General features: G+C 72.9%; 100 protein-coding genes, 1 pseudogene and 1 riboswitch (1 of these 102 cut by a window edge). Of the genes and pseudogenes, 58 read left to right on the forward strand and 43 right to left on the reverse strand.

What is annotated here, in order from left to right; translation table 11 throughout:
* The 5 genes from AB0435_RS06020 to AB0435_RS06040 form a co-directional block, all read left to right on the forward strand.
* Nucleotides 1-2373 carry the 3' portion of an AAA family ATPase gene (locus AB0435_RS06020; protein ID WP_366426313.1) on the forward strand. The gene continues 465 nt to the left of window position 1, outside the view, so only the last 2373 of its 2838 coding nucleotides appear in the window; its start codon lies off the left edge, out of view; its stop codon occupies nt 2371-2373.
* A gap of 11 nt (nt 2374-2384) precedes the next feature.
* Nucleotides 2385-4967, forward strand: coding sequence for a LuxR family transcriptional regulator (locus AB0435_RS06025; RefSeq protein ID WP_366426314.1), 2583 nt, complete (start codon nt 2385-2387; stop codon nt 4965-4967).
* The gene (locus AB0435_RS06030) at nt 4964-7765 is read left to right on the forward strand and encodes an AAA family ATPase (RefSeq protein WP_366002576.1); all 2802 of its coding nucleotides are present in this window, start codon (nt 4964-4966) and stop codon (nt 7763-7765) included. The genes AB0435_RS06025 and AB0435_RS06030 overlap by 4 nt, the downstream gene beginning before the upstream one ends.
* Before the next feature lie 8 nt (nt 7766-7773).
* The gene (locus tag AB0435_RS06035) at nt 7774-9402 is read left to right on the forward strand and encodes a GMC oxidoreductase (RefSeq protein ID WP_366002575.1); all 1629 of its coding nucleotides are present in this window, start codon (nt 7774-7776) and stop codon (nt 9400-9402) included.
* A 118-nt stretch (nt 9403-9520) separates the two neighbouring features.
* A complete protein-coding gene (locus AB0435_RS06040; RefSeq protein WP_366002574.1) occupies nt 9521-10285 on the forward strand; it encodes an alpha/beta fold hydrolase in 765 nt (254 codons plus the stop codon).
* Nucleotides 10286-10352: 67 nt separating this feature from the next.
* Here AB0435_RS06040 and AB0435_RS06045 read toward each other — a convergent pair whose 3' ends face one another.
* The 3 genes from AB0435_RS06045 to AB0435_RS06055 all read right to left on the reverse strand — a co-directional run bounded on the left by AB0435_RS06045 (nt 10353) and on the right by AB0435_RS06055 (nt 14718).
* On the reverse strand, nt 10353-12446 hold the full coding sequence (locus AB0435_RS06045; RefSeq protein WP_366426315.1) for a PIG-L family deacetylase: 2094 nt from the start codon (nt 12444-12446) through the stop codon (nt 10353-10355).
* Between the two features lie 311 nt (nt 12447-12757).
* The gene (locus AB0435_RS06050) at nt 12758-13444 is read right to left on the reverse strand and encodes a response regulator transcription factor (protein ID WP_366002572.1); all 687 of its coding nucleotides are present in this window, start codon (nt 13442-13444) and stop codon (nt 12758-12760) included.
* The gene (locus AB0435_RS06055) at nt 13441-14718 is read right to left on the reverse strand and encodes a histidine kinase (RefSeq protein ID WP_366426316.1); all 1278 of its coding nucleotides are present in this window, start codon (nt 14716-14718) and stop codon (nt 13441-13443) included. Before AB0435_RS06055 ends, AB0435_RS06050 begins: the two co-directional genes overlap by 4 nt.
* 177 nt (nt 14719-14895) lie before the next feature.
* Here AB0435_RS06055 and AB0435_RS06060 point away from each other — a divergent pair, with 177 nt between their 5' ends.
* The 5 genes from AB0435_RS06060 (at nt 14896) to AB0435_RS06080 (ending at nt 19740) form a co-directional block, all read left to right on the forward strand.
* A complete protein-coding gene (locus AB0435_RS06060; protein ID WP_366002570.1) occupies nt 14896-15111 on the forward strand; it encodes a hypothetical protein in 216 nt (71 codons plus the stop codon).
* Between the two features lie 61 nt (nt 15112-15172).
* Entirely contained in the window at nt 15173-15625 is a 453-nt protein-coding gene (locus AB0435_RS06065) for a cupin domain-containing protein (RefSeq protein WP_366002569.1), read from the forward strand.
* A 274-nt stretch (nt 15626-15899) separates the two neighbouring features.
* A complete protein-coding gene (gene hemC / locus AB0435_RS06070; RefSeq protein WP_366002568.1) occupies nt 15900-16835 on the forward strand; it encodes a hydroxymethylbilane synthase in 936 nt (311 codons plus the stop codon).
* Between the two features lie 144 nt (nt 16836-16979).
* Entirely contained in the window at nt 16980-18059 is a 1080-nt protein-coding gene (locus tag AB0435_RS06075) for an alpha/beta hydrolase (RefSeq protein WP_366002567.1), read from the forward strand.
* A 124-nt stretch (nt 18060-18183) separates the two neighbouring features.
* Nucleotides 18184-19740 carry an alpha/beta hydrolase gene (locus tag AB0435_RS06080; RefSeq protein ID WP_366002566.1) on the forward strand — a complete coding sequence of 519 codons (1557 nt, stop codon included), beginning with the start codon at nt 18184-18186 and terminating at the stop codon, nt 19738-19740.
* A gap of 140 nt (nt 19741-19880) precedes the next feature.
* Here AB0435_RS06080 and AB0435_RS06085 read toward each other — a convergent pair whose 3' ends face one another.
* Nucleotides 19881-20930, reverse strand: a complete 1050-nt coding sequence (locus AB0435_RS06085) for a polyprenyl synthetase family protein (RefSeq protein WP_366426317.1) — start codon at nt 20928-20930, stop codon at nt 19881-19883.
* 210 nt (nt 20931-21140) lie between these two features.
* Nucleotides 21141-22172, reverse strand: coding sequence for a tetratricopeptide repeat protein (locus AB0435_RS06090; protein ID WP_366002692.1), 1032 nt, complete (start codon nt 22170-22172; stop codon nt 21141-21143).
* A 415-nt stretch (nt 22173-22587) separates the two neighbouring features.
* Between AB0435_RS06090 and AB0435_RS06095 the strand changes: the two genes are divergently transcribed.
* Nucleotides 22588-24144, forward strand: a complete 1557-nt coding sequence (locus tag AB0435_RS06095; RefSeq protein ID WP_366426318.1) for a phospholipase D-like domain-containing protein — start codon at nt 22588-22590, stop codon at nt 24142-24144.
* A gap of 81 nt (nt 24145-24225) precedes the next feature.
* Here AB0435_RS06095 and AB0435_RS06100 read toward each other — a convergent pair whose 3' ends face one another.
* Complete coding sequence (locus AB0435_RS06100; RefSeq protein WP_366426319.1) at nt 24226-25428, reverse strand: serine hydrolase domain-containing protein; 1203 nt, start codon at nt 25426-25428, stop codon at nt 24226-24228.
* Nucleotides 25429-25608: 180 nt separating this feature from the next.
* Between AB0435_RS06100 and AB0435_RS06105 the strand changes: the two genes are divergently transcribed.
* On the forward strand, nt 25609-26307 hold the full coding sequence (locus AB0435_RS06105; protein ID WP_366426320.1) for a maleylpyruvate isomerase family mycothiol-dependent enzyme: 699 nt from the start codon (nt 25609-25611) through the stop codon (nt 26305-26307).
* Here AB0435_RS06105 and AB0435_RS06110 read toward each other — a convergent pair.
* Entirely contained in the window at nt 26247-27092 is an 846-nt protein-coding gene (locus tag AB0435_RS06110; RefSeq protein ID WP_366002561.1) for a TetR/AcrR family transcriptional regulator, read from the reverse strand. The genes AB0435_RS06105 and AB0435_RS06110 overlap by 61 nt on opposite strands.
* A gap of 68 nt (nt 27093-27160) precedes the next feature.
* On the opposite strand from AB0435_RS06110, the gene AB0435_RS06115 reads away from it, so the two are divergent.
* Nucleotides 27161-27943: a phosphatase PAP2 family protein gene (locus AB0435_RS06115; protein WP_366002560.1), complete on the forward strand. Its 783-nt coding sequence runs from the start codon at nt 27161-27163 to the stop codon at nt 27941-27943.
* A gap of 158 nt (nt 27944-28101) precedes the next feature.
* On the forward strand, nt 28102-29289 hold the full coding sequence (locus AB0435_RS06120) for an acyl-CoA dehydrogenase family protein (RefSeq protein ID WP_366426321.1): 1188 nt from the start codon (nt 28102-28104) through the stop codon (nt 29287-29289).
* A 12-nt stretch (nt 29290-29301) separates the two neighbouring features.
* On the opposite strand, the gene AB0435_RS06125 is transcribed toward AB0435_RS06120, so the two are convergent.
* Complete coding sequence (locus AB0435_RS06125; protein ID WP_366002558.1) at nt 29302-30639, reverse strand: GAF domain-containing SpoIIE family protein phosphatase; 1338 nt, start codon at nt 30637-30639, stop codon at nt 29302-29304.
* Between the two features lie 262 nt (nt 30640-30901).
* On the opposite strand from AB0435_RS06125, the gene AB0435_RS06130 reads away from it, so the two are divergent.
* The 4 genes from AB0435_RS06130 (at nt 30902) to AB0435_RS06145 (ending at nt 36872) form a co-directional block, all read left to right on the forward strand.
* Nucleotides 30902-31828 carry an oxygenase MpaB family protein gene (locus AB0435_RS06130; RefSeq protein WP_366002557.1) on the forward strand — a complete coding sequence of 309 codons (927 nt, stop codon included), beginning with the start codon at nt 30902-30904 and terminating at the stop codon, nt 31826-31828.
* The gene (locus tag AB0435_RS06135) at nt 31810-34065 is read left to right on the forward strand and encodes a serine/threonine-protein kinase (RefSeq protein ID WP_366426322.1); all 2256 of its coding nucleotides are present in this window, start codon (nt 31810-31812) and stop codon (nt 34063-34065) included. Before AB0435_RS06130 ends, AB0435_RS06135 begins: the two co-directional genes overlap by 19 nt.
* Before the next feature lie 69 nt (nt 34066-34134).
* On the forward strand, nt 34135-35253 hold the full coding sequence (locus tag AB0435_RS06140) for a nitronate monooxygenase (RefSeq protein WP_366002555.1): 1119 nt from the start codon (nt 34135-34137) through the stop codon (nt 35251-35253).
* 71 nt (nt 35254-35324) lie between these two features.
* Nucleotides 35325-36872, forward strand: a complete 1548-nt coding sequence (locus AB0435_RS06145; protein WP_366426323.1) for an acyl-CoA synthetase — start codon at nt 35325-35327, stop codon at nt 36870-36872.
* 7 nt (nt 36873-36879) lie between these two features.
* Here the strand turns inward: AB0435_RS06145 and paaK are convergent, their stop codons facing one another.
* Nucleotides 36880-38163, reverse strand: coding sequence for a phenylacetate--CoA ligase PaaK (gene paaK / locus AB0435_RS06150; RefSeq protein WP_366426324.1), 1284 nt, complete (start codon nt 38161-38163; stop codon nt 36880-36882).
* A gap of 532 nt (nt 38164-38695) precedes the next feature.
* Here paaK and AB0435_RS06155 point away from each other — a divergent pair.
* From AB0435_RS06155 to AB0435_RS06185, 7 genes and pseudogenes are all read left to right on the forward strand, one after another.
* Nucleotides 38696-39265: pseudogene (locus AB0435_RS06155) on the forward strand (major capsid protein); the annotation flags it as partial.
* A 199-nt stretch (nt 39266-39464) separates the two neighbouring features.
* On the forward strand, nt 39465-39707 hold the full coding sequence (locus AB0435_RS06160) for a hypothetical protein (RefSeq protein ID WP_366002552.1): 243 nt from the start codon (nt 39465-39467) through the stop codon (nt 39705-39707).
* A gap of 5 nt (nt 39708-39712) precedes the next feature.
* Nucleotides 39713-40225: a DUF6879 family protein gene (locus AB0435_RS06165; protein ID WP_366002551.1), complete on the forward strand. Its 513-nt coding sequence runs from the start codon at nt 39713-39715 to the stop codon at nt 40223-40225.
* 12 nt (nt 40226-40237) lie between these two features.
* A complete protein-coding gene (locus AB0435_RS06170) occupies nt 40238-41086 on the forward strand; it encodes a helix-turn-helix transcriptional regulator (protein WP_366002550.1) in 849 nt (282 codons plus the stop codon).
* A gap of 344 nt (nt 41087-41430) precedes the next feature.
* Nucleotides 41431-41655, forward strand: a complete 225-nt coding sequence (locus tag AB0435_RS06175; RefSeq protein ID WP_366426325.1) for a hypothetical protein — start codon at nt 41431-41433, stop codon at nt 41653-41655.
* An 83-nt stretch (nt 41656-41738) separates the two neighbouring features.
* On the forward strand, nt 41739-42200 hold the full coding sequence (locus tag AB0435_RS06180; RefSeq protein ID WP_366426326.1) for a hypothetical protein: 462 nt from the start codon (nt 41739-41741) through the stop codon (nt 42198-42200).
* 46 nt (nt 42201-42246) lie between these two features.
* The gene (locus AB0435_RS06185; RefSeq protein ID WP_366002547.1) at nt 42247-42408 is read left to right on the forward strand and encodes a hypothetical protein; all 162 of its coding nucleotides are present in this window, start codon (nt 42247-42249) and stop codon (nt 42406-42408) included.
* Between the two features lie 177 nt (nt 42409-42585).
* Here the strand turns inward: AB0435_RS06185 and AB0435_RS06190 are convergent, their stop codons facing one another.
* Together AB0435_RS06190 and AB0435_RS06195 are read right to left on the reverse strand one after the other, a co-directional pair.
* Complete coding sequence (locus AB0435_RS06190) at nt 42586-44493, reverse strand: phosphocholine-specific phospholipase C (RefSeq protein WP_366426327.1); 1908 nt, start codon at nt 44491-44493, stop codon at nt 42586-42588.
* Between the two features lie 150 nt (nt 44494-44643).
* The gene (locus AB0435_RS06195; protein ID WP_366426328.1) at nt 44644-46266 is read right to left on the reverse strand and encodes an acyl-CoA synthetase; all 1623 of its coding nucleotides are present in this window, start codon (nt 46264-46266) and stop codon (nt 44644-44646) included.
* A gap of 293 nt (nt 46267-46559) precedes the next feature.
* Here AB0435_RS06195 and AB0435_RS06200 point away from each other — a divergent pair, with 293 nt between their 5' ends.
* The 5 genes from AB0435_RS06200 to AB0435_RS06220 all read left to right on the forward strand — a co-directional run bounded on the left by AB0435_RS06200 (nt 46560) and on the right by AB0435_RS06220 (nt 50889).
* Nucleotides 46560-47360, forward strand: a complete 801-nt coding sequence (locus tag AB0435_RS06200; RefSeq protein ID WP_366426329.1) for a crotonase/enoyl-CoA hydratase family protein — start codon at nt 46560-46562, stop codon at nt 47358-47360.
* A 48-nt stretch (nt 47361-47408) separates the two neighbouring features.
* Complete coding sequence (locus tag AB0435_RS06205) at nt 47409-48353, forward strand: OB-fold domain-containing protein (RefSeq protein WP_366002543.1); 945 nt, start codon at nt 47409-47411, stop codon at nt 48351-48353.
* The gene (locus tag AB0435_RS06210; protein WP_366426330.1) at nt 48350-49408 is read left to right on the forward strand and encodes a thiolase domain-containing protein; all 1059 of its coding nucleotides are present in this window, start codon (nt 48350-48352) and stop codon (nt 49406-49408) included. Before AB0435_RS06205 ends, AB0435_RS06210 begins: the two co-directional genes overlap by 4 nt.
* Nucleotides 49405-50580, forward strand: coding sequence for a thiolase domain-containing protein (locus AB0435_RS06215; protein ID WP_366002541.1), 1176 nt, complete (start codon nt 49405-49407; stop codon nt 50578-50580). The genes AB0435_RS06210 and AB0435_RS06215 overlap by 4 nt, the downstream gene beginning before the upstream one ends.
* Nucleotides 50581-50664: 84 nt before the next feature.
* A complete protein-coding gene (locus AB0435_RS06220) occupies nt 50665-50889 on the forward strand; it encodes a DUF397 domain-containing protein (RefSeq protein ID WP_366002691.1) in 225 nt (74 codons plus the stop codon).
* A 99-nt stretch (nt 50890-50988) separates the two neighbouring features.
* On the opposite strand, the gene AB0435_RS06225 is transcribed toward AB0435_RS06220, so the two are convergent.
* The 4 genes from AB0435_RS06225 to AB0435_RS06240 form a co-directional block, all read right to left on the reverse strand.
* Nucleotides 50989-52005: a 2-oxoglutarate and iron-dependent oxygenase domain-containing protein gene (locus AB0435_RS06225; protein WP_366426331.1), complete on the reverse strand. Its 1017-nt coding sequence runs from the start codon at nt 52003-52005 to the stop codon at nt 50989-50991.
* A 170-nt stretch (nt 52006-52175) separates the two neighbouring features.
* Complete coding sequence (locus tag AB0435_RS06230; protein ID WP_366002690.1) at nt 52176-52259, reverse strand: putative leader peptide; 84 nt, start codon at nt 52257-52259, stop codon at nt 52176-52178.
* Nucleotides 52260-52414: 155 nt separating this feature from the next.
* Nucleotides 52415-52810 carry a rodlin gene (locus AB0435_RS06235; RefSeq protein WP_366002539.1) on the reverse strand — a complete coding sequence of 132 codons (396 nt, stop codon included), beginning with the start codon at nt 52808-52810 and terminating at the stop codon, nt 52415-52417.
* Nucleotides 52811-53137: 327 nt separating this feature from the next.
* On the reverse strand, nt 53138-53617 hold the full coding sequence (locus AB0435_RS06240) for a DUF1453 domain-containing protein (RefSeq protein WP_366002538.1): 480 nt from the start codon (nt 53615-53617) through the stop codon (nt 53138-53140).
* A gap of 68 nt (nt 53618-53685) precedes the next feature.
* On the opposite strand from AB0435_RS06240, the gene AB0435_RS06245 reads away from it, so the two are divergent.
* Both AB0435_RS06245 and AB0435_RS06250 read left to right on the forward strand, forming a co-directional pair.
* On the forward strand, nt 53686-54303 hold the full coding sequence (locus tag AB0435_RS06245; protein WP_366002537.1) for a TetR family transcriptional regulator C-terminal domain-containing protein: 618 nt from the start codon (nt 53686-53688) through the stop codon (nt 54301-54303).
* Between the two features lie 140 nt (nt 54304-54443).
* Nucleotides 54444-54944 (forward strand): hypothetical protein, encoded by a 501-nt coding sequence (locus tag AB0435_RS06250; protein WP_301889609.1) that lies wholly within the window; start codon nt 54444-54446, stop codon nt 54942-54944.
* A 72-nt stretch (nt 54945-55016) separates the two neighbouring features.
* On the opposite strand, the gene AB0435_RS06255 is transcribed toward AB0435_RS06250, so the two are convergent.
* Both AB0435_RS06255 and AB0435_RS06260 read right to left on the reverse strand, forming a co-directional pair.
* The gene (locus tag AB0435_RS06255; RefSeq protein ID WP_366002689.1) at nt 55017-56900 is read right to left on the reverse strand and encodes a peptidoglycan recognition family protein; all 1884 of its coding nucleotides are present in this window, start codon (nt 56898-56900) and stop codon (nt 55017-55019) included.
* Nucleotides 56901-57262: 362 nt separating this feature from the next.
* On the reverse strand, nt 57263-58393 hold the full coding sequence (locus AB0435_RS06260; RefSeq protein WP_366002536.1) for an aminoglycoside phosphotransferase family protein: 1131 nt from the start codon (nt 58391-58393) through the stop codon (nt 57263-57265).
* 235 nt (nt 58394-58628) lie between these two features.
* Between AB0435_RS06260 and AB0435_RS06265 the strand changes: the two genes are divergently transcribed.
* A complete protein-coding gene (locus AB0435_RS06265) occupies nt 58629-60143 on the forward strand; it encodes a hypothetical protein (RefSeq protein ID WP_366002535.1) in 1515 nt (504 codons plus the stop codon).
* A 121-nt stretch (nt 60144-60264) separates the two neighbouring features.
* Here AB0435_RS06265 and AB0435_RS06270 read toward each other — a convergent pair whose 3' ends face one another.
* On the reverse strand, nt 60265-61743 hold the full coding sequence (locus tag AB0435_RS06270; protein WP_366002534.1) for a SpoIIE family protein phosphatase: 1479 nt from the start codon (nt 61741-61743) through the stop codon (nt 60265-60267).
* A gap of 581 nt (nt 61744-62324) precedes the next feature.
* Between AB0435_RS06270 and AB0435_RS06275 the strand changes: the two genes are divergently transcribed.
* The 3 genes from AB0435_RS06275 (at nt 62325) to AB0435_RS06285 (ending at nt 64857) form a co-directional block, all read left to right on the forward strand.
* Nucleotides 62325-63755, forward strand: a complete 1431-nt coding sequence (locus AB0435_RS06275) for a HEAT repeat domain-containing protein (RefSeq protein ID WP_366426332.1) — start codon at nt 62325-62327, stop codon at nt 63753-63755.
* Nucleotides 63756-63762: 7 nt separating this feature from the next.
* Nucleotides 63763-64344, forward strand: coding sequence for a hypothetical protein (locus AB0435_RS06280; RefSeq protein WP_366426333.1), 582 nt, complete (start codon nt 63763-63765; stop codon nt 64342-64344).
* A 309-nt stretch (nt 64345-64653) separates the two neighbouring features.
* A complete protein-coding gene (locus tag AB0435_RS06285; protein WP_366002531.1) occupies nt 64654-64857 on the forward strand; it encodes a DUF5302 domain-containing protein in 204 nt (67 codons plus the stop codon).
* 12 nt (nt 64858-64869) lie between these two features.
* Here the strand turns inward: AB0435_RS06285 and AB0435_RS06290 are convergent, their stop codons facing one another.
* A complete protein-coding gene (locus AB0435_RS06290) occupies nt 64870-65307 on the reverse strand; it encodes a hypothetical protein (RefSeq protein WP_366426334.1) in 438 nt (145 codons plus the stop codon).
* 429 nt (nt 65308-65736) lie between these two features.
* Here AB0435_RS06290 and AB0435_RS06295 point away from each other — a divergent pair, with 429 nt between their 5' ends.
* Nucleotides 65737-66753 carry a polyprenyl synthetase family protein gene (locus AB0435_RS06295; RefSeq protein ID WP_366008158.1) on the forward strand — a complete coding sequence of 339 codons (1017 nt, stop codon included), beginning with the start codon at nt 65737-65739 and terminating at the stop codon, nt 66751-66753.
* 28 nt (nt 66754-66781) lie between these two features.
* Here AB0435_RS06295 and AB0435_RS06300 read toward each other — a convergent pair whose 3' ends face one another.
* From AB0435_RS06300 to AB0435_RS06325, 6 genes are all read right to left on the reverse strand, one after another.
* Nucleotides 66782-67522: a Mut7-C RNAse domain-containing protein gene (locus AB0435_RS06300; RefSeq protein WP_366008159.1), complete on the reverse strand. Its 741-nt coding sequence runs from the start codon at nt 67520-67522 to the stop codon at nt 66782-66784.
* 53 nt (nt 67523-67575) lie between these two features.
* Nucleotides 67576-68238 (reverse strand): PhzF family phenazine biosynthesis protein, encoded by a 663-nt coding sequence (locus AB0435_RS06305; protein ID WP_366426335.1) that lies wholly within the window; start codon nt 68236-68238, stop codon nt 67576-67578.
* A gap of 37 nt (nt 68239-68275) precedes the next feature.
* Nucleotides 68276-68548, reverse strand: a complete 273-nt coding sequence (locus AB0435_RS06310; RefSeq protein ID WP_366008161.1) for a hypothetical protein — start codon at nt 68546-68548, stop codon at nt 68276-68278.
* Between the two features lie 89 nt (nt 68549-68637).
* Complete coding sequence (locus AB0435_RS06315; protein WP_366008162.1) at nt 68638-68979, reverse strand: hypothetical protein; 342 nt, start codon at nt 68977-68979, stop codon at nt 68638-68640.
* Nucleotides 68980-69054: 75 nt separating this feature from the next.
* Nucleotides 69055-70173, reverse strand: a complete 1119-nt coding sequence (locus AB0435_RS06320; RefSeq protein WP_366008163.1) for an alpha/beta hydrolase-fold protein — start codon at nt 70171-70173, stop codon at nt 69055-69057.
* A 168-nt stretch (nt 70174-70341) separates the two neighbouring features.
* Nucleotides 70342-71334, reverse strand: coding sequence for an NAD-dependent epimerase/dehydratase family protein (locus tag AB0435_RS06325; RefSeq protein WP_366008164.1), 993 nt, complete (start codon nt 71332-71334; stop codon nt 70342-70344).
* Between the two features lie 843 nt (nt 71335-72177).
* On the opposite strand from AB0435_RS06325, the gene AB0435_RS06330 reads away from it, so the two are divergent.
* The 8 genes from AB0435_RS06330 (at nt 72178) to AB0435_RS06365 (ending at nt 81670) form a co-directional block, all read left to right on the forward strand.
* Nucleotides 72178-74352, forward strand: coding sequence for a hypothetical protein (locus AB0435_RS06330; protein ID WP_366426336.1), 2175 nt, complete (start codon nt 72178-72180; stop codon nt 74350-74352).
* A 49-nt stretch (nt 74353-74401) separates the two neighbouring features.
* Complete coding sequence (pelF, locus tag AB0435_RS06335; protein ID WP_366008166.1) at nt 74402-75943, forward strand: GT4 family glycosyltransferase PelF; 1542 nt, start codon at nt 74402-74404, stop codon at nt 75941-75943.
* Nucleotides 75940-77397 (forward strand): hypothetical protein, encoded by a 1458-nt coding sequence (locus AB0435_RS06340; protein ID WP_366426337.1) that lies wholly within the window; start codon nt 75940-75942, stop codon nt 77395-77397. The genes pelF and AB0435_RS06340 overlap by 4 nt, the downstream gene beginning before the upstream one ends.
* Before the next feature lie 78 nt (nt 77398-77475).
* Nucleotides 77476-78477, forward strand: a complete 1002-nt coding sequence (locus AB0435_RS06345) for an SDR family NAD(P)-dependent oxidoreductase (protein ID WP_366426338.1) — start codon at nt 77476-77478, stop codon at nt 78475-78477.
* Between the two features lie 54 nt (nt 78478-78531).
* Nucleotides 78532-79245, forward strand: a complete 714-nt coding sequence (locus AB0435_RS06350) for a sugar phosphate nucleotidyltransferase (protein WP_366008169.1) — start codon at nt 78532-78534, stop codon at nt 79243-79245.
* A gap of 9 nt (nt 79246-79254) precedes the next feature.
* Complete coding sequence (locus tag AB0435_RS06355; RefSeq protein ID WP_366426339.1) at nt 79255-80157, forward strand: NAD(P)-dependent oxidoreductase; 903 nt, start codon at nt 79255-79257, stop codon at nt 80155-80157.
* Nucleotides 80154-80837, forward strand: a complete 684-nt coding sequence (locus AB0435_RS06360; RefSeq protein ID WP_366426340.1) for a spherulation-specific family 4 protein — start codon at nt 80154-80156, stop codon at nt 80835-80837. Before AB0435_RS06355 ends, AB0435_RS06360 begins: the two co-directional genes overlap by 4 nt.
* The gene (locus tag AB0435_RS06365; RefSeq protein WP_366426341.1) at nt 80834-81670 is read left to right on the forward strand and encodes an endo alpha-1,4 polygalactosaminidase; all 837 of its coding nucleotides are present in this window, start codon (nt 80834-80836) and stop codon (nt 81668-81670) included. The genes AB0435_RS06360 and AB0435_RS06365 overlap by 4 nt, the downstream gene beginning before the upstream one ends.
* A 223-nt stretch (nt 81671-81893) precedes the next feature.
* On the opposite strand, the gene AB0435_RS06370 is transcribed toward AB0435_RS06365, so the two are convergent.
* Nucleotides 81894-82295: a YchJ family metal-binding protein gene (locus tag AB0435_RS06370; RefSeq protein ID WP_366005782.1), complete on the reverse strand. Its 402-nt coding sequence runs from the start codon at nt 82293-82295 to the stop codon at nt 81894-81896.
* 127 nt (nt 82296-82422) lie between these two features.
* On the opposite strand from AB0435_RS06370, the gene AB0435_RS06375 reads away from it, so the two are divergent.
* From AB0435_RS06375 to AB0435_RS06385, 3 genes are all read left to right on the forward strand, one after another.
* Complete coding sequence (locus tag AB0435_RS06375) at nt 82423-83148, forward strand: polysaccharide deacetylase family protein (RefSeq protein WP_366426342.1); 726 nt, start codon at nt 82423-82425, stop codon at nt 83146-83148.
* A gap of 55 nt (nt 83149-83203) precedes the next feature.
* Complete coding sequence (locus AB0435_RS06380; RefSeq protein ID WP_366426343.1) at nt 83204-84514, forward strand: histidine kinase; 1311 nt, start codon at nt 83204-83206, stop codon at nt 84512-84514.
* Nucleotides 84515-84613: 99 nt separating this feature from the next.
* On the forward strand, nt 84614-85264 hold the full coding sequence (locus AB0435_RS06385; RefSeq protein WP_366005778.1) for a response regulator transcription factor: 651 nt from the start codon (nt 84614-84616) through the stop codon (nt 85262-85264).
* A gap of 49 nt (nt 85265-85313) precedes the next feature.
* On the opposite strand, the gene AB0435_RS06390 is transcribed toward AB0435_RS06385, so the two are convergent.
* Nucleotides 85314-86876, reverse strand: a complete 1563-nt coding sequence (locus AB0435_RS06390; RefSeq protein ID WP_366005777.1) for an FAD/NAD(P)-binding protein — start codon at nt 86874-86876, stop codon at nt 85314-85316.
* Between the two features lie 203 nt (nt 86877-87079).
* Between AB0435_RS06390 and AB0435_RS06395 the strand changes: the two genes are divergently transcribed.
* The gene (locus AB0435_RS06395; RefSeq protein WP_366005776.1) at nt 87080-88633 is read left to right on the forward strand and encodes an MFS transporter; all 1554 of its coding nucleotides are present in this window, start codon (nt 87080-87082) and stop codon (nt 88631-88633) included.
* Nucleotides 88634-88679: 46 nt separating this feature from the next.
* Here AB0435_RS06395 and AB0435_RS06400 read toward each other — a convergent pair whose 3' ends face one another.
* Both AB0435_RS06400 and AB0435_RS06405 read right to left on the reverse strand, forming a co-directional pair.
* Nucleotides 88680-89687, reverse strand: coding sequence for a PhlD (locus AB0435_RS06400; RefSeq protein WP_366005775.1), 1008 nt, complete (start codon nt 89685-89687; stop codon nt 88680-88682).
* 118 nt (nt 89688-89805) lie between these two features.
* Nucleotides 89806-90630, reverse strand: coding sequence for a helix-turn-helix domain-containing protein (locus AB0435_RS06405; protein WP_366005774.1), 825 nt, complete (start codon nt 90628-90630; stop codon nt 89806-89808).
* Between the two features lie 482 nt (nt 90631-91112).
* Between AB0435_RS06405 and AB0435_RS06410 the strand changes: the two genes are divergently transcribed.
* A complete protein-coding gene (locus AB0435_RS06410; protein ID WP_366005773.1) occupies nt 91113-92345 on the forward strand; it encodes a hypothetical protein in 1233 nt (410 codons plus the stop codon).
* Nucleotides 92346-92376: 31 nt separating this feature from the next.
* Here the strand turns inward: AB0435_RS06410 and AB0435_RS06415 are convergent, their stop codons facing one another.
* Nucleotides 92377-93459 carry a glutamate--cysteine ligase gene (locus AB0435_RS06415; RefSeq protein ID WP_366005772.1) on the reverse strand — a complete coding sequence of 361 codons (1083 nt, stop codon included), beginning with the start codon at nt 93457-93459 and terminating at the stop codon, nt 92377-92379.
* 330 nt (nt 93460-93789) lie between these two features.
* Nucleotides 93790-93967, forward strand: a riboswitch (cyclic di-AMP (ydaO/yuaA leader).
* Between the two features lie 3 nt (nt 93968-93970).
* Here AB0435_RS06415 and AB0435_RS06420 point away from each other — a divergent pair.
* Nucleotides 93971-94444: a C40 family peptidase gene (locus tag AB0435_RS06420; RefSeq protein ID WP_366005771.1), complete on the forward strand. Its 474-nt coding sequence runs from the start codon at nt 93971-93973 to the stop codon at nt 94442-94444.
* 83 nt (nt 94445-94527) lie between these two features.
* Here the strand turns inward: AB0435_RS06420 and AB0435_RS06425 are convergent, their stop codons facing one another.
* Both AB0435_RS06425 and AB0435_RS06430 read right to left on the reverse strand, forming a co-directional pair.
* Nucleotides 94528-95565: a S1 family peptidase gene (locus AB0435_RS06425; protein ID WP_366005787.1), complete on the reverse strand. Its 1038-nt coding sequence runs from the start codon at nt 95563-95565 to the stop codon at nt 94528-94530.
* Nucleotides 95566-96051: 486 nt separating this feature from the next.
* Nucleotides 96052-96231: a hypothetical protein gene (locus tag AB0435_RS06430; protein WP_366005770.1), complete on the reverse strand. Its 180-nt coding sequence runs from the start codon at nt 96229-96231 to the stop codon at nt 96052-96054.
* Between the two features lie 177 nt (nt 96232-96408).
* On the opposite strand from AB0435_RS06430, the gene AB0435_RS06435 reads away from it, so the two are divergent.
* Together AB0435_RS06435 and AB0435_RS06440 are read left to right on the forward strand one after the other, a co-directional pair.
* The gene (locus tag AB0435_RS06435; RefSeq protein WP_366426344.1) at nt 96409-99381 is read left to right on the forward strand and encodes a BTAD domain-containing putative transcriptional regulator; all 2973 of its coding nucleotides are present in this window, start codon (nt 96409-96411) and stop codon (nt 99379-99381) included.
* Nucleotides 99382-99518: 137 nt separating this feature from the next.
* On the forward strand, nt 99519-100508 hold the full coding sequence (locus tag AB0435_RS06440; RefSeq protein ID WP_366005786.1) for a cytochrome c oxidase assembly protein: 990 nt from the start codon (nt 99519-99521) through the stop codon (nt 100506-100508).
* A 199-nt stretch (nt 100509-100707) separates the two neighbouring features.
* On the opposite strand, the gene AB0435_RS06445 is transcribed toward AB0435_RS06440, so the two are convergent.
* Entirely contained in the window at nt 100708-100941 is a 234-nt protein-coding gene (locus tag AB0435_RS06445; protein WP_366005768.1) for a hypothetical protein, read from the reverse strand.
* A 242-nt stretch (nt 100942-101183) separates the two neighbouring features.
* On the opposite strand from AB0435_RS06445, the gene AB0435_RS06450 reads away from it, so the two are divergent.
* Nucleotides 101184-101822, forward strand: coding sequence for a class I SAM-dependent methyltransferase (locus AB0435_RS06450; protein ID WP_366426345.1), 639 nt, complete (start codon nt 101184-101186; stop codon nt 101820-101822).
* Nucleotides 101823-101900: 78 nt separating this feature from the next.
* Here AB0435_RS06450 and AB0435_RS06455 read toward each other — a convergent pair whose 3' ends face one another.
* The 3 genes from AB0435_RS06455 to AB0435_RS06465 form a co-directional block, all read right to left on the reverse strand.
* Nucleotides 101901-102530, reverse strand: a complete 630-nt coding sequence (locus AB0435_RS06455) for an MBL fold metallo-hydrolase (RefSeq protein WP_366005766.1) — start codon at nt 102528-102530, stop codon at nt 101901-101903.
* On the reverse strand, nt 102530-103615 hold the full coding sequence (locus tag AB0435_RS06460; RefSeq protein WP_366005765.1) for an S-(hydroxymethyl)mycothiol dehydrogenase: 1086 nt from the start codon (nt 103613-103615) through the stop codon (nt 102530-102532). Before AB0435_RS06460 ends, AB0435_RS06455 begins: the two co-directional genes overlap by 1 nt.
* A gap of 104 nt (nt 103616-103719) precedes the next feature.
* Nucleotides 103720-104604, reverse strand: a complete 885-nt coding sequence (locus AB0435_RS06465) for a LysR family transcriptional regulator (protein WP_366426346.1) — start codon at nt 104602-104604, stop codon at nt 103720-103722.
* A 270-nt stretch (nt 104605-104874) separates the two neighbouring features.
* Between AB0435_RS06465 and AB0435_RS06470 the strand changes: the two genes are divergently transcribed.
* On the forward strand, nt 104875-105411 hold the full coding sequence (locus AB0435_RS06470) for a hypothetical protein (protein ID WP_366005763.1): 537 nt from the start codon (nt 104875-104877) through the stop codon (nt 105409-105411).
* Nucleotides 105412-105431: 20 nt separating this feature from the next.
* On the opposite strand, the gene AB0435_RS06475 is transcribed toward AB0435_RS06470, so the two are convergent.
* Nucleotides 105432-105608 carry a hypothetical protein gene (locus AB0435_RS06475; protein ID WP_366005762.1) on the reverse strand — a complete coding sequence of 59 codons (177 nt, stop codon included), beginning with the start codon at nt 105606-105608 and terminating at the stop codon, nt 105432-105434.
* On the reverse strand, nt 105584-105826 hold the full coding sequence (locus AB0435_RS06480; RefSeq protein WP_366005761.1) for a DUF6372 family protein: 243 nt from the start codon (nt 105824-105826) through the stop codon (nt 105584-105586). Before AB0435_RS06480 ends, AB0435_RS06475 begins: the two co-directional genes overlap by 25 nt.
* Nucleotides 105827-105993: 167 nt before the next feature.
* Here AB0435_RS06480 and AB0435_RS06485 point away from each other — a divergent pair, with 167 nt between their 5' ends.
* Entirely contained in the window at nt 105994-106206 is a 213-nt protein-coding gene (locus tag AB0435_RS06485) for a cold-shock protein (protein WP_366005760.1), read from the forward strand.
* Between the two features lie 121 nt (nt 106207-106327).
* Here AB0435_RS06485 and AB0435_RS06490 read toward each other — a convergent pair whose 3' ends face one another.
* The 3 genes from AB0435_RS06490 to AB0435_RS06500 are packed head-to-tail and all read right to left on the reverse strand — an operon-like array spanning nt 106328 to nt 110668.
* Nucleotides 106328-107497 (reverse strand): aminotransferase class I/II-fold pyridoxal phosphate-dependent enzyme, encoded by a 1170-nt coding sequence (locus tag AB0435_RS06490; RefSeq protein ID WP_366426347.1) that lies wholly within the window; start codon nt 107495-107497, stop codon nt 106328-106330.
* 49 nt (nt 107498-107546) lie between these two features.
* Complete coding sequence (locus tag AB0435_RS06495) at nt 107547-109928, reverse strand: glycosyl hydrolase family 65 protein (protein WP_366426348.1); 2382 nt, start codon at nt 109926-109928, stop codon at nt 107547-107549.
* Entirely contained in the window at nt 109925-110668 is a 744-nt protein-coding gene (locus AB0435_RS06500; protein WP_366005756.1) for a beta-phosphoglucomutase family hydrolase, read from the reverse strand. The genes AB0435_RS06495 and AB0435_RS06500 overlap by 4 nt, the downstream gene beginning before the upstream one ends.
* Before the next feature lie 101 nt (nt 110669-110769).
* Here AB0435_RS06500 and AB0435_RS06505 point away from each other — a divergent pair, with 101 nt between their 5' ends.
* Complete coding sequence (locus AB0435_RS06505; protein WP_366005755.1) at nt 110770-111279, forward strand: hypothetical protein; 510 nt, start codon at nt 110770-110772, stop codon at nt 111277-111279.
* A 116-nt stretch (nt 111280-111395) separates the two neighbouring features.
* Nucleotides 111396-111860, forward strand: coding sequence for a hemerythrin domain-containing protein (locus AB0435_RS06510; protein ID WP_366005754.1), 465 nt, complete (start codon nt 111396-111398; stop codon nt 111858-111860).
* 12 nt (nt 111861-111872) lie between these two features.
* On the opposite strand, the gene AB0435_RS06515 is transcribed toward AB0435_RS06510, so the two are convergent.
* Entirely contained in the window at nt 111873-113624 is a 1752-nt protein-coding gene (locus tag AB0435_RS06515) for a glycosyl hydrolase family 18 protein (protein WP_366426349.1), read from the reverse strand.
* 134 nt (nt 113625-113758) lie between these two features.
* Complete coding sequence (locus tag AB0435_RS06520) at nt 113759-114178, reverse strand: hypothetical protein (RefSeq protein WP_366426350.1); 420 nt, start codon at nt 114176-114178, stop codon at nt 113759-113761.
* Nucleotides 114179-114219 lie beyond the last annotated feature (41 nt).

Raw genomic sequence — 114219 nt, forward strand, 5'->3', positions numbered from 1 at the left:
GTGATCCTCGCCCAGCGCACCGAACGCCCCGGGCCCGGCGCGGACGCGCTCTCCGCGCTGCTCGCCCACGACGGCTGCACGGCCCTGGACCTCGGCCCGCTCGACCCCGCGGCCACCGCCGCCGTCGTGACCCGGGCTCTGGGCCGGCCCCCGGCGGAACTCTTCCTCCAGCACTGCGCGGAGCTCTCCGGCGGCAACCCCGGGCTGCTGACCCGGCTGCTCACCGACGCGCGCGCGGCGGGCATCCGCCCCGACACGGACGGCCTCCACCGGCTGCGTGCCGTCGGCGAGGACCTCCTCACCCGCTCCGCGAAGGCGCGGCTGTCCGCACAGGCCGGTCCCGTCCGCGCCGTCGCCCGCGCCGTCGCCGTCCTCGGCCACACCGACCCCGAACTGCTCGGCGCGCTCTCGACGGTGACCGGCCGACGCCTGACGGCCGCGCTGGAGGCCCTGCGCCGCGCCGGGATCGTCGCACCGGCCGGCCACCCCACCGTCATACGGGAAGCCGTCCGCCGCGCCGTCCTCGCCGAACTGCCCGCCCCCGAGCGGGAGACACTGCGCGCCCGCGCCGCCCGGCTGCTCAACGACGCGGGCCGGCCCGCCTGCGAGGTCGCCGCCCAGCTCGTCCACCTCAAGGAGCCGGCCGAGCCGTGGATGCCCGGCGTGCTCCGCGCGGCCGCCGCCCAGGCACCGGACCGCACCACCGCGCGGGCCGCCATGCGCTGCCTGCGCCGCGTCCTCGCCGCCGGACCCACCGGCGGCCTCCGCCAGGAGATACGCGTCGAACTGGCCCGGACCTCCGCCCCCTTGGCCCCCGCGACCACCCTCGCGCAACTGCGGCAGGCGCTCGCCGAGGCCACCCGCCCGCACGACCGGGCCCGCATCGTCGTGGAGTACGGGCTGACCGCCGTCGGCACCCGCCGCGCCCCCCAGGCCGTACGGGAGCTGGGCGCCGTGCTCGACACCCTGCCGACGGAGCCCGGCACCCCGGGCCACGGGCTCCGCACCCCCGTCGCGGCCGCCCTCCTCGTCACCGCCGTCAACGACCGCACCGCCCTGGCCGCGGCGCGCGAACGGGCCCGCGACTGGCCCGTACCCCGCGGCGACAGCCGTGGCGAACGCCACCTGCTGGCCTCCCTGAGCACCCTCGCCGCCTTCGACGGCGGCCCCGCGGACCAGGCCGTCGACCTGGCCCGCCGCGCCCTGTGGATCGAGTCACCCGCACCCGTCGGCCCCTGCGTGCTCGGCGCCTCCATCGTCCTCGCCCTCGCCGACGAAGTGGACGAGGCGATGGAGGCGTTCGAGCGGTGCGTCTCCGACAGCCGGGCGCGCCACGAACCGTGGACCCACATCGCCGCGCTCTGCGGGCAGTCCCTCACCCTGCACGGCACCGGCGACGTCGCCACGGCCGTCACGACCGCCCGCACCGCCGTCGACCTCGCCGCGCGGGCGGGCTGCCCCGGCGCCACCATGCCGGCCCTCGCCCTCGCCACCGCCCTGCTCTCCCAGGGCGACGCCGAGGAGGCCGACGCCCTGCTCGACAGCATCGCCGGCCCGGCCGTCGCCCAAGGCGTCTGGGAATGGCACCAGTTCCTCTACACCAAGGGCAGGGCCCGGCGGGAGCGGGGCGACCTCGAAGGCGCGCTGGAACTGTGGCTGCACTGCGGACGCAGCCTGGAGGCGGCGGGCATCAGCAACCCGGTCCTCGCCCCCTGGTGGCTGCCCGCCACCACCACCCTCGTGCAGCAGGGCCGGACCAGGGCCGCCGCGGAACTCGCCGAACGCTCGCAGGAGGCCGTACGCCGCTGGGGAACCCCGCGCGCCATCGGCCTCGGGCTGATCGCCGCCGGTGTCGTCGCCGAGGGCAAGGCCCGGCTGGACCTGCTCGGCGAGGCCGTGGACGCCCTGGCCGCCTCCCCGGCCCGCCTCGAGCGCGCCAAGGCCGAATACCAGCTCGGCTGCGAGCTCCTGGCGCACGGAGCCACCGCCGACGCGCGCCGCCACCTGCGCCGCACCGTCGAACTCGCCACCGGCTGCGGCTATCACATGCTCGCCGCCCGCGCCCGGAAACTGCTCGTCGCCGCGGGCGGCCGGATGTCCCGGCTCGCCGTCAGCCCGGTCGACTCCCTGACCGAGAGTGAACGCCGCGTCGCCGCGCTCGCCCGGCGCGGCATCAGCAACAAGGAGATCGCCGCCACCCTCTTCCTCAGCCTCCGCACCGTCGAGGCCCACCTGACGAACGTCTACCGCAAGCTCGACGTCCGAGGCCGCGCCGACCTGCCCCCCTCCCTCGACGCCCCGTACCGCCCACGCCGCCACGCGGCCGACGGACCGCGCCGCTCACCGGCCGACACCCGCGCCCCGAGCCACTAGGAGAGCCGCGGGTGACGCACGGGAACACAGGACACTGGGCCGGGCACGGGGGCACGGCGCTCGTCGAGCGGGACCGCGAACAGAAGCTGCTGCGCGACCTGCTGAACGGACTGCGCGGCGGCCCGTCCGCCCTCGTCGAGATCGACGGAGGACCCGGCAGCGGCCGCAGCGCCCTGCTGAACCAGGCGGTCACGCTCGCCGGGCGGGCGGGGGTCCGCGTCGTCACCGCCCACGCGTCGTGGGAGGAGTCCGCACTGCGCTACGGCATCGCCGACCAGCTCCTCGCCGCCCTCGGGCGGCCCGACGACGCACCGCCGTCCGACTCGGACGACACCGTCATCGTCGAGGCGCTGTGCCAGGTCTTCCTCGCCGCGGCCCGCGTACAGCCCCTGCTCGTCGCCGTGGACGACACCCAGTGGGCCGATCCGCACTCGTGGCGCTGGCTCCGGTCCCTGGCCCGGTTGCTCCCGGACGCGCCGATGATGCTGCTGACCACCCGCTGTGGCGTCCTCGCGGACGGCACCCACGACCCGCTGGAGCCCGGCTCTTCCACCACCGGGCGCACCGTGGCCCGCCACACCCTCACCCCGGCCCCGCTGTCCGCCGCCGGGGTGACCGAACTCCTCACCCGGGCCCACGGGCGGCCCGTCGACCCGGCCTTCGGCACGGCCGCCGCCCACGCCGCCGGCGGCAACCCCACCCTGCTGCGCACGGTGGCCGGCAGATTCGCCCGGCACGACTGGCCGCCCGCCGCCGACCACCTGCCGCACCTCGTCGACAGCGTCGCGGAAGCGTTCCGGGAGCGCGCGGCCAGGACGGCGGCCGCGCTCCCCGCCGAACTCCTCGACGTCCTGCGGGCCATCGCCGTCTGCGGTCAGGACGGCACTCCCGACATGATCGCCGCGCTGACGGAGTCCGACGGCACCGACACCGCCCGTGCCGTGGCCCGGCTGGCCGGGACCGGCCTGCTCACCGACGGCGACCGGCCCGCCTTCCACGAACCGAGGGCCGCCGAGGCGGTGCTCGCCGGCCTCGGCGCGGACCGGCGCGAGCAGCTCTACGCCCGTGCCGCCCGGCACGCCCACCGGGCAGCGGTCCCCGACAGCGGGCTGACCAGGATGCTGCTCGCCGCCCATGTCGTCGGCGCCACCTGGGCCGTGGACGCCCTGCGCCGGGAGGCCGCCCGCTGCCGCGCCGTCGGGGACCTGCGCGCGGCGGCCCGGCTGCTGCACCGCGCGCTGCGCGAGCCCATGGCGCCGGCCTCGCGGGCGAAGGTCTTCGTCGAGCTCAGCGCCGTCGTGCTCGCCACCTCGCCCGCCGCCTCGGACCGGCACCTGCGCAGCGTCCTGCTCACCCGGGCCGACGCCTCCGCGGGCCCCTCATGGGTCGAGGCCGCCGGACTCCTCGTGACCCGCGGCGACGTGGTGTCCGTACAGCCGCTGATCGCCCGCGTCCTCGACCACACGGACGTGAACGCACAGGACCGGGCCGCGCTGCGGGCGCTGTACTGGCTCGCCGAACACAGCCAGCGGGGCGCCGAACACGAACTGGACCGGCCCGCCGTGGCCGCCCTCCCCGACCTGCCCGCCGAACCGGCCGAAGCGGGTGTCGCGGCCTGGCACTGCGCCCTGCGCGGCCAGGACATCGACCGCACCCGCTCCCTGGCCCGCACCGCTCTCGCCCCCGCCGCCAGGGACACCACGCCGCCGGCCGCCCAACTGGCCGCCTGCCAGGCCCTCCTCCTCACCGGTGACTTCGCCGAGGCGCAGGCCGCGCTGGTCGCGATCCTGGTGCGGGCACAGCGCTCCGGCACCCGCCCGACCGCCGGGCTCGCCCTGATCGTCGAGGCACAGGCCGCACTCCACCAGGGCAGCCCCGAGGCGGCCGTCACCTCCCTCGACCGCGCCCAGCACGTCATGCCACCCCACTGCTGGCACCCCATGATGGCCCCCGCCCCCGCCGGGCTCCGGGCACTCGCCCACCTGGCGCTGGGCGATGTCGCGACCGCCGAGCGCGCCGTCGAAGGGGTCCGCCCCGCCGGTGCCGAGAGCGGCCTGGCCTGGGCCTACCTGCTCTACGCGCGGGGCCGGGTGCGGCTCGCGGGCGGTCAGGGCGGCGCGGCGCTGGCGGACCTGCTGGAGTGCGGCCGCCTCCTGCTCGCCCGGCAGGTCGCCAACCCCGTCCTGCTGCCCTGGCGTTCGGCCGCCGCCGCGGCCCACGGCCCCGCCGGGCGCGGCGGACCGGCCGCCGACCTGCTGGCCGAGGAGCGCCGCCTCACCCGCGTCTGGGGCGCGCCCGACAACATCGACCAGGGGCTGCGCTACGTCGCGGAAGTGGCGCTCCGGACCGTCAGGACCGCCAAGGCCCCCGCCGTCCCCCCGGCGGCCCCTTCTGGCCGCGGGCTGACCGTCGCCGAGCTGCGCGTCGCGATCCCCGCCGCGCGCGGCATGACCAACCGCGCCATCGCCGCCGAGCTCTCGATGCCCCTGCGCGCCGTGGAACTGCACCTGGCCGCGGCGTACCGCAAGCTGGGCATCACCCGACGCGTCGAACTGGCCCGCGCCCTGGGGCCCTTGGGGAGGAAGAGCCGATGACGCCCGTGCCCGACCGGCGACTGCTCGACCGGCAGCGAGAGCTGGACCTCATCGACGGGGCCATGCGCGACGCCGCCCGGGGCAGCGGCTCGCTCATCGCCGTCACCGGCGGCATCGGCGTCGGCCGGACCGCCCTGCTGCGCGCCCTGCCGCCCCTCGCCGAACAGCTCGGGACGCGCGTACTGACCGCCGGCGCGGCCCCCATGGAAGCGGACTTCCCCTTCGGTGTCGCCGGCCAGCTCCTCGACCCTTTCCTGCCCGACCCGCCCGAGGGCGACGAGCCGTACGGAGAACTCCTCGCCCTCACCGCCCGGCACAGCGAACGGCAGCCCCTGCTGCTGCTCGTCGACGACCTCCAGTGGGCCGACCCGCACTCCTTGCGCTGGATCGGCCGGCTCGCCCGCCGGATCGGCCACCTCCGGATCACCGCCGTCGTCACCCTGCGCGAGGGCGAGCACCGCGCCGAGGAGCCCCGCGTCCACGAGATCGTCGGCAGCGCCGCCCATGTCCTGCGCCCGGCGCCGCTCGGCCGGGCGAGCACCGCCGAGCTCGTGGCCGCACGCCACGGCAGGGCGGGCGGCCCCGTCTATGTGATGGCCTGTCATGAGATCAGCGGCGGCAACCCGATGTTCCTCACCGCCCTGATCGATGCCACCGCCGGGGTGGGCGGGCCGGACACCGCCCGGGCCGCGGCCGTGGCCGTGTCGCCCCTGCCGTCGCTGCGCGAGCGCCTCGCCGCCGCGCTGCGCGCGCAGCCCCGGCCCGTGCGGGCCATGGCCGAGGTGCTGGCCGTCCTCGGTACCCACACCGCCCCGGAACTCGCCGGCCGGCTCGCCGGGCTCGACCCGACCGGCCGCGACACCGCCCTGCGGGCCCTGCGCGGACTCGGGCTGCTGACGGCCGGGCCCGAACCCCGCTTCGCGCACCGGGCCGTACGCGACGCCGCCGAGGACCTGCTGAGCCCGGCAGAGCAGGAGGAGCACCACGTCCGCGCCGCACTCCTCCTGCACTGCGCCGGGTACCCCGCCGAGGAGGCCGCCGCCCACCTCCTGGCCGCGCCCTCGTGCGAGGAGGACTGGGCCGTGGAGGTGCTGCGCGCCGCCGGCGCCGCCGCCCTGCACTGCGGGGCCCCCGAGGACGCCGCCCGGTGCCTGCGCCGGGCCCTGCTGGGCAGCGCGCCGGACGGGCCGGAGCGGGCCGCGCTCCTCGTCGACCTCGCCTCCGCCGAGCGCGCCTTCGACCCGGCCGCCGCGATCCGGCACCTCTTCCAGGCGCTGGACCTCATCCCCGCACCCGCGCAGCGCGCCCTGGCCGCCGTGCGCATCCCGCCGTCCCTCCTCGGCGGCTGCCCGCCCCCGTCCGTCGAGGCGATCCGCGAACTGGCCCACGAACTGGGCGCGCCCGGGCACCTCGCCGGCGGGGACCGCGAGCAGGCGCTACGGCTGGAGGCCAGGCTGCGCCACGTCGAGGTGACGGCGCCGGGACAACTGCGCACCAGCGCCGAACGGCTGCGCTCCCTCGGCCCGGACCCCTCCCTGCACACCGCTGCCGAGCGCGAACTGGTCACCGTACTGCTGCACGGCACGACCATGGCCCAGGGCGTGTCCGCTGCGGAGGCCGCCCGGCTCGCCCACCGCCTCCTGCAGTACGAGCCGGCCACACCGGACCACGCGTACACCGCCCTGCCGCTGCTCACGCACGTCCTGGTCGCCGCCGATTCCGTCGGCACCATCGGACCCTGGCTGCACACCGCCCAGGAGCGGGCCCGCAGGGACGGCGCCACCGTGCCCCGCGCGGTGATCAGCGTCGAACTCGCCCATGTGCTGCTCGCCCAGGGCCGCCTGGCGGAGGCGCGGGCCCAGGTCGACGAGGCGCTCGCCCTGGGCGTGACCGACTGGGCGACGCTCCAGTCGCTCGTCGGCATCGTCATGGTCGCCGTCGAGAGCCGGGACACGGGCCTGGCCCGGAAGCTACTGGCCTACCGGCGCGACGGCGTACGGCAGGGGCACCAGCCGTCCTCCCTGCACCTCGTCCGGGGCTCGGTGGCGGCCGGGTCCGGTGATCTGCCCACCGCGCTGGAGCACTTCCTGGAGTGGGGCCAGACCGCCGAACGCGCCGACTGGCACAACCCCGCCGTCTTCCCCTGGCGTTCCTGGGCGGCCGGACTGCACTACCGGATGGGTCACATGGCCCAGGCCAGGGAACTGCTGGAGGAGGAGTGCGCGCGGGCGGCCGACTGGGGCAGCCCCGTGGCCATCGGCCGCGCCCAGCGGGTGCGGGGGGCCGTCACCGAAGGGGAGCAAGGCATCGCCCTGCTCCGCGAGTCCCTCGCCACCCTGGAGGCGTCCGTCAACGGTCTGGAGCGCGCCCGCACGGCCGTCCTCCTCGGCCGCAGACTGCGGGCCGCGGGCCGGCCGGAGGCCGCGACCCATCTGCGCCGCGGCCGCGAACAGGCCCTCGCCGGCGGGGTGACCTGGCTCGCGGACCTGGCGGCCCGCGAACTGTGCGCCATGGCCAGCCCGGTGGCCCCCGCCGCGATCGAGTCCCTCACCCGGAGCGAACGCAGAGTGGCCGGGCTCGCCGCGCGGGGGATAGCGAACCGGGACATCGCCGAGCTCCTGGAAGTGAGCTCCCGGGCGGTGGAGAAGCACCTGACCCACGCCTACCGGAAGCTCGACGTGGCGGGCAGGGGCGAACTCGCCGCCCTGGCCCACCTCTTGCCGGACGCCTCGGCCGCACCCTCCGGCGGTGCTCCGACGGCCCCGATCACTGTCACCCGTCCGAAAGGTCACGCATGAACAGCGCAATGAACCAGCCCCTCTCGCGGCGCCGCCTGCTCGGCATCGCCGCCCTCGGTGCCGCCGCCATGGCCGGTGCGACCACCATCACCACCGCGACACGCGCCGCCGCGGCCACGGCCACCGACGGCGCGTACGTACCCGCGGTGGTGATCGGCACCGGCTACGGCGCCGCCGTCTCCGCCCTGCGCCTCGGCGAGGCCGGAGTGCCCACGCTGATGCTGGAGATGGGCCAGCTGTGGAACCAGCCAGGCCCCGACGGCAAGATCTTCAACGGGATGCTCGCACCCGACAAGCGCTCCAGCTGGTTCCGCAACCGCACCAAGGCCCCGCTGGGCTCGTTCCTCTGGCTCGACGTCATCAACCGTGACATCGAGCCCTACGCCGGAGTCCTGGACCGGGTCGAGTACACCGACATGTCCGTCTACGTCGGGCGCGGCGTGGGCGGTGGCTCGCTGGTCAACGGCGGCATGGCCGTACGCCCGTCCCGCGCGTACTTCGAGGAGGTGCTGCCGCAGGTCGACTCGGGCGAGATGTACGACCGCTACTTCCCGCGCGCCGACAGCGGGCTCGGGGTCGGGCACATGGACCCGGACTGGTTCGAGAAGAGCGAGTGGTACAAGTTCGCCCGGGTCTCGCGCGAGGCCGCGCGCAAGGCGGGCCTGGGCACCACCTTCGTGCCCAACGTCTACGACTTCGACTACATGCAGCGCGAGGCGGCCGGCGAGGTGCCGAAGTCGGCGCTGGCCACCGAGGTCATCTACGGCAACAACCACGGCAAGCGGAGCCTGGACAAGAGCTATCTGGCGGCCGCCCTCGGCACCGGCAAGGTCACCATCGAGGCCCTCCACACCGTCCGGGCGATCGGCAGACAGTCCGACGGCAAGTACGTCCTGACGGTCGAACAGGCCGACCCCTACGGCAAGGTGCTCGCCCGTAAGCAGATCACCTGCCGCCACCTCTTCCTCGGCGCGGGCAGCCTGGGCTCCACCGAACTGCTCGTACGGGCCCGGGACACCGGCACCCTGCCCGGCCTCAGCGCCGAGGTCGGCGCCGGGTGGGGCCCCAACGGCAACATCATGACCGCCCGCGCCAACCACGTCTGGGACACCACCGGCGCCCACCAGTCCTCGATCCCCGCGCTCGGCATCGACGACTGGGCCAACCCGGCCGCCCCCGTCTTCGCGGAGATCGCCCCCATGCCGGCGGGCCTCGAGACCTGGGTCAGCCTCTACCTCGCCATCACCAAGAACCCCGAGCGCGGCACTTTTGTCTACGACAAGGCCACCGACCGGGCCCTGCTGCGCTGGACGCGGGACCAGAACGCGCCCGCCGTCAACGCCGCGAAATCGCTCTTCGACCGGATCAACAAGGCCAACGGCACCATCTACCGCTACGACCTCTTCGGCTCCCAGCTCAAGGCGTTCGCCGACGACTTCTGTTACCACCCGCTCGGCGGCTGCGTCCTCGGCAAGGCCACCGACCTCTACGGCCGGGTCGCCGGTTACCCCAACCTCTATGTCAACGACGGATCGCTGATCCCCGGTTCCATCGGTGTCAACCCCTTTGTGACGATCACCGCACTTGCCGAACGGAACATCGAACGCATCATCAAGCAGGACGTCCTCGCGTCCTAAAGTGGCCGGGTGACCGTGGGCGGCGGGGGCCGCAAGGGCCCTGCCGCCCACGGTTGTTCATCACCTTGCTCACCATTGTTCTGTATGTCGAATTTCCGTTGGAAGGAACGACCGACCCGTGATCGACAACACCGAGGACAACGGCCTGTGGGTCCGCAGGTTCCACCCGCGCCCGGACGCCGCCACCCGGCTGGTCTGCCTGCCCCACGCCGGTGGTTCGGCGAGCTTCTACTTCCCCGTGTCGCAGGCCATGCCGGACGATGTCGACGTCATCTGCCTCCAGTACCCCGGCCGCCAGGACCGCCGCACGGAGCCGCTCATCGACAACATCCCCGAGCTCGCCGACCGGGTCTTCGCCGCGCTGCTCCCGTGGGCCGACCGGCCGTTGGCGTTCTTCGGGCACAGCATGGGCGCCACGCTGGGCTTCGAGGTCGCCCGGCGCCTCGAGCGGGAGAAGGGCATCGTCCTCGCCGGACTCTTCGCCTCCGCCCGTCGCGCGCCGTCCAGGCACCGGCACGAGACCGTGCACCAGCGTGACGACGACGGCCTGATCGCCGAGCTGAAGGGGCTGAGCGGCACCAACTCACAGCTCCTCGGCGACGACGAGATCCTGCGCATGGTCCTCCCGGCGATCCGCGCCGACTACCACGCCGCGGAGACCTACGCCTATGAGCCGGGGGAGCCGCTGCACTGCCCGGTGACCGCGCTGACCGGTGACGACGACCCCAAGGTGACCCTGGAGGAGGCCCGGGCGTGGGCCGAGCACACCGAGGGCCCCTTCGACTTCCACGTCTACCCGGGCGGCCACTTCTACCTGGCTTCGCACCAGAAGGCACTCAACACGCTGATGGCGGACCACCTGCGGGCTCGCCAGGGCGCGTGAGGGCCTGGTCATGAAATGCCGGACGGGCTTGCCGCGCACCGCGACAAGCCCGTCCCGAGCACCGGGGTCACGACTCCAGGTCGGCCTGGGTCGTGCCGTCGTGCGAGAGCCAGTCCGTGAACGCGGACTTGCCCGAGCCCGTGTGCCGGGCGCTGCTGAGTCTGCCGTCCATGCCGAGGACGACGGCGACCGTACGGCCCTTGGCGTCCTGGGTCATGCCGGCCGTGCCGCGGTGCGGTATGCCTTCGTCCGCCCAGGGGCCGGGGCGGCCCGAACCGGCCGACAGCCGGACGAGGCCCTTGCCGTCCCGCGCGGCGAGCACCGTCGCGGTGCCCGCCTGGGCGAGCGCGACGCGGCCGTAGCCGCTGACCGAGGCGCACTCCGCGGAGACCTTCCAGCTGTCCGTCAGCCGGTCGGCGACAACTATGCGGGAGGTGTCCGGCTGGCGCATGGCCATGCGTATGCCGCCGCCGGAGAGGGGGGCCAGGGACAGCGGGCCGGTCGTGGCGGGCAGCCGCGTCGGGGCGGCCGGCTGCAACGGCCCGTCGGGGCCCTGGGACATCCAGTGGTGGACGGTCTTGGTGTCGGCGGCGACGACATGGATCCGGCCGTCGCCGTCGACGACGGCGTCCAGGCCGTCCTCCAGCCTCGTCCGCGGCCCGGCCGCCGGCAGCGGGGTCCAGCCCGTCCAGCCGTTGCCGCCGGTGCCGCTGCGGAAACTGATGCCACCGTCGTAGTTGCGGACGAGGACGAAGACCGTACCGTCCTTGGCCACGACCGCGACCGGGTAGCCCACCTCCATCGAGCGGCGGGGGTCGTCCTCGGGGGAGTCGAGGGACTGCCAGGGACCGAACGCCGGGGCGCCGCCCGGGCCCTTGCCGCTCTGGAGGGCGGTGACGACCTCACGGCGGTGCGGCTTGTCGTTCACGGGGAGCACGGTGCGTATGGAGAACAGCTGGAGCGAGCCGTCCTGATGCCGCACCGCCTCTATCTGGCCCTCCAGCATGCTGCCGCCGACCGCGACGGGCGCGGACCAGATGCCGCTGCCCGCCTTGCGCTCGGTCCAGCACTGCGCGGCGCCGTCGAGGATCCCGAAGGCGGCGAGCCGGCCGTCGGGCAGCGGCTGCACCCAGCGCATGGTGCCCGGGGCGCGGTGGCGGCAATTGCTCGACCAGCCGTGGTACTTGGTGGCGGACAGATTGCCGACCTTGCGGTCGCCGCAGCCCGCGGGGTCCCCGCAGTTCTTGCCGTGGTCGGCCCAGCCGTAGATGTCGAGGAAGGTGACCTTGCGGTCGGTGGTGGCCTTGTCGAGGTTGCTGCGCAGCACGTCGACCTCGTAGCCGACGTAGCTCTCGACGGCGGTGGGCCGGGAGTGCTTGCGGCCCCAGTATTCCGCGAGGGCGGCCTGGGCGAAGAAGGCGGAGGTGGTGTGGTCCTGGTGGTCGTGGCTGTAGATGCCGTCCAGGACCGGCGGGGTGTTGCGGTACTCCGGCTGCCTCGCCAGGTGCGCGGGGTTCGGGTCGAGGGTGCGGACCACGGTCGGCTGATAGCGCTCGAAGACGGCGGCGAGCGTGTCGATCAGCTGCCGGCGCCCGTACTGGTAGGTGCGGGTGACGGGGCCGCCCGTCGGCGTGAGCGTGGTGAGCCTGGGCGTCGCCCCGAGCCACAGGCCGCGCAGGCTGTCCTTGTGCGGGGAGCGCAGCGACCGCGCCTCGATCAGCTCGACGAAGATCATCTGAACGTGGGGGGCGGCGCGCAGCGTCTGCAGCTCGACCTCGAAGCCGGGCAGGAGACGCAGGGTCTCCACGTCCCAGGGGCTGAGGGAGTTGCCGGTGGCCATCTGGGCCGTCGCCTCACGGAAGCCGTTGACCCGGGCGCGGACGAACTCCGGCCGCTTCATCGGCATGCGGTCGTAACCACGGGCCTTGGAGAGCGCGTTGCGGCCGTCGGACTCGCCGCCGGTCAGGCACACGGTCACGGCGGGCGCGCCGCTGAGTATGGACTGCTCCAGCTCCGGGTTCATGAAGTAGAGCGAGTCGTCGGGGTGGGCGATCACATGGACGAACGACGCGGACGTCGACGTCTTCGCGGCACGCACCGGGGCGCCGCCGTCCGTGCCGGTCTTCTTGACCTCGGGAGCCAGCCACTGCCAGGCGCCCACGGCACCCGCTCCGACGACAAGGCCCCCGCCGGCGACCTGAAGCACTCGACGACGCGGTATGTGCCCTGGCACAGGTGTCCCCCTACTCTCCTGCGCCAAGAGCGCGTGGTGATCAAACAGTCGAACGCGATGGGGACGGGAACGGACCACCCCCTGATCGAGAGTTCGATCCTATGACCCGCCACCTGCCGTTTCCCTGCTGTTTTGTAACAGCCGCCGCACGGCCGGATGTAGGTTCCCAGGCGGTTGGGCAACGCGACCCCCTGGACGCAAGGGCCCGGAACCCGGGCCCGGGGCGGGCCGCGAGGGCCTCAGGCCGTGCCGGACCGGTCGGCGTCGTGGGCGAGCAAGGCGATCTGGACCCGGTTGTTGAGATCGAGCTTCGTCAGGATGCGGGAGACGTGTGTCTTGACCGTGGCCACGCTCATATACAGCGCGGCCGCGATCTCCGCGTTGGACTGCCCGCGCCCCACGGCGGCCGCGACCTCCCGTTCCCGTTCGTTCAGCAGGGCCAACTTGCCTCGCGCCTCACTGCCATGAGTGTCCACCCGCTCACCGTCCGTCACCCTGGCGATCAGTTGACGTGTCACGGTGGGGGAGAGCACCGGCGCCCCCGACGCCACCCGGCGCACCGCGTCGACGATCTCCGCGGGCGGGGTGTCCTTGAGGACGAACCCGGCGGCCCCCGCCCGCAGGGCGCGCAGCACCTGCTCGTCCGCGTTGAACGTGGTCAGCACGATGACCTCCGGCGCGTGCTCCCGGCCGCGCAGCAGCTCGGTGGCGGCCAGCCCGTCCATCGACGGCATGCGGATGTCCATCAGCACCACATCGGGCGAGAGCCGGTCGACGAGGCCGGCCACCTCGGTGCCGTCGGCAGCCTCACCCACGATCGCTATGTCCGCCAGACCGCCCAGCATGAATGACAGCCCGGCCCGGACGAGCGGGTCGTCGTCGACGAGCAGGACACGGATCGGCCGGGGCGGCGGTGCGGTGGTCATACCGGCCACGGTAGCCAGCCGCGGACCCGGAAACCGCCGTCGGGTGCGGGTCCGTGCTCGAGCCGACCGCCGGCCAGGGTGGCGCGCTCGGCGAGACCTATGAGCCCCTGCCCGGATCCGGGCACCGCCGCGCCCTCGACCGACCCGGGCGGATTGGTGACCACCACGGTGAGACCCTCGGCCGGCGAGCCCCCGACGACCACGCCCACCTCCGCGCCCGGGGCGTGCTTCCGGGCGTTGGTCAGGGCCTCCTGGACTATCCGGTAGACCGTACGGCCCGTGGCCGCGGGCACCCGCAGCGGATCGGCCACCTTCTGGTCGAGGCGGACGGCCATGCCCGCCTGCCGGGACTCCTCCAGCAACTCCTCCAGCGCCGCGAGGGTCGGCTGCGGCCGGTCGGCGTCCGGCCCGGACCCGGCGCCGGGCGTGCCCTCGGAGGCGGCGGCGCTCTCGGGAGCCCGCAGCACGCCGATCACCTCCCGCAGATCCTGCAAGGCCTGGTGCGCGCTGCTGCGGATCACGCCGGTGGCGCGCGCAAGCTCGGCGGGGGGCGCGTCCGGCCGGTATTCCAGGGCGCCCGCGTGCACGCACAGCAGCGACAGCCGGTGCGCGAGCACGTCGTGCATCTCCCGTGCGATGCTCTCCCGCGCGAGGCGCTGGGCCCGCTCGGCCCGCAACTCGGCCTCGGCCTCCGCGCGCACGGCGCGCTCGCGCAGCGACAGCACCAGCTGCCGGCGGGACCGCACGAACATGCCCCAGCCGATCATGGTGAGGACCAGCAGCATCCCGATCGCGGACGCCCCCATGAACCCCAGCCCGGGATCCGGGCGGACGATGGCCTGGACCGGCTGGCTGGCCAGCGCCAGCCCGCCCGCCACCGCCACCGCGCGGAACGGACGGTGCACCGCCACGCTGAACACGGCCACCAGCAGCGCGCCCGCCGCGCACGGTGTCACGGCGCTCACCACCGCCAGCGCCACGGCCAGCTCGGTGGGCCACCGCCGCCGCAGCCACAGCGCCGTGCAGGCCGCGGCCCCCACTATCTGATCGACGAGGAGGGCCCCGTCCGACACCTGGGCGGACGCCCGCGCGTCATCCGCCACCAGCAGTCCGAAGAGGGCGGCGAAGGCGAGGCACACGATGTCGACGGCCCAGTCGCGCGCGGTCCGCCGCGCCCGCCCGCCGCCCGCCCGCGGCTCCATGACCGCGGACGGCAGCAGCCACGGATAGGCCGCGTCCGGCTGGATCATGTCTTGTGCCCGCTCGCTGTTCATGCACACAAATCTACTGAGCGGCCGGTCCTCGCGGGGGCGCCGGACAGCGGCCCGCGACCAAAGTCGCACGACCGCAGACTTTGGTCGGAACGGGCCCGGTGAACCCGCTACCTCCGGTCGTGGACCGCCGACCTCCGGGCGATGTCCGGGCCGCGCGGTGGCGGGAGGATCGTGGTCATGAAGAAACTGCTGGAGGGCGTCGGAGCCACTCTCCTCATCGCGGGCATCAGCACCGTCGTCCATGAATGGACCGGCTGGTTCCGGATCTGGGGCGTCGTGCGCTACATCGGATTCCTCAAGGGGTACGAGATATACGCGGGCATCCTGCTCGCCGTGCTGGGCGTGGCCGTGCTGATCGCCTCGGACTCGGTGAAGGGCGAATCCGGGAAGTGAGGTCAGGCGGGGCCCGACAGGGAAGGAATGACCCGGACCAACCCCACGAGGAAAGGCATGGATGACGATGGCGGACATCTCCGGGCTCGTCGCGGCCCTCGGCCTCCGGCCGCACGTCGAGGGCGGGTGGTATCGCGAGACGTGGCGGACCACCACCGAGGCCTTCCCCGACGGATACGGCGGCCCGAGGGCCTATGCGACGGGGATCTACTACCTGCTGCACCCCGGCGAGGCATCGCGCTGGCACCGGGTGCGGTCGGACGAGCTCTGGCTGTGGCACACGGGCGGCCCGCTGCGGATCAGGCTGGGAGGGGAAGGGAAGGTCCCGGGCGAGGGCGGGACCACCGAGGCCGTGCTGGGCGCCGCGGTCGACCGGGGCGAGCGGCCGCAGTTCCTGGTCCCCGGCGGCCGCTGGCAGTCCGCGGAGCCGGCGGGTGACGAACCGGTGCTGGTCTCCTGCGTGGTGGCCCCGGGTTTCGACTTCCAGGACTTCGAGGACTCCGAGGAGAAATAGAGGACTCCGAAGAGACTCCGAAGAGACCCGAAGAGACCCGAAGAGACCCGGAGGGATCCGAAAAGATCCGAAAAGATCCGAAAAGAAATGGAGGGGAAAGAGGTGGTGGCCAGCGGAGCTTTGACCGGCTGATGTGACTGATGCGACTGGCGGTTCGCGCACAAGTGATCGCGTCGCACGCCTGCGCGACTCCGTCAAACCCCTTGCCACATCAGTCAGATGGGCGTCAGGGCCGGTCGGTGACGGGCACCTCCCACGGTCTATCGTGGGCGACATGTCCGCCCCTGAACTGATCCGTATCGTCTCCCGCGACTCACCCATGGCCCTGGCACAGGTGGAGCGCGTACGGGCCGAGCTGACCGCGCTCCATCCCGGCATCCGTACCGAGGTCGTCCCCGTCAGAACGACCGGCGACAAATGGATGGGCGACCTCTCGCAAGTGGAGGGGAAGGGGGCGTTCACCAAGGAGGTCGACGCCGCCCTCCTCGCCGGTGAGGCCGACCTCGCGGTGCACTGCGTCAAGGACATCCCCGCCGACCGGCCGCTCCCCGCGGGCACGATCTTCGCGGCCTTCCTCAAGCGCGACGACATCCGCGACGCGCTCGTCCACCCCGGCGGCCTCACCCTGGACGCGCTGCCCGCGGGCACCCGCGTCGGCACCTCCTCCGTGCGCCGTACCGCCCAACTCGCCGCTTCCCACCCGCACCTCGAGTGCGTACCGATGCGCGGCAACGCCAACAGGCGCCTGGAGAAGCTCGCCGCGGGCGATGCCGACGCCCTGCTGCTCGCCGTCTCCGGCCTGGAGCGCATCGGCCGCGTCGACGTGATCAGCGAGACCCTGTCGGTCGACATCATGTGCCCGCCGATCGGGGCGGGCGTCCTGGCGCTCCAGTGCCGTGAGGGCGACACCTCGGTCATCGACACGGTCAGCGGCCTCGGCGACCCCGCCACCTACCGCGAGACGACCGCGGAGCGGATGTTCCTCCACGTCCTCCAAGGCCACTGCAACAGCCCCATCGCCGGATACGCGCGGGCCGAGCGTGGCGGCGATCTGTCGCTGCGGGCAAGGGTGTTCACCCCCGACGGCAAGACGGTCCTCAACGCCCACGAATGGGCCGGGCCCCTCGACCCCGCCACTCTCGGCACCTCGGTGGCGGTTGCCCTGCTGCGCCAGGGCGCGCGCGAACTGATCGACAGCATCGCGCACTGAGCAGCCCCTCGCGCCGCGCCCCGGAGCCCGGTCCTCTCCGGACAGAGGGCCCTGGCCCGACCGGGGCGCTCCGGGGCCCGTACGGTGTTGATCATGTTGAGAAAAGCTTCTCTCCCGAACCGGAAGACATCGCGGCGGTCCTTCGTGGCCGCCGCCCTCCTGCTGGCCTTCGCCGCGCCCTCCGTGCCGGCCGCCGCGGCGGACGCGCCGGGCAGGTCCGTCGTCGAGACACCCGCGCCGACGACGCGGCAGCCGCTCGGCACGAAGACCCTGCACCTGGTCGACAGCTCACGCGTCGACCCCTGGAAGCCCGCCGCGGGCCACCGCGAGCTCATGGTCTCGCTCTGGTATCCGGCCCTGCCCTCCCGGGAGACCCCGGCGCCGTACATGTCGCCCGCCCTGTCGAAGGCGATGCTGGGCAGTGACGCGCTGGCCGGTGTCCGGACCCACGCGGTCGCCGGCGCGCGCCCCGCGCCGGCGGCCAGGCCGCTGGTCGTCCTGTCGCCCGGCTTCGGGATGAGCCGGCTGACCCTCACCGGGCTCGGCGAGGACCTCGCCTCCCGCGGCTACGCGGTCGCCGCGCTCGACCACACCTACGAGGCACCGGTCGAGTTCCCCGGCGGCCGCGTCGAACCCTGCCTGATCTGCCAGAAGATGGACCCGGCCGCCGTCGTCCGCAACCGCGCCCAGGACATCCGGTTCCTGCTCGACCAGCTCACCGGCCCCCGCGGTCAGCTGCGCGTCGACCGGCACCGGATCGCCGTCGCGGGGCACTCCATCGGCGGCGCGAGCGCGGTCGAGGTCATGCGCGACGACCCGCGCGTCGACGCCGCGGTCAACCTCGACGGAGACTTCTTCACCGAGCCGCCCGCCAAGGGCCTGAACCGGCCGGTCCTGCTCCTGGGCGCGCACCGGGCCGCGGACGCCAGGGACTGGGAACGCAACTGGAGCCACCTGACGGGCTGGAAGCGCTGGCTCGACGTGCCCGACGGCGGTCACATGACCTTCACCGACGTCCCCTGGATCGTGGACCGCTTCGGCATGCCCGCGCAGATCCCGCCGAAGGACGTACCCGGCTCGTTCGGGACCCTCCACGCCGCCCGTGCGACAGCGCTCACCAGGGCGTATGTGGCCGCCTTCCTCGACCGCCAGCTGCGCGGCAGGCCGAGCCCGCTGCTCGACCGGCCGTCGGCGGCCTATCCGGAGGTCAACATTCTCAAGTAGCCCCCGGCCCTGACCTTCAGGGGGTGTAGCTGGTGCCACCCCCACAACGGATACCAGTGGGATCGATCGCGGCCTTCCCGCACGCGAGCATCTGAGGCGTAGGAAAAACGCCCCAGGAGGATCGATGTTCGAGTTCAGGAAGTCGCGGTCGGCCCGCTCCGCCGTGACGGGTGCGATGGCGACGGCGATAGCGGTCGCAGTGCTTCCGGCGGCCACCGCGGTCGCGAAGACCCCGGGGCCGCCGCCCGTACCGCAGCGCTACACCGCGCAGAAGCTCGCGTGGCAGCCCTGCGGATCGGGCGGCTCGCTGGAGTGCGCGCAGATGAAGGTGCCCCGCGACTGGTACCACCCCGGCACGGGTGAGGACCTCACCATCGCGGTGTCACGGCAGCGGGCGAGCGACCCGGCGCAACGCCGGGGCGTGCTCATGATGGCCGCGGGAGGCCCGGGCGGGCAGGGGCTGCCGCGCCCGGCGAGCCTGGTGAAGAAAGCGCCGTCCATCGGCGCGGCCTACGACGTGGTGAGCTTCGACCAGCGCGGTGTCGGGCAGAGCTCGCGGGTGCGGTGCGAGACCGACGCCGAGTTCCAGGACTACTTCGACGGCGACTCCCGGGACCGCTCGCCCGCCGCCGTGCGGCGCGAACTGGACAACGCCCGCAAGTTCGTGGACAGCTGCCGCGCACGCAGCGGCGACCTGATGAACTACATCACCACCGACCAGACCGTCCACGACATGGACCTCTACCGCACGCTGCTCGGCGAGAAGAAGGTCTCCTACTACGGGCCGTCCTACGCCACGGTGATCGGCGCGTACTACGCGACGGAGTTCCCGCAGCGGGTCGAACGCGTCGTGCTGGACAGCAACATCGACGCCGCCGGCACCTGGGCGGAGCACGAGGAGGGCCAGCCGCTGAGCTTCCAGCGCCGCTTCGAGCAGGACTTCCTGCCGTGGCTCGCGAAGTACGACGACACCTACCACTACGGGCGCACCGCCGCCGAGGCCGGAGCGAAGTACGAGAAGCTGCGCGGCGCGCTGCACGACCACCCGCTGCCGATCGCCGAGGGCAAGGCCGTCATCGACCCCAACCGGCTCGACAGCGTCGTCATCTCGGCGATGTACAACGGGAGCAACTTCCCCGCCCTGGCGAAGTCGCTCGCCGCCCTCGACCACTGGGACCGGGCGACCGCCGACGAGCGGGCGATGATCGACAAGGGCTTCGGGCAGTCCGCGAGCGCGGACTTCTTCGCCGAGTTCTTCTCGGTGACGTGCAGCGACACCCCCTGGAACCGCGACACCGGCCACTGGGTCAAGAGCGCGGCCAAGGACGCGGCGAAGTACCCGCTCGCCGGGGCCAGGGAGCTCACCTACACCGCCGTCTGCGCCAACTGGCCCGAGTCCAAGGCGCCGCAGATCAAGATCACAGGCAAGGGCCTGCCGCCGATTCTGATGCTCAACGGCCGCCACGACCCGGCGACGCACTACGAGGGCGCGCTCCGAGCGCACCGCGCCCTGCGGGGTTCGCGCCTGGTCACGGTCGACGGCGGCGACCACGGGCAGTACCAGGACGGGAGCGCGTGCGTGGACTCGGTCGTGAACGACTACCTCCTCAAGGGGAACCTCCCGGCGCGCGACATCACGTGCCACGGCGCTCCGCTTCCGGTACCTGGGGGCCAGGGCTAGGCGGAGTCCGGGCCGGCCTTGTCGGCCGGGTGCGGGTGCGCGATTCATCCCGTGGGGGGCACCGACGGCATCGCCGCCGCAGGTGGCAATGGACCCGCACCCGATCACAAGGTCTGCCGGTCAGGCCCTGAGGGTCCGCCTCAAAGCCGCCGTTCCAGGAAGTACCCGGAGAGTGCGACGAGTTCGTCTCTCGCGCTCTCCACCAGTGGCACCGAGTCCAGGCAGTCGTACGCCGCCGCCACATGCCGCCGGGCGTCCTCCATCGTGAACTCCCGGCCCCCCGCGGCCTCCACGATCGCGGAAGCCGCGGCCGCGTCCGCCGTGGACAGCGGCTCCGGCGAGCCGAGCAGCCGGGCGAGCCGCTCGGCCGCCGTGCCGTCCAGGGCCATCGCGGCCAGCACGGGCAGCGTCTTCTTCCGGCGGCGCAGATCGCTGTGGACGGGCTTGCCCGTGGTCCGCGGGTCGCCCCAGATCCCGAGCAGGTCGTCCACCGCCTGGAACGCCAGCCCCAGCCGCCGGCCCGCCTCCGACAGCGCCCCCACCACCGGCGGCGCGGCACCCGCGAGCACCGGGCCCAGCGCCATCGCGCACCCGAGCAGGGCCCCGGTCTTGCGGTCCGCCATCGCCCGGTACTCGGGTATGCCGACCGAACCCGGCCCCGTCCACGGCCGGGACTCGAACAGCAGGTCGTCGGCCTGGCCGTGGACGAGATCGCCCAGGGTCTCGGCGAGCCGGCCCACGGCCGCCGCTCCGTGCCGACCGCCGGTCCCGGCCAGCGTCTGCACCCCGAGGGCGAAGAGCGCGTCGCCGGTCAGCACGGCCGGGCCCGTACCGAACGCCTTCCACACGCTGTCCCGGTGCCGCCGCCGCTCGTCGCCGTCCATGATGTCGTCGTGCACCAGGGAGAAGGTGTGGATCAACTCCACGGCGACAGCGGCGGCCACGCCCGGCTCCGCCGGCGCGCCCACCGCCTCGGTGGCGAGGACGGCGAGTGCCTGTCGCACCCCCTTGCCGCCGGCGCCCGCGCTCGGCGTGCCGTCGGCGTCGCACCAGCCGAACGAGAACGACGCCATCCGGCGCGGCTGGGGGTGCAGGCTCTCGACGGCCGCTCTGAGCGCGGGTTCGACGGACGCCCGGCAGCGCGCGAGGGCGCTGGGCGCGGTCGTCCGTGGTCCGGCGTGCGTGGTCATGGCGGCTTCTTTCTGTGGCGGTTCTTCTGGTGTTGGCGTCTGTGTACGACCCGCAGACTGGACACGGCTGAGTGGGCTTGACGAAGTGCGGTTCGGTAGCGTCCCGAAGGGGCGCGGGACTGTGACATCGTGCGGCTCCGCCGCGCGGGCGCGACCGGCCACGACCCACCCGCGGACGATGCACCGGACTTCCAGCGGAGCGCTCAGGCGTCAGCCGGTGGGCAGGACGCCGAGTTCGGCCCGTGCCTTGTCGACCATGTCCCGCGCGTGCAGCAGCCCGATCGCGCCGAGCGTGCGGTGGAGTTCGTCGAGGTCGGCGGCGGTCTCCGCCGTGTCGCGGCCCAGTCGGGCCCGGGCCTTGACCCACCCCAGCCGGGCGAGCGCCGTACCGCGCGGCTCGTCCATGGCCCGGAACTCCTCCAGGGCGCCGCTGTAACAGACCTCGGCCTCCGCGTAACGCCCCGCGCGGAAGAGGACGTTGCCGCGCATCTTGTGGTTGTACGCCAGCGCGCTCACCAGCCGCATCTCCCGGCAGGTGGCCTCCGCCTCGGAGAGCAGCGCCAGGGCCCGCTCGGTCTCGCCCCGTACGGACAGCACGTCCGCGATGCCCCGCAGGGCCCAGGCGCGGCCGCGGGCGTCGTCGGCTCCGCCGGCTATCGCGGCCGCTTCCTCGAACATCGCCAGGGCGGTGTCGTACGAACCGGTGTTGCGGTGCATCTGCGCGATGCCCTCCAGCGCCCACACCGTGTGCCGGGCCTCGCCGCGCCGCCTGGCCTCGGCGAGCAGCTTCTCGTGCAGTTCGCCGACGGCCTGGTAGTCGCCCTGTATTCGGCCCGTCTCGGCGAGCCCGGCGAGGGAGTAGCCGCGGGCCACGATGTCCCCGCCCTGCTCGGCGAGTTCGGCGGCCAGGGACAGCCAGCGCCAGGCCAGGGCGAGCGCGCCGCGCTGCCGGGCGAGGGTCCCGCCGCTCCACACCGCCCAGGCCATCGCCCCGCGGTCCCCGGCCCGCCGCGCCGCGCGGTAGCTGGCCTTCCACGCGGCCTCCGCCTCCGCGACGCGGCCCAGCCGCCGGTACGCCTCGGCGACGGCGAGCCCGGCGTGCGCCGACTCCAGTGCCTCGTCGCCGAGTTCGGCCTCCCGGCGTCTCGCCAGAGCCGTCTGGAGGACCTCTTCCAGCGAGGCGTTCACCGAGAGGTCGCCCAGCGAACCCCGGTATTCGGGTGCGAATGCCTTGCCGTACATGGTCTGCCTCACTTCGGGTCGATCGACGGCGGGTCAGCCGCTGATCAAGAAGCTATGGCGGGGGAGGGCGGCCCGGCATCCGACCAGGAGCCCGTGTGCCGTACATCCGAAGACCGGCGGACGGGCGCCGGGTCATACGCGAGATGTACGAATACCCCTGACGGGTCTCGGGGTTACCCAGGGAAGTCCGGTGTGGGATTCCTGCCATTGTCAAGGGCCGCGAGCACGATCTTCCGGACAGCCGGATGGGGGGCCCGAACCCTTCCGGCGAGTGACGGCGCACTCCCGCGGAACTGATAACTTCAGGGCGTTACCCACTTGACACCTCGATAAGGATGCGAAATTGGCTCGCCTTCGGCTCCGCCGTTTAAACCGTCTCGCAGGGAGTGCGGCGGCCTCGGCCATAGCGCTCGCCGTGCTGCCCGCCGCGCCGGCCATGGCGGACTCCGCCGACGGCTCGGGCACGCCGCACCTCGACGCCGTGGAGCAGACACTGCGTCAGGTCTCGCCGGGGCTCGAAGGCGACGTATGGGAGCGCACCAGCGGTAACAAGCTGGACGCCTCCGCCGCCGATCCGACGGACTGGCTGCTCCAGACCCCCGGTTGCTGGGGCGACGACAAGTGCGCCGAGCGCCCGGGCACGAAGCGGCTGCTCGCCAAGATGACCGAGAACATCTCCAAGGCGAAGCGCACGGTCGACATATCCACGCTCGCGCCCTTCCCCAACGGCGCCTTCCAGGACGCGATCGTCGCGGGTCTGAAAGCGTCCGTGGAATCCGGCAACAAGCCGAAGGTCCGGATACTCGTCGGCGCCGCCCCCGTCTACCACCTGAATGTGGTGCCGTCGAAATACCGTGACGAGCTCAATTCCAAGCTGGGCAAGGCCGCCGGCGATGTCACGCTGAATGTCGCGTCGATGACCACGTCGAAGACCGCGTTCTCGTGGAACCACTCCAAGCTCCTCGTCGTGGACGGCGAGTCGGCGGTCACCGGTGGCATCAACGGCTGGAAGGACGACTACGTCGACACGGCCCACCCGGTGTCGGACGTCGACCTCGCGCTGACCGGCCCCGCAGCCGGCTCGGCGGGACGCTATCTGGACACGCTCTGGTCCTGGACGTGCCAGAACAAGGGCAACATCGCGAGCGTCTGGTTCGCCTCGTCCAACGGCGCCGGCTGCATGCCGACGCTGGAGAAGGACGAGAACCCCAAGGCGGCCGCCGCCACGGGCAATGTGCCGGTGATTGCCGTCGGCGGTCTCGGGGTCGGCATCAAGGACAAGGACGCGTCCTCCTCGTTCCGCCCGGAGCTGCCGAGCGCCTCCGACACCAAGTGCGTCGTGGGTCTGCACGACAACACCAACGCCGACCGTGACTACGACACGGTCAACCCCGAGGAGAGCGCCCTGCGGGCGCTGGTCGGCAGCGCGAAGAGCCACGTCGAGATCTCCCAGCAGGACCTCAACGCCACCTGCCCGCCGCTGCCGCGCTACGACGTCCGCCTCTACGACGCCCTGGCCGCGAAGATGGCGGCCGGCGTGAAGGTCCGCATCGTGGTCAGCGACCCGGCCAACCGCGGTGCGGTCGGCAGCGGCGGCTACTCGCAGATCAAGTCGCTGTCCGAGGTCAGCGACCTGCTGCGCAACCGCCTGGCGCTGATCACCGGCGGGGAGCGGGGTGCCAAGGCGGCGATGTGCTCCAACCTCCAGCTCGCCACCGCCCGTAGCTCCGACAGCGCCAAGTGGGCCGACGGCAAGCCGTACGCGCAGCACCACAAGCTGGTCTCCGTGGACGACTCCGCCTTCTACATCGGTTCCAAGAACCTCTACCCGTCCTGGCTCCAGGACTTCGGGTACATCGTGGAGAGCCCGGAGGCGGCCAAGCAGCTCGACGCCAAGCTGCTCGCCCCGCAGTGGCAGTTCTCCAAGGCGACCGCCACGTTCGACTACGAGCGAGGCGTCTGCCAGGGCTGACCCGGCCCATGACGGAGGAAGGCTCCTGCCGGACGTCCGGCAGGAGCCTTCCCGCATGCTCAGCGCGTGGTCAGCGCGTCGTCAGCGCATCGTCGCCAGGGGCGCCGACAGGCGCGACGGCGTGGTGCCGGGCACCACGCCGCAGTACTCCGCCTGGACCAGGGCCATGGGATCGCCCGTCCAGTCCGCGTTGAGATTGAACGCCGCGGTGTGCCGGCCGTCCGGCGTCGAGGCGACGACCGAGGTCGATCCGGGGATGCCGCCCTCGTGGCCCCACACCTTCACCCCGCACGACAGCGTCGTGGTGAAGACGCCGAGCCCGTACGCCATGTCGGGGCTCTCCCCGCCCGTCGGCACCGTGGTCAGCAACTCCCGCTGCTGGCGCTCCGGGAGGAGCTTGCCGCCGATCAGCGCGTGGTAGAAGCGGTTGAGGTCGCCCGTCGTGGAGATGATCTCGCCCGCCGAGTACGCCCACGACGGGTTGAAGTCCGTGACGTCGTGGATCTTCGCGTCCGGGGCGCTGTCCAGCTTCCCGTACGCCCGTCCGTGCGGGTTCGGCATCCACGGCGAGGTGCCCGGCAAGGTGGTGGCCCGCAGGTGGAGGGGATCGAGGACGCGCCGGGTGACCTCGGAGGCGTACGAGTGGCCGGACACCTTCTCCACGATCATGCCGGCCAGGACGTAGTTGGTGTTGGAATAGTGCCAGCCCGCACCGGGCCGGAAGTCCGGCGCGTGGGCCATGGCGACGTCCACGAGCTGCCGCGGGGTGTGCACGTCGAACCGGTGCTGGTAGAAGCCCGAGGTGAGGTCTTTCCGGAGCGCCGCGTCCTCGGTGTAGTTGAAGATCCCGCTGGTGTGGTTGAGGAGTTGACGGACCGTGATGTCGCGCCCGTCGTGGCCGTGCCCCCGGACCACGCCCGGCAGCCAGCGGTCGACCGTGTCGTCGAGCCGGATCCTGCCCTCGGCCTCCTGCTGGAGGAGGACGACGGAGGTGAACGCCTTGGTGATGCTGCCGACCCGGAAGCGGTCCTCCGCCGCGCGCGGCCGGTGCGTGGTGCGGTCCGCGACCCCCGCCGACCCCTGCCAGATCCCGTCCTCCCCCACACTCCGCCCCAGCACTCCGGGCACCCCGGCCCGCACCTGGGCCTCCATCGCGCTACGGGTGGCGGCGTGCGGATCGGTGCCGCGGCCCGCGGCCGAGGCGGGTGCGGTGAGGGCGGTCGCGGTCACCGCGGCGGTGGCCAGTGCCCCCATCAGCGCTCTGTGAATCGTGCGTACCTTCATGCTCTTCGGCCCCTCCCTTTCCTACGGACAGGTGCACGGAGCAGGACTCGTCCAACGCCCGGCCGGTTGAGCCGCTTTGGCCGCGGGGCCGGAATCCGGCCATGCGCGGCCCGTCCTCCAGGGGGAGTTTCCGGAGCGCTCAAAGGCGACTAAAATGGGCATACCGTCGTGTGAACGGGGGTGATCAGCGGAATGGACGTCGAAGAGGTCTGGCGGACGGCCGGCGCCGAGCGCCGGAGCCTCGCCGACCTGCTGGACCGGCTCTCCGACGAGGAGTGGGAGCGGCCCTCCCTCTGCGAGGGCTGGCGCGTGCGTGATGTCGCCGCCCACCTCGCCCTGTCGCGCACCGGCCCCGGCGCCACGCTGATCGCTCTCGTACGGGCGCGGGGCAGCTTCCACCGCATGGTGCGCGACACCGCCCGGCGGTACGCCGCGCGGCGGCCCACCGCGGCGCTGGCCGCCGAGATCCGGCAGACGGCCGGATCCCGCCGCCATGCCGTCGGCACGAGCCACCTGGAGCCGCTCCTGGACGTCCTCGTGCACGGCCAGGACATCGCGCTGCCGCTGGGCAGGCCGCGCGAGATGCCGCCGCGAGCGGCGGCCGCCGCCGCCACCCGCGTCTGGACGACGGGCTTCCCCTTCCATGCCCGGAAGAACCTCTGGGGCCTGCGCATCGCCGCGACGGACACCGAATGGGCCGCGGGGGAGGGCCACGAGGTGGAGGGCCCGATCGGCTCGATCCTGCTGCTCCTCACCGGCCGCCCGGCCGCCCTCGACCGGCTGTCGGGGGCGGGGGCGGAGGAGCTGCGCAGGCGCCCTCAGTGGGAGCCGGGCGCCGGCAGCACCCCGTCGAGGATGTGCCGCACCCCCCGCAGATAGCCGTGCCGCCCCTCGGCCCCGGCCGGGCGCTCGCCGTCGGCCGCGATCCGGTCCTCCGGCGGCGGACCGCCCGGCCGCGGCACGGTCGCGAGGATCTGCCCGGTCGTGTAGTACCAGATCGTCCGGTGCGCCTCGACCGCCCGTTCCCGGCTGAGCCCGCAGCCGACGAGCGCGGCGACGATCTCCTCCGTCATCCACACCGCGGGCATGCCCGCAGGCTCCCCGCGCGCCACGATGGGCACCACCCACGGGTTGCTCACGAACGCCTGGTGCATCAGCCCGCAGACCGCGGCCAGCCGCTCCCGCGGCTCCTCCGGAAGCTCCGGCCGCGGCAGCGTGCGGGCCGCGTGCTCCAGGGTCAGCGTCAGCAACTCGTCCTTGTCCCGCACGTGGTGATAGACCGCCATCGCCGTGCTCCCCAGCGCGCCGGCCAGCCGGCGCATCGTCAGGTTCTCCGCGCCCTCCTTGACGATGATCTCGTAGGCGGCGGTGACGATGTGCTCGCGCGACAGCCGGGACGGCCGTCCCCGCTTCGGGCGTTCGGGTGTGCTGCCGGTCAGTGTTCTGCCCTCTTTCGTACGCGTGCCGCCGGGTCCGCCGCCACCGGGCGCGCGAGGGCGCCGCGCGGAGCGTTCCCGATCTTCGCAGGCGTCCGAGGATACTGTTTCCGTATGCGTACGGTAACGCGCCGTCGCGCCAGGGGGACCGGCCGGGGAAGAGCGGGTGGGCCGCGCGGGCCGCGCGTGTAGCTTTGCGTACAGCCGTGCCGACGACCCGCGCGGCATTGCGCTCGTCACCTGCGCGTGTACTGCCGTGCCGGTACCGCCCTACCGATACAAAGGACGCCCCACCCATGCCGTACGTGCGCCACTGGTTGCGCAACTCCATCCTGCTGTTCGCGCTCGCGATCACGCTGGGACTGGTCGCCGCGCACACCCACCTGATCCAGCCGCACGACCTCGGGCTGGACCGCACGATCCAGAAGCTCCGCACCGGCTGGCTGAATCACACGATGGAGGGGGTCAGCTATCTGGCCTCGCCGGTGGCCGGAGTCGTGATCCTCGCGGTCTGGAGCGGCTGGCTGCTGTTCGTGCGGCGGCGGCCGATGCGCGCGGTGGCCACCTTCCTCGTCGTCGCGGTCGGCTGGAACAGTACGCAGCTGGCGAAGGCCATCGTGGCCCGTCCCCGGCCGCCCCGGGAGTTCATGCTCGACCCCGAGATCGGCTCCAACAGCTTCCCCAGCGGCCACACCGCCTTCACCGTCGCCGCGGTGGTCGCCGCGTACTTCCTCCTCCGCGAGACCCGTCACCGCCGGACCGTCCTGGTCTGCGGCGTCCTCGCGGTGCTGCTCGTCGCCTTCTCCCGGATGTACGTCGGCGCCCACTACCCCACGGACACCCTCGGCTCGGTGCTGATCGCCGGTTCCGCGATCTTCTTCGTGACCGGCATCTGGCACGCCTGGCTGCTGCCGCGGCTGCACAAGCTGCCGCTGATGGAGCGCTTCGGGCTTTCCCGTGAGCTGGGCGAGCAGGACGCGGCGCACGCCCACGGGGCCGTGCCGAGCGGGCGCAGGCGGGCCGCGGGCAGCGGCTCCGCGCCCACCGGCGGACGCCACCGCAAGCACGCGGGGCGCTGACGCCTCCACCGGAAACCACCGGGAACCAGCAGAATCCAGCGGGCCGGTCGCCAGGGGCGGCCGGCCCGCCGTCGTTCCCGCCGCCTTCCGGATTTCTGCAACGGGTTCTAGTGTGTGCGCCGTCACCCGCGGCGACGGCGCGACCTTACGGAGGGCCCATGGACCTCGACCACACACCGGAGCAGCGGCGGCTTCGCGCCGGACTGCGGGACTACTTCGCCACTCTCGTCCCCGACAACGCCTACGCCCGGCACACCGACCCCGCCCTGCAGAAGCGCTTCTACCGCGACACCATCCGCCGGCTCGGCGCCGACGGCCGCCTGGGCGTGGGCTGGCCGAAGGAGTACGGGGGCGGCGGGATGACCCCGATGGAACAGTTCGTCTTCTTCGACGAGGCCGCACAGGCCGGGGTGCCCCTGCCGCTCATGGCGCTCAACACCGTCGGACCGACGATCATGCAGTACGGGACCCCCGAGCAGAAGGCGTACTTCCTGCCCCGGATCCTCTCCGGGGAGATCGACTTCGCCATCGGCTACAGCGAGCCCGACGCGGGCACCGACCTCGCCTCGCTGAAGACCCGCGCCGTGCGCGACGGCGACGACTACGTCGTCAACGGACAGAAGATCTGGACAACCAACGGGGACACCGCCGACTGGATCTGGCTCGCCGTGCGCACCGCCCCCGTGGAGGAGGGCGTACCGCCCCACCGCGGCATCAGCATCCTCCTCGTGCCGACCGGCGCCCCCGGCTACTCGTACACCCGCATCGACACCCTCGCCTCCCACGGCACCACCGCCGGGTACTACGAGAACGTCCGCGTCCCCGTCCGCAACCGCGTGGGGGAGGAGAACAAGGGCTGGCGGCTGATCACCACCCAGCTCAACCACGAGCGCGTCACCCTCGCCGCCCACGGTGCCACCGCGATCCGCGCCCTGCGCGACGTCCGGCGCTGGGCCGCGGCCACCCGGCTGCCCGACGGCCGCCGCGTCGCCGACCTCGGCTGGGTCCGCGGCCGGCTGGCCCGCACGCATCTGCGCCTCGACGCGATGAAGCTGCTCAACTGGCAGATGGTGGACGCGCTCCAGCGGGGCACCCTCACCCCGCAGGACGCCTCGGCCGCCAAGGTCTACGGCTCCGAGGCGCGCCGCGACGCCTACGCCTGGCTGATGGAGATCCTCGCCGCCGCGGGCCCCCTCAAGGAGGGCTCGGCGGGCGAGGCCCTCCACGGCGAACTCGAACGCGGCTACCGCAGCGCCGTCATCTTCACCTTCGGCGGCGGCAACAACGAGATCCAGCGCGAGATCATCTCCTGGATCGGCCTGGGGATGCCGAGGGTGCGGCGCTGAGCCTGACCGCGTTCAGCTCCCGGCCGGCGTGCGCAGGGCCAGGATCGCCATGTCGTCATGGCCGTCGCCGGGGCGGGCGTCCGCCACGGCCTGGGCCAGGACGGCCAGGGAGTCTTGGGCGTGCGCCGCGGCGACGTCCGCGACCATGCGCAGGCCCTCGTCGAAGTCGCGGCCCGGGTGCTCGACCAGGCCGTCGGTGAACATCAGGACGGTCGCCCCCGGCGGCAGCACGTGCCGGTGGTCGCGGCGGACCAGCCCGGCGTCGACCCCGATCGGCACGTCGGCGTCGGCGTCGAGGAAGCGCGTGCCGCCGTCCTCGGCCACCACGAGCGGCGGCGGATGGCCCGCGCTGCTCCACAGGAGCGACCAGCCGCCCTCGCACGGCGCGATGCGGGCCACGCACACGGTGGCCATCGTGGGCTCCGTGACGGCCTCCAGGGTGCGGTCGAGGCGGCTGAGCAGCTCGCTGGGCAGCGCGTCGGAGTCGAAGGCCAGGGCCCGGAGCATGTTGCGGATCTGCGCCATCGTGGCGGCGGCCCGCACGTCGTGGCCGAGGACGTCGCCGACGATCACCACGCGGGTGCCGTCGGGCAGCACCATCGCGTCGTACCAGTCGCCGCCGAGCAGCGCCGGGTCCGCCGCGGGCTGGTAGACGGCCCAGGAGCCGAAGGGGGAGAGGTCGGGCAGGCTCGGCAGCAGCAGCCGCTGGAACTGCTCGGCACCCGCGCGCACCTGCCCGTACAGGCGGGCGTTCTCGATGGCGACACCGGCCGCGCCGGCCAGCGCGATCACCACCGCCTCGTCGGCGGCGTCGAAGGCGCCGCTGTCCTCGCGGTCGGTGAGGTAGAGATTGCCGTAGACCTTGCCGCGCACGGTGATGGCGACCCCGAGGAGCGAGCGCATCGGAGGGTGGCCCGGCGGGAACCCCGTCGCCTGCGGATGCCCGGGGATCGCCTCGACCCGCAGCGGCCGCGGGTCGCTGATGAGCAGGCCCAGCAGCCCCTGGCCGTGCGGGAGCGCCACCCCCGCCAGCCGCTGTCTCTCCTCCTCGGACAGGCCCACGGGGATGAACTCGGCGAGTTCGGTGCCGTCCTCGTCGAGGACGCCGAGAGCTCCGTAGCGGGCCCCGACCAGCTCCATGGCGGTGGTCACGATGCGGCGCAGCACCACGGGGAGGTCCAGCTCCCCGCTGACCGCGAGTATCGCCCCCAGTAACCCGCGCATGCGCTCCTGCGTGCGGGCGAATTCGGCCAGCTGCTGCCCGAGCCGGTCGAGGTCCTCGTCGAGGGCCGGCCGGTGGCCGGTGAGGTCGCGGTGGGGGTGTCCGTTGTCTGTCTCGCTTGTCGCCACCGCTCAGACACTAGTGAATCGGCCGCTCCGGGGTGGGGAATGACCGTATGTCAGTACGGTGGCCGTGGTGCGGCCGGCGGCACGCTCCGGCACCCCCGCGCGGCGGCGTGAACCGGTCACGGACGTGCCCGGGCGGACCCGGCGTCCGGGGCCTCGGTGCGCGCCCCTCCCCGAACGGTCAACCACCCGTGTTCCGCGGGGGATTGAGCGGCCCCGGCAGCACGTATCGTAGGAGCCGCAGCCGACCACCGGAGGTGTGCCCATGCCGCAAGCCGACCCCGGGCTCTTCGGGCCCGCCTCGGTCGCCTGGCAGCTGCACGGTGACCCGATGATGTGGATCGCGGGCATCCGCGCGCTGTGGCTCCAGGCGCTGCACCCGCGCGCGGTCCGCGGGGTGACGCAGAACTCCGATTTCCGGCAGGACGCCTGGGGGCGGCTGCGGCGGACCGCGAACTTCGTGGGCACCACCATCTACGGCACCACGGAGGCCGCCGAGCGCGCGGGCGCGGGCGTCCGCGGCATCCACCGGCGGCTGTCGGCCACCGACCCGGACACCGGCGAGCGCTACGGCGTCGACGACCCCGAACTGCTGCTGTGGGTGCACTGCGCCGAGGTCGATTCCTACCTCCAGGTCGTCCGCCGCTCCGGCATCCCGCTCACCGCGGCCCAGGCCGACGCCTTCCTGGCCGAGCACCGGGCCTCCGCCCGGCTCGTCGGCCTCGACCCCGCCGGCGTCCCGGCCTCGACGGAGGCGATGGCGGCGTACTTCGAGAAGGCGCGGCCCGGCCTGGCCCTCACCCCGGAGGCGCGTCAGGTCGACGCCTTCCTGTGCCGCCCGCCGGTGCGCCCCCTGCTCAGACCCGCGCGCGCCCTCGTGTGGGGGACGGTGGCCTCCCTCGCCTACGGGGCGCTGCCTCCCTACGCGCACGAGCTCTACGGGCGCCCGGCCCCGCCCCCTCCCGTCGTCACCCGCCGCCTGCGCCGCGCGGGTACCGTCCTGCGCTCCGTCCCCGCCACCGTACGATGGCAACTCCCGCCCAAACACATCCTCCGGGCCGTCGGCAGGCTGGGCGCCGGTAGCCGCCCTTCCTCCTACAACCTGCAAAGACGGGCCGCCATACTGGTCGGGCCGGGGGAGGCACAGCGACGCGACGGGGGCGGCGGCGAGGGATGGTGGAATCCAGGCTGATCCAGGGCCGGTACCTGCTGCTCGAGCGGATCGGGCGGGGCGGCATGGGCGAGGTGTGGCGGGCCCGCGACGAATCGCTCGGCCGCCAGGTGGCCGTCAAGTGCCTCAAGCCGATGGGGCCCCAGCATGAGCAGTCCTACCTTCGCGTGCTGCGCGAGCGGTTCCGGCGCGAGGCGCGCCTCGCCGCGGGGCTCCAGCACCGCGGCATCACCGTCATCCACGACTTCGGCGAGTCCGACGGCGTGCTCTTCCTGGTCATGGAGCTGCTCGACGGCCGCAACCTCAGCGAGCTCATGGAGGACAACGACCAGCGTCCCCTGCCCGTGCCCGAGGTGATCGGGATCTCCGAGCAGGTCGCTGCGGCCCTCGCGTACACCCACCGGCAGGGCGTGGTGCACCGGGACCTCAAGCCCGCCAACATCATGCGGCTCACCGACGGCGCCGTGAAGATATGCGATTTCGGGATCGCCCGCCTCGGCCACGACATCGGCTTCTCCGCGCCGTCCTCGCGCCTCACCGGCACCGGCATCGCCATGGGCACCCCGCACTACATGTCGCCCGAGCAGATCGGCGGCGGCCAGGTCGACCACCGCAGCGACCTCTACTCCCTGGGCTGTGTGCTCTACGAGATCGCCACGGGCGCCCCGCCCTTCGACATGGACGACGCCTGGGCCGTCCTCGTCGGCCACCGCGACACCCCGCCCACCCCTCTGCGGGAGATCCGTCCCGAACTGCCGGAAACGTTCGAGGAGATCGTCCTCGACCTGCTCGCCAAGGACCCCGACGCCCGGCCGCCCGACGCCGGTGTCCTCCACGAACGGCTGCTGGAGCTCGCCCTGTCCGGGCACGCCACCACCGTGCCCCGCACGCTCCCCGAAGCCCGCCCGCGCCCCCTGCGCGCTTCCGTACGCCTGCCGGAACCGCCCCGGCTCCCGCACTGGGCCCGGAACATGACCACCGGTTCCAAGGCGACCGGTCCCGGCGTCCTGCCCGCCCCGCCCCCCGACCCGGCCGCCTCGCTCACCGGAGCCTGGACCGGGCCCGCCGCCGTGCGCCCCGAGGCCGCCGCGCCGCCGTCCCCCGAGACCGTGGCCGACCTCGCGACGCGCCATCAGGAGGCGCTGCGGCTCGGCAGGCTGGGCCGCTGGACCGAGTCCGGCGAGGCGCACCGCGAGGTCGCCGCCGAGCGTGAACGCGCCCTCGGCGCCGACCACCCCGACACCCTCGCCAGCCGGTACGAGGCCGCCTTCACCCTCAGCAGGCAGGGCCGCCCCGCCGACGCGCTGCGCGAGTACGCCCGCGCCGCGGCCGGACGCGAACGCGCCCTGGGCGCCGACCACCCGGACACGCTGGCCGCCCGCCAGGAGACCGCGTACGTGCTCGGACAGCTCGGCCGGTACGCCGAGGCCCACGACGTCTACGCCGCCGTGCTCGCCGCCCGCGACCGCGCCATGGGCCCCGAGCACCCCGACACCCTGCGCTGCCGCCACAACCTCGCCTTCAACCTGGGCCGTCTGGGGCGGCTGGAGGAGTCGTACGGCATGGCGCGCGAGGTCGCCGACGCCCGCGCCCGCGTCCTGGGCGCGAGCCACCCGGACACCCTCGTCACCCGCTACGAGGTCGGCTACGCCCTCGGCCAGCTGGGCCGCTGGACCGACGCGCTGCGGACCTACCGCGAGGTGGCCGCCGCCCGGCAGCGCGCGCTCGGCGCCGACCACCCCGACACGCTCGCCGCCCGCTACGAGGCCGGCATCTGCCTCGGCCGGCTCGGCCGCAGCACGGAGGCGCTCCGGCTCTTCCGCGACCTCGTGGACGAACGCACCCAGGCCCAGGGGCAGGAGCACCCCGACACCCTGCGGGCCCGGCACTGCCTCGGTGTCAACCTCGGCCGGCTCGGCCGCTGGGAGGAGGCGCTCGCCGAGGCGCGCGACGTGTGCGCGATCCGCGAGCGGGTGCTGGGCGCCGAGCACCCCGAAACCCTCGTCAGCCGCCGGGAGACCGCGGTCGCCCTCGGCTGGCTCGGCCGCTGGACCGAGGCGCTCGCCCGCTACCGCGAGGTGGCCCAGGCCCGCCAGCGGGTGCTGGGCGCCGACCACCCCGACGCCCTGGCCAGCCGCGGCGACGAGGCCCACTGCCTGGAACAGCTCGGCCGCTCCGCCGAGGCCGTCGAGCTCCACCGCCAGGTCGCGGCGCTGCGCAGGACGCGGGCCACCCGTGGGGAGCCGTACCGGAGATGAACCCCCGGATCTGACGTCGCGTCAGAAAAACTCTTCCCTCGCCCGGCCCGCTGCGGCATCCTGCCGCCCATGGAGACCGAGCTGAGCAGGCGACTGGGAATCGAGCACGCGGTCTTCGGCTTCACCCCCTTCCCCGCGGTGGCCGCCGCCGTCACCCGCGCCGGGGGACTCGGCGTGCTCGGCGCCGTGCGGTACGCCGACCCCGGCGCCCTCGCCCGGGACCTCGACTGGATGGCCGCGCACACCGACGGCAAGCCGTACGGGCTCGACGTCGTCATGCCCGCCAAGAAGGTCGAGGGCGTCACCGAGGCCGACGTCGAGGCCATGATCCCGGACGCGCACCGGCGCTTCGTCCAGGAGACCCTCGCCAGGCACGGCGTCCCCGGGCTCGGCCCCGGGGACCGCTCCGGGTGGCGCATCACCGGCTGGATGGAGGAGGTCGCCCGCGCCCAGCTCGACGTCGCCTTCGACCACCAGATCAGCCTGCTCGCCAACGCCCTCGGACCGCCGCCCGCCGACGTCGTCCGCCGGGCCCACGAGCGCGGCGTCCTCGTCGCCGCGCTCGCCGGGAGCGCCCGGCACGCCGTCCGGCACGCCGAGGCGGGCATCGACATCGTCGTCGCCCAGGGCTACGAGGCGGGCGGCCACACCGGCGAGATCGCCACCATGGTGCTCACCCCCGAGGTCGTACGGGCCGTCGACCCGCTGCCCGTCCTGGCCGCCGGTGGCATCGGCAGCGGCGAACAGATCGCCGCCGGACTCGCGCTCGGCGCGCAGGGCGTCTGGCTGGGCTCGCTCTGGCTCACCACGGAGGAGGCCGAACTGCACTCGCCCGCCCTGACCGCGAAGCTCCTGGCCGCGGGCTCCGACGACACCGTGCGCTCCCGCGCGCTCACCGGCAAACCGGCCCGCCAGCTGCGCACGGCCTGGACCGACGCCTGGGACGACCCGGGCGGGCCCGGCCCGCTCCCCATGCCGCTGCAAGGGCTGCTCGTCGCCGAGGCCCTGTCCCGCATCCAGAAGTACGAGGTGGAGCCGCTGCTCGGCACACCGGTCGGGCAGATCGTGGGGCGGATGAACTCCCGGCGCAGTGTCCAGGCCGTCTTCGACGACCTGACGGCCGGCTTCGAGCGGGCGGTCGACCGGATGAACCGCATCGCGGGCCGCACCGGCCCCTCCCGGAGCTGAGACCGGCCGAGACCGGCTGAGACCCGTTGAGATCGACGCCATCGCGGAGCCCACCCACTGAGGAGCACCCCATGCCGCACCCCGAAGGGTTCTGGGCACAGGCCACCGCCGACCCGGAACGCACCGTGCTCGTCACCCCCGACGGCCGCACCCGCACCGCCGGCCAACTCCACGCCGCCGCCAACCGGCTGGTCCGCGGCCTGCGCGCCGTCGGCCTCCGCCGGGGCGACTCCTTCGCCGTCGTCCTCCCCAACGGCGAGGAACTCCTCACCGCCTGCCTCGCCGCCACCCAGGCAGGTTTCTACCTCGTCCCCGTCAACCACCACCTGCTCGGCCAGGAGATCGCCTGGATCGTGGCGGACGCGGAGGCGGGGGCGCTCATCGCCCACGAACGGTTCGCCGCCGCGGCGACCGCCGCGGCCGACGGCGCGGGGCTGCCCGCCGGGCGCCGCTACGCCGTCGGCGACATCCCCGGCTTCCGCCCGTACGAAGGGCTCCTCGCCGGCCGCCCCGGCACCCCGCCGGCCGACCGCACGCTCGGCTGGGTCATGAACTACACCTCCGGCACCACCGGCAGGCCACGGGGCATCCGCCGCCCCCTGCCCGGGAAGCCGCCCGAGGAGAGCCATCTCGGCGGCTTCCTCGGCATCTTCGGCATCGAGCCGTTCGACGACAACACCCACCTCGTCTGCTCGCCGCTCTACCACACGGCGGTCCTCCAGTTCGCGGCCGCCTCCCTGCACCTCGGCCACCGGCTGGTGGTCATGGACAAATGGACCCCCGAGGAGATGCTGCGCCTCATCGACACCCACCGCTGTACGCACACCCACATGGTCCCCACCCAGTTCCAGCGGCTGCTGGGGCTGCCCGCGCACGTACGGGCCGCGTACGACGTCTCCTCCATGCGGCACGCCGTCCACGGCGCCGCCCCCTGCCCCGACCACGTCAAGCGGGCGATGATCCGGTGGTGGGGGAACTGCGTCGAGGAGTACTACGCGGCCAGCGAGGGCGGGGGAGCCTTCGCCACCGCCGAGGACTGGCTGAAGAAGCCCGGCACCGTCGGCAGGGCCTGGCCCATCAGCGAACTCGCCGTCTTCGACGACGCCGGCCGCCGGCTGCCCGCGGGTGAACTGGGCACCGTCTACATGAAGATGACCACCGGCGGCTTCGCCTATCACAAGGACGACGGCAAGACCCGTGAGAACCGGATCGGCGACTTCTTCACCGTCGGCGACCTCGGCTTCCTGGACGAGGACGGCTATCTCTTCCTCCGCGACCGCAAGATCGACCTGATCATCTCCGGCGGGGTCAACATCTACCCCGCCGAGGTCGAGTCCGTGCTCCTCGCCCACCCCGCCGTGGCCGACGCCGCCGTCTTCGGCGTCCCGCACGACGACTGGGGCGAGGAGGTGCGAGCCGTGGTGGAGCCGGCCGACGGCCACGCGCCCGGTGCCCCGCTGGCCGTGGAGCTCCTCGCCCACTGCGCGCGCCACCTGGCGGGCTACAAGCGGCCCCGGGCCGTCGAGTTCATCGCCGACATGCCCCGCGACCCCAACGGCAAGCTCTACAAACGCCGGCTGCGCGACCCGCACTGGCGCTCCCGCGGGCGTGCCCTCTGACCTCGGCTCACGGCCTCGGCGCGCGGTCGTCCACGACGCGCCTGAGCTTGCCCGTCGAGCGCTCCAGCGTGCCGGGGTCCACGATCTCCACGGCGGCCGACACCCCGATGCCCTCCTTCACCCGGCGGGCGATCTCCCCGGCCGCCTCGGCGCGCCGCCCCGGCGTCGCCCCGGGACGGGCCTCCGCACGCACAGTGAGGTGGTCCATCCGGCCCTCGCGCGTCAGCCGCAGTTGGAAGTGCGGGGCGACGCCCGGGGTGCGCAGCACGATCTCCTCGACCTGCCCGGGGAAGAGGTTGACCCCGCGCACGATGATCAGGTCATCGCTGCGCCCGGTGATCCGCTCCATGCGCCGGAAGGCACGGGCGGTGCCGGGCAGCAGCCGCGTGAGGTCGCGGGTGCGGTAACGGACGACGGGCATGGCCTCCTTGGTGAGCGAGGTGAGGACCAGCTCACCGTGCTCGCCCTCGGGCAGCACCTCACCCGTGACCGGGTCCACGATCTCCGGGCAGAAGTGGTCCTCCCAGATGTGCGGCCCGTCCTTGGTCTCCACGCACTCCTGCGCGACGCCCGGGCCCATGATCTCGGACAGGCCGTATATGTCCACCGCGTCGAGCGCGAACCGCTCCTCGATCTCCCGCCGCATCCCCTCCGTCCAGGGCTCGGCCCCGAAGACACCGATCCGCAGTGAGGAGGCGCGGGGGTCGAGCCCTTGGCGCTCGAACTCGTCGAGCAGGGTGAGCATGTAGGACGGCGTCACCATGATGACCTCGGGACGGAGGTCCGTCAGGAGCCGGACCTGTCGCTCGGTCATCCCGCCGGACGCGGGAATCACCGTGCAGCCGAGCCGCTCCGCTCCGTAGTGCGCCCCCAGCCCGCCGGTGAACAGGCCGTACCCGTAGGCCACATGCACCTTGTCCCCCGGCCGGACACCGGCCGCCCGCAGCGAGCGCGCGACGAGCCCGGCCCACGTGTCGAGATCCCCCTGTGTGTAGCCGACGACGGTCGGCGTGCCCGTCGTACCACTGGAGGCGTGGATCCGCCGCACCTCACCTTCCGGCACGGCGAACATCCCGAACGGGTAGTGCTCACGCAGATCCGCCTTCGTCGTGAACGGGAACCGCGCGAGATCGGCGAGCGTCCGGCAGTCCTCGGGCCGCACGCCGACGGCGTCGAAGGCGTGCCGGTAGAAGGGCACGCGCTCGTAGACGCGCCGCAGGGTGTCGCGCAGGCGCGTCAGCTGCAGCCGGTCGAGCTCGGCACGTGACATCTGTTCCGCTGCGTCCGCCATGGCGGGATCTTCCCCGGCCCCGCCCCTTCCCAAAGCTCCGGAGTTATAGTTCTGGAGTGGTCGGCCCATGGTGGCATCGTCGCAGGTCAAGCGGTCCCGGCAAGCTCTGATCTCCACGGAGGGCATGGAACAGAGCACTACACCTGCGGGAACCACTGCGGGAACCGTATTCGCCGAGACCCTGCGCGGGGTCCGGTGCATCCGACTGTCGGTCCGCACCGACGAGACCACAAGCCCCGAGCGGCAGCTCGTTGATCCCTAGGTACGACGGTGGGGACTGACGATCTTCTCTGCGGCGCTGCACATGCGGGCCAAGACGCGATATGCGTCCGCTCGCTGGCTTGCGTTGGTGCTGAGGCATGCCACAAGGACCGCTACCAGGATTGGAAGTGAGGCCGTCAACAGCACCAGTGCGTATGTCGTCATGTCGCAAAGGTAGGGGCCATCTACGCTCGCTGATCTGCGCGGTTGTCTGCATGCGACCCTTGCGAGGTGGCCGATGATGGAGTAAATCACCTAAAAGGTCAAGGCCGCGTCCGTCCACTTCGCAGACCAGTTCTTCAACGGTGACGTGGAGGTGAACCCGAAGGGGTTCGACGGACTGCGCAAGCGGCTGCTCGGCAGTCAGGTCCTCGACGCGAAGGGGGCCGGGCCGGTCGCCAACGGCCATGACTTCTTTGACCTCCTGGACGCGCTGGCCGCGCAGGTACGGGGCATCAGCGGCTCCAACGGCGCGCTGTACATGAACGCTGCGATCCGGGCGAAGGCCGAGTCGGGGTTCCGTCGGCTCGGCGGCGGCGAACTCCTGCGTGAGGAGATCGCGGGCAAGCGCACCGGCACGTGGAAGGGGGTGCCGCTCCTGGATGCCGGGCAGAAGCTGGACGGAACCGACGTGCTGCCGCTGACCACGGGTACCGGCGGGAAGCAGACCGGCGACATCTACACCGTTCGTTTCGGAGCCGGCGAGGCCGACGCCGGGGTACCCGGGCTGACCAACGGCGGAGTCCAGACCACCGACCTCGGCGAGTCCCACGACAAGCCCGTCTACCGCACCCGCATCGACTTCTACTGCGGCCTCGCCCTCTTTGGTGGCAAGGCAGCTGCCGGGCTGACAACGTCCTCGTTGGCTGACGACACCGCCAAGCCCCCGGGCTCTCACTCCACAGGGGCGGCGAGTGTGGGGGTTTCGTCACGTCTGTGCGTCGCTTCAAGTGCTATGCGCCCGTGCCCTCTTGCGCTGATCAGTAGCAAGCGTGACGCTCGTGCACACCTGTGCAACCCACTCGACAGCGGAGGCGAGCATGACCTTAAAGTTCCTCGGGATCATCCCGAACACGCCGGACACGGACTCACCGACGATCTGGCTCGACCAGGAAACCGGGGACCTGCTGATCCAGTCCTACAGGGCCACGGAGGAAGAGGTGAAGGCATGCCAGGAAATCGGCTCCATCCCCGGCCACTCCACGGACGTGCCTGATCACGAGACGATCATCAGGCTCCCCAAAGTCATGCTCCAGTACATCCCCAAGCCTGACAGTGAGTAGAAGCGATGACGACCCCCGTACATGAGGGCCTGGCCAAGGCTAAGGAGTCGGCCGTCCACTTGGAGATGCGCGACGCCTACCAGCCCAGTGACCCCGAGTTCATCGCGTGGCAGCAGGGCAAGCGCCTGGACCCCGCCGACCGGTCCTCGTGGTGGCGCCCGTTCCTGGACGTGGTGACCGAGACGACGGCGCGCGGCGTTGCGATGAAGCGTGCCCGGATCATTTCCGAGCCGGTCACTGACTACATCCGGTACGAGTACGACGTGACGTTCCCGAATGTTGCAGCCGGCGAACGCGTCCGCTGGCTGCCCCGGCGCAAGGCGGCCGACATCGCCCTACCCGGAACCGACCTGTGGATGTTCGACGGAACTTCGGTGCTGTTCACCTACTTCTCCGGGATCGGCGAAGTGGTTGACCGCGAATGGCGCACCGAACCGGCAGTAGTGGAGCTGGTGAAGTCGGCGTTTGAAGCGGTCTGGGAACGGGCCACGCCGCACGAGGAGTACCGGCTCCGCTGACCCATCGCAACCATGACCATCTCACCCTCTTCAAGTGCCCAGCAGGCCCGGCAGGTTCTGGCGAATCGTCTCGCTGAACTGTGCCGGGATGCTGGCCTGTCCGGGCGCGATATCGCCCGCCTGTGCGGTTGGTCCGCAGCCAAGTCGTCCCGCATCATGAACGCCCGCACACCCCCATCCGCTGACGACATTCGGGCGTGGTGCCAGGCGGCCGGCGCAGAAGGGCAGACCGCCGATCTGATCGCCTCGCTGCGGACCGCTGAGGGCATGTGGATCGGGTGGCGGCGCATGGAGCGTGCTGGGCTCAAACAGGCGCAGGAAGCGCGCTTGCCGCTCTATGAGCGCACCCACCGATTTCGCTCGTACTCATCGTGGCTCGTGCCCGGATTGATCCAGACACGTGACTACACCGAGGCCGTATTGCGCGCCGTTCAGCGGAGGCGAGTCGAGGTGGACGACGTATCCGGCGCTGTGCAGGCGCGCATGGAGCGTCAGCGTGTGCTGTACGAGGGTGACCGGCGGTTCGCGTTCCTTGTCGAGGAGTCGGTCTTGCGGAACGGGCTGTGTGGGGCAGACGCGCTTACAGGGCAGCTTGATCATCTACTGACGATCGGCTCACTGCCCAACATCAGCCTGGGCGTGGTACCCGACCAGGCGGATCGTTCGCGGATGCCGGTAGAGGGGTTCTGGATCTACGATGCGGCTCAGGTCAACGTCGAGTTGATCTCCGGTTACCTCACGATCACGCAACCCAGCGAGGTAGGCATGTACGCCGATACGTTTGCGCAGCTGGCCGATATGGCGGTCTACGGGGCGAATGCCCGCGCGCTGATTACGGCAGCCATGACCGCCCTCGGGTGATTGTCGTGCAACCTCGTGAAATCCCCTGGCAGTTGAGCCCGTCGCGTTCCTAGCGTCGACGGCATGGAACAGAGCGAGCAGCCCGACACGGCACAGAGCAGCGACGCGCGGCGGTTCCTCTCCCGCCTCTCCGGGGCGTGCGGGGTCGGTGGCGTGCTCCTGGTGCGAAAGGGCGTTCCTGGCCCTGGCGGTGCGGACCTGGCGCCCGGTGACGGGCTCAGGTGGCCCAAGTGTCAGTGCAGAAGCGCACGTTGTCCGGACTACGCGCCCCCGTCGACGTCGCCCTCCGAAGGGCTGAGAGCCAAGGTCGCGGAAGTCAACCAGCGGAGTCGTAAGGGCGGACTGTGAGCATCAAGGTGACCATGCGGTATGTGATCCACCGGATCGCGGAGCACCCGGACACGGACGTGACCTTTGAGGCCGAGTGCCTGCACTGCAAGTGGAAGGCAACGGCGACTGAAGACTCGGCGGGCGTCGATGTGGAGTGCATGAGCCACACGGGCCGGTCCGGACACGCTGGGTTTCGGCGCATCCGCACATCGTTCGCGATGGTGGTTCGCGCTGAGTAGAGACCCCCGCCCCGGCCGAAAGCCTGGACAGCGATGACGGCCGGGACGGGGCGCACACACCCGACACCAGGAGGGGCATGCACATGCGCCATGTTAGTGATCTGCTCACCGGAGAGCAGCGGGCAGGAGTGATCAAGACGGTAAGGGACAGCAACCCCGACATGACGGAGGACATGGCCGGGCGGATCGTGGACGAGGCGACAAAGTTCGTCGTGGCGGCGGCATGCTTCCCCGCAGTTCCCTTGGCGCCCTCGCGTGTGGTGGACGAGGGATGGCACGCCTTGATCGTTCACACGCGGCTGCATGAGGAACTGTGCGAGCAACACGGCCGGTTCGTGCAGCACTCACCCGGCTACGACCCGACCCACTACGACCCCGAGGTCCTGGAGCGCACCCGCGCGGTCATCGAGGAGGCGGGTTACTCCGTCGATGACGAGTTGTGGAGGGGGCCCCAAGACGGCCTCGTCTCCGTGGCGGCGAACTGCCAGCACGCGCCGAGATGCGCAATCCGCCCCATGCCCAAGCCGGAACCCCCGGTCTCCTGACCTGCCCGGCCAACACGCCGTACGCTGCCGCCAAGGGAGGTGCGACGTGATCGACTGGACAGACCCCCGCTACGCGAGGGTCGTCAAGGCCATGAGGGAGGCACAAGCCCGCGCAGCAGAATCCGGCGAGGGCAAGCCCAAGGTCGTGCGGGGCTTCATCCTGCCCGACGAAGGCGGACCAACCCCAGACCGCAAGCCCACTGAATAGACCCGCTGAACGAGTGCCCCGTCCCGTCCGGGGAACCCTCCGGGCGGGGCCCCTTCAGCCCTTTCGTAGAAGTACCCGTTACGAGCTTTGGGGCTTCCCGAAACCGGGGAGCCCCCCGGACCGCCAGCGCCCTGCGGGCGGAGCCCCCACGCGGCGGAGCCGCGCGGCAAGGGCTCCTCAGGCGAAGGCCCGCCCCGCGAAGCGCCGTTCGAAGCCGTCGCCCACGTCGGCCGTGACGGTCACGTCGTACGCACCGGACGAGGGCACGGCGACCGTCAGCTCCGTACGCCCGCCGCCCTCGACCGCGGCAGTCGTACCGTCCGAGACGGTGAAGAGCACGCGCGCGCCCCCGCCGTTGGTCAGAGTCAGCCGTAGCCCCTGCACAGAAGCCGTCACCGCCGCCTCCGGGTGGCCCTTCGCGGCGTTCGTCCACGTCCGGACGTCTCCCTTGAAGCCGCGCAGGTAGCCGTCGGGGCCGTGCAGGTCGATGTCGTACTTGCCGCCGCCGTACGTGAGCGCGCTGAAGTAGTCGCTCGCGCTGCCGCCCACCGGGACGGTGTAGTGCCATGCCTCGTACGCCCGGTGGCTCACCGCGTAGGCCGTGAAGCCCGCGCCCAGCCGGCCGGTGTTGACGACCTTGAACCACAGGCGGTTGGTGGAGGTGTCGGTCCAGGACGTGGTGTCGAAGCCGTAGCCGGTCGGCCGGGCCGGGCGGGTGCCCTCCTCCTGCACGGGGCGGGTGGCGGTGGCCGGGGGCTTGGCGTCGGGCAGGGAGTCCTGTGCGTCGCAGGCGGCGACGAGGGCCGTCGTGTCCGGCAGGGCGGGGAAGGAGGTGTTCTTCGTGGTGAAGTCGAAGGCGCTCATCAGGTCGCCGCACACCGTGCGCCGCCAGGCGGAGATGTTGGGCTCCTTGACGCCGGTCCAGTTCTCCAGGAAGCGCAGCGGCGAGGTGTGGTCGAGCACCTCGGAGTGGACGTGTCCGCCCCGGCTCCACGGTGAGATCACGGTCATCGGGACCCGCGGCCCGAGGCCGATGGGTGCGCCGCCGATGAACTCGTCGGGGGTGCCGGACGGCGGCACGGGCGGGGCGACGTGGTCGAAGAAGCCGTCGTTCTCGTCGAAGTTCAGGAAGAGCACCGTCTTCGCCCAGACCTCGGGGTGCGCGGCCAGCGACTCCAGGACGTACTTCGCGGTGTAGTCGGCGCCGTACGCGGGCGGGTAGGCGGGGTGCTCGGACTGCCGCTCGGGGGCGACGATCCAGCTCACGGCGGGCAGCCGGCCGCTCGCGACGTCCTGGGCGAAGGCGTCGGCCGGGCGGCGCTGCATGCCGTTGACGTACAGCGACGAGTCGGTCTTCGCGCTCTTGAACCGGCTGAACCAGGCCAGCGGGTTGTCGTCGTAGTTGTCCTGCTGCTGGTAGACGCGCCAGGAGATCCCGGCGGCGTCGAGGCGCTCGGGGTAGGTGGTCCAGGTGTAGCCCTTCTCGGAGTTGTCGGTGACCGGGCCGCCGTTCCTGCCGCCCGGGTCGATCATGCCCGTCCACTGGTAGAGCCGGTTGGGGTTGGTCGGTCCCTGCACGGAGCAGAAATACTGGTCGCAGACGGTGAACGCCTCGGCCAGCGCGAACTGGAAGGGGATGTCGGCGCGCTGGTAGTACCCCATGGTCCAGGCGCTCTTGGCGGGGATCCAGTTGTTGTATCTGCCGCCGTTCCAGGCGCTGTGCGTCCCCGCCCAGCCGTGGTCGAGGTCGCGCACGCGCTGGGCGTCGGTCGCGGCCGTGTCCAGGTGCCAGGGCGTCAGCACACTGCCGCCGAGCGGCCCGAGCGCCGTCTGGCGCAGGACGTCGGAGCCGCCGGGGAAGCGCAGCAGGGAACGGTCCCCGAAGCCCCGTACGCCCTTGAGCGTGCCGAAGTAGTGGTCGAAGGAGCGGTTCTCCTGCATGAAGATCACCACATGCTCGACATCGTCCGGCCTGCCGGACGGCGAGCTCGCGGCCATGGCCTGCTGGAGCGAGGACGGCAGGGCGCCGAGCGCGGCGGCGCCGGCGGCCGCGCCGAGGAAACCACGACGGGACAAGGGGGTCACGATGACTCCTGGAGGAAGGGGGCGGGACGTGGAAGAGGGACCGCGCCGATTGAAGGCCCACGCGGCCACCGCCGCCCCAACGCGCGCGGAGTGCGCCGTGTCCACCGCGCGCACAGGAGGTGTCCCGCGCGTCAAGACCTGGCAAAAGCGCTACGGGGCGCGCTCGCCGCAGGCCACGGCCCGCGCCCAGCGGTAGTCCGCCTTGCCGCTGGGCGAGCGCTCGACGCGGTCGGTGAGGACGAGACTGCGCGGCACCTTGTACCCCGCCAGCCGGGCGCGGCAGTGCTCCTGGAGCGCGCCGAGCGTCGGCGGGCGCGCACCGGGCCGGGGCTGGACGACGGCCGCGACGCGGTGCCCCCACCGGGCGTCGGGCACGCCGGTGACCAGCACGTCGTACACATCCGGGTGGGCCTTGAGCGCTTCCTCGACCTCTTCCGGATAGACCTTCTCGCCACCGGTGTTGATGCACTGCGAGCCGCGCCCCAGGACGGTGACCACGCCGTCCGCGCCCACTGTCGCCATGTCCCCGAGCAGGACCCACCGCTCGCCCCGCGCCTGGAAGAACGTCTCCGCGGTCTTCGCCGGGTCGTTGTAGTAGCCGAGCGGCACGTGCCCGCGCTGCGCGACCCGTCCGACCTCGCCGGTGCCCACCGGTTCGTACGTCACCGGGTCGACCACGGCCGTACGGTCGTTGAGACGCACCCGCAGGCCACGGCCGCCGTCGTCGGTCGCGGTGCCGTTGAAGCCGGACTCCGACGAGCCGAAGTTGTTCACCAGCGCCACGTGCGGCAGGAGCGCCGCGAACTCCTCCCGTACGGTGTCCGACAGGACGGCCCCCGAGCTGCTGACGCTGAACAGCGACGAGCAGTCCGTGCCCCGCAGCGGCCCCGCCAGTGCCTCCACCAGGGGCCGCAGCATCGCGTCACCCACCAGCGAGACGCAGGTGACCCGCTCCTTCGCGACGGTCCGCAGCACCTCCTCCGGCACGTACTTGCGGTGCAGGACCACCTTCTGGCCGAAGTCGAAGGCGATGAAGGCCGTCAGCGTGGACGTGCCGTGCATCAGGGGCGCGGTGGGGAAGAAGACGAGGCCCTCGCCGCCCGCCGCGACCCGCTCGGCGAGCTCCTCGGGCCGCCGCACCGGGTCGCCCGTCGGCGCGCCGCCGCCGAGCCCCGAGAAGAAGAGGTCCTCCTGCCGCCACATGACGCCCTTGGGCATGCCGGTGGTGCCACCGGTGTAGATGATGATCTGGTCGTCGCCGGAGCGCGGCCCGAAGTCGCGCCCCGGGGCGCCGGACGCCTCGGCGTCCGCGAAGGGCACGGGCTCGATCGGGGGCCTGGGGGCGTCCTCGGGCGGCGGGCCGACGCGGACGAGGTGGCGGATCCGCTCCGCCCCGGGCAGCGCCGCCGCCACCCGCCCGGTGAACTCGGCGTCGAAGACCAGCCCCGCCAGGTCGGCGTCCCGGTAGAGATAGGTCAGCTCCTCCTCCACGTAGCGGTAGTTGACGTTGACCGGCACGGCCCGGAGCTTCAGGCACGCCCAGAGGGTCTGGAGGTACTCGACGCCGTTGTAGAGGTGCAGGCCCACGTGCTCGCCGGGCCGGATGCCGCTGTCGCGGAAGTGGTGGGCCAGCCGGTCGGCCGCCGCGTCGAGCTGCGCGTACGTCAGCCGCCGCTCCGTGCCGCCGCCCGGGTGGTCGATGTGGACCAGGGCCTCCCGGCCGGGCACCGTGTCGACGACCGACTCGAAGAGGTCGGCGAGGTTCACGTCCATGTCTCCTCCTGGTCTCCTCCTGCCGGGCGGTACCGGGCGGGGCGCGGCGGCGGCGGTACGGCGGGGCACGGCCGCTCGGTGCGGACGGGGGCGGCGGCGGTGCGGCGGCCGGGACGGCCCGGCGGTCATTAGAGCGCCGGGCGCGGTGAGTGGGAAGGGCAGCCGCCCAAGAAATCTGACGGGATGTCAGAAAACTCTTGAAGTGCGGACCCGCCTCCGCCACCCTGTTCTCCGTCGCCGGACAGCCGGACGGGGACAGCCGGACCGGACAGCCGGACAAGAGGAGGCACCCCATGAGCGGGACCGCGCACCTCGTGGTCGAGCGCGTCGGCGCCACCCTGCTGCTCACCCTCAACCGGCCGCAGGCCAGGAACGCCCTCTCCCTGCCGATGCTGGTCGGGCTCCACGACGGCTGGGCCGAGGCTGACGAGGACGACACCATCCGCTCCGTCGTCCTCACCGGCGCGGGCGGAGCCTTCTGCTCCGGCATGGACCTCAAGGCGCTCGCCGGTCGGGGACCGGCCGACGACACCTGCCGGGACCGGCTGAAGGCGGACCCCGACCTCCACTGGAAGGCCATGCTCCGCCACCACTGCCCCCGCAAACCCGTCATCGCCGCCGTCGAGGGCCCCTGCGTCGCGGGTGGCACCGAGATCCTCCAGGGCACCGACATCCGCGTCGCGGGCGAGAGCGCCACCTTCGGCCTCTTCGAGGTACGGCGCGGCCTCTTCCCCGTCGGCGGCTCCACCGTCCGCCTCACCCGCCAGATCCCGCGCACCCACGCCCTCGAAATGCTGCTCACCGGCCGCCCGTACACCGCCCACGAGGCCGAGCGCATCGGGCTCGTCGGACGGGTCGTGCCCGACGGCACCGCCCTGGAGTCGGCTCTCGCCACCGCCGAACTCGTCAACGCCAACGGTCCGCTGGCCGTGGAGGCGGTCAAGGCGTGCGCCTACGAGACCGCCGGTCTCGACGAGCCCGACGCCCTCGCCGTCGAACTCGAACGCGGCATGCGGATCTTCGACACCGCCGACGCCAAGGAAGGCGCCCGCGCCTTCGCCGAGAAGCGCCCGCCCGTCTTCCGGCGCGCCTGAGCCCACCGGAGACGCCCGAGACCGTCCGACAGGAGGAGAGCCGCGGCCGTGTCCGAGATCCTCACCGCGCCCCTGGTCGTCGAATTCCCTTTCACCCGCTCCCTGGGCCCCGTCCAGAGCGCCTTCCTCACCGGCCTCCGCGAACGCGTCGTCCTCGGCGTGCGCACCACCGACGGCCGCGTCCTCGTGCCGCCCGTGGAGTACGACCCCTTCACCGCCGAGGAGATCCGCGAGCTCGTCGAGGTGGCCCCCACCGGCACCGTCACCACCTGGGCCTGGAATCCGGCCCCCCGCCCGCGACAGCCCCTGACGACCCCCTTCGCGTGGGCCCTCGTACGCCTCGACGGAGCCGGCACCGCCCTCCTGCACGCCCTCGACGCCCCCGGCCCCGACGCCGTACGCACCGGGATGCGCGTCCGCGTCCGGTGGGCGGCCGAACGCACCGGAGCGATCACCGACATCGCGTGCTTCGAACCGCACGAGAGCGGCACGGCCGGCCCGGCGACCCCGCACACCGGCACCTTCGCCGACCCCGTCACCGGCATCACCGCACCCGCCCGCCTCGACTACACCTACGCCCCCGGCCGCGCCCAGAGCCGCCACCTCGCCGCCCTCGCCCGGCACACCCTCACCGGCGAACGCTGCCCCGCCTGCCGCCGTGTGTACGTACCGCCCCGCGGCGCGTGCCCGACCTGCGGCGTCGCCACCGCCGAGCAGGTGGAGGTCGGCCCGCGCGGCACCGTCACCACCTACTGCGTCGTCAACATCAAGGCCAGGAACGCCACGATCGACGTCCCGTACGTCTACGCCCACATCGCCCTCGACGGCGCCGACCTCGCCCTCCACGGGCGCATCGCCGGCATCCCGTACGACCAGGTGCGCATGGGCCTGCGCGTCGAGCCGGTCTGGACCGAGGGCGCCCGCCACCCCGACCACTACCGCCCCACGGGCGAACCCGACGCCGACTACGACACGTACAAGGAGCTGCTGTGACGCGGTACGCCCGCGACGTGGCGATCGTCGCCTTCGCGCAGACCGCCCACCGGCGCTCGTCGGAGGACGTGTCCGAGACCGAGATGCTGCTGCCCGTCCTGCGCGAGGTGCTGGACCGGGCCCAACTGGCACCCGGCCAGGCCGGCTTCACGTGCTCGGGGTCGAGCGACTACCTCGCCGGGCGCCCCTTCTCCTTCACCATGGCCCTCGACGGCGTCGGCGCCTGGCCGCCCGTCGCGGAGTCCCACGTGGAGACGGACGGCGCCTGGGCGCTCTACGAGGCCTGGGTCGAACTCCTCACCGGCGCCGCCGACACCGCCCTCGTCTACGCCTACGGCAAGTCCTCCGCCGGTGACCTCGGCGCCGTGCTCACCCGCCAGCTCGACCCCTACTACACCGCCCCGCTGTGGCCCGGCCCCGTCGACCTCGCCGCGCTCCAGGCGCAGGCGCTCATCGACGCGGGCGAGGCCGACGAGGAAGACCTCGCCGCCGTCGCGCACCGCAGCCGCGCCGCCGCCCGCACCAACCCCCACGCCCGGCTCCGCGGCCGGGTGCCCATGGGCGACCACCTCGTACGGCCGCTGCGCACCGGCGACTGCCCGCCCGTCTGCGACGGCGCCGCCGCGGTCGTCCTCGCCGCCGGGGACACCGCCCGCCGCATGTGCGAACGGCCCGCCTGGATCCGTGGCATGGACCACCGCGTCGACCCGCAGGGGCTCGGACTGCGCGACCTGACCGACGCCCCCTCCGCCCGGCTCGCCGCCGAACACGCCGGCGCGTTCGACGCCCCCGTCGACACCGCGGAGATCCACGCGCCCTTCACCGCACAGGAATTGATCCTGCGCAAGGCCCTCCGGCTCGGGGACGACGTCACCGTCAACCCCTCCGGCGGCGCCCTCGCCGCCGACCCGGTCATGGCGACCGGGCTGATCCGCTTCGGCGAGGCGGCCGCCCGCGTCCACCGCGGCGCGTCGGACCGGGCGCTGGCCCACGCCACCTCCGGGCCGTGCCTCCAGCAGAACCTCGTCGGTGTCCTGGAAGGGGAGAGCCGGTGAAGCGCGCGGACAACGAACCCGTGGCCGTCGTCGGCATCGGCCAGACCCGGCACGCGGCCGCCCGCCGGGACGTCTCGATCGCCGGGCTCGTCCGCGAGGCCGCCCTGCGCGCCCTCGCCGACGCGGAGCTGACCTGGGCCGACATCGACGCCGTCGTCATCGGCAAGGCGCCCGACTTCTTCGAGGGCGTCATGATGCCCGAGCTCTACCTCGCCGACGCGCTCGGAGCGGTCGGCAAACCCCTGATGCGCGTGCACACCGCGGGTTCCGTCGGCGGCTCCACGGCCCTCGTCGCCGCGAACCTCGTGGCCTCCCGGGTGCGCGGCACCGTCCTCACCGTCGCCTTCGAGAAGCAGTCCGAGTCCAACGCCATGTGGGGGCTGTCCCTGCCCGTCCCCTTCCAGCAGCCCCTGCTGGCCGGCGCCGGCGGCTTCTTCGCCCCGCACGTACGGGCGTACATGCGCCGCACCGGAGCGCCCGATCACGTCGGCGCCCTCGTCGCCTACAAGGACCGCCGCAACGCCCTGCGGAATCCCAGCGCCCACCTCCACGAACACGACATCACGCTGGAGAAGGTGCGGTCCGCACCCATGCTGTGGGACCCGATCCGCTACTCCGAGACCTGCCCCTCCTCCGACGGGGCCTGCGCGATGGTCCTCACCGGCCGCCGGGGCGCCGCGCGCGCCCCGCGTCCGCCGGCCTGGGTGCACGGCGGCGCCATGCGCAGCGAGCCGACCCTCTTCGCGGGCAAGGACTTCGTCTCGCCCCGAGCGGGCCGCGACTGCGCCGCCGACGTCTACCGCCAGGCGGGGATCACCGACCCGCGGCGCGAGATCGACGTGGCCGAACTCTACGTCCCCTTCAGCTGGTACGAGCCGATGTGGCTGGAGAACCTCGGCTTCGCGGCCGAGGGCGAGGGCTGGAAGCTCACCGCCTCCGGCGCCACCGAGCAGGACGGCGACCTGCCCGTGAACCCCTCGGGCGGGGTGCTGTCCACCAACCCCATCGGCGCCTCCGGCATGCTGCGCTTCGCCGAGGCCGCGCTCCAGGTGTGCGGCCGGGCCGGTGCGCACCAGGTCGACGGTGCCCGCAAGGCGCTCGGCCACGCCTACGGCGGGGGAGCGCAGTTCTTCTCCATGTGGCTGGTGGGCGCCGAGCCGCCCGGCAGCTGAGGTTCGCGGCCTGTCCGGCGCGTCGCGCGCTCGCTAGGGTGGCCGGGAGGACGACCGGGAGGAGCTACGGACGTGGCGAAGAGCATGACGCACCAACTGGCCGGTGGCACAAGGCCGGAGCTCGACCTCGCGAACGCCGCATGGCAGCCGGGCGGTCAGGGCGTCGGTGACGTCCAGATCGCCTTCGTCGAGGGATTCATCGCGATGCGTCACGGGCGTTCGCCGGGTGGCCCGGCCGTGGTCTTCACCCCGATGGAGTGGCCCGCCTTCGTCCGCAGCGCCCGCATCGGCCGCTTCGACGCCCCCTGACCCCGGACCTTCCCCGGACGGAGTCCGGGGAGGGAGCCGGGGAGTTCGAGGACGCTCCCGCCGCGGGCGGCGGACCGGCCCGCAGCGGAATACAACGGGTCAGCCGACCGGGATGCCCTCCGTCAGGAGCCCGGCGTGGTAGCGGCGGGCGACCTCCGGGTGGGCGCGGAGCCAGCCCTTGACCTCGTTGCGGCCGTACTCCGCGAACAGCGGGTTGGAGGAGTCCTGGGTGACCCCGGGCGCCCGGTGCGCGTGCGGGAAGGGCACGGGCTCGATGCGCGCGTCCAGCCGGGGGTTGTAGAAGAACGGCACGGAGTAGCGCTCCCGGGTGCCGGGCGGGCTGACCACACGGTGGTTGGTGGCCTTGAGATAGCCGTTGGTCGCCACCTCCAGCAGCTCGCCGAGGTTGATCACGAACGCCCCGGGAAGCGGCGGCACATCGCGGAACACCCCGTCCGCGCCCTCCACTTGGAGGCCGCCGACCTCGTCCTGGAGCAGCAGCGTCAGGAAGCCGTAGTCCTTGTGCGCGCCCACGCCCTGCCCCGCGCCGTCGGGGGCGCTGCCGGGGTAGCGGACCAGCTTGAGGTGCAGGTGGGGGCGGTCGGCGAAGGCGTCGTCGTAGAAGCCGGCCGGAGCGCCGATCGAGGCGAGCAGCTCGTGCAGCAGCCGCCCGGCCACCTCGCTCAGCCTGTCGATCCAGCGCAGCGCGGCGGTCCTGAGCTCGGGAAGGGCGGCGGGCCACTGGTTCGGGCCCTCCAGCCACCAGTAGCCGGGCTCGTCGCCGGTGGGTATGCGGGCCGCGCGCTCGGCGCCTATGTCGATCTGGTCCCGCCAGTCGCGGCTGCCGCCGGTCCGCTCGTCGCCGATGCGGGTGTAGCCGCGGAAATGGGGCGAGTTGAGATTGCTGATGGACAGCCGCTCCGCCTCGGGGAGGGCGAAGAACGCACGGAGGGTACGCATCAGTTCGGCGGTCTCGGACTCGGTGATCCCGTGCCCGGTCAGGTGGAAGAAGCCCACGTCGCGGGCGGCGCCGTGCAGCGCCTCGTGGAAGGCTGCGCGGCTTGCGGCGTCACCCGACGCGGCGGAGAGGTCGATGACGGGAAGCTTGTTGCTCATGAGGACATCCACTTGCGTGAAGGCCCGGTACGTACGGCGGTGCGCCGGACGGCCGCGCTGTCACCGCGGGGTACGCGGGCAGGACAGGCGGGGGGACCGGGAAGCGGCAGGAAGAAAGAAAAAAGAAAAGAGGCCCGCGGCCCGGGAAAGCGGGCCGGGCGGGAAGAAGGTCAGCCGTAGTGGCGACAGGACATGCTCGTGACGCGGAGGAGGTCCACGTGGCGGCGTTTCACGAGCATGGTCACGTGGACCATCGTATACGACGCCGTAACCAACAGATCCGGCCTGGTTCGAAGGGCCCGGACGGCCTCGAAGCTATGGATCTTCCGGTCCGGACAAACGGAATCCCCCCTCCCGCGGTGCCCGTGCACCCGCGGAAGGGGGGATCGCGCAGCAGCGACCGCCGTTGTCAGCGACCGTTGCCCGAGCCGTTGCCCGAGACGATCGGGATCTCGTCGAGAATGTGCGACAGCGGGTCGTCGCCGTCGGAGATCGTCGAGTTGTCGGTGCACTGTTGCTGCTGCTGAGAGCTCAGGACCGGTACGTCCTGGACGCCGACGTTGATCAGAGCGATCAGCGACTGGAGGCCGATCTTGCCGATGCCGAGACACGGCTTGTTGAGCGTGCCCTGGATCAGACTCATCTGCGGGCTCTGCTCGCCGCCGGTCATGGTGTTGCCGTAACCGGTCCGGGAAGCGTTTCCGTTCGCGACGTCCGAGTCGTTGCCGATCGCCATCGCGGGACCGGCGATGGTGCCGACCGCGGAGGCCGTCAGCGCGGCCGTGGCGAGTACCTTCTTGAGCACGTCTGTGCCTTTCGATCGATTAGCGCCTTCTCAGGGGAAGTGTCCTGAGTAACTCGACCCCATTTGCCGAGGTTTCGGGCATTCACTCATTTGCGCCATCGAGCGATCGGTACGGAAATGCCGGGGGTGTCCCCATCGTCTCGGGATATTCCTCCGCCACCACGGGCCATTGGGGTGATGGCGGCGGGGCCGCCCTGATATGGCTGGTAGCGTGCTGCGCGCGGCGGATCTTCGGCCGTCAGTCCGCCCGGACAGCGCCCCCACAAGCTGCGTCCGGGCGGGCTTTTGCGCTCCTGCGAGCCGGCCGCCGCGCGAGGGGTACGGGCCTCACCGCCGGCTGCGCTCCGGCGCGAACGGCACCCCGGACCGGAGGCCGCGCAGGCCGACCACCAGCGCCTCGCCGATGAAGGTGACGCCCAGGCTGAGCTGCATGGGCCGGGCGTTCGCGTGCATGCCCGCATGCGTCGCGAGCAGCCCGAAGCCCGCCATGGCGACGAAAGTGACCACCAGGACGAGGAAGGACCGGCCGGTGTAGCGCTGCCACAGCACCCCGTCCTTCTCGAAGACCACGACGGCCGACCCGCGCCACGCGCCCGCCGCCACCCCCAGCACGGCGCCCGTGGCCGACCAGGCGAGATCCGTCGCCGTCAGGCCCTCGGCCTTGGCCAGGGACGCTATGCCGATGCCGGTGAGGATCACCGGTGGCAACAGCAGATCGCGGGCGTTGAGGGCCTCTCCTCGCAGTCGCTTGATCACCACGACGATCACCACCGCGGCGATGATCCCCCCGTGCAGCCAGCCGTTCACTCGCTCCCCCTCTTTTTAGCCCAGTCGTGCCAAAAAAGATATTAGCTCGACCGTGCTATAAAGTCGACATGCCGAAGATCGTCGACCCCGGGGCCCGCCGCCGCGCCGTCGCCGCCGCCGTCCTCCGCGTCGTGGGCCGCGACGGCCTGGAGGCCGCCTCGCTGCGCAACGTCGCCGACGAGGCGGGACTCGCCGTCGGGTCCGTCCGCCACTACTTCAGCGACCACGACGAGCTGGTGATCTTCGCGATGGGGGAGCTCGTCGGCCGCATCGAACACCGCCTCCGCGCCCGCGCCGACCTCGTCCTCGCCACCGCCCCCGGCAGCGACCTCCGCACGCGCGCCGAGGAACTGCTCGCCGAGCTGCTGCCGCTCGACGACGAGCGCCGCGTGGAGGCCGAGCTCTGGATCGCCTTCACCACAGCGGCCCGCACCCGGCCCGGACTCCGGCCCCGCGCCGTCGAGTTGCAGCAGGGCACCGTCGCCCTGCTGGCCCGCGTCCTCCAGGGCGGCCAGGAGAGCGGCGGGCTGCCCGACGGACTCGACGTCGAACTGGAGAGCCTCCGGCTCGCCGCGCTGGTCGACGGCCTCACCCTCCAGGCCGTGCTCGAACCGGACCGGCTGACCCCCGAGCTCCTCCGCCGGATGCTGAGCCACCACCTGGACACCCTCGGGCAGCGCCGCTGACCGCACCCGTTCGGCCCCACGGCCGCCGCGCGCGCCCCGCTCCCCACGCCGCCCCGTACGCCGCCCCGGCCCCGCGCGCCGGGCCGCACCGGGGGTCTCCCCGGCGTCACGGCGCGCCGCGGTGCACGTACGATGTGGGCATGTCGTTCCTCCGCCGCCGCAGCGCCGCCACGCCCACCGGGCCGGACTTCGACGTCCTCGCCATGGACCCGGGGGACTGGCCCGGCGACCTCGGTGCCGGACTGCTGCCCGCGCCCGACGGCAGCTGCCAGGGCGTCTTCCTCCGCTACGACCTCTTCGGCGGGCGCGGCCCCGCGATGATCATCGGCAATCTGCCCGAGGGCTCCCCGGCCCGCGAGCTGGGCGAGGGCCAGGTCCCCTTCGAGGTGGCGCAACTGCTGGTGGCCCTCGGCAACGACGAGCCCGTGCAGGTGCTGGAGACCGAGGACATCCCGGTCATGCACGAGGACAACCTGCTGATCGTGCGCCGCCTGAAGTGCTCCGAAGGCCGCATCTCCTGCACCCAGTTCGACCGCAGCGACGGCGTCCTCGTCACCATCGCCAGCTGGGACCGCCCCATCACCGACGAGCTCTACCAGCTGCTCAAGCCGCTGCCCGCGGAGATGTTCCAGCAGGTCTGAGCCCGCGGAACGCCCCACCGACACCGGAGCCCGGTACGCCTGCCGTACCGGGCTCCCTCGCTGTCCGCGCCCTCAGCGGTCGGACGGGCGCACGCTCACATCGGCGGCCCTGACGAAGGCCACCCGGTGACCGAACTGGATCTCGTAGTAGACGTCCTTGCCCCGGATCACCTGGTGACCCGCCGGATCGAAGGACTTCGACCACAGATACTCGCTCGGCACCTGACCGCCCACCACGTAGGCCTGTCCCGCGAGCAGTTTGTACGGCAGCGGTGTCACCTCCTGCACCGGCACACCGGCGGGATACGCCTCCTTCTCGGGATAGGCCCGTCCGTAGACCGGGACCCCGGCCGACCCCGCCTTGGGGGTGACCACCTTGCCCCGGGCATTGACCACGGTGGGCTCCCACCACGGGTTGCGGAACCACGCCTTCTGGCCGAGGTACCAGATCGCCGTCCAGTCGCCCTGGCGGTCGGCGACCGCGAACTGCTGGCCGGTGGAAGCGCGGGCCCCCGTGTCGTTGACATCGGTCGTCGAGGCGCCGCCGCCCGGGCGCAGACCGATGTCCTTCACGAGCGGGGCGTCCTTCTTCGGTGCCGTGTACAGCCGGACAGCGCCTGAACCGTGCCGCGCGCAGGGCTTGTCCGCTCCCTCGCAGCCCGTGTACCGCGGGGTGTTGGTGTCGTAGTCGGGCCGGATGGTGACCACCCCGCCGTACGCGCCACCCGTGGGGTAGAAGGGCCTGCCCAGCAGCTCGAAATAATGCTCCCAGTCCCAGAAGGGACCCGGGTCGGTGTGCATGCCCTTGATGGTCGCCGGGGTCGTGCCCGGGACGTTGTCGTGCCCCAGGATGTGCTGCCGGTCCAGCGGGACGTGCAGTCTGTCGGCCAGATAGCGCACCAGCCGGGCCGACGTGCGATACATCTCCTCCGTGTACCAGGCGTCGGGCTGGGCCAGGAAGCCCTCGTGCTCGATGCCGACGGAGGCGGAGTTCACGTACCAGTTGCCCGCGTGCCAGGCCACGTCCTTCGTCGGCACGTGCTGGGCGATGTGCCCGTCCGCGGAGCGCACGGTGTAGTTCCAGGACACGTACGCGGGATCCTTGATCAGCTTGACCGTCGTCTCCCACGACCCCTCGGTGTCGTGGATGACGATGAAGTCCACCTTCTGCGAAGGCGTCCTGGGGCGGTCGGCGACGTCGTGGTTGCCGTAGTCCGTCCCCTCCAGCTTCTGGTACGGCGCCGGGATCGACTCGCACGCCACCGAGGACGGGCACTCCACGCCGTTCCCCGGAGGCGTCGGGAGCCCCAGCCGCCGCACCTGGTCCGCACGGTCGACCGCACGGGGGACCGCCTCCAGGGCGACCAGTTGACCGGCGTCCGTCGTGCGCCGCACACCGGCGCGGATCACCTCGAAGACGTCGTGCGCGAAGGTGCCGGCCGACACCGCGTCCGTGGCACCCGGATAGCTCGCCACCGCGCCGTACCAGTCCGCGGGATCGGGGCTCGGCGGCAGCCCCAGCCGGTGCTGCGCGGCGGCCAGCAGGGCCGCACCGCCCTGGACGTTGGCCGCCGGGTCCAGACGCAGCGCCTCGGCGGACAGGCCGGACAGCTCGGCGGCCCGCTCCAGCGTGCGCAGCCGCGCCGGGACCTCCACGGGCACGGGCAGCTCCGGGCGGACGGAACGCGCCCCGGCGAGCGGCCGGGCGCCGTCCCCGCGGGGGTCCTGGAGCCCGTCACCGCGGTGCGTGCCCGCCGCGAGCGCGGTGGCGACGTCGGTGAGGTGCATGGGGCCGTAGCCGCCGGTGACACTGGGCGCGCCGCCGTGGGCGTTCCAGCGGGACTGGAGATACGAGACGCCCAGCAGCACGCTCGGGGGCACGTGATACTTCGCGGACGCGGCGACGAAGGCCCGTTGCAACGCGCCGACGCCCGGCTGTTCCTCGCCGCTGGCCATGGGGCTGCCGGAGAGGGCGGGTGCCAACAGGGCGGCCGACGCCAGGACGCCGACCGCCCGGAGTCTGCGGCGGGTTCCCCACCGGGCTCTCGGCAGAGTGGTCCGGGGGGCGGGGGCGGATCCTCGCAATGCGGCCTCCTCGGGACGGCAGTGCCACCGAGCTGGATGGTAGGTGCGCGATCGGGCGTGCCGGACCGGACGTACCAGAGGTAGCCGCTGGATGACGATCCGTCAATCATGCTGATGCGCCCGTGTGGGGGACGCGGCAACGCGGAAAACGGTGGTCATCCTTGCTGGTGAATGCCGACACGCCGCGCGGGGAGGACGCGCGGCGTGTCGGGGGCGAACCGGGCGGGGAGCGGTCAGCGGGTGCCGACCGCCGCCCTTACGGCACGCCTGGCGAGCGCGCAGTCGTCGTGCAGGCGACGCAGCAGCAGCCGCTGCTCCTCACCGGACTCGGCGACACCGGGTGCGGTCGGCGTTGCACCGGGTGCGGTCGGGGCGGGCTCCTGCAATGCGCGCTGGACAGCCGTTTCGTACGTACGGATCTCCCGCGTCAGCACGAGCATCAGATTCACCAGAAAGGCGTCACGGGAGACCGGGCCGGCCTGCTGTGCGTACTGGCTGATCTGACGGCGGGCACCCGGGGCGTCCCCGAGGACGGTCCACAGGGTGGCCAGGTCGTATCCCGGGAGATACCAGCCGGCCTGGTCCCAGTCGACGAGCACCGGGCCCGCGGGGGAGAGGAGGATGTTGGAGAGCAGGGCGTCGCCGTGGCAGAACTGCCCCTGGACATGGGCCAGCCCGTGCAGCAGCTTCTGGAGATCACCCAGATCGCGGTCGGTGAGCAGGCCCAGCTCGTGATAGCGGGTGATGCGCTTGCCGTAGTCGAGCGGCATGTCGAACATGCCGGCCGGGGGCCGCCAGAGGTTGACCCGGCAGACCGCGCCGAGTGCCGCGCGGACGTCCGCGCGGGGCGGGGGGTCGGTCGGGTGCCGCTGGGCGGCGGCCGGCCGGCCGGGCATCCGCTCGATCACCAGCGTGCAGTTGTCGGGGTCCGCGGCGATCGGCCGCGGCACCCGCACCGGCGGCCGGTGACGGACGAACGCCCGGTATGTAGCTATTTCGTGGCGGAACCGCTCGGCCCATGCCGGAGAGTGGTCCAGTAAACACTTGGCCACTGCTGTGCTGCGGCCGGTGGATCCGACCAGCAGGACCGAGCGCCCGCTGCGGCGCAGCACCTGGACCGGGTTGAACTCCGGGCAGATGCGGTGCACCGCGGCGATGGCCGTGCGCAACTGCGCGCCCTGGGGGCCGGACAAGTCGATTCTCCCGCTGAGCGGTTGGCCGCCGAGCCCCGCGGACCGCCGGGCCCGTCCGGCCCCGAAGGCAGCTCCCGCGGCGTGGGAGGGGTCGAGGTACGGTCCGCCGCCGACGTGCTGCGGACGGAGCTGCCGGGGCGGCGCGGACACGGAGGACGAGGCTGCATACATGTGCGGAACAGATCCCTTCGGGTGCCGGCGAATTACGGCGCTCCCCGGTCCCCGGGCCGTGGGGCACCCTGGGGAATGCCTTCCGGCTGCGGGGTGGCCGGGGTGGCGCGTTCCTACATCACACCCAGTCGCGGGTGGCACACCATCTGGCGCACCCTGGCGAACCCTGGCGAATACTCGCTTGGCCCATGACGGCCCGCTACCTTCAAGTCAGCCGAGAACCTGGGGGCTTGACGTGACGAGGGAACCCAACACCCGCCTAGCGGATCTGTTCGGCCTGGCCGGATGGTCCAAGGGCGAACTCGCGAGACTGGTGAACCGGCAGGCGGCCGTCATGGGCCACCCGCAACTGGCCACCGACACCTCCCGAGTGCGGCGTTGGATCGACATGGGGGAGTCCCCCCGCGATCCCGTGCCCCGTGTGCTGGCAGCCCTCTTCACCGAGCGGCTCGGTCGTGTCGTGACCATCGAGGACCTCGGGTTCGGCCGGCGAGGGCGCGCAGGCAAGGGGCAGTCCGCTGACGGGCTGCCCTGGCCGCCCGAGCGGACCGCCGCGGTCCTCACCGAATTCACGGGAATGGACCTCATGCTCAACCGACGCGGCTTGGTGGGCGCGGGCGCCGCGCTCGCCGCAGGCTCAGCACTCAGCAGCGCTATGCACGACTGGCTGCACTCCGATCCGGTTCTCGCCTCCGACGCTCCCCGCTTCACCGACCCCCTGCACCTGAACTCCACACACGCCGACAACGCCGGGCTCGACCGCTACGAGGCGGCGCCCGTGGGCTCCACCGAGATCGACGCCCTGGAGCACTCGGTCGACGTCTTCCGCGCCTGGGACTCCCAGCGCGGCGGCGGCCTCCAGCGCAAGGCGGTCGTGGGCCAGCTCAACGAGGTGGGCGGCATGCTCGCCTACCACCACCCCGAGCACCTCCAGCGGAGGCTGTGGGGGGTCGCCGCCAATCTCGCGGTGCTCGCCGGCTGGATGTCCCACGACGTGGGCCTGGAGCCCACCGCGCAGAAGTATTTCGTCATCGCCGCCCACGCGGCACGCGAGGGCGGCGACCGGCCACGGGCGGGGGAGGCGCTCTCCCGTGCCGCGCGCCAGATGGTCCATCTCGGCCGCCCGGACGACGCGCTGGACCTGATGAAGCTCGCCAAGTCCGGCTCCGGCGACGAGATGCTGCCCCGCACCCGCGCCATGCTCTGCACCATCGAGGCATGGGCACAGGCGTCCATGGGCCGGGGCCAGGCCATGCGGCGCACCCTGGGCGAGGCCGAGGAGCTCTTCGTCTCGGACAAGGGCGATGTGCCACCGCCCAGCTGGATGCAGTCGTTCGACGAGGCGGACCTCCACGGCATGGAGGCGCTGGCGTACCGCACGCTCGCGGAGCACGACCCGGCGGCCGCGGCCGTCGCCCAGCAGCATGCCAGGGAGGCGCTGGCCCTCCGGAGGAACGGCTACCAGCGTTCCATGATCTTCGACTACATCTCCATGGCGTCGGCCTGCTTCATCGACAACGACCCGGAGCAGGCGGACGCCTATGCACGGCTGGCCCTGGTGTCCATCGGCGAGACCTCCTCGCATCGCACCTGGGACCGGCTGCGCGTGATGTACCGGCTCACCGGCAGGTACGCGGGCTACGGCCGGATCGAGGACCTCCGCCAGGAGATCAAGCAGGCTCTCCCCAAGGCTCCGAAGGCCCCGGGGAAGGGTATGCGCAAGGACCCGGGCAAGGGCACGGCCGTGTAGCAGGGGAACTCGCCCCGGATCACCGCATCATGTGAAGACGGTGGATCGCCAGGTGCTTCGGCCGGGCCCGTGTACGGATCTTTCCCCAGAGGTCCCCAGAGGATCGCCTCAACGGGCCGTCTCAGCCGCGGATACGGGCGATCAGTACGCAGGCGTCGTCCTCGCGCTCCTTGCCCCCGAACTCCTCCAGCACGGCCCTCACGCACTCCTGGGCACTCCTGGCCGTGGCGAACCGCGGTGCGAAGTCCAGCAGCCGTTCCGTGATCGCATCGGTCGGCTCGGTGCTGCGGGGTGACAGGCCGTCGGTGTGCAGCACCAGCACGTCGCCGGGCTCCAACGGCTCTTCGGCTTGGGCGTACGCGGCATCGGGCACCGCTCCGAGCAGCATGCCCTCCGGTGGCCGGAGGGCGCTGCCGACCCCGCCGCGGAAGAGCAGCGGGGCGGGGTGGCCCGCCTGCGACCAGCTCAGCGTCCTGGTCGTGGGGTCGTAGCGACAGCAGACCGCGCTGCCCAGGGCGGGCTGCGCGGAGGCATCGAGGAGGTGATTGAGCCAGCCCATCAGGGGGCCCGGCTCGGCCCCGGTGACCGCCATGCCCCGCAGCGCGCCCAGCAGCATGGCCATGCTGGAAGTGGCGGCCACACCGTGCCCGGTGAGGCCGCCCACGCTCAGCAGGGTCCTGCCGTCCGGCAGTTGGAGGGCGTCGAACCAGTCCCCGCCGACCAGCGCGCTGCGGGCGGAGGGAAGATAGTGCGCCGCGAGATCGAGGGTGCCGGGGGCCGCGTCGGCCTCCGGCACCGTGCTGCCCGGGGGGAAGCCCAAGGAGCCGCGCCACGGCGGCAGCACGGCTTCCTGGAGCTCAACTGCGAGGCGGTGCTCGGTGCGCGCGGCGTGCCGGTGGTGCCGCAGCGAGTCGCGCGTCTCCTGCACGGCCTGGCGGCTGCGGCGCAGCTCGCTCACGTCCCGTAACACCGCCCACATGGAGGCCGCGGCGCCGTCCGCGTCGAGCACCGGCTCGCCCATCATGTGCACGGTGCGCTGCGAGCCGTCGCCGCGCACGATGCGGAATTCCCCGTCGATCGGCCTGCCGTCGACCAGGCAGTCGGTGACCATCGCGGTCAGCAGCTGGGTGTCCTCCTCCACGATCCAGGAGGGCAGCTCGTCCAGCGTGGGCGCGCCGTCCTCGGGGCGGCGGCCGAAGAGCTCGAAGAGCTCGGCGGACCAGGTGACGTCGTCGGTGAGGAGATTCCACTCGGCGCTGCCGGCCTTGCCGAGTGGCGCGCCGGGCTCCTGGCCGTGCGCCCCGGCCGGATCCGCGGGCAGCGCCTCCGGGCCCCCGGCGCGGGCCGTCGTGGCTTCGTCGGGCAGCCCTTCCCGGAGCTGGTCCAGGTGCTCTCCGAGGTCGTCGAGCTGGTGCGCGGCGAGCTCGCACAGGGCGCGCTGCCAGCGTGCCCGGGGGTCGGCGGGCAGTTCCTCGCCCACGGTCTCGCGACGGACTGCGTCGAGGTCGCCACGGAGCCGGCGCGTGAGCGAGATCAGCGCGTCGACGGTCTGTTCGGGCGGCTGAACAGCGGAACGATCCGTGTGGAGAGGGGACGGCATGACGTACTCCGATACGGGCGTGGCGCGACCGGCGTTGGGTCCGGGGGGAAGGCCGGTAACGACTGTTGCACAGGGAGCGAGGGCCTGTAAGTGGTTTGGCAACACCCGATCCGGTGGTGTCGAAGGCATATGTCATCGGCAATAGGGGCTTTTGTCAGGGGCATGAGGTATGGGGTGTTCGGGGTGCGGCGGAAGGTGTTCGGCGGCAAAGAAAGGGGGTGGAGGGGCGGTGAAAGGGGGTGACGTGTGCATGGAGAGCTGGCGTCACGCGGAGTGCGGAGGGAGGAAGGCCGTCAAATACGGTCAAAGATCCACTGTGCGGCCGCGGTGGTCCCGGAGCGCCGCCGCCCGGGGTGCGGACCGGGGAGTCCCTGGCCGCCGGTGCCGGCGGCCGGAGGGAGGGGCGGACGCGGGCAATTCGGGCGCGACTCGGCGGAATGCTCGGCTCCGGGTAGGCTGCGGGCGCTCGGAGACCTCGAGTTCCCGCTGTTCACCAGGCATAGCACCGGTGGACACCGGCAAGAATGCCGGACGACGGAAATCCCGTTGCCAGTCGACTCCCCGCACCGGATGCTGACCCCATGTTCGATCCAGACATAGCGCCCAGCGGCACCCTGCTCGGCCTCCTTCAGCGAGGCCGCGGCGACGGGACCCTGCATGCCCTCGCGGCGCCCCGGGCGGAGGCGCTCGCGGCGCTGCACCACTGCGTGCTGCACGACCCCCGGCGTGACTGGCAGGTTGAGAACCGCTCGCTCTATTACGCGCGCCTCCACATGGACCTCGACGGCGGGTTCGACGAGATCGAACAGCACCTCTTCCACCCCGACGACCTGCTCGACACCGCCGAGGAGCGCACCGGGCTGGCCCTCGCCGTCCTCGGCCACCTCGCGTCGTACGGCCGCACGGACGCCCTGCTGCTGCTGCGCCGTTACGCGATCTCCGGAGGGAACTGGGCCTGGGCGCTCGACGAGCTGGCCCTGCGCGACGACGACGCCGGACTGCTGGGCCTCGGCGAGAGCGTCCTCGCCCGCTTCCCCAGCACCCCCGCGGGTGAGACCGCGCTCGCCGCGGCCGTGCGCGACGCCTTCGAGCCCCGCCCCTGGCGGCTGTGGGCCGACGACCGGCAGTCGCCCGCGACCGCCGCCCGCGTCCGCGCCGCCCAGGAACAGGGCTCCTTCGACCGCTGGCAGCGCCAGCTGCGCCCGGCGGGCCCCCGGCCCGGCTGGAGCGTGCGCGAGGTCCTGGACTGGGCCCAGGAGGGGCTCGCCCTGCACCCCACCCAGCTGCGGCACGTCCCCGCGACCCGCTGCCTCACCGCCGTCGCCGGCCCCGAGGACCGGCTGGAGATCATCCAGGCGGCCGCGTCCGGCCCCGAGGCCGCGCGCGCCACCGCCCTGCGCTATCTCGCCGAGCACCACGACCCCCAGGCCCTCGACCTGATCGAGACGGCCGCGGCCGACCCCGACGAACTGGTCGCGGAGGCGGCCGTCACCGCCTTCGAGCGCATGCGCGACACCGCCGCCCTGGAGCGGGCCCGCGTGTGGATCCACCGCGCCGACGCCCTCGGCGCCGCGGCCGCGGGCATGCTGGCCTGCCGGGGCGCCGCGTACGACTCCGCGCTCGTGCTCGGCGCCCTGCGCCGGACCGTACGGGCCGAGGGCCCGGACGCCGCGGTGCTGTGCGACCTCGTCCACGGGGCCGGGCGGCTGGCGATCGGCTGCGCCGCGCCCGTCCTGCGCCACATCTACCGCGAGACCTCCTCCTCGCAGCTGCGCGGGCGCACGGCGCGCGCCCTGGCGGCCACGGACCCGTCGTTCGCCACCGGCTTCGCTGTCGAGTGCCTGTGGGACTGCGAGGAGACCACCCGCGAGCTGGCCGCCCACCACGCCACCACGGCGGACGCGCGTGTGGTCGAGCAGCTCCGCAGACTCGCCGCCGACCCGGCCGAGGAGGCCGAGGTCCAGACGGCGGTCCGCAGCCGCTTTGGCCCCGAGGCGCCCTCGGCGGGATGATCTCGGCATGACTTCCACGATCATGCCGCGCGCCGCGGCGGGCGGCCGGGCGCTGCTGCTCTCCGCCACCCTCATATCCGCCGTCGCCGTTCCGCTGGTGGCCGGGCCCGCCGCGGAGGCCCGGCCGCGTGCCGCGGCCGCCGCGGCCGCCGCGGACAGGGCCACCACCGCCGTCCGGATCACCGAGGGCCAGGTCGCCGAGGCCGCGCCCGGCCGCCCGATCCTCTACCCGAGTGTGACGAGCTGCCTGACGGTCACGGTCCGGCTGAAGGACGGCGGCAAGGTGGGCGCGCACGCCAGCCTGTTCCAGGTGCCCGGCGAATACCGCTCCGACCGGATCCTCGCCGCGCTCGGGAGCCGGGTCGGGAAGCGACCGGTGAGCGGCGTCGAGGTCAAGGGCGCGGTCGGCGCCTGGTACCCCGGCTACTTCACCAAGGCCATCGAGAGCTACGGCGAAGGGGAGACCGTCCCCTACCCCACGGCGCCCGACGCCGAAGGCATCGCGAAGGCGGTGGCCTCGGGGCTCGGCGTGCCGCGCGCGAAGGTCACCGTCGAGGACCTCCCCGACGGCGATCTGACCGTCAACTGATCCGGTCCGGAGCGTCATTCGCGGTGCGCGAGGGCCTCTCCTCACACACCGGACGGGCCGGATCGTGCACACGCGCATCAGCTGCGTCCAGCCTGTCCGGCGATCGAGGACACCACGGGCAGCGGTGGTGCGGACGGCACGGCCCGCACCCGGCCACAAGATCCGCCGGACAGGCCCCGCGCCACCGCCGATGCGAGCTTTCCCGCCTTCACCTGCTTGAATCGGACCAGCTGAACGTCGACCGGACTTCAACTGACCGCGTCCCCGTGCCAAGCTGAGGCGACGGACGCCATGACCAGGAGGTTTTTGATGACGGACAGCAACGCGTCCCAGGACACGCCCGAGGCCGGCGCCGAGGACGATGTGAAGCGGAAGTTCCGCGAGGCCCTGGAGCGCAAGCGCGGCCAGTCGGCCGAGGGCGGCGCCAACGGCCAGAGCCGCGACGGATCCAAGGTCCACGGCACCCACGGCAAGGCGGGCGGCCAGCGCTCCTTCCGCCGCAAGAGCGGCTGACCGTCCCCTCGCTCAGGTACGGCGGCGCCCGAAGGCCCGCCGTGCCAGCCGGATCGCCAGCGCGATCAGCATCACCACGAAGAGCACGACGACGATCAGCACCACCAGCAGGAAGATGCCCAGCTTCGCGAAGAAGCCCTTCTTCTTTTTCTTCGCCTTCGCGGCCGTGACCTGGTGGTCCACGGTGGCCCGGGCGGCCTGCCGCGTCGAGTGCCGCACGGCGGCGGGCGCCGGGGCCGTATCGGCGGTGCCCGCCGCGGCCGCCGTCCGGCCGGCGGACGCGACCGTACGGGCCGGGCTCTGCGCCGAAGCGGTCGGCACGATCAGGGCGGCCCCCAGGGCCAGGGCCGCGACGACAGCCGCACGGCGGGTGCGCCGGCCCCGGCGCCGCACGGCGGCTGTCGACCGCCGGTCGCGCGGTGGCCCGTCAGCTTCCAACTCAGCGATCATCCATGCCCCCATGGTGTGCCGGGTGCCCCTGGCAGCGCAGGCGGTACCGGCGGGCGAACCGCCGGCGTCCCCATTATCGGCCCACCGCACGCGACTTGAGCAGGGCGCGTTCCGGGTCGCCGGGGCGTGACGGAATCGCGGGGGACGCGCCCCGCGCGGCCGGACACACCCGACCGGGCCGGTCGGCCCGGCGAACCGGCGCGTGCGCACGAGGAATCGCGGGAGGCCGGACGCCCGGTCGCGGCCACCGTGGGCAGCCGCGCGGTCGCCGCCCCGCGCACGTCAACACCCCACCCGTCACTGTCACCCCACAGGACCGCCCCGCATCGCGTCGCGAACCCGGCACCCTCCGCCCGCCTGGAAAGCTGGACCCGCGAGGCCCCGGCCCCGCCGACGCCTCCGTTCCCCGAACGCACACCGCGAGGACCCGTGACCCTCGACCCGCCCCTGCACTCCGTCGCCCCCGAACGGTCCCCGGCCGCCTTCTTCTCGCGCTACTACACGCGGCGCACGGAGGAGCTGTGGCCCCGGCCCGACGACGCCCTCGACTCCCTGGCCCGCTACGCCCTGCTGCCCCACGGCAAACTGCTGCGCCCCAGGCTGTTCCTGCTGTGCGTCGCGGCACTGGGCGGCGACCTCGCCCAGGCCGCAGCCATCGCGGCCGCCCTGGAGAGCCACCACACCGCGAGCCTCGTGCACGACGACCTCATCGACGGGGACGCCGAGCGGCGGGGCCGCCCCTCGGTCCACGCGCGCTTCGGCACCGACCGGGCCCTGCTCGTGGGTGACGCCCTGATGTGCCGCTCCTTCGCGGACGTCGCCGGCTGCCGCGTCCAGGGCCTCGCACCCGAACTCCTGCTGGACATCATCGTCCTGGCGGGCGACACCGGGGTCGAGATCTGCCGGGGCCAGCTGCTGGAGGACCGGATGCGCACCGACCTGGGCTGCGGCCTCGACGCGTACCTCGCCATGGTCACCCTCAAGACCGCCGCCCTGCTGCGCTCCACCTGCCGCATGGCGGGACTCGTCACCGGCGCCGGCCCTGAGGTGACCGCGGCGCTCACCGCCTACGGCGAGACCCTGGGCATCGCCTTCCAGATGCGCGACGACCTCCTGCCGTACCGCGCCCAGGACCCACGGTCGCGGACCGGCAAGCCCATGGCCAGCGACCTGCGCAACCGCCGCCCCACGCTGCCGTTGCTCCTCGCCCTGGAGCGGGCCACCCCACGGCAGGCCCGGCGTCTGCGGCGGCTGTTCCTGCGGGGCGAGGGACGGCGGGCGCGGAGCAGGCTGACCGCGCTGGTGCACGAAGTGAAGGCCGTGGAAGCGGCGGTGGGGATGCTGGACGCCTACGTGGAGACCGCGCGCACGCACCTGAACCGGCTGCCCGACACTGCGCACCGCGAGCAACTGCACCGGCTGACGTACGCGATGAGCACGAGCTGACGCGGGGTGCCGGGTCCGTGCGCCCCGGTCAGACCGCCGTGGCCGGTGTGCCGAATTCGCGCAGGGCCTCGTTCACGATCGTCTCCAGGCGCTCGTGGTGCGCTCCGCGCCAGTACACGCGCTCGCACTCGACGCACTGGGCGAAGACGTCGTACGTGGAGCGCGTGCCGTGCTCCAGGCGCTCGCCCACCGACTGCTTGTCGGCGTCGCGGAGCGGGCCGTTGCACGCCGTGCACCGGCTCCAGGGGGCGAGGGCCGGGGCGAAGCGGCCGAGGACATCGCGCAGTTGCTCGTCGGGCCGGTCGCTGTATACGTAGGCGCCCGCCCAGATCTCCCGGCGCCGCAGCAGCCCCCGGTCGCGGGAGAGCAGCACCCGGCGCTCGGCCGCCGAGAGGGCCGCGAGGGCGGGGTCGCCGATGTCCTCGCTCTCGTAGGCGGCGTCCACGCCCAGCAGCCGCAACCGCCGCGCCAGCGTCCCCAGGTGTACGTCGAGGAGGAAGCGCAGGGGAGCCCCCGGCACCTCCTGCGGGCGCGTGACGGCGCGCACCTCGACGTCCTCGCCGGCTCCCGGGACGTACGACACCGGCACCCGCCGCCCGTCCACCAGCAGCTCGCCCACCTCGGTGAGCGGGACACCGAACGACTCGACGACATGGCCGAGCGAGGAGGCGCCGTCCGTGGCCACGGGGGTGCGCTCCGCGCGACGGTCGACGGCCGCGAAGAGCCGCAGTTCAGGGGCGAGGGTGAGGCGGATCTGGCAACGGTTCACACCTTCAGCATAGGAAACGGCCCGCGCGCGACGGGGGCTACCCGGCCCGGGCCTCAGCCGGCGCGTGCGGCCGTGCCCGGTGCCACCCGGCCGCCGATGTCGATCGTGCCGTCGGCGCGCGGGCGGGCGAGGATCTGCGAGGCGGCGCCCTGGCGGATGTCGAGGGCGCGGCCCAGCCGGTCGGTGAGCGTCAGCGCGGCCGCGCCCGTCGCCTCGTCCTCGGCGATGCCGTCGCCGCGGCGGGGGAAGCCGCGGGCGCGCACCCGGCCCGCGCGCTCGTCCTGCCAGGCCCAGGCGTACAGCCAGCCCTCGCCCTCGGGCGGCGCGGGCAGCGCGTCGACCTCGGCCGGTGAGGCGTACCGCTCGGTGTGCCGTCCGGCCGCCCATGCGGCGCGGCCGCGCACCCAGGTGAACTCACCGTCCCCGTGGACGCGGACCTCGCCCGCGGGCGGCCGCAGCACCTCGGCCCCCAGCAGCCACCCCACGCCGACCAGCGGGTGGCCGGCGAAGGGCAGCCGGACGCTGGGCGTCCAGATGTCGACGACGCCTCGCTCGGCGTCGTCGACGAACACGGTCTCGCTGTGGCCGAGTCGGGCGGCGAGTTCCCGCCTGGCCGTGTCACCGCGCACGGCCGCGCCGTCGGGGACGACGGCGAGGGCGTTGCCGCCCTCGCCGTCCGGTCCGGTGAAGACGCGAAGCACCTGGATGTCGATCATTTGGGCATTCAACATCAGGCGCCGCGCGCCGGCCGGGTCAGGGCTGCCTGGTGTCCGGGGCGGCCGCGGGTCCCTGACGCAGGAACGACAACAGCCGGGTGAGTCTCCCGGGCGGGCGAACGGTGGCCAGGTAGGCGTGTTCCGGCGGCGCGGCGGACGGAGTCTCCGGCTCTGCGGCGGAGGGGGAGCCCGCCGGGAGACCGGACGGTTCCTCCTCGGCGATGACGGCGGGCGGTGGCCCGGAGGGGTGGTCGCGGTAGACCTGGGCGCGCAGATAGGCGCCCACGGTACGCGCGGGGTCGAGGGGCATGACAGCTTCTCTCCGGTCTCTCTGCTCTCGTACCTGCTGGGTGTGCGGGGCGTGGAGGGCGGCCCCGGGCAGCGGGGCGCGCCTCGCCCTCAGCAGCGCAGGACGGTGTGACCCGCGCGGGTGGCGCACGCCGGAGCGGCGTCGGCGCGGGGGACGAGCAGGGGGAGGCGCAGCCGGGCGACCGGGGTGGCCGGGCCGGTGGGCAGGGGGACGCGGCGCCCTGCCCGCACGGCGCTCCCGGGGAGCAGCAGTACGGAGGTGACGCACTCGTCGGAGGGGGCGAACTCCGAGGAGGAGGTGCCCTCTTCGCGGTCGTCGCCGTACGCCACGGCCTGGACGCCGCCGCCCGCGAGGATCAGCAGCAGGGAGATCAGCACGGCGGCCGCGGCGCGGAGCGCCGACTGCGGCAGCGCGGGACCCCAACCAGGCATGGACTTAGCGTAAGATTGCCATTACTTTGCGCGCATTCCCGCGTTCGGGTGATTTTTCCGGATCTCGCAGGAGGGCTACTTCCTGGCGGCGAGCTCCTTGTCCAGCCAGCGCAGCACGACCGGGTACTCCTCGCGCCACGTCTGGAAGTTGTGTCCGCCCTCGTCGCGGACGAGTTTGGTGACGCGCGTCGGAGGCTTGGCGGCGGCCGCGAACTTCAGGGTCGGCTCGTAGTTCTCCTCGCCGGTCTTGCTCGTCGACACCAGCAGGGACACGGGCGGCGGGGGCATGTGTTCGAGGCGCCAGGTCAGGTCGTTCTCGTTCCTGTACGCCTTGCTGCCGGCGTAGAGGTCGCCGGTCTTGCCGTCCTGCCGGGCGAAGTAGTCCGCGGACAGCCCGGCCGCGGCCCCGTACCGCGCGGGATTGGTCATGGCGAGCTTCAGCGCGCAGTAGCCGCCGGTGGAGTTGCCCACGGCGCCCCAGGAGCCCACGGCGTCCGAGGCGCGGTACTGCTCGGAGACCGCCAGGGGGAGGTCCTGGTTGAAGAAGGCCAGCGCCTGCGGACCGCCGGGCACGTCGGTGCAGTTGGTGTCGCGGTCGGCGACGACCGAGGGGCGCACCAGGAGATAGATGGTGGGCCGGATCTGCTTCGCCATGATGGCGGAGGAGGCCACCTGTGGGATCTTGAGCTGGGTGATGAGGTTCTTGGAGACTCCTGGCTGGCCCGTGATCGCCACGACCACGGGGAACTTCTCGCTCGCGTGCTCCTTCTGGAAGTACTGCGGCGGCAGATAGGCGTAGCCGTCCATGCTCAGCCCGCTGACCGGGCCGCGGATCTCGACGCTGTCCACCTGGCCCGCCTTCTCCCGGGCGCCCTTCAGGCCCACCGACTCCTGGCCCTTGACGGTGAGGGCGGGCACCCGCTCGCCGCCTTCCGCGCCCGGCTCGAGGGACTGGCGGCTGGAGGCGCGGCCGAGGAGCTCGTTCCAAGTGGAGTAGAAGCCGAAGGTGTTGTTCGCGGCGACGAGGAGCACCGCCAGGATGCTGAGCTGGGTGACGGCCAGCAGCCCGATCCGGGCCGCCAGGGGCAGGAGCCCCTTCCGCGCCGCGCGCGGCCACAGCCGGAGCACGAGCACGCTCACCGCGAGGGCGATGAGCGCGAGGACGATGAGGAACGTCTGGGACGTGAGGCCCACGGTGGTCACTCCTCGTGGAGGGAGGTTCCCCAGGAGAGACGGGATACGACCGGTATGGGTTTGCTGTGCGACGGCCGATGTCATCTTATGTCGGTGGGGAATGCCCGGCGATTCCAGCGCGGGGCGGGCCGTGGCCGGCCCGCCCCGCCCAGGCGTGGTCAGCCGCGGTCAGCCGTGGTCGCGCAGGAGCTTCGCCTCCAGCTCCGGGTCCAGCCCGGGTGCGGGGCGGTCCGGCCGCCGCGGTGCCACGCCGCCCAGCGTCCGCAGCCACGCCCACGTGTCGGCCACCGTCTCCTCCGCGGGCCGGCACCGCAGCCCCGCGGCCAGGGCCTTCGCCGCGGACCCCCGGTGCATCGTGTCGTACGCCTCGCCGCGGGGCACCCACACCGGAAGGTCCGTCCACGGCTGGATCCCCGCCGCGAGGATCGCCTCGGGGTCGGTCCAGCGCAACTCGGCGTCCGAGCCCGTGGCGCGCACGCACGCCTCCAGCAGGGCGCCCGTCGTGGTGTGTCCCGGTGGGGCGATCAGGTTGTACGGGCCGGAGAGCCCGTCCGTGATGGCGTCCAGCGTCCAGGTGGCGAGGTCGCGCACGTCGATGAACTGGAGGGGGAGGTCGCGCGGCCCGGGTGCCAGGACCGGGCCGCCGCGGGCGATCCGGTTCAGCCACCAGGGCAGCCGGCCGATGTTCTCGCGGGGGCCGAGGATCAGCCCGGCGCGTACCAGGAGCGACGCGTCGTCGCCGAAGGCCGCCGTCGCCGCGAGCTCCCCGCCGCGCTTGTCCTGTGCGTAGTCCACCGCGTCGGCGTCCGGTGAGCCGTCGACCACGGGGTGGCTCTCGTCGTGTCCGTCCGGCGAGGGGTAGGTGTAGACGGAGCCGGTCGAGACGTAGGCGTACCGCCCGACCCGCCCGGCCAGGGCCCGTGCCGCGTCGCGCACGGCCACCGGCGCCGCCGACCAGGTGTCGACGACCGCGTCCCACTCGCCCGTGCCCAGGGCCGCGTGCCCGTCCGGTGCCGTGCGGTCGCCGTGCAGCGCGGTCACGCCCGCCGGTGCCGCGTGCCGCCCGCGGTGGAAGACCGTCACCTCCCAGCCCCGGGCCAGGGCCTCCTCGGTGACGGCGTGGCCCACGAATTCCGTTCCGCCCAAAATCAGTAGCCTCATGAGGGAAACCCTGCCTCCTCAAGAGCGTTGACGGAAGTGACGTCAGCCGTGAGCGGATCTGCCGTGAGCAGAGGGCCGGGGTCCGGGTTCCGCCATCAGTCGGTAATCCTTCAACCAGCCGTGGATCGGGTGGAGTTGATCGTTCCCCCAAGGATTTGAGCGCAACCTTACTTAGAGGGGGGAGCGCGGCTCCCGGTTGCTTCCCTGGCTTGGGATCGATCTTGGAAGGCGCGTCGGCGGTGAGCGCCGGGTGGGTGATGTATCCGGCAATTGACGGGTGCAACGGGCAAGCCGGACAGGAGGCATCAGGCCGATCTCCGGGCGCCCCATTCCCCGGGGGACCTCTGTGGCACCGCGCGAAGAGGGCGCGTGTCACGGCGGTGTGTACCAATGTCGGCACAGGTCATCGCGGAGATGGCCGCCGGGCCCCGGGGAGCCGCCTCCGGCAGGGGTCCCCGCGGGGTTGCGTCCAATTCCGGACAGCGGCCGGGCACATGTGCCTTGGCTACTCGGCAGTGCGCCAGCGGGACCCTCGGCCATGGCGCACTATATGGCTGGGCGGTCGAGAGGCATCGGTGTCTCTCGAGGGCCGGGCGCCGTCGTGCCCGGTGCCCGTGGACACCGTCGTACGGCTCGGGCTCCGGCCGTACGGCATCGGTGGCGGACACGGCGTCCGCGCCGGACGCAGGAGAAGCCGGCGGTCGGGTGGGGAGGCGCGACCGCGAAGGGGCCCATTCCGGGGACTTGTCCGATGTGCCGTGGTGCCGGGTCCGGCCTGCGCGCACACGTCGTACCGGACGGCCGCGCACCGGGTGCGCGAGGCCGTTCTGGGGGGAGAGAACCATGGGTCGTCCGACCCGTCTTGCCGCAGCCTGGGCTGCGGGCGCCTTGCTGGCCGTGGCCGTTCCCGTGGCGGGGGCGCAAGCCGCGGACACCACTCCGAGGATCGACCTGCGGGTGCTCGTCGTCGACGACGGCGGTCCCGCCACCGAGGCGATACGCGCCGAACTCGACGACGCGGGCACGCCGTACACGAACGTGGCGCTCGACGACTCCGGGCGGCCCCGGATCGACGACGCGTTCCTCAGCGACACCGTCGACGGCAGACCCAGGGCCAAGTTCCAGGGTGTGGTGCTGCCCAACGACAATCCGTTCGGGGCGAATTCACCGGAGATGGCGGCGCTGGCGTCCTACGAGAAACGCTTCGGCATACGCCAGGTGGACGCCTATACGTATGCCCGCCCGGCCGTGGGGCTCAACACCCCGCAGGACTCCGGCTACAGCGGCACCCTCGACGGCACGTCCGCGCAGGTGACCGCGAGCGGGGCCGCCGGGCCCTTCGGCTATCTCAGGAAAAACGTTCCCTTCGAGGACAACGACCCCGGTGTAAACGAGAGCTGGGGCTATCTCTCGACCCCGCTGGACAAGCAGGCCGACGGCGCCACGTACACCAGCTACCTCGACGCTCCCATACCCGGCGGCACGGGGCGCGGTTCACTGATCGGCCAGTACACCCACGACGGCCGCAGCGAACTGGTCGTCACCTTCGTCTACAACCAGTACCAGCAGCAGTTCCGCCTCGTCTCCCGCGGCATGGTGGAGTGGCTGACCCAGGGCGTCCACCTCGGCGCCTCCCGCAATTACTTCGCCGTGCACGTCGACGACGTCTTCGCCTCCGACGACCGGTGGGACACCAAGCTCAAGTGCACCCCCGGTGACGTCGACTGCCCCGGCAACCCCACCCCCGACCACCCCGCGCTGCGGATGACCGCCGCCGACGCGCAGTACGCCAAGCAGTGGTCGCAGAGCCACAACCTGCCCCTCGACCTGCTCTACAACGGCGTCGGCAGCGAGGAGTACAAGGCGGACCACGGCGGCGCGCCCGACCCGCTGCTGAACCAGCTCGTCGCGGACCAGAAGTCCTTCCGCTGGGTCAACCACACCTACACCCACGCGTTCCTGGGGTGTGAGCAGAACACCACCGTCGTGCCCTGGACGTGCCAGACCGACTTCTTCGGCAAGGTGAAGTGGGTCGGCGGGCCGGTCATCAACGGCCAGATCAACGACAACCTCAACTGGGGCGCCCGGCAAGGCTTCACCCTCGACCGGGACGAGTTGGTGACCGGCGAGCACTCCGGCCTGCGGATGACGCCGCAGCAGCCCGACGACAACCCCAACCTCGCGCCCGTGCTGGCCATGAACGGCGTCCGCTGGATCGGCAGCGACACCTCGCGCGAACGGCAGCAGCGTCCGATCGGCGCCGCGCTCACCGTTCCCCGCTACCCGATGAACGTCTTCTACAACGCCGGCACCGCCGCCGAGGAGACCGACGAGTACAACTGGCTCTACGCCAAGAAGGCCGACGGCGGCAGCGGCACCTGTGAGAACTCCAAGGTGACGACCTGCCTGAAGAGCCCGCTGGACGTGAAGACCGGCTTCGGGTCCTACATCGTGCCCCTGGAGAGCCGGATCGCGCTGAGCCACGTGCTCGCCAACGACCCGCGGCCGCACTTCATGCACCAGTCCAACCTCTCCGAGGAGCGCATCGGTTACACGGTCCTGGAGAAGACCCTCGCCGACTACGCGGGCCTCTACGCCGACAGCACCCCGATCGTCAACCTCCGCATGCGGGACATCGGTACGGAGCTGAGCAAGCGGTCCGCCTGGAAGGCCGCGGTCGCCTCCGGCATCACGGGCTACCGCATCGGCTCCGCGGTCACCGTCAGCGCTCCGGCCGGCGTGGAGACCACCGCGACCCTGCCCGAGGGCACCGTGCAGCTCAAGGGCGCGACCACCATCCCCTTCGGCACCGCGTACGCCGGAGCGCGCTCCGGGTGGGCCACCCCCGCCGCCGGGCAGACCCAGCTCTCCTTCACCCTGCCCGCCACCGCCACACCCGCGGCTACGCCGGCCACGGCCCACGCCGCACGGGTGCAGGACCCGGCGGCCCGCCCGACGATCCCCCAGGGCGTCACCCGGCCCGTGCCGTACGGGCCGGGACCGGGCGCCCGCCGCTGAGCGCACCCCGTCACCTCAGGCCGCGCCACCTCTGGAGAAACCGAATTCCATGCACGGACCGCTTGCCGAAACGGCATCCGACACCCCCTCGGTGACCCTGCTCACCGAGGGGACCTACCCGCACAGCCATGGCGGAGTGAGTGTGTGGTGCGACCAGTTGGTGCAGGGCATGCCCGACGTCGACTTCCGGGTCATCGCGGTGACGGGCACCGGCCGGGAGGCCCTCGCCTGGGAACTCCCGTCCCACGTCCGCGGCGTCGAGACCCACCCGCTGTGGGGCCCGGCCCCGGCCGGCCGGGCCCTGCGCGGCCGGGCCCTGCGCTCCTTCCTCACCGCTTACGAACAGTTCCTGCTGGCCCTCCTCGACCCCGCGCAGGAGCACCACTTCCCGCGCGCCTTCTACCGGCTGGCCGACCACGCGGCGGCGGGCACCCTCGCCCCGGCCCTGCGGGGCGAGGCCGCCGCCCGCACCCTCGTCCGCGTCTGGAACAGGACCGGACTCGCCACCGCCGCCGCGCGCCCCACGCTCCACGACGCGCTGACCGCCACCGACCTGCTGGAACACGCGCTCCGCCCGCTCGCCGCCGACCCGCCCCCGGGCGGCGTCACCCACGCGGTGAGCGGCGGGCTCGCCGCCGTGCCGGGCCTGGTCGCCCACCACCGGCACGGCACCCCTTTCCTCCTCACCGAGCACGGCATCTATCTGCGGGAGCGCTACCTCGGCTTCCGTACGGAGCCGTACACCTGGCCGGTCAAGGCCCTGATGCTGGGCTTCTTCCGGCTGCTCGCGACCGAGAGCTACCGGTGCGCCGCGCTGGTCACCCCGGGCAACCGCTACAACCGGCGCTGGGAGGAGCACGGCGGCACCCCGCCCGCCCGGATCCGCACCGTCTACAACGGCGTCGACCCGGCGGCCTTCCCGCCCGCCGGACCGGAGCCGCAGACCCCGACCCTCAGCTGGGCCGGGCGCGTCGACCCGATCAAGGGCCTGGAGACGCTGATCCGGGCGTTCGCGCTCGTCCGGGCCGAGATCCCCGAGGCGCGGCTGCGCCTCTTCGGCGGCACCCCGCGCGGCGGGGAGGGCTACCGCACCTCCTGCGAGAAGCTCGCCGCCGAGCTCGGTGTCGGCGAGGCCGTTGTCTTCGAGGGCCGGGTCGAGGACATCCGCGACGCCTACGCCGCGGGCAACGTCGTGATGCTCTCCAGCATCAGCGAAGGCTTCCCCTTCACCCTCATCGAGGCCATGTCCTGTGGCCGGGCCACGGTCTCGACCGATGTGGGCGGGGTCCGCGAAGCGGTCGGCGACACCGGGCTCGTCGTCCCGCCCCGCGACCCCGGGAGCATGGCGAAGGCGGCGCTGAAGCTGCTGCGGGACGACGCGCTGCGCGCCCGCATGGGCGAGGCCGCCCGGCTCCGCGTCATCGAACAGTTCACCCTCCGCCAGACGATCAGCGCCTTCCGCGACATCTACCGCGACCTCGCCGGTGTCGGCCGTCCGCCCGTCGAGCACCGCTGGCGGGGGCCCCGGCCCGCTCACGGGGAAGCCGCTTCCGTCCCCGTCATGGCCATGGCGGCAGGTGACGCCGGATGAGCGGGTTGCTCCGCCTGGTGCCCGACGAGCCCGAGCCCGTCCACGACCTCGCCGGCACCCCGGCGTCCGGCCGTCCCAGACCCCGGCCGAGCTGGGCCGCGGATCCGATCGACGAGCTCGCCGAGGAACTCGCCGAGGTGTGCGCCGTCGCCGTGCACCCCGACGAGATCGCCGCGGTCCTGGAGGCCGACGGGCTGACCGGGGAACAGATCACCGAACGCTACGGCCGGGCCGACGCCTTCGCACTGGCCGCGGAGCTGTACGCACGCGTCCCCCGCAGCCACCCCGAGCCCGGCCCCCGCCCCGACCCCTGGCGCACGCACCCCGCCCAATTCCTGCTCAGAGCACTGGTGTTCACCCTCCCGGGCCTCGGCTACGCGCTCGGCGCACCGCTGATGAACGGCGCCCGGGACGGCTACGGACTGCCCCAGGGCACCGTCGGACTCGTCGTCTCGGCGCTCGTGGCCTGGGCCTGGAACCAGGGCTTCGCCCACCGTGCCTACCTCCGACTCGCCGTGGGCCGCCCCGCCGCGGGGCGCTGCCTGCGGTGGGGAGCGCCGGCCGGCGCCCTCCTCGCCACCGCGGCGACGCTGGCGGCACCCCGGAACGCCGGGGTCACCTCCTTCGCCGCGGGCCAGGCCGTGTACCTCGCGGGCGCCACCGTCCTGCTCGTCCTCGGCAGGGAACGGCTCCTGCTGCTCACCCTGCTGCCGACCGCCGCCGGGGGAGCGCTGCTCCTCGCCGTCCCCCTGCCCGCTCCCGTGCGGACGGCCCTGCTCCTCGCCACCGTCGCCGGCGTGACCGGCGCCGCGGCGTACGAGATCCTCCGCACCCGTGGGACCGGCACCCCGGACACCCCGCCGCCCCCGCTGTCCCCCCTGGCCTCACTGCCGTACGGGCTGTTCGGCCTGGGCTGCGGTGTGCTCACCACCCTCGCCGCGCTCGGTGACGTCCTGCGCCACTGCCCCGGCGCCCGCACGGCCGGTGCCGCCGTCATCGCGCTCACCCTCAGCATGGGAGCCGCCGAATGGCTGCTCTACCGCTGCCGGAGCATGGCCCTGGCCGCGCTCACCCGTGCCACCACTCCCCGGGGACTGCTGATCGGCGGGGTCCGCGTACTCGCCTTCTGCGCGAGCGTCTACCTCGCCGTCCTCGCCGTCCTCGCCCTGGCCACCGGCGCGCTCTGGCCGGACGGTCCGCCGGTCACCGCCGTGCGGCTCGCCGGCCTGCTCGCCCTCGGCACCGTCCTGTGGGCCGGACTGCTGCTGCAGGCCTTCGGCGTCGCCTGGGTCCCGGCGCTGCTGTGCCTGGGCGCGGCCGGCGCCGAATCGGCCGCGCTGGCCTTGCGGACCTCGACGCCCGCCACGGTCCAGCTCCTCGTCTGTACGGCCACGGCTGCCGCCCTGCTGGCCGTCTCCGCCCAACGGCTCGGACGCCTCACCACGCACCGCTGACGTACCGCGTACCTCCAGCACCGCACGGCGCCACCACGGGCCGGTCCTGCGCACAGCCCGCCACAAGGGAGATCCCTCATGCCCGCATCCGCACCCGTCGCCGTCACCGGCGCGGAAGGCTTCATCGGCTCGCACCTCGTCGAGGCACTCGTCGCCTCCGGCCACCGGGTCCGCGCCATGGTGCAGTACAACTCCTTCTCCTCGTACGGCTGGCTGGAGACACTGCCCGGCGAGGTGATGGAGCAGGTCGACGTCGTCCTCGGCGACGTCCGCGACCCCGGCTCCGTCACCGGGCTCGTCACCGGCACCGAAGCCGTCTACCACCTGGCCGCCCTGATCGCGATCCCGTACTCCTACCGCGCCCCGCACAGCTACGTGGAGACCAACGTCACCGGCACCCTCAACGTGCTCGAAGCCGTGCGCCACCTCGGCGTCCCGCGCCTCGTGCACACCTCCACCAGCGAGACCTACGGCACCGCGCAGACGGTGCCCATCAGCGAGGACCACCCCATCAACACCCAGTCCCCGTACGCCGCTTCGAAGGCCGGCGGGGACCGGCTCGCCGACAGCTACCACGCCAGCTTCGGCGTGCCCGTGGTCACGCTGCGGCCGTTCAACACCTTCGGACCGCGGCAGTCCATGCGCGCCGTCATCCCCACCGTCATCGGCCAGGTCGCCGCCGGACAGCGCGTCATCACCCTCGGCGACCTCCGCCCCACCCGCGACTTCAGCTACGTCAAGGACACCGTCGCCGCCTTCCTCGCCGTCGGCACCGCGCCCGCCGCCGACGTCGTCGGCCGCACCTTCAACTCCGGTACCGGCGAGGAGATCTCCATCGGTGACCTGGTGTCCCTGATCGGCAAGCTGATGGACACCGACCTCGACGTACGCCCCGACCCCGAGCGCATCCGGCCGGAGAACTCCGAGGTCATGCGGCTCGTCTGCGACGCGAGCCGACTGCGCGCCGCCACCGGCTGGGCCCCCGCGCACCCGCTCGAGGAGGGCCTGGCCGCGACCGTCGACTTCTTCCGCGACCCGCGGAACCTCACCCGCTACAAGGCCGGCATCTACAACGTCTGACCCGGCCGGCCCCGCTCACCACCCGACGTCACCCACGCAGAGAGGACGGCAACCATGCACGTAGTCATACTCGCCGGAGGCAAGGGCGTCCGGCTGCGCCCGTACACCACGGCGCTCCCCAAGCCCCTCGTGCCCATCGGCGAGGAGCACGCGATCCTGGAGATCGTGATGCGCCAGCTCGCCGGCGCGGGCTTCACCAGCTGCACCCTCGCGATCGGCCACCTCGGCCACATCATCCGCGCCTACGTCGGCGACGGCTCCCAATGGGGCATGAGAGTCGACTACACCACCGAGGAGAGCCCCCTCGGCACCATGGGCCCCCTCCTCACCATGACCGACCGGCTGCCCGAGCACTTCCTCGCCATGAACGGCGACATCCTCACCGACCTCGACTTCGGTGACGTCTACCGCACCCATGTCACGTCCGGCGCACCGCTGACCATCGCCACCTACGCCCGCCAGGTGAACATCGACTTCGGGGTGCTCACCACCGACGCCGGGCGCGTCGTCGGCTTCGCCGAGAAGCCGAGCATGGACTACCGCGTGTCCATGGGCGTCTATGGCGTCTCCCGCGCCGCCCTCGCCCGCTACACCCCCGGACTGCCGCTCGGATTCGACGAGTTGGTGCTCGACATGCTGAGCGAGGGGACCCCGCCGCACGCCTACGACTTCGACGGCTACTGGCTCGACATCGGGCGCCCCGACGACTACGACCGGGCCAACCGCGAGTTCTCCGGACACCGCGACCTGCTGATCAAGGGAGCGTGAACGGCCCGCATGCGCATTCTCGTCCTGGGCGCCACCGGCTTCCTGGGCCGGCACGCCGCGCTGAGCCTGCGCGCCCTCCCGGGCGCGCAGGTCCTCGACGCCGGCCGCGGGCCGGGTGCCGCGCTGTCCTTCGACCTGGCCACCGCGGACCCGGACCGGCTCGCCCCCGCCCTGCGGGCCGCCGCCCCCGACGCCGTCGTCAACTGCGCGGGCGCGGTCGGCGGCAGCCCCGTGACCCTCACCGCGACCAACGCCCTCGGCCCCGCCGCCCTCTGCGAGGCACTGCGCGAGGCCGCACCCCGGGCGCGCCTGGTCCACCTCGGCTCCGCCGCCGAGTACGGCGCCACCGACGGCCGTACGCCGCTGGCCGAGTCCGGCACCACCCGCCCGGCCGGGCTCTACGGCGCCACCAAGCTGGCGGGCACCCTCGCGGTCACCGGATCCGGCCTCGACGCCGTCGTCCTGCGGGTGTTCAACCCCGTCGGCCCGGGCGCGCCGGCCGCCTCGCTGCCCGGCCGGCTCGCCGCCGAGCTGCGCCGGGCCGGGCCCGACGGCCGGGTCCGGGTCGGCGACCTCTCCACCCACCGCGACTTCGTCGACGCCCGCGACGTGGCCGAGGCCGTCGTCCGCGCCGTCACCGCCCCCGGGCCGCTGCCGCCCGTCGTCAACATCGGCAGCGGGACCGCCCGTTCCGCCCGGGAGCTCGCCGAGGAACTGATCCGTGCCGCGGGCTTCCGCGGCCGGCTGGACGAGGACGGCGACGGATCGCACCGCTCCGCCGCCGTACCCTGGCAGCAGGCGGACATCACGCTCGCCGCGCGCGCGTTGCACTGGCTGCCGCGCCGCCCCCTGGCCGAGTCCCTCACCGACCTCTGGGACGGGACGGCCCGACCGCCGGAGTCCGCCCCATGAACCGTACGGCCACGGCACGACTGCTCGTTCCGCTGTACGTCCACCCCGCCGCCGACCCCGGCGCGTGGGCCGCGCTGGAGGCGGCCGCGCCCGCGCTGCGCGGAGTGGTGCTCAACGTCGCCGACGGGCCGGGGCACCGCCCCGACCCCGCCTTCGCGGCGGTGGCCGCGCGCCTGCGCGCCGCGGGCGTCCCGCTGTTCGGCTACGCCGACACCGGCTACGGCCACCGCCCGGCCCGTGAGGTCGTCGCCGACATCCGCCGGCACCGCAGGTGGTACGAGGTCGACGGGGTCTTCCTCGACCAGGCCGCGGCCCACCCGGCGCTGCTGCCCCGTTACCGCAGGCTGGTGCTGCTCGCCAGGGCGCTGGGCGCGCGCACGGCCGTGCTCAACCCCGGCGTCCACCCCGATCCCGGCTACGCCCATCTCGCCGACCTGCTCGTCACCTTCGAGGGCGACTGGGAGGCGTACCGGCGGGCGGAGGTCCCGGTCTGGACCGCCGACCACCCGCCGGAGCGCTTCTGCCACCTCGTCCACGGAGTGCCTCCCGAGCACGCCGATCAGGTGGCGCGCACCGCCGAGCGCCGGGGAGCGGCGGTGCACTGCGCGGTGCCGGGCGAGGGGCCCAACCCCTGGCAGGCCGTGCCCCGGACGGCCGAGACCGCGGGGGAAGGGCGATGAGACGCACCTGGTGGGCAGCGCTGTCGGCGGTGCTGCTGCTCGTACTCGCGGGCTGCTCGGCCGACGGCTCCCCGCAGGCGGAGCCGGACGACGACGCGGGCCCGACCGGCCGCACCACGAGCCCGCCGTCCGGCCGCTGGCAGCCCCGCCCCGGCACCCGCTGGCAGTGGCAGCTCGACGGGAAGGTCGACACGGGCGTGGACGTCCCCGTCTACGACATCGACGGGTTCGAGAACTCCGCGAAGGTCGTGGCGGAGCTCCACGCGCGCGGCCGGAAGGTGATCTGCTACGTCAACGCCGGTGCGTGGGAGGACTTCCGGCCCGACCGGAGCGCCTTCCCGAAGTCGCTGCTCGGCGACCAGAACAAGGGCTGGAAGGGCGAGAAGTGGCTGGACATCCGCCGCCTCGACACCCTCCGCCCGCTCATGGCCGCACGCTTCGACATGTGCCGGAAGAAGGGCTTCGACGCGGTCGAACCGGATCTGACGGAGGGCTTCCGTAACCACACCGGCTTCCCCCTGACGGCCGCCGACCAGCTCGCCTTCAACCGCATGCTCGCGCGGCTGGCCCACGACCGCGGCCTGGCCGTCGGGCTCAAGAACGACCTCGAACAGATCCCGGCGCTGGTCTCCGACTTCGACTTCGCCGTGAACGAGCAGTGCGCGCAGTACGAGGAGTGCGACGCGCTGACGCCGTTCGTCAAGAGGGGGAAGGCGGTGTTCCACGTGGAGTACGAGCTGGACCCGGGCGACTTCTGCCACGAGGCGAAGAGCCTCGGACTGAGCTCGATGCGCAAACGGCTGGCGCTGGACGCGTGGCGCCAGCCGTGCTGATGCGCTGCGCTGCCAGGGCCTGTCCGACGGATCTCGTGGTCGGTTCTGCGGATGGTCGTCGTCCGCACCACCGCTGCGCGGCGGTGTCCTCAAGCGCCGGACGGGCTTGAGTTGGCTGATGTGGGTGCGCAATCGAGCCCGTGCCCGACGACCGACCGGCCTGTCCGGCGATCGAGGACGCCGCCACGCGACAGTGGTGCGGGCGACGCGCCCCGCCCCGCCGTCAGTCGATCGCGTCCACGTAGACCCACTCGCCGTCGACGCGGGCGAAGCTGCTGTTCTCGTGCTGGTCGCCCGCGCGGCCCCGAGCGGTGAAGTGGGCGCGGAACTCCACGGTGCCCTCGTTGTGGAACGCCGTGCCGCCCGTCGTGCCGAGGATCTCCAGGCGGGTCCACCGCTGCTCCGGGTCGAAGTCGATGCTCTCCGGGCGCGTGCCCGGGTGCCAGGACCGCAGCAGGTAGGGGGCGTCGTGCACGGCGAACGCGCTGTAACGGGACCTCATGAGTGCCTCGGCGGTGGCCGCGGTCCTGGCGCCCCGGTGGAGGGCGCCGCAGCATTCGCCGTAGGGCTTGCCGAGACCGCAGGGGCAGTCGCCGGTGAGGTCGGTGGTGCGTGTGTTGGACATCCCCCGATTGTCCACGCCGGCGGGGGCCCCGCGCCGCGCGGGCCGACACGCGTCCTCGCTGCTGGCGGCGCGGCCCGGCCACCGGGATGATCGGACCCTCACGGCGGCCTGCAGAGGAGCCCTCCGGATGTCCTGTCATCGCACGAGCAAGCGCGTCGCGCTGGTCGCGGCCCTGGCCGCCCTGGCGCTGGCCCTCACCCCGGCCACCGGCACCGCCGGTCCGCACCGGGCCGCTCCGTACGACCAGCAGCGCTGCGGCAACACCTCCGGAAGAGTGCTGCTGTCCTTCGACGACTGGGCCTACGACGACCCCGACCTCGCCGTGGAGGTGGGGGACTATCTGGCGAGCCGGGGCATCCGGGCCGCGTTCTTCCTCATCAACGAATTCGCCTCCCGGAACCCGCACGTCGTCGACACTCTGCGCGAGCAGGGCCACTGGGTCGGCAACCACACCTACTCCCACCGGAACCTGCCCGACCTCTCCGAGGCGGACGCCCGCGCCGAGATCCGCGACGGCCTGGACAGCACACTGTTCCGGCCCCCTTATGGCAACTACGGGGCCCGGGAGACCCGCATCGCCTCCGAACTCGGCTACCGCGTCTGCACCTGGACCGTGGACACGCTCGACTGGGACGACAGCGCGGGGAGCTTCCCCGGCACGGACACCCTGCGGGCGCGCGTCCGCCAGGCACCCGCGGCGGACAAGCGGGGCGGAGTGATCCTCGGGCACCTCTTCACGCGCTTCCCCGACGCCGTGCCGGGGATCATCGACGACCTCCGCGACGAGGGCTACCGGCTGTGCCGCGACACGGGACCGACCTCGCGGAACATCCCCGTACCACTGAACTGCTGAACGCACCTGCGGCCGACCGCCGTTCGGGCCCACCGGAGACCGAGGACGAAGCGCGATGACCACCCGCTGGCGCGAGGCGCAGACCGGCGAGATGATCGCCCAGTCCTCCCGCTACGTCGCCTGGATCCGGGTCCCCTTCTTCATCCCGCTCTTCCTGGCGGGGCAGCACGCGAACGCGGACTTCTTCTACCGCTCCTGGTTCGACGGGCTGCTCGTCGCGTACGTCGCCTGGTCGTTCCTCCGCCTGGCGGGCGCCCACCGCCGCCCGGTCACCCGCGTGCGCGGCGCCGTGCTCGTCCTGGCCGTCGACCTGGTGCTGATCACCGCCCTGGCCGCGCTCTCCGGCGGAGCCGACTCACCGGTCCGCTACGCCTTCTTCATCTGGCCCCTGGCCACCGTCCTGTGGCAGATGCCGAGGGTGACCGCCGCACTCTGCCTCGCCGGCATGACGGCCTACGCCCTGATGTCCCTGCGGCAGTTGCTCTCGCCGCGCTCCGCGGGCGCGTGGGCGGTCGTCGTGGACGAGACGTACGTCCTGTGGATCACGGGCGTGTGCACGCTCATCACGGTGCTGCTCCAGCGGCGCACCCAGCGGGTCTCCGAACTGCTGGACACCCGTGAGCTGCTGCTCGACGACGCGCTCGCCGCCGAGACCCGCGAGCGCTCTGACCTCGCCGACGCGCTGCACGACGGCGCCGTGCAGACGCTGCTCGCCGCCCTCCACGACCTGGAGGAGGTGGAGGGCGCGCACGCGGAGCCCGGGGCGGAGGCCCTGGCCCGCGCCCAGGCGGGCGTGCGCGGGACCGTCAAGGAGATGCGCGAGATCATCTTCGATCTGCACCCGCAGATCCTCGCCACCGCGGGCCTGCCCGCCGCCCGGCTCGGCGGCGCGCCGGGCCCGCCCGACCCGCTGCTGCCCGTGCGCCACGCGATGTACTTCGCGGAGGCGTCCTCGGCCCAGTACCACCTGGAGTGCGGGGTCCGGCGTCCTCCGGACCGGTCCTGGGAGGCGGTGCTGACCGTCGGCTACGACATGGTGCACGGCGCGGACCAGATGCTGACGAGTCGTCAGGAAGGGCCGCTGCCACCGGAAGCCGCCGCCGAACTGGACGGCCTGGCCGAGCGGGTGGCGGCGGAGGTCCTCCGGGCGGCGGAGGCGCTGCGGGCCGGTGACGGTGCCGACGGGCCGGGCCTCGCACAGATGCCCCCGGCCGTCTGCCCGCCGGACGCCTCCGCCCCGCTGCGCCACGTCGAGAACCGGCCGCCCGGCACCCCCGACACCCAGGTCCTGCTGATCGTCGACGCCGAGGCGTGGCTCACCGGGGTGGCCCGCGCCGCGGCCCGGATCCGCGGGGCCCCGGGCTGAGGGAGCCGCACCCCGCCGTACCAGTCGAAACCGTCCTATGGTGGAGCGAGGGGGATCGAGCCGCCGTGCGGGGCGGCACGCGTGCGGGAGGACGGTCGTATGGAGTCCGATGCCGGTGCGCCGGTGACCGTCGTCGTTGCCGACGACCACCCCGTCTACCGCGAGGGCATCGCCCGCGGGCTGCGGCTGAGCGGCCGGATCGAGGTGGTGGCCGAGACCGGGGACGGCGCGGAGGCGCTCCGGGTGATCCGGGAACTGGAGCCGCAGGTCGCCCTGATCGACTACCGCATCCCCACCCTGGACGGCATCGACGTCGTGCGCGCCCTCGTCCGCGACCGGGTGCCGACCCGCGCCATCCTGCTCTCCGCCACGACGGAGGCCGCCGTGGTCTACCGGGCCGTGGAGGAGGGAGCCGCGGGCTATCTCGCCAAGGACGCCAAGCGGGCCGAGATCGTCGACGCCGTCCTGAAGGTCGCGAGCGGCAAGCAGGTGGTCTCGGAGGATCTCGCCGGAGGGCTCGTCGACGAGATCCGGCTGCGCGCGGACCGGGACACCACGGTCCTCTCCGAGCGCGAACGGCAGGTGCTGCACGGCTTCGCCGACGGCAAGAGCATCCCCCAGGTGGCCGCGGAGCTCTATCTGGGCGCGAGCACCGTCAAGACCCACACCCAGCGGCTCTACGAGAAGCTCGGGGTGTCCGACCGGGCGGCCGCCGTCGCCGAGGCGATGCGGCGCGGCCTGCTGGAATAGCGCGCCCCCGGGACCCGGCGACCCCGCGCCCGCCCCCGCGCCCGCCCCTTCAGATGGCCACCTCCGCGCCCGCCAGCTCCCGCGCGACCTGCCGCGCCTGCCGCACCACATTGCGCAGGTGGTTCGCGAACGGGATACGGACATGCGTCCCCACCCCCACCACCCAGACCCGCTCCGGCGCCGCCCCGGCCGCCCGGCGGACCCGCAGGTCGCCCTCCAGACGATCGACGGCCGTGGCGTGCGCGGGCGGATCGCCCAGGTGCAGCGCGGAGCCCGCGCGGTCCCAGTGGAGCACCGGCGGGTGATAGCCGGTGGCGTTGACGATGTAGTCGAAGGAGTCGAACCGCTCCACCCGCCCGTCCGGCGCCGCCACCCGCCAGGCACCTTCGGCGAAGGTCACGGCGGACGGATAGGACGCTGCCATCCGCAGCGCGCCCGAGTCGAAACAGGCCAGCAGACGGCGGGCGTTGACCGCGGTCACAGCGGTGGCGTAGCGCCCGGTGAACCAGCCGAAGCGCGCCGCCAGTTCCCCGCGGCGGGCCGGCGGCAGCGCGGGCGCGAGGGCGATCACGGCCTCGATCAGGGGCACCATCACCCCGGCCCACCGGCAGGCCCCCTCCTCCATCAGCGCCGTCTCCTCCCGCAGCCGCCGCACGGGGTCGGCCGCCCGCGAGGTCTGCCGTCGCAGCGGCAGCGGACCGAGCAGCCGGACGGCCTCCACCACGCAGCGGACCAGCCGCTCCTCCAGCAGGGGGTCGGCGGGGTCGAGCCGGGCGATCCGGGCCAGCGGCGGGAAGTCCCGTACGGGCGCGGCCAGCGACACCCGCACGGCGGGCAGCAGACCCGACGGCGAGGTCACCGTCGTGCGGTGCCCGTCCCGGCACAGCAGCAACGAGGCGTCGACCGCCGACTGGTGACTGCCGACCACCAGCACCCGCGAGTCCGGGCGCAGCGCGCGGATCCGGGCGGCCGGGTAGGGGCTGTCCAGATAGCGGGGGTGAGCGGCGAAGGCGGCGAAGCCGTCAGGGGTGCGGGGGCGGTGCACGCCGGTGCAGACGACGACGCCGTCGGCCCGTACCACCCGCCCGTCGTCCAGCCGGATCCGCAGCCCTTCCGCGCCCCGCGCCTCGATCGAGGCGGCCGTGCCGCGCACCTGCCGTACGTCGATGCCGTGGGCCGCCGCCCGCTCCCGGGCCCAGGTGTAGCGGTCGTGGCAGTACTCGGCCATCCGGGCGCGGGGCACGCAGTCCTTCTCGCCACCGGTCCAGCCGTGCTGCCGGAGGTAGGTGACGAAGTCGAAGGGCCGGTCCGCGAGCAGGGAGTTGATGTCGACGGCCGTGTTGCACAACAGCAGCGGGTCGGTGTCCCCGAAGGCGAGCCCCCACCCGGCGGGCTGGGGGTCGATGAGGAGAACGGAGCCGACGGGGCCGCGCCCGGCCCCACCGGAGGGTTCGAGGAGCGTACGCACCAGGTGGAGGATGACGCTGGTCCCGGCGACCCCGCCGCCGACGACCGCCACGGTGCGCCCCGGACGCCCGCCGCCGGGCCCCCGCTCCTGCTCGCCGTCGGGCCCGGCGTCCCGCCCGGAGGCGGACTCGGCGATGCGTCCCACGGACACCTCCCTTTCCGTAGAGCACCCTGCCCAGCCCGCCGTCCGGCGGAACCCACCGCCGTCGACAGCGGCGGAAAAGTCCCGGGATGCGGCCCGTGGGCCGAGGGGTTAGGTTCCGTTGCGGGGCGGCGCACACCACACACCCGCCGCCCCGTCGACGTCACCGGTGGGGCACGTGATCCCCGGAAGGGACGGGACACCGCGTGGACCACGGCCCTGGCACCGCCCCCGGCCCGGAGGCGGCCGACCCCGCCCGCTGGGCGATGCTCGCGGTCCTGTGCGCCAGCCTCCTGCTGGTGGCCATGGACGCCACCATCCTCAACGTGGCCCTGCCGTCCCTCATCAAGGACATGCGGCCGGACGCCCTGCAACAGCTCTGGATCATCGACATCTACGGCCTGGTGCTGGGCGGGCTGCTCGTCACCGCGGGCGCCGTGGGCGACCGGGTGGGCCGGAAGCTGCTGTTCGTCGCGGGGTTCTCCGTCTTCGGGGCGGCCTCGGTGCTCGCCGCCACCGCCGGGATCACCGAGAGCGTCCTCCAGCTGATCGCCGGCCGGGTGCTGCTCGCCATCGGCGGAGCCATGGTGATGCCGTCCACCCTCTCCCTGATCCGCACCATCTTCACCGACGCCCACGAGCGCACCCAGGCGATCGGGATCTGGGCCGCCGTCGCGGGCGCGGGCGCCGCGATCGGCCCCCTGGTCGGCGGTGCGCTGGTGAACGCCTTCTCCTGGTCGGCGGCGTTCTGGGTGAACGTGCCCGTCGTCGTGATCACCGTCGTCGCGGCCGTGCTGCTGCTCCCCGAATACCGCAGCCCCTCGCACCACGCCCTCGACCTGTGGTCCGCCGTGCTGTCCGTCGCCGGAGTCATCGCCACCGCCTGGGGCATCAAGCACCTGGCGGGCGGCTTCCGGCCCGCCGACCTGGCCGCGCTGCTGGTCGGCCTGGCGGCGCTCACCTGGTTCGTACGCCGCCAACTGGTCGCCGCGGACCCGCTGCTGGACGTCAGGCTCTTCGCTAGCCGCCCCTTCCTGGCCGCCGCGCTCGCCACACTGACGGCCATGATGGCGATCGGCGCCGCCCTCTTCCTGATCTCCCTCTGGCTCCAGTACGTCCGCGGCTACGACGCCCTGGCGGCCGGGCTGCGGACACTGCCCGTCGCCCTCGCCCTGCTCGCCTCGTCCCTGGCGACGCCCTGGCTGCTGCGCCGGATCGGGGTGCGGACCGTGCTGACGGCCGGTCTGGCCGCGCTGCTGTGCGGCTTCGCCGTGCTGGCCGCGGCTCCGCAGCCCCTGGCCTACGGCGTGGTGGCGGTCGCCCTGGTCACCTTCGGCATCGGCGACGGCATGGCCATCACCGCCTCCGCGGCGGTGATGGTCTCCGCCGTGCGCCCCGAGCGCGCGGGCCAGGCGGGCGCGGTCTCCGAGAGCGCCTACGAACTGGGCATCGGCTTCGGCGTGGCCCTGCTCGGCAGCATCCACACCACGCTGTTCCGCTCCCGGATGACCGGTCTGCCCGCCGAGGTGCGGGGCGCGGACCTGGCGACCGCGCGGCAGTCGGTGGGCGGCGCCGACGAGGTGGCCCGCTCCTTCGGCACCGGCAGCGCGGTGGGCCGGGCCCTGCGGGCGGCGGCGCGCTCGGCGTTCAACGACGCGCTGACCACCACCGCGATGGTGTGCGTGGGCATCGTCGCGGTGGCGGTGGTCCTGGCGGCGGTGCTGGTCCCGAAGCACTTCCGCGCGGACTCGGCACACTGACCCGCCGCCGGGCGGGCCCGCCCGGCGGCGGGGACCGGACGGTTCCTCACGCGCGCCAAGTGCCGCGGCACGCGGCCGCCAGGAAGCCCGGCCCGAAGGACAGCAGCAACCCCCGCTCGCCGTCGCACGGCGGGTCCTCGTGCGTGCGGGCGAGGACGTCGAGGACGGCGACGCCGCCCAGGTTCCCGTTCTCCGCCAAGCTGTTCCACGAGTGCCGCAGCATCTTCGCGTCGACGCCGAGGCCCCGCGCGGTGTCGTCGAGGACGCGCGGCCCGCCGGGATGGACGACCGCCCACTGCGGTTCGGCGGGCGGTGCCTGCACGGTCTCCAGCCAGGCGCCCAGGGCGGGCATCACGTCGCCGGTGGCCTCGGCGGCCTCACGGGTGGAGTCGAAGTGCAGACCGGCGTCGTCGAGCCGCCCCCGGTAGCGGCTGCCGCTGTCGGGCAGCAGGTACTCCCACGTGTCCTCGACGCACAGGCCGGGCCCGAGCGGGGCGTCGGTGACGACACAGGCACCGGCGCCGTCGCCGAACAGCGCCTTGTAGATCATCGATTCGAAGGCGGTGTTGCGGTGGTTGTAGATCGTGCTGATGGTCTCCGCGACGACCACCAGGACCCGGCTCCCCGGGTGCGCCCGCACGTGGTCGGTGGCGCGGACCAGGGCCTGGGCCCCGCCCACGCAGCCGAGGGACGTCATGGGGACCCGGCGCACGTCGGCGCGCAGCCCGAGCGCGCCGATGAGGTGGATGTCCAGGCCCGGCACGGCCCACGAGGTGGAGTGGCTCGTGACGACGCAGTCGATGTCCGACGGTTCGAGCCCGGTGTCCGCGAGCGCGGTCCGCGCGGCCCGCGCGGCCAGTTCGGCGGAGTCGGCGAACGCCACCCGGTTGCGCTCCTCCACCGACGCGGTGCCGGAGACCGTGGGCGAGTCCAGGGGCTGCGTGAACCGCCGGGTACGGACACCGGTGGCGTGGACGACGCGCAGCACGGAGTCCAGCCGCGGATGGTCCGCGTGGTGCTCACGGATGTCGGCACAGATGTCCTCGGTGGTCACACGGTGACGGGGGAGGGCTATGGCGGGGGGCGAGACGTGCGATGTCACGGGACCTCCACGGGTCGGGGCGGCGTCCGGCCTGGGTCGGGGGCGGTGCCCGGCGCGGGCCGCCCCGCGGTCATCCTGCGTGCAGCATGGGCCGGCGGGTCGGTCCGCTCCGTTCACCGGGACGGAAGACCAGCACCATAAGCCGGGCACGCGGTGACGCGAGCGGCTCCGCGCTGCACAGCGACACCCAGCCGGGGCCCTGCACCGGGTGCAGCAGCGGCCGTTCGTCGCCGTCAGGGTGGACGTACGCCCGGCCGCCCGCCTCGTAGAGCGGCCCCACCACCGGGTCGGCGAGGATGTCCGCCTCCAGCTCGGCGAGCGTCTCGTCGTGGGGCAGCGCCGCCACGGCCGCGCGCATCTGCGGCAGGATCATCGGCACCCAGTGCTCCTGCCAGCCGGTCAGGACCGTGCGGGCCTCCGGGTGGAGCGTCATCCACCGCATTGTGTTCTCCGGCACCTCGCGGCGTGGGAACATCTCCGCGAACGCCTGGTTGTGCGCGAGCACCCGCCAGGACTGGTCGTTGATGTAGGCCATGTGGGACTGGCCCTCGACGACGTCCTGCCAGGCCCGGGGCACCTCCGTGCCCGAGCGCTGGTGCAGCGGGTAGGGCGGGTGGCGGTGCACGGCGTAGAGCCACAGCGACGTCCACTCGTGCTCGGTGAACGCGAGCAGCCGCGCGACGTCGCGCAGCAGGTCCTCCGGCGGGTTGGGGTACGCGCCCGTCTCCAGCCGGTTGAACGTGCCGTGGGTACGGTGCAGCAGCTGGTCGATCTGGCTCTGGGTCAGCCCCGGTGCGCGCCTGCCCTGGCGGGACGGACGGACGAGTCCGTGGTCCTCCGGAGCGATCCGGCCCCGGCGTTCGCGGAGCAATGCCTGTAGGGCTTCCTTGTCCAACGGAACTCTCCCCAATATCACGAACGGCGCCGCAAGGGGAAGCCGATTTGATGGGTCACTTTTTCCTGCAAAAAGTTCTCCGCAGAAATGATCGCATCCCTGCTGCATGATCGACCCACGGGTCAGCAGCCACGGGGGTGCCGCTGACCTGGCCGACTTCACCACAACAGGTGGTCGTGAGGGAGCTGGAGGGAGGGGGACACCATGCGTGCGCTGACCGACCGACAGGGACAGCAGTGGGCGGGGAACATCCGCCCGCAACTTCCGCGAGCGGCGTTATAGGAACGGCGGGGCCGTGCCCCGTCCCGCGCCTCCCTTTGAGTGCCACCTCTGAGTGTCTTTCCGAGTGCCGCCTCTTCGTACGACCCGCTGCCCGTCTGCTCCGAACGGGCGTCGCCCGGCCCCGCGCCGGGCTGTCCGCGCCGCACCACCGGTGCCTGCTGATAGATCGGCGGTACAGGCGCGACGCGAAGGAGCCCGCCATGCGCGAGACCCGGGGGATTCCCTCCGCCGCGGCGAGTGCCGCCCGGATCGGTGTCACCTGCGCGGGCGCGGTCCCCGCGGCCGTGCTGCGCCTGAGCGGCACGGAGCTCGCGCCCGGCTGGGCCGTGGCCGTCTTCGGCCTGGGTGTGCTGTGTTCGGCGCTGCTGCTGATGTGGGCGGCCGAGACCGCCCGCGCCGACATGGCCGGCGCGCTCGCCCTTGCCCTGCTGGCCTTCATCGCGGTGCTGCCCGAATACGCCGTCGACCTCTACTTCGCCTACGCGGCCGGCTCCGACCCCTCGTACGCCGCCTACGCCGCGGCCAACATGACCGGCGCCAACAGGCTGCTCGTGGGCGTCGGCTGGCCGCTGGTCGCGCTCGCCTCGACGCTCGCGCTGCGCCGCCGGTCCCTGCCGGACACCGGGATCGTGCTGGAGCCGCACCGGCGCATCGACGTCGCGTTCCTCGCGGTGGCCGCCGTGTTCGCCTTCGTGATGCCGCTGACCCGGGAGATCGGCTGGTACGTCCCGGTGGTGCTGGTCCCCTGGTACGGCTACTACCTCTACCGGATCGGCAAGTGCGGCTCGGGGGAGATGGAGGAGCTCGTCGGGGTCCCCGCGCGGCTCGCCACGCTGCCCCGGACCGTACGCCGCGTCACCACCGCGGCGCTGTTCGCCGCCGCCGCGGCCGTGGTCTTCGCCTGCGCGGAGCCCTTCGCCAACGGCCTGGTGGAGGCGGGGGCCTCGCTCGGCATCGACCGTTTCGTCCTGGTCCAGTGGCTCGCCCCGCTGGCCTCCGAGGCCCCGGAGCTCATCGTCGCCGTGGTCTTCGCATGGCGGCTGCGGGCGAGCGACGGACTCGGCGCGCTGCTGTCCAGCAAGGTCAACCAGTGGACGCTGCTGGTCGGTTGTCTGCCGCTGGCCCACGCGCTGGGCGGCGGGGGAGCGGCCCTGCCGCTGGTGACCCGCCAGGTCGACGAGGTCGCCCTGACCGCCGCCCAGACCGTCCTCGCCGTGGTGGTCCTGCTCGGCCTGCGGTTCGTCCGCCTCCAGGCCGCCGGCCTCTTCGTCCTCTTCGCGGTGCAGTTCGCCCTGCCGGGCGAGTCCGCCCGGCTCCTCATGACCTACGTGTATCTGGGCCTCGCCGTCCTGCTCCTGGCCACCCGCGTCCGCCACCTGCCGGCCACGGCCCGTGCCCTGGGCGGGCGGATCGAGGGCGACCCGCACTACTGACCCGGCGGCGCACGGCTCGTGGCCGCCGGTCTCACGGTTCGGTGATGAGATCGGTGAGGGCCTTGATGCCGTCCGCCGCCAGCACCCGGCGCTGCCGGTCCGCCGGGGTGCCCCGCCGCAGCAGCCGGTGGACCAGTGAGCTCACCTGGTGGAGGTCACCGGCCTCCTCCAGCGCCTGCCCGATGTGCCCGAGCAGGGCGTGGACGACCTCCTCGGCGCCGCGGCGCTTGCCCTCGGGGTCGACGAGCATGTCCTCAAGGCCGTGCCGGGCGGCGTGCCAGTTCGAGGCGCTGAGCAGCTCCGGCGGGCAGTACGCCGTCCGGCGGCCGCTCTTCTCGTCGCGGATGGCGGTCGCCACCATGCCGCGCACGATCCCGGCGAGCATCACGGCCTCGTCGGCGCGCAGCTGGACGTCCAGGCAGCGCACCTCGATCGTGGGATAGCGGTCGGACAGCCTGGCCTGCCAGTACAGCTGCCCCCGGTCGCTGATCGCCCCGGCGACGAAGAGCGCCTGGATACGCTCCTCGTAGTCGGCGAGATCGGTGAAGTGCGGGGGCGGCCCGCTGACGGGCCAGCGGCTGTAGACCACGGTGCGCCAACTGGCGAAGCCGGTGTCGTGGCCGTGCCACATCGGTGAGTTGGCCGCCATGGCCACCAGCACCGGCAGCCAGGGGCGGACGCGGTTGAGTACGGCGACGCCCATCTCCCGGTCGGGGATGGCGACATGCACGTGCATCCCGTTGACCAGCTGTTCGTCGACCAGTTGGGCCGCCCGGCCGCGCATCGCCAGATAGCGCGGGTGCCGGGTGACGGGTACGGGCACCAGGCCCGCGCGGGGTGACGTGCCGGACGCAGCGATCCGGCAGCCGCTCCGCTTGGCGGCGGAGCTCACGGCGTGGCGCAGCCGCAGCAGGTGCCCGCTCGCCTCCGCGAGGTCGGCGCAGACCGGAGTGGCCACTTCCACCTGGGCCTGCAACAACTCCGCCTGAATCTCCCGCTCGTGCACGACCGGCTCCAGGTCCACCGCTGCGCAGACCTGCTCCGCCTTCGGAACGGGCAGTGCGGTGGCCGGGTCGAGCAGAAGATACTCCTCCTCGATCCCTAGGGTGAGCATGCCGTAGGGCTACCCTCGCGCTGTCGCGGTGAACCGCGCGCTCCCCGCGGTCGCGTGTTTCTGACGCAAAGACGTCCGCCCTCCCGCGCGTACCGGCCGCGGAACGGAGCCGGGTGACCGGATTTCAGTCTCCGGATTACCTCAACTCCCAAGAGCCAAAAGGAGTTGCCTGATTTCCGTGCGCCGTAAATGCGCCCCGGTTCCATGAATGACGTGAAGTGAAGAAGTTCACAGAAAGCCGTTCCGGCTCCGGTTTCCGGGACTTCGTGATGCAGGATCGTCACTCGAACACAAGATCCCGTCACCGAGACGGGCACCCCGGGCGGACGCCGAGTCCTGCCGCCGTTCCGGGTGCGGAGCAGACCGACTGGATCGGCAGGAGCGGGAGACCCAGGTACGGCGGACCACGATGGCGGTGGTCCTTGGGGTGAAGCCACGGATGTGGCCGGGCGACTTCGACAGCCCGAACCCGACAGGTCATCTTTCGCAGGCGGATGACGAAGGGTTTGACATGTCTGCGTTCCCCGGCATATCCACGCTCGTGTCCCGGGCCGGCGCCGCGACCGTCCTCACCGCCGCCACCGTCACCGCCTCGATGCTGCTGCCCGGAGTGGCGGCCGACGCCCAGGCGGCGACCCCGGGCCAGGCCGCGCTGAAGGTCGCCGCCTCCAAGAAGGGCTCGCCCTATCAGTACGGCGCCGCGGGCCCCAGCCGCTTCGACTGCTCGGGCCTGACGCTCTACTCGTTCAAGAAGGTCGGCAAGAACCTGCCGCGCACCGCGCAGGACCAGTACAACAAGACCCGGCACCTCTCCGCCGGCTCCCGTCAGACCGGTGACCTGGTCTTCTTCCACTCCGGCAGCAACGTCTACCACGTGGGCATCTACGCCGGGGACAACAAGATCTGGCACTCGCCCAAGCCCGGCGCGTCCGTCCGGCTGGAGAAGATCTGGAGCAACAGCGTCTGGTACGGCCGCGTCAACTGACCCCGGCGCACCACGGGAGACGGCCCCCGGCGCCGTGAGGCGCGCACGGGGGCCGTGTGCCGGAGCGGCCGTGCGGTGGAGCGTCAGGGCAGCTGTGCCCCGAGCGCCTGCAGGGCCGCGGGAACCGGCTGGAAGAAGGTCTCGCCACCGGAGGAGCAGTCCCCGCTGCCGCCCGAGGTGAGGCCCAGTGCCGTGTCGTTGTCGAAGAGGGCGCCGCCGCTGTCGCCCGGCTCGGCGCACACGCTGGTGTCGATCAGGCCGTCGACCTGTCCCTCCTGGTAGTTGACGGTCGCGTTGAGGCCGGTGACCTGGCCGCCGTGCAGGCCGCTGGTGCTGCCGCTGCGCTGCACCTGCTCGCCGACCGTCGCCTCACCGGCCCGGCTGATGTTCTGCTGGCTGCCGTTGTAGAGGTCCACCGCGCTGGTGTGGTCGGAGGAGCCGGTGTAGCGCACCAGGGCGTAGTCGTGGCCGGGGAAGGTCGAGCTCTCCGTGGTGCCGGCCTGGGCGCCGCCCTGCGAGTCGGACCACTCGGCCGAGGCGTTGCCGCAGTGCCCCGCCGTCAGGAAGTACGGCTGCCCGTCCTTGCTGACGTTGAAGCCGAGCGAACAGCGCACGCCGCTGCCCCAGATGGCGTCGCCGCCGGCGATGAGCGGCCGGAAGGTGCCCGCCGTCCTTCTGAGCGTGGCCTTGTCCCCCAGGCTCGCGACGACCTTGTCGAGCTTGCTCAGCCGCTCCCCGCGCACCGTGCTGTCGGCGGTGACGACGACCTTGTTGGTCCTGGGGTCGACCGACCAGGCGGTGCCCGGGATGGACGCCTGGGCCTTGAGGGTGCCTCTGGCCGAGTCGAGTTCGGCCGCCGAGTGCCGGACCTGCCTGGCCTCGGCGCCCGCGGCCCGCACCTTCGCCGCGGTCGCCGCGTCGAGCACGTCGACGACGAGCCGGTGGGTGGTGGCGTCGTAGTACGAGCCCGCGGTGTCCGCCGGGAGCTCGGCCGCGATCCGCTGGGCGAGGCCCGCGGCCTGCTCGGCGGAGGCCGCGTCGGGCGCCGGGGCGGACATGGCGTGGGCGCTGGGCAGGGCGAGCGCGGCGGCCGCGAGGACGGCGGCGGCCGAGCCGGCCATGGCGGAGCGGCGTGCCGATATGCGAGGACGTTTCACGAGACCTCCTGTGGGGGGTGCCCGATGGGGCCGATGTCCGGGCACGGAGGGTGAATGTGACGTAGTGACAGAGGCGTGACGGCCGATGCGCCGCCCGGAGCCGACCGGGAGACGCTAGTCGCGTCCATGTCAATTCTCGGAGTATCGGATCGTCCATGTGAACGTTCAAGAGCGACATTCGGTCGTACGAGCGGTGCGTCGGCAAGTCTCTTGCGTCACACGCGTACCGCGAGCCGTTCTCGTGAACGCCCGTGACAGGCGCGGATGGGCGAGGGGCGGTGAGCGGACAGGAAGGGGCGCGGCTGTCCGGTATTCGTTCCCTCGGGGGGTGGAGCGAAGGTTTCTTTGCACACCTTTAACGGGTGCCCGGTGTGCGCGGACGGCAACAGGCCCCCGACCGCGAACGTGGTCGGGGGCCCGCGCCTGCGGAGCGCTGTCCGGGGTCGCGTCCTACTGCGCGCCCGTCGTGTGCGTCGGGCGGATCGGACCGCTGGGCTCGGTCCCCGGGATCGGGGCGCCCTCCGCGTGCTCGATGGGCGCGCCCAGTCCGGCGAGGATGGCCTGCTCGCTGGGCGTGTTCTGCTCGGCGGGCTGCGCGGCCCCGGCGGGCTTCAGGGCGTCGGTGGTCATGCGGAACTCCTGTCGTGCGGGTCGAACGTTCTTTCCTCGAAGTATGTGACACCCCGATCAACAGGCGATCAACAGACCCGCACCCGTAACGTCACGGGTGCCGCTTACCGTGCCAACCACTGAGATACTGTCCCCCTTGTCGCCGGGCGGAGTGTGCGCGGTGAGGTCGGGGGAGACATGGGCGCCAGCGGAGCAACAACAGGAGCACGGCTCTCCTTCCAGCTGCTCGGCCCCGTGCACGCGCAGCTCGACGGGCGCGAGGTCGAGCTCGGCGCGCGCCAGCAGCGCGCCATGCTCGCCGTCCTCCTGCTGCGCGGCGGCCGCACGGTCTCCAGCGACGAACTGATCGACGCCCTGTGGGGCGAACTGGCACCGCCTCAGGCGCTCGGCACCATCCGGACCTACGCCTCCCGCCTGCGCAACCTCCTCGAACCCGGCCGGGTGGCCAGGACCCCGGCCACGGTCCTCGTCTCCTCCTCCGGCGGCTACGCCCTGCACATACCCCCCGAGCAGGTCGACGCCGTCGTCTTCCAGCGCCGCCTCGCCGAGGCCGCCGAGGCCCGTGACGCCGGGGACACCGAGACCGCGCACAGCCGCTACGCCGCGGCCCTGGACCTCTGGCACGGCGCCGCGCTCGCCGGGCTCCCCGGCCCGTACGCCGAACGCCAGCGGCACCGGCTCTCGGAGGCCCGCCTCGTCGCCCAGGAAGGGCTCTTCGACTGCGCCCTCGCCCTCGGCCGGCACGCCGAGATCGTCCCGGAACTGAGCTCCCTCGCCGCCGAACACCCCCTGCGCGAACGCCTCCGCGCCCTGCTGATCCTCGCCCTCTACCGCTGCGGCCGCCAGGTCGACGCCCTCGCCGCCTTCACCGGCACCCGGCGCCTGCTCGTCGCCGAACTCGGCGTCGAACCCGGCCCCGAACTCACCGAACTGCACGCCAGGGTGCTCGCCGCCGACCCCGCACTGGCCTACGCCCCGCCCGCGGGCACCGAGTCCGCGGCAGGCCCCGCGGACGCCGCGCGCCCCAGGGCCGTCCCCTTCCAGCTCCCGGCCGGCATCCCCGACTTCACCGGGCGCGAAGAGCTCGTGCACGACGTGTGCGCCGCCCTCACCGAGACCTCCGGGCCCGCCGTGATGATCGCCATGCTCACCGGCATCGGCGGCGTCGGCAAGACCACGCTCGCCGTGCACGCCGCCCACGCGGCCCGCCCCGACTTCCCCGACGGCCAGCTCTACGTCGACCTCCAGGGCCAGGGCCCGCACCCCGCCGACAGCGGCAGCGTCCTGTCCCACTTCCTCCAGGCCCTCGACGTCCCCGAGACGGACATCCCCGACGACCTCGGCCAGCGCGCCGCCCTCTACCGCTCCGTGCTCGCCGACCGGCGCGTCCTGCTCCTCCTCGACAACGCCCGCGACGCCGCCCAGATCCGCCCCCTGCTCCCCGGCACCGCGGGCTGCGCCGTCCTCGTCACCTCCCGGTCCCGGGCCCTCACCCTCGGCGGCGCCCGGCACTTCCACGTCGGCGTCGCCAGCGCCCCCGAGGCCCTCTCGCTCCTCGCCGCCATCGTGGGCGACGAGCGGGTCGCCGCCGAACCCCGGGCGGCCACCGCGCTCGTCGCGGCCTGCGGCCATCTGCCGCTCGCCGTACGCATCGTGGCCTCCCGTCTCGCCGCCCGGCCCGGCTGGACCATCGCCGCCCTCGGCACCCGGCTCGACGACGAACGCCGCACGCTCGACGAACTGCAGGCAGGCGACCTCACCGTGGAGGCCACCTTCCGGCTCGGCTACGCCCACCTCGCCGACGACCAGGCCCGGGCCTTCCGCCTGCTGGCCCTCCCCGCCGCCCCCGACCTGTCGCTGCCGGCGGTCGCCGCGCTCCTCGGACGCGACGAGTTCACCGCCGAGGACCTCGCCGAGGGCCTCGCCGACGCGGGCATGCTGGAGTCGTACGCCACCGGCCGCTACCGCTTCCACGACCTGCTGCGGCTCTACGCGCGTATGCAGGCCGAACAGACCGACACCCCGCAGGAGCGCCACGAGGCCGTCCAGCGCCTCCTCGACCACCACCTCGCCACCGTCGGCAACGCCTCCCGCACCCTCGAACCCGACCACGCCCTCCAGCGCCACCTGCACCCCGTCACCCTGCCCGGCGTGCCCTTCGCCGACGCCGACGACGCCCGGCAGTGGCTGCGCCACGAGCACATACCGCTCGCCTCGCTCCTCGCCCAGGCCGTCCCCGGCGCACCGGACGCCCTGCGCCCCGCCGGCGACCTGCTGCTCACCTGGTCCGGCCTGATCGAGGGCCCCGCCCACCGCGAGGAGCTGCGCCGCCTCTGCGAGCTCACCGCCGACACCGCGCACACCCGCGCGGAACCCCGCGTCGAGGCCCGGGCCCGCTACACCCTCGGCAACCTCCACTACCTCACCGACGTGTACGACGCCGCCGAGCGCGAACTGACCACCGCGCTGCGGCTCGCCGAGGACGCCGCCGACAACCTGTGCCGCCACCTCGCCGCCAACGCGCTCGGCATCCTCCACCTCGCCACCGACCGCCCCGACCGGGCCCTCCCGCTGCTGGAGCTCGCCGGCTCCCTCTGCGACGGCCTCGACGACAAGGGCAGCGAGGCGCGGGTGCTCGCCAACACCGCACGCGTGCACCTCGCCCTCGCCCAGCCCGAGCAGGCCGAACGCGCCGCCGCGGAGGCCGTCCGGCTGGCGGAGGCGACCGGCAACGGCCCGACCGTCGCGATGACGCTCTACCAGCACGGCTACGTGCTCCGCAGGACCGGCGCCCCCGCGCTCGCCGCCGAGCGCATGCGCGGCGCGCTCGGCCACTTCATCTCCCAGCACCAGCGCGGCTGGGAGGGGCTGGCCTGGGCCCGCCTCGCGGAGTGCCGCCTCGACGAACAGCGGGACGAGGACGCCGTCTCCTGCGCCGAGGAGTCCCTGCGGATCGCCCGCGAACTGGGCAAGAGCTACTGCCAAGGGCTCGCCCACGCCGTGCTCGGCCAGGCCCTCCCGCGCCTCGGCCGCCCGGACCGCGGCCACGGCCACCTGCACGAGGCCCTCACGCTCTTCACCCGCCTCGGGGTCCCCGAGGCCGTCGCGGTCCGCGCCCTGCTCGACGCGGCGGCGCCGGCCACCTCCTGAGCCCGACGGCCGGCACCTCGACACTCACCCTTTGCCTCGCCTAGAGGAAACGCTTCCAAGCCCGTGACCTGCGCTTTACCGCCCCCGACCGGCCCGTGGATCCACTACGGCCGGGGCTACGCTGAGCGATCGTGGCACTGACCAATCTCACCCCCGCCCGAGCCTTCGGCACCTGGCAAGCGGACCCCTTCGGCCTCGCCCTCATCGTCCTCCTCGGCGGTCTCTACGCCTGGGGCGTCCTGCGGGTGACGAGGAAGGGGGAGCGCTGGCCCGTGGCCCGGACGCTCGCGTTCGTGACCCTCGGCCTCGGGGCGATCGCCGTCGCGACCCTGTCGTCCCTCGCGGTGTACGACCGGGTCCTCTTCTGGCCCGCCGCGGTGCAGAACATCCTCCTCGACCTGATCGCACCGCTCGGCCTCGCCCTCGGCGACCCCGTCGCCCTCGCCCGCCGCGCGCTGCCCGCCCGCGGTGCCGAGCGGCTGCACCGGGCGATGCGCGGGCGCGTCGTGAGGGTGCTGACGTTCCCGCTGGTCAGCACCCTGCTCGTGCTCGCCACGGAGCTGTGCGTCTATTTCACGCCCTACTTCGAGGCCGCCCTGCGGAACGAAGCGATCCACCGGCTGATGTACCTCCACCTCCTCGCGGCGGGCAGCCTGTTCGTCCTGCCCATGCTCTCCCGCGAGGAACTGCTGCCGGCGTGGTGCAGCCACCCCGTGCGGGCGCTGCTGGTCTTCGTCGACGGGCTGGTCGACGCCGTACCCGGCATCGTCGTGATGACCAGCGGCACCCTGATCGCGGGCGGCTGGTACGGATCGCAGCAGCGCGGCTGGGGCCCGAGCCCGGAGCGCGACCAGGCGCTCGGCGGCGGACTGATGCTGTCGATCGCCGAACTCGTCGGCATGCCCTTCCTCATCGCCGTCTTCGTCGAGTGGCGCCGCGCCGAGCGGGTCAGGACGGCGGAGCTGGACCGCAGGCTCGACCAGGAGCTCGCCACGGTCCCGGCTCCCGCCCCCACCCCGGAGCGCGCCGACGAGCCCCCTGCCCCCGAGCTGACCCGCCCTTGGTGGGAGACCGACCAGGGCGTCGTCGGCGAGCGCTACCGGCAGACCCGGGACAACCGCCCGTAATCCACTTGGCCGCCGCCCCGGATCTCCGGAAACTTGCCGCATGCGGCCCCCACCGCGGCCGCGCTGACCGAAACACCGGAGAGTCGGCGAACCGCCCGCCGGCACATGGCGATACGCCGCATTTCCCTTCCATGGACGGTGCCGTGCCCGACCCGTATCGGGCCGGGCACTTCCCGCAGTCGTCACGAGATGCCGGGCTTCACTGCCCGAGTGTCACCGGAATGCCGTCGAACTCCCCGCCGAGACAACGGAGACCGGTCGGGCTCGTCTCGTCCTGATCGACGAATCCGCCCCCGCCCACACACTGCTGGGCGGTCACGGTGTCCTGCTTCGCCACGGCGGGCTGAGCTGTGGCGGCAGCGTTACCGGCGATTCCGAAGAGCACACCGGCCCCGAGTGCCAGGGTGCACAGAGAAGATGCGAGGTATCGCATTTCGACTCCACTCCTAGGAAGCGTTTTCCTCTTTAGTGCAGATGATCGGTGATGCGGACGAATTCCGAACAGCCGCTACATCTACGTGTGGCGCATCGTCGCCCGAGTGAGGTATTAAGCAGCCTGTATACGGGGGTGCTGTGCCTGTTTCACCCCGGAACGGACGAGCGAGCCGAGCGGCGGCGCCGAAGAGTTCGGGCCGGTCGCGACGCCACGGAGGCCAGGAGTTAATGTCGGCCCCTGTGACTGACACTTCCTCCCATCTGAGCGCGACAGCGGACGCCTACGACGCCGTCGCCGTCCGCTACGCCGACTTCGTCCGCGGTGCGCTCGACCGGTTTCCGATGGACCGTTCGGTGCTCGCCGCGTTCGCGGAATCCGTACGGGCCGCGGGCGGCGGGACCGTCGGTGAGCTGGGATGCGGGCCCGGGCACATGACGATGCACCTGAGGGAGCTGGGGCTGGACGCCTACGGCGTGGACCTGTCGCCGGTGATGATCGACCTCGCCCGCCGGGCGTTCCCCGGTCTGCGCTTCGAGGTCGGCTCGATGGACGCGCTGGAGGAGGGCGACGCCACGCTGGACGGCATCGTGTCCTGGTATTCGGTCATCCACGCCCCGCCGCGCGAGGTCCCTTCGTACGTCGCCGAGTTCCACCGGGTGCTGGCCCCGGGCGGCCACCTCCTGCTCGCCTTCTTCGAGTCCGAGGGCGACCCGGTGACGCCGTTCGACCACAAGGTGACCACGGCCTACCGGTGGCCGATAGACGACCTCGCCGGCCTGGCCCGCGCGGCCGGTTTCGCGGAAGTCGGCCGCATGCTGCGCGAGCCCCAGGAAGGCGAGCGGTACCGGCGCGGGCACCTGCTGATGCGCAAGCAGTAGGAGGGCGAGGCCGTTCACGGCCACCGCCGCCGCACGGGCCGAGGGCGCCCCGCCGCCGGCGGGGCGCCCTTCCCGGTCTCAGTGTCCCCGGGCGATCCAGTCGGCGAGCGCCGGTGCCTCGGTGCCGACCGTGGTCGTGTCGCCGTGGCCCGTGCGCACCACGGTCTCCGGGGGGAGGGACAGCAGCCGGTCCCGGATGGAGTCGATGATCGTGGGGAAGTCCGAGAAGGACCGCCCCGTCGCGCCGGGACCGCCCTGGAAGAGGGTGTCGCCGGTGAACACGGTCCCCAGCGCCGGCGCGTACAGGCAGACGGCACCCGGGCTGTGGCCCGGGGTGTGCAGCACCGTCAGCTCGACGCCGGCGACCGACAGGACCTGGCCGTCCGCCAGTTCCCGGTCGGGCGCGACGCCCGGGTGGGTCAGGTCCCACAGCTCACGGTCGGCCGGGTGCAGCAGGACGGGCGCGCCCGTACGGTCCGCGAGGGCGGGCGCCGCGTCGATGTGGTCGTTGTGGGCGTGGGTGGAGACGATCGCGACCAGCCGGCGGCCGCCCACCGCCTTCCCGATCGCGTCGGCGTCGTGGGACGCGTCGACGACGAGGACCTCCTCGTCGTCACCGACGAGCCAGACGTTGTTGTCGACGTCCCAGGTCCCGCCGTCGAGGGCGAAGGTCCCGGACGTGACCAGGTGCTCGATGCGCGCCGCCATCACAGCATCACCACCGAACGCAGCACATCGCCCTTCTCCATGCGGTGGAAGGCGTCCTCCACCTCGTCCAGCGCGATGGTCTCGCTGACGAACGCGTCGAGGTCGAGGCGCCCCTGGAGGTAGAGGTCGATGAGCATGGGGAAGTCGCGGGAGGGCAGGCAGTCGCCGTACCACGACGACTTCAGCGAGCCGCCCCGCCCGAAGACGTCCAGCAGCGGCAGCTCCAGCTTCATCTCCGGCGTGGGCACGCCCACCAGGACCACGGTCCCGGCCAGGTCCCGGGCGTAGAACGCCTGCTCGTAGGTCTCGGGGCGGCCCACCGCGTCGATGACGACGTCCGCGCCGAAGCCCCCTGTCAGCGAACGGATCGCCTCGACGCCGTCGACGGAGCGGGAGTTGACGGTGTGCGTGGCGCCCAGCGACTTCGCCGTCTCCAGCTTGGCGTCGGCGATGTCCACCGCGATGATCTTCGAGGCGCCGGCCAGCCGGGCACCCGCGATCGCCGCGCCGCCGACGCCGCCGCAGCCGATGACCGCCACGGTGTCCCCGCGCCCCACCGCTCCGGTGTTGATCGCCGCGCCCAGGCCGGCCATCACGCCGCAGCCGAGCAGGCCCGCGGCGGCCGGGGAGGCGGCGGGGTCGACCTTGGTGCACTGCCCGGCGGCCACCAGGGTCTTCTCCGCGAAGGCGCCGATGCCCAGGGCGGGGGAGAGCTCGGTGCCGTCGGTGAGCGTCATCCTCTGCTTGGCGTTGTGGGTGTCGAAGCAGTACCACGGGCGCCCGCGCAGACAGGCCCGGCACTGGCCGCAGACCGCGCGCCAGTTGAGGATCACGAAGTCGCCCGGGGCCACCTCGGTCACCCCGGCGCCGACCGACTCGACCACACCGGCGGCTTCATGGCCGAGCAGGAAGGGGAATTCGTCGTTGATCCCGCCCTCCCGGTAGTGCAGATCGGTGTGGCACACCCCGCACGCCTGGATCTTCACCACGGCCTCGCCCGGACCGGGGTCGGGCACCACGATCGTCTCGACCCGGACCGGTTCGCCCTTGCCTCGGGCGATGACACCGCGTACTTCTTGCGCCATGGGGTGCAGCCTGCCTTTCTCGGTGAGTCAGCTGCCCCCACTCTGCGCCGGAAGTGACGATGTGTCCAACATCCCGTTCCGATCACATTCAGCAGCCGTCCTGCTCAATCGCCGTCGCGGTGCGCGATCGTCGCCAGGAGTGCCCGCGCGGCCGCCGTCGGCTGGCCCGCGGCGGGCACGGCGACCCCCACCTTCCACCGCACCGGCCCTTCGAGCGGCACCGCGCTCAGCCCCCGCGCCTGCTCCTTGAGTGTCACGGGCCGGGGCACCACCGCGGCCCCCAGGCCCCGTGACACCAGATCGAGCAGCGTATAGACGTCGTTGACCTGGAGCGCCACCTTCCGCGTCACCCCCGCCTCGGCGAACGCGAGATCCGCCGCCCGCCGCGCGCCCCAGTCGGGGTGCAGGTCCACGAACACCTCCCCGGCCAGCCGCGCCGCGGGCACCGGCCCGCCGACGCCCGCCAGCGGATGGTCCGCCCGGCACAGCAGCATCAGCGGTTCCTCGGCGATCCGGCGGAGCCGCACCCCGTCGTGGACGTCGTCGTGCACGACGAAGGCCAGGTCGAGCTCGCCCCGGCGCACCTGCTCCAGCAGCCGCCCGGAACCCGCCTGTTCCATGTGCACCTCCACCTGCGGGTGGAGCGCGTGGAAGGAGGCCAGCAGCGCACCGGCGTCGACGGTGCCCATGCACTGCTCCGTACCGACCGAGAGCGTCCCGCCCATCAGCCCCTGCACGGCCGCGACGGCCTCCCGGGCCGCCGCCGCGCACGCCAGCGTCCGCCGCGCCTCGACGAGCAGCGCCCGCCCGGCGTCCGTCAGCCCGACCCGCCGGGTGGTGCGGATGAACAGCTCCGCGCCCAGCTCCCGTTCCAGCGCCCGCACGGACGCCGACACCCCGGACTGGGCGACGCGCAGCCGCTCGGCAGCGTGCGTGAAGTGCTGCTCCTCGGCGACGGCCACGAAGTGTTCGAGGTGTCTCAGTTCCATGATTGAGCATGGTAGGTGCTGGATGTGCGTGCCCTGTCCGAGTACGGGGACGGACGGCCGGCGGGAACACCGCGAGGTGGCAGGAGAACCGTCTCCACACCCCCTCCACACGGGCATCACCAACACTTCCCGGCCAACTCGCAACATCGCCAACAACACTGTCACGTGGCTCACACCTGCTCCGTAGGTCACATTCCGGTTAGCGGGAGTGGCCGGTCCTGTTCGGGTGGTGCAGCCAAGGCGTGGCGGCTCTGTCTAATCTCCGGCGCCATGCGCAGAACAACTCTGGGACGGCTCAGCCTGTCCGCAGCCCTCGCGTCCGTCGTCGCCCTGCTCGGCATGGCCGAGCCCGCCACCGCCGCGACCCCGCCCATGACCATCACCGTGGACAAACAGTCCGCGACCCCCGGCTCCACGGTGAACATCACCCTGGCGTTCACCAACGACCAGGCCACGAACGCGCAGTTCGTGTACCAGTCGATACAGCCGACGTACAACACCCAGCAGGACCCGGGCCTGAAGTACGCGTTCACCACCTGCACCGGTGACACGGCCAACTGCACGGTGCCGACCCACCAGAGCGGCGCGGTCAGCTACAACGCCCCCGTGCTGCCGAACGCCACCCGGACCGTCACGATGAGCTACCAGATCGCCGCCGACGCGGCGTGCGGGCCCTCGCGGCGGATCGAGTTCTACACCTACCTCTACTACGAGTACCAGGGCGGCCAGGCCAAGAAGGACGGGATGTACCCCGTGGGCGGCACGGACATCGCGTGCAAGACCCCCGCGGCCCGCGCGAGCCACTGAGCGACCGGCCCCGGCAGTGATCAGGCGCCGGACCGCGCCGCTTTGCCGAGCGCGTCGGCGATCGCGTACCACCAGCACGGCAACAGCCGAAGGTTCGGCCCGGCCGGGGACACCCGGCCGGGCCTGGCCGCGCGTGGCAGCCGTGCCGCGATGCCGGTCGTACCCGCCGCGGTCAGGCCGCCGGGTGCTCGTGCCACCGCGCCGACGCCGCGTCGAAGCACGGGCCGCAGACGGGGAAGGAGACGTCGCCCACCGCCGGGAGGTGGAAGGTGAGCCGGAGGTCCGGATAGGCGTCCTCGGAGCAGACGTGCAGTCCGCGGTGGGTGACCGAGCACATGCAGTGGCAGGGCTCGATCTGCTCCATCGAGGCGATCTGCGGGGAGGGAATTCTCTTCAGGCTCCCAAAGATGGCCATGGGGCGATTGTAGGTCAGATGTCCCTTTTTAGCCTGTTCGTATTCCCTCCGCAGGGTGAACGACGGGTGCCGGAGAGCATCTCTTGCCGGTCGGCAGGGGAAAGTTCCGAAGTTGGGACCGGTACGTCGAAGTCGTGCCGGTGGCAAGCAGGTAAGGAAAGTGACCCATGGCAACAGGCGTCGTGAAGTGGTTCAACCCGGAGAAGGGCTTCGGCTTCATCCAGCAGGACGACGGGGGTGCGGACGTCTTCGTCCACTTCTCGGCCATCCAGCAGACCAGCGGCTACAAGGAGCTCTTCGAGGGCGACCCGGTGGAGTACGACGTGGTCCAGGGACCCAAGGGGCCCCAGGCGGAGAACGTCGTCCGCCAGCAGCAGTAGGCGCCGGGCCGCGAGGTCCCCGGCGGCGCCGCGACGGCGTCCGCCGGGGGCCGGCGGACGGTCCGGCCGTCCATGTCCGGCCGGAGGCCGCACCTACGACAGCGATCCTGCCCCGTCATTCCTAGAGCGCCGGATCCAGCGCCTTCCGCATCCTGCCGACCGCCTCCGTGAGCACCTCCGGCGACGTCGCGAAATTCAGCCGCACATACCCCGCCCCGCCCGTGCCGAAGCCGGCACCACCGGTGAGCGCCACCCGGCCGTGCTCCAGGAACACCGAGGCCGCGGTGTCCCCGAGACCCAGCGGCCGGCAGTCCAGCCACGCCAGGTACGTCGCCTCCGGCGGCGCGTACCCCACCTCCGGAAGCTGCCGCGCCAGCAGGTCGGCCAGCAGCCGCCGGTTCTCGTCCAGCCCCGCCAGCACGGCGTCCAGCCAGTCGCCACCGTGCCGCAGGGCCGCCGTGTGCGCGATGACACCGACGTGGCTCGGGCCGTGGCTCACCTCCCCGGGCAGCCGCGCGAGGTCGGCGGCCGCCCCCGGGCCCGCCACGGCCAGCGCCGCCTTGAGCCCGGCCAGGTGCCACGCCTTGGAGGCCGACATCAAGGAGAAGGCGCTCTCGGCCCCCGGCACCGACAGATACGGCACGAACCGCGCGCCGGACAGCACGAGCGGCGCGTGGATCTCGTCGACGACGACCCGCACACCGTGACCGGCCGTCAGCTCCGCCACCGCCGCGAGCTCCCGCGCGGTGTGCACCGTCCCCGTCGGGTTGTGCGGGCTGCACAGCAGATACGCGGCCCGCCGCCCGCCCCTCACGGCCTCCCGGCACGCCGACTCCAGCGCCGCCGGGTCGATGCGGCCCGCCTCGTCCAGCGGCGCCTCCACGATCCGCCGGTCCATGTGCTCCACGAAGGCGTAGAACGGCGGATAGACGGGCGAGTTGACCACGACGGCGTCCCCGGGCGAGGTGATCAGCTTGAGGATCTCCACGACGCCGAGCATCACGTCCGGCATGATTGCCGTACGCTCCTCCACCACGCCGTCCCAGCCCCAGCGCTCGCGGGCGAAGGCGTCCAGCGCCCGCGCGTACTCCGTACCGCCCGCGTAGCCCGTGTCCCCCCGCTCCATCGCCCGCGTCACCGCGCGCACCACCGGCTCGGCGACCGGGACGTCCATCTCGGCCACCCACAAGGGCAGGACGTCCGGCGGATAGGCGGTCCACTTCGTGCTCGTGCGCAGCCGCAGCTCCTCCAGGGAGAGCCGGCACAGCGGATTCGTCTCATCGGCAGCCATGGGAACCATTGTGCGTACGCATGTCAACTCCCGTCCCGGAGCGGGGCGGTCAGCCCATCCGGTCGCCCTCGACGCGCGTCGCCACCCAGCCGCGGTGCGCCGGTCGCCGCCCGGCGGGCTGGCCGGGCTCGGGCCTGCCGGGCGCCGCGGGCACCTTCCTGACCACCGCGTGCTTGCGCGTCACGGTCAGCCGCTCCGCGTAGTGGTCGACCTCCAGCGCGTCGCCCTCCGCCAGCGAATAGGTGACGTTCTCGGTGGTGATCTCGACCCGCAGCCGGCAGCGCAGCACCTGCACCGTGAAGGCCAGCCGCCCCAGCTGCTCCGGCAGCTTCGGCGCGAAGGAGACCGTGTCGTCGCAGTGCCGCATCCCGCCGAACCCCGCGACCAGCGCGATCCAGGTGCCCGCCAGCGACGCGATGTGGACCCCGTCCCGGGTGTTGCTCTCCAGGTCGGAGAGGTCCATCATCGCGGCCTCGCCGAGATAGTCGTACGCCAGCCGCAGATGGCCCACCTCGGCGGCCATCACCGCCTGGACGCACGAGGAGAGCGACGAGTCGCGCACGGTCAGCGGGTCGTAGTAGGCGAAGTTCCGCGCCTTCTGCTCGTCCGTGAAGGCGTCGCCGCGCAGATACATGGCCAGCACCAGGTCCGCCTGCTTGATCACCTGCTTGCGGTAGATGTCGAAGTACGGGAAGTGCAGCATCAGCGGGTACTGGTCCGGCCGCGTCCCCGCGAAGTCCCACTGCTGGTGGCTGGTGAAATCGGCGGACTGCTCGTGGACACCCAGCGACGCGTTGTACGGCAAGGTCATCCGCTCCGCCGCGTCCCGCCAGGCCGCCGTCTCCTCGTCGTCCACCTCCAGCACCGCCGCGAGGTCCGGGTGCCGCTCCGCCACGTCCGCCGCGGCCCGGAGGTTCTGCTGCGCCATCAGATTGGTGTAGACGTTGTCGTCGGCGATCGCGCTGTATTCGTCCGGGCCCGTCACCCCGTCGATGTGGAACTGCCCCTGGTGGTCGTGGTGCCCCAGCGAACGCCACAGCCGGGCCGTGTGCACCAGCAGCTCCAGCCCCACCTCCCGCTCGAAGGTCTCGTCACCCGTCGCTGCGAGATAGCGCACCACCGCGTCCGCGATGTCCGCGTTCACATGGAACGCCGCCGTCCCCGCCGGCCAGTACGCCGAGCACTCGTCGCCGTTGATGCTGCGCCACGGGAAGGCCGCGCCTTCCAGCCCCAGCGTCCGGGCGCGGTTGAGCGCCGCGGGCAGGGTGGCGTGCCGCCACCGCAGCGGCTGGGCCGCCGCGTGCGGCACCGTGCCGGTCAGCACCGGCAGCACGAAGGTCTCGGTGTCCCAGAAGCTGTGCCCGTCGTACCCCGGCCCCGTCAGCCCCTTCGCCGCGATAGCCCGGCTCTCCGCCCGCGCCCCCGCCTGCAGGACGTGGAACAGCGCGAACCGCACCGCCTGCTGGATCTCCGCGTCCCCGTCCACCTCGACGTCGGCCCGGTCCCAGAAGTCGTCCAGATACGCCCGCTGCTCGTCGCACAGCCCCTGCCAGCCCGTGCTGGTCGCACCCGCCAGCGCCGCGTCCACCTGGTCGTGCATCGCGGGCAGCGACCGCACGCCCGACCAGCCGTAGGCCACCGTCTTCTCCAGCCGCAGCCGCTCGCCGGGCCGCAGCGTCGACGTCACCGTGAACCGGGCCAGGTTCTCGCTGCTCTGCGCGTACGTCCGGGTCTCGTCCGGGCCGTCCACCGCGTGGACCGCCGCGGTCGCCACCCGCAGCCCGCTGCGCACGGTCCGGTGCATCAGCCGCAGCGCGCCGCCGTCCGCGCCGTGCTCCTCGGGGACCAGCGGTGACTCCAGCACCGCCGCGACCCGGGGGTCGCCGACCGCCTTGGGCAGCTGTTCGTTGGCGACCAGTTCCGACTGGAGCACGATCCGCGTCTCGTCGTCGACCGCCTCGACCTCGTAGCAGATCGCCGCGACGGCCCGCTGGGTGAAGGAGATCAGCCGCGTCGAGCGCACCCGCACGGTCCGCCCGGAAGGGGACGTCCACTCGGCCGTACGGCGCAGGACGCCCGCGCGGAAGTCGAGCAGCCGCTCGTGGTGGACCAGCCGGCCGTAGCGCAGGTCGAAGGGCTCGTCGTCGACGAGGAGGCGGATCACCTTGCCGTTGGTCACGTCGATGACGGTCTGACCGGACTCGGGATAGCCGTAGCCCGCCTCGGCGTAGGGCAGCGGCCGCAGCTCGTGCACCCCGTTGAGATAGGAGCCGGGCAGGCCGTGCGGCTCGCCCTCGTCCAGATTGCCGCGCCAGCCGATGTGCCCGTTGGCGAGCGCGAAGACCGATTCGCTCTGCGGCAGCACCTCCAGATTGAGCTCGGTCTCGCGCAGGCACCAGGGTTCGACCAGATACGCCGGATGGGTGATCACGGGGGGCCTCCCAGCAGCTGGTCCAGATCCTGCACGACCACGTCCGCGCCGTGCTCGCGCAGCGCCTCGGCCTGGCCGGCCCGGTCCACGCCGACGACGAAGCCGAAGTTCCCCGAACGCCCCGCGTCCATGCCCGCCAGGGCGTCCTCGAAGACCGCGCACTGCCCGGGCTCCATGCCCAGCTCGCGGCCCGCGGCGAGGAAGGTGTCCGGGTGGGGCTTGCCCGGCAGGTGCCGTTCGGCGGCCACCAGGCCGTCGACGCGGACCTCGAAGAGGTCGTCGATGCCCGCGGCGATCAGCACGTCGTGGCAGTTGGCGCTGGAGGACACCACGGCGCGGCGCAGCCCGGCCTCGCGGACGGCGTGCACGTAGCGGACGGAGCCCTCGTACGCCTCGACGCCCAGCTCCTTGATCTTCTGGAGCACGAGCACGTTCTTACGCGCCCCCAGGCCCTGCACGGTGTCCAGCTCCGGCGGGTCGTCCGGGGTGCCCTCGGGCAGTTGGATGCCCCGCGAGGCGAGGAAGGACCGCACCCCGTCGGCCCTCGGCATGCCGTCCACGTACTCGTCGTAGTCCCGGGCCGCGTCGAACGGCCGGAAGCCGGCCCCGTCGCGCGCCCGCAGGAACGCGTCGAACGTCTCTTTCCAGGCGGCCGCGTGCACGGTCGCCGTGCGGGTGAGCACGCCGTCGAGGTCGAACAGGCAGGCACGGATACCGGAAGGAAGTCCGAGGCTCGTCACCCGGCCATGATGCCCCGTACCCGGCGCGACCGCAGGACCGCCTGCTGCACGACAGTGCAGGGCCGTACGGAGTACACGGATCCGCACCGTAAAGTGATCAAATGACCCGAGCCGTTGATGCCGTCGAGGCCGCCGCGGTCGCCCTGGGCCAGGGCGACTGGAACCCGCTTGGTGAGGAACAGGCCATGGGTGGCACGTTCCTCACGCACCGTGACGCCTTGGAGCCGCGGAGGCTCCCGGACATGCCCGCGAGCCGTGACCCGCAGGGCTGGGTGTCGCAGCACGTGCTGTGGCTGGAGGACGTCGCCGCGCTCGCCGCCGCCGTGCGCGACCAGTGGTACGTGCACCTGCCCACGAGCCATATGACCGCGCTGATCTCCGCCTACGCGGACCAGGCCGCCGTCGCGGTGCCGCTCGCGGACCGGCTGCGGGCCGCGTGGGACGCGGAGCGGCCGGACTCGCTCTCCCAGGAGCAGGTCACCTGGTGGGAGCAGTGGCACATCCCGGCGGCGGAGCGGCAGCAGCTCGACGCGGTGACGCACCGTCTGATCGTCATCGGCTCGGTCGTGGTGGCCGCCGTCACCGGCGCGTGGCGCGCGGGCAGGTCCTGACCACGGCGCCCACCCCTGCCGCAGGTGGGTGGTCAGCGATTTCGGGATTGCCGGGTGCGTGAGAACATGGCGAAAACAGGTGTTTTGCGGCACGTGTGACGCGAAGGGACGGCCCGATGGCACGCACCGACATCCTCACCGAGCTCGAGAGCGACCACCGGGTGATCGAGGCGCTGTTCAACTCGATCCACCGGACCCGCCTCGAGGACGTCCACCGTGAGGACCTCCTGGAAGAGGTGGCCACCGCGCTCGCACGGCACTCGGCGGCCGAGGAGGAGTACCTCTATCCGGCGGTGCGCGCACAGCTCGCCGAGGGCGACACCTTCGTGGAGAAGGAGCACGGCGACCAGGAGCGCCTGACCGCCATGCTCCGGGGCCTGGAGTCCAGCACCGTCTACGAGCCGGGCTTCGACGCGCGGGTCCGCGCGCTGGAACGCGAGGTCGGCCAGCACGTCCGGCACGAGGAGCGCGACGTCTTCCCCATGCTGCGGCACGTCTGCCCCCTCGAACTGCTCCGCCGCCTCGGCGAGGAGGTCAAGGAAGGCAGACACCGCTCGCTGCACGGGGGCGGGACGAACTGAGGGGCCCCGCCGTCAGGTGAGGGTGAAGTCGTCGGCGTGGACGGCGCCTTGGCCGTACCAGCCGTGGACGTAGACCGTCACCTTCCCCGACGCGTCGGTCGTGAACGGCACCGACAGCCGTGTCCACGACCCCGCCGAGGTCCACTGGCTCGCCGTGGCCCCGCCGCCGACGCCGATGTACGCGTAGGGGCCCTGCACCCAACCGGTCAGTGTGTGCGCCGTGTTGGGCCTGAGCGTCACCGTCTGTTCGCACTGGCCGGTGCTGTCCGCGGCCGGTGCCACCTGGAGGGCGTGCGCGCCCCCGTGGACCGGCGAGCCCACCACCGCGCTCCCCGCCCGGCACGACCACGGGCTCGCGCCACCGGTCTCGAAATCGCCGTTGACCAGCGCGCCCGTGCTGCCGGAGCCGGTGACGGTCAGGGTGTACGTGGCGGTGTGCGCCCCGGACGGCGCGGTGCCCCGGACGGTGATCGGGTAACTGCCCGGCGCGGCCGAGGCGGTCGTGCCGACCGTCAGCCGCGCGGAGCCGCCCGCCGTCACGGAGGAGGGGCTGAGCGCGACGCTCACGCCGGAGGGCGCGCCGTCGGCCGACAGGGCCACGGTCTGCGCCGACCCGGTGACCACCGCGGTGTTCACGGTGGCGTCGGCGGAGCCGCCCGGCGGGACCGACGCGGAGCCGGGGGAGAGGGAGAGCGAGAAGTCGGGTGAGGTGGGGGAGCCGCCCCCGGTGAAGGGGGCGAAGGCGTGGCTGAAGTACCACGTGTCCTGCGCGATGCCGGAGCAGGAGTCGGAGCCCTTCGTGCCCGGGCAGCCGCCGTTGTCGCGCTGGAGCGCCCAGAAGGAAAGCGTGCTGATGCCCTGCGAGACGGCCCAGTCGTAGACCTTGCCGGCGTCCTGGGTGCCGAAGGTCTCCGCGGGGCCGTAGTCGTCGATGCCCGGCATCTCGGTGATCCCGGTCATGGCCCAGAGCTCGGCGGAGGACTTCGCGGGGTACAGCCCGCCCAGTTGCCCGTGCAGCCCCTCGGCGGCGCTCGTGGTGTCCGCGGCCATGTCGTGGGTCGCGCCGTCGTAGTAGTCGAACGTCATGATGTTGACGACGTCGACGCGGGCGCCGTTGGCCACGGCGCTGCGCAGGACGGCGAGCCCGCTGTCGGCCAGGCCGTGGGTCGTCGTCGGCAGGGTGTAGGAGAACTGCACCGTGCGGCCGGTGCTCGCCGCCCAGTCCTGCACCAGCTTGATCGCCTGGTTGCGGCGGTCGATGCCCGCGCTGTTCGTCAGGGAGTTGTCCTCGATGTCGAGGTCCAGGCGGGAGACCCCGTACGTGGTGATGACGTTCTCGTACGCCGCGGCGATCTTCGCCACGTCCGTGCAGCTGTCGGCCACCTCGGTGCCGGTGTTGTCGGCGGCGTAGCCGCCGAAGGACGGGATGACGTCGCCGCCGTTGTTCCGGATGGTGGTGATGTCGGAGCCGAAGACCGACGTCGACACGGGCTTGCCGGTGTCGCCGTTCCAATAGGGCGTGCAGGAGCCCTTGGCCTCGGTCTGGAGGAAGGCCATGGTCAGGTACTTCGCGCCCGACTGCGCGGACAGCGCCGCGGGGCTCTCCGAGCTGTAGGTCTCGAAGTAGGGCGCGAAGACGTGCGCGGGCAGGGGGGCCGGGGCCGCGGCGGCGTGCGCCGTGCCGCCGCCCAGCGTGAGGCCGGCGGCCGCGGTCACGGTGGCGAACGCGGTCAGAAGGGTGTGAAGAGGGCCGAGTCGTCTCAACTGATGCTCCCGGTGGGCCGGTCGTGCGTGACAGGTGGGGGACCGGTTGCGCGGTGAACATCGTTGGACTGGACCAGAGTTGCGTCAAGGGTTCGGACGGGAACAGCGTCGCCCGTAGGAGCGATGCCCGCCGGTCAGCGCACGGGGACGGACGTGACGGGTGAGCTCCGCAGCTCCTCCGGGTGGGGGTCGTCCCGGTCGCTCAGGCCGTAGAGCACGCCGCGCAGTTGGAGGACGCCGCCGTGTGCCGCCCGGACGTCCGCCTCCACCCTGGCCCCGGCGCCCGAGGTCATCACCTTGCCGCACTCCACGGTGTGCCAGGCGCCGTGGTCGCCGCCGCGCTCCTGGACGCACGCGCGCAGGAAGCGCGCCGCGTCGTCGTCCCCCTTCCCGTTGACGTGCACCGGCCGCCCGGCGCGCACGGGGTGCGTGGGTACGGTGATGTCCATGGCGCCCTTGGCGAAGGCGGGGGCCGCGGTGAGGACGAGCACGGCGACCCCGAGGAATCCGGTCGCGACGGCGTACGGAATTTGCTGTTTCCTGTCGAGCGTCATGGTCCACCTCTCCGGGGAATTCGTTCTTCCACACCGGTACC

Origin of the sequence: Streptomyces sp. NPDC051173 (genome assembly GCF_040689515.1) — a bacterium.
Lineage (GTDB): Bacteria > Actinomycetota > Actinomycetes > Streptomycetales > Streptomycetaceae > Streptomyces.

Coding starts and splice junctions, on each gene's coding strand:
- AB0435_RS06355 (WP_366426339.1), top strand. CDS start 79,255: ATGCGCATTCTCGTCCTGGGCGCCACCGGCTTCCTGGGCCGGCACGCC.
- AB0435_RS06035 (WP_366002575.1), top strand. CDS start 7,774: ATGAACCAGCCCCTCTCGCGGCGCCGCCTGCTCGGCATCGCCGCCCTC.
- AB0435_RS06340 (WP_366426337.1), top strand. CDS start 75,940: ATGAGCGGGTTGCTCCGCCTGGTGCCCGACGAGCCCGAGCCCGTCCAC.
- AB0435_RS06510 (WP_366005754.1), top strand. CDS start 111,396: ATGGCACGCACCGACATCCTCACCGAGCTCGAGAGCGACCACCGGGTG.
- AB0435_RS06135 (WP_366426322.1), top strand. CDS start 31,810: ATGGTGGAATCCAGGCTGATCCAGGGCCGGTACCTGCTGCTCGAGCGG.
- AB0435_RS06330 (WP_366426336.1), top strand. CDS start 72,178: ATGGGTCGTCCGACCCGTCTTGCCGCAGCCTGGGCTGCGGGCGCCTTG.
- AB0435_RS06165 (WP_366002551.1), top strand. CDS start 39,713: ATGACGACCCCCGTACATGAGGGCCTGGCCAAGGCTAAGGAGTCGGCC.
- AB0435_RS06250 (WP_301889609.1), top strand. CDS start 54,444: ATGTCGTTCCTCCGCCGCCGCAGCGCCGCCACGCCCACCGGGCCGGAC.
- AB0435_RS06115 (WP_366002560.1), top strand. CDS start 27,161: ATGCCGTACGTGCGCCACTGGTTGCGCAACTCCATCCTGCTGTTCGCG.
- AB0435_RS06220 (WP_366002691.1), top strand. CDS start 50,665: ATGACGCACCAACTGGCCGGTGGCACAAGGCCGGAGCTCGACCTCGCG.
- AB0435_RS06270 (WP_366002534.1), bottom strand. CDS start 61,743: ATGCCGTCCCCTCTCCACACGGATCGTTCCGCTGTTCAGCCGCCCGAA.
- AB0435_RS06350 (WP_366008169.1), top strand. CDS start 78,532: ATGCACGTAGTCATACTCGCCGGAGGCAAGGGCGTCCGGCTGCGCCCG.
- AB0435_RS06170 (WP_366002550.1), top strand. CDS start 40,238: ATGACCATCTCACCCTCTTCAAGTGCCCAGCAGGCCCGGCAGGTTCTG.
- AB0435_RS06140 (WP_366002555.1), top strand. CDS start 34,135: ATGGAGACCGAGCTGAGCAGGCGACTGGGAATCGAGCACGCGGTCTTC.
- hemC (WP_366002568.1), top strand. CDS start 15,900: ATGTCCGCCCCTGAACTGATCCGTATCGTCTCCCGCGACTCACCCATG.
- AB0435_RS06325 (WP_366008164.1), bottom strand. CDS start 71,334: ATGAGGCTACTGATTTTGGGCGGAACGGAATTCGTGGGCCACGCCGTC.
- AB0435_RS06145 (WP_366426323.1), top strand. CDS start 35,325: ATGCCGCACCCCGAAGGGTTCTGGGCACAGGCCACCGCCGACCCGGAA.
- AB0435_RS06490 (WP_366426347.1), bottom strand. CDS start 107,497: ATGGCTGCCGATGAGACGAATCCGCTGTGCCGGCTCTCCCTGGAGGAG.
- AB0435_RS06030 (WP_366002576.1), top strand. CDS start 4,964: ATGACGCCCGTGCCCGACCGGCGACTGCTCGACCGGCAGCGAGAGCTG.
- AB0435_RS06345 (WP_366426338.1), top strand. CDS start 77,476: ATGCCCGCATCCGCACCCGTCGCCGTCACCGGCGCGGAAGGCTTCATC.
- AB0435_RS06505 (WP_366005755.1), top strand. CDS start 110,770: ATGACCCGAGCCGTTGATGCCGTCGAGGCCGCCGCGGTCGCCCTGGGC.
- AB0435_RS06290 (WP_366426334.1), bottom strand. CDS start 65,307: ATGATCGCTGAGTTGGAAGCTGACGGGCCACCGCGCGACCGGCGGTCG.
- AB0435_RS06365 (WP_366426341.1), top strand. CDS start 80,834: ATGAGACGCACCTGGTGGGCAGCGCTGTCGGCGGTGCTGCTGCTCGTA.
- AB0435_RS06085 (WP_366426317.1), bottom strand. CDS start 20,930: ATGACCACGCACGCCGGACCACGGACGACCGCGCCCAGCGCCCTCGCG.
- AB0435_RS06435 (WP_366426344.1), top strand. CDS start 96,409: ATGGGCGCCAGCGGAGCAACAACAGGAGCACGGCTCTCCTTCCAGCTG.
- AB0435_RS06160 (WP_366002552.1), top strand. CDS start 39,465: ATGACCTTAAAGTTCCTCGGGATCATCCCGAACACGCCGGACACGGAC.
- AB0435_RS06420 (WP_366005771.1), top strand. CDS start 93,971: ATGTCTGCGTTCCCCGGCATATCCACGCTCGTGTCCCGGGCCGGCGCC.
- AB0435_RS06470 (WP_366005763.1), top strand. CDS start 104,875: ATGCGCAGAACAACTCTGGGACGGCTCAGCCTGTCCGCAGCCCTCGCG.
- AB0435_RS06310 (WP_366008161.1), bottom strand. CDS start 68,548: ATGCCCCTCGACCCCGCGCGTACCGTGGGCGCCTATCTGCGCGCCCAG.
- AB0435_RS06455 (WP_366005766.1), bottom strand. CDS start 102,530: ATGGCGGCGCGCATCGAGCACCTGGTCACGTCCGGGACCTTCGCCCTC.
- AB0435_RS06385 (WP_366005778.1), top strand. CDS start 84,614: ATGGAGTCCGATGCCGGTGCGCCGGTGACCGTCGTCGTTGCCGACGAC.
- AB0435_RS06200 (WP_366426329.1), top strand. CDS start 46,560: ATGAGCGGGACCGCGCACCTCGTGGTCGAGCGCGTCGGCGCCACCCTG.
- AB0435_RS06360 (WP_366426340.1), top strand. CDS start 80,154: ATGAACCGTACGGCCACGGCACGACTGCTCGTTCCGCTGTACGTCCAC.
- AB0435_RS06480 (WP_366005761.1), bottom strand. CDS start 105,826: ATGGCCATCTTTGGGAGCCTGAAGAGAATTCCCTCCCCGCAGATCGCC.
- AB0435_RS06370 (WP_366005782.1), bottom strand. CDS start 82,295: ATGTCCAACACACGCACCACCGACCTCACCGGCGACTGCCCCTGCGGT.
- AB0435_RS06055 (WP_366426316.1), bottom strand. CDS start 14,718: ATGAACAGCGAGCGGGCACAAGACATGATCCAGCCGGACGCGGCCTAT.
- AB0435_RS06195 (WP_366426328.1), bottom strand. CDS start 46,266: ATGGACGTGAACCTCGCCGACCTCTTCGAGTCGGTCGTCGACACGGTG.
- AB0435_RS06275 (WP_366426332.1), top strand. CDS start 62,325: ATGTTCGATCCAGACATAGCGCCCAGCGGCACCCTGCTCGGCCTCCTT.
- AB0435_RS06110 (WP_366002561.1), bottom strand. CDS start 27,092: ATGCCGCGCGGGTCGTCGGCACGGCTGTACGCAAAGCTACACGCGCGG.
- AB0435_RS06280 (WP_366426333.1), top strand. CDS start 63,763: ATGACTTCCACGATCATGCCGCGCGCCGCGGCGGGCGGCCGGGCGCTG.
- AB0435_RS06465 (WP_366426346.1), bottom strand. CDS start 104,604: ATGGAACTGAGACACCTCGAACACTTCGTGGCCGTCGCCGAGGAGCAG.
- AB0435_RS06180 (WP_366426326.1), top strand. CDS start 41,739: ATGCGCCATGTTAGTGATCTGCTCACCGGAGAGCAGCGGGCAGGAGTG.
- AB0435_RS06090 (WP_366002692.1), bottom strand. CDS start 22,172: ATGTACGGCAAGGCATTCGCACCCGAATACCGGGGTTCGCTGGGCGAC.
- AB0435_RS06415 (WP_366005772.1), bottom strand. CDS start 93,459: ATGCTCACCCTAGGGATCGAGGAGGAGTATCTTCTGCTCGACCCGGCC.
- AB0435_RS06100 (WP_366426319.1), bottom strand. CDS start 25,428: ATGAAGGTACGCACGATTCACAGAGCGCTGATGGGGGCACTGGCCACC.
- AB0435_RS06260 (WP_366002536.1), bottom strand. CDS start 58,393: ATGTATGCAGCCTCGTCCTCCGTGTCCGCGCCGCCCCGGCAGCTCCGT.
- AB0435_RS06315 (WP_366008162.1), bottom strand. CDS start 68,979: ATGCCTGGTTGGGGTCCCGCGCTGCCGCAGTCGGCGCTCCGCGCCGCG.
- AB0435_RS06050 (WP_366002572.1), bottom strand. CDS start 13,444: ATGACCACCGCACCGCCGCCCCGGCCGATCCGTGTCCTGCTCGTCGAC.
- AB0435_RS06060 (WP_366002570.1), top strand. CDS start 14,896: ATGAAGAAACTGCTGGAGGGCGTCGGAGCCACTCTCCTCATCGCGGGC.
- AB0435_RS06080 (WP_366002566.1), top strand. CDS start 18,184: ATGTTCGAGTTCAGGAAGTCGCGGTCGGCCCGCTCCGCCGTGACGGGT.
- AB0435_RS06460 (WP_366005765.1), bottom strand. CDS start 103,615: ATGGCGCAAGAAGTACGCGGTGTCATCGCCCGAGGCAAGGGCGAACCG.
- AB0435_RS06380 (WP_366426343.1), top strand. CDS start 83,204: ATGACCACCCGCTGGCGCGAGGCGCAGACCGGCGAGATGATCGCCCAG.
- AB0435_RS06245 (WP_366002537.1), top strand. CDS start 53,686: ATGCCGAAGATCGTCGACCCCGGGGCCCGCCGCCGCGCCGTCGCCGCC.
- AB0435_RS06230 (WP_366002690.1), bottom strand. CDS start 52,259: ATGGTCCACGTGACCATGCTCGTGAAACGCCGCCACGTGGACCTCCTC.
- AB0435_RS06375 (WP_366426342.1), top strand. CDS start 82,423: ATGTCCTGTCATCGCACGAGCAAGCGCGTCGCGCTGGTCGCGGCCCTG.
- AB0435_RS06120 (WP_366426321.1), top strand. CDS start 28,102: ATGGACCTCGACCACACACCGGAGCAGCGGCGGCTTCGCGCCGGACTG.
- paaK (WP_366426324.1), bottom strand. CDS start 38,163: ATGGCGGACGCAGCGGAACAGATGTCACGTGCCGAGCTCGACCGGCTG.
- AB0435_RS06065 (WP_366002569.1), top strand. CDS start 15,173: ATGACGATGGCGGACATCTCCGGGCTCGTCGCGGCCCTCGGCCTCCGG.
- AB0435_RS06430 (WP_366005770.1), bottom strand. CDS start 96,231: ATGACCACCGACGCCCTGAAGCCCGCCGGGGCCGCGCAGCCCGCCGAG.
- pelF (WP_366008166.1), top strand. CDS start 74,402: ATGCACGGACCGCTTGCCGAAACGGCATCCGACACCCCCTCGGTGACC.
- AB0435_RS06410 (WP_366005773.1), top strand. CDS start 91,113: ATGCGCGAGACCCGGGGGATTCCCTCCGCCGCGGCGAGTGCCGCCCGG.
- AB0435_RS06130 (WP_366002557.1), top strand. CDS start 30,902: ATGCCGCAAGCCGACCCCGGGCTCTTCGGGCCCGCCTCGGTCGCCTGG.
- AB0435_RS06285 (WP_366002531.1), top strand. CDS start 64,654: ATGACGGACAGCAACGCGTCCCAGGACACGCCCGAGGCCGGCGCCGAG.
- AB0435_RS06425 (WP_366005787.1), bottom strand. CDS start 95,565: ATGGCCGGCTCGGCCGCCGCCGTCCTCGCGGCCGCCGCGCTCGCCCTG.
- AB0435_RS06225 (WP_366426331.1), bottom strand. CDS start 52,005: ATGAGCAACAAGCTTCCCGTCATCGACCTCTCCGCCGCGTCGGGTGAC.
- AB0435_RS06485 (WP_366005760.1), top strand. CDS start 105,994: ATGGCAACAGGCGTCGTGAAGTGGTTCAACCCGGAGAAGGGCTTCGGC.
- AB0435_RS06255 (WP_366002689.1), bottom strand. CDS start 56,900: ATGGCCAGCGGCGAGGAACAGCCGGGCGTCGGCGCGTTGCAACGGGCC.
- AB0435_RS06520 (WP_366426350.1), bottom strand. CDS start 114,178: ATGACGCTCGACAGGAAACAGCAAATTCCGTACGCCGTCGCGACCGGA.
- AB0435_RS06305 (WP_366426335.1), bottom strand. CDS start 68,238: ATGATCGACATCCAGGTGCTTCGCGTCTTCACCGGACCGGACGGCGAG.
- AB0435_RS06445 (WP_366005768.1), bottom strand. CDS start 100,941: ATGCGATACCTCGCATCTTCTCTGTGCACCCTGGCACTCGGGGCCGGT.